The organism is Salipiger sp. IMCC34102, assembly GCF_004145405.1.
GTDB lineage: Bacteria > Pseudomonadota > Alphaproteobacteria > Rhodobacterales > Rhodobacteraceae > Loktanella.
This window is the reverse complement of sequence record NZ_SELQ01000002.1, coordinates 448,173-559,478: the sequence shown is the minus strand read 5'-3', so window position 1 is coordinate 559,478 and position 111,306 is coordinate 448,173. Positions and strand designations below refer to the sequence as shown.

General features: G+C 67.7%; 116 protein-coding genes and 2 tRNA genes (2 of these 118 running past the window's edge). 79 read left to right on the top strand and 39 right to left on the bottom strand.

Annotated elements, in window-relative coordinates; all coding sequences use genetic code 11:
* The 3 genes in view from EU805_RS07045 to EU805_RS07035 are tightly spaced (at most 51 nt apart) and all read right to left on the bottom strand, a layout consistent with a single transcriptional unit that may run on beyond the window.
* On the bottom strand, nt 1–228 hold the 5' portion of the coding sequence (locus EU805_RS07045; RefSeq protein ID WP_129763239.1) for a PhzF family phenazine biosynthesis protein. The gene continues 615 nt to the left of window position 1, outside the view; 228 of the gene's 843 nt are visible here — the first part of the coding sequence; it begins with the start codon at nt 226–228; its stop codon lies beyond the left edge, outside the window.
* On the bottom strand, nt 225–1,472 hold the full coding sequence (locus EU805_RS07040; protein WP_129763238.1) for a sodium:proton antiporter: 1,248 nt from the start codon (nt 1,470–1,472) through the stop codon (nt 225–227). Before EU805_RS07040 ends, EU805_RS07045 begins: the two co-directional genes overlap by 4 nt.
* Before the next feature lie 51 nt (nt 1,473–1,523).
* A complete protein-coding gene (locus EU805_RS07035) occupies nt 1,524–2,387 on the bottom strand; it encodes a GNAT family N-acetyltransferase (protein ID WP_129763237.1) in 864 nt (287 codons plus the stop codon).
* Nucleotides 2,388–2,432: 45 nt separating this feature from the next.
* Between EU805_RS07035 and EU805_RS17400 the strand changes: the two genes are divergently transcribed.
* Nucleotides 2,433–2,585: a hypothetical protein gene (locus EU805_RS17400; protein WP_165351901.1), complete on the top strand. Its 153-nt coding sequence runs from the start codon at nt 2,433–2,435 to the stop codon at nt 2,583–2,585.
* Here EU805_RS17400 and tyrS read toward each other — a convergent pair.
* Nucleotides 2,582–3,832, bottom strand: a complete 1,251-nt coding sequence (tyrS, locus tag EU805_RS07030; protein WP_129763236.1) for a tyrosine--tRNA ligase — start codon at nt 3,830–3,832, stop codon at nt 2,582–2,584. The two genes, EU805_RS17400 and tyrS, sit on opposite strands and share 4 nt — an antisense overlap.
* A gap of 61 nt (nt 3,833–3,893) precedes the next feature.
* Between tyrS and EU805_RS07025 the strand changes: the two genes are divergently transcribed.
* Entirely contained in the window at nt 3,894–5,021 is a 1,128-nt protein-coding gene (locus EU805_RS07025; protein ID WP_129763235.1) for an anhydro-N-acetylmuramic acid kinase, read from the top strand.
* Between the two features lie 122 nt (nt 5,022–5,143).
* Complete coding sequence (locus tag EU805_RS07020) at nt 5,144–5,725, top strand: outer membrane protein (protein WP_129763234.1); 582 nt, start codon at nt 5,144–5,146, stop codon at nt 5,723–5,725.
* A gap of 66 nt (nt 5,726–5,791) precedes the next feature.
* On the opposite strand, the gene EU805_RS07015 is transcribed toward EU805_RS07020, so the two are convergent.
* On the bottom strand, nt 5,792–6,979 hold the full coding sequence (locus tag EU805_RS07015) for a pyridoxal phosphate-dependent aminotransferase (protein WP_129763233.1): 1,188 nt from the start codon (nt 6,977–6,979) through the stop codon (nt 5,792–5,794).
* A 31-nt stretch (nt 6,980–7,010) separates the two neighbouring features.
* The gene (locus EU805_RS07010) at nt 7,011–7,361 is read right to left on the bottom strand and encodes an MmcQ/YjbR family DNA-binding protein (RefSeq protein WP_129763232.1); all 351 of its coding nucleotides are present in this window, start codon (nt 7,359–7,361) and stop codon (nt 7,011–7,013) included.
* Between the two features lie 197 nt (nt 7,362–7,558).
* Here EU805_RS07010 and cysS point away from each other — a divergent pair, with 197 nt between their 5' ends.
* The 3 genes from cysS to EU805_RS06995 all read left to right on the top strand — a co-directional run bounded on the left by cysS (nt 7,559) and on the right by EU805_RS06995 (nt 11,477).
* Nucleotides 7,559–8,995 carry a cysteine--tRNA ligase gene (gene cysS, locus EU805_RS07005; protein ID WP_129763231.1) on the top strand — a complete coding sequence of 479 codons (1,437 nt, stop codon included), beginning with the start codon at nt 7,559–7,561 and terminating at the stop codon, nt 8,993–8,995.
* Nucleotides 8,996–9,062: 67 nt separating this feature from the next.
* Entirely contained in the window at nt 9,063–10,688 is a 1,626-nt protein-coding gene (gene cimA / locus EU805_RS07000; protein ID WP_129763230.1) for a citramalate synthase, read from the top strand.
* Between the two features lie 24 nt (nt 10,689–10,712).
* The gene (locus EU805_RS06995; RefSeq protein WP_129763229.1) at nt 10,713–11,477 is read left to right on the top strand and encodes a squalene/phytoene synthase family protein; all 765 of its coding nucleotides are present in this window, start codon (nt 10,713–10,715) and stop codon (nt 11,475–11,477) included.
* A gap of 8 nt (nt 11,478–11,485) precedes the next feature.
* Here EU805_RS06995 and EU805_RS06990 read toward each other — a convergent pair whose 3' ends face one another.
* From EU805_RS06990 to cobA, 3 genes are all read right to left on the bottom strand, one after another.
* On the bottom strand, nt 11,486–12,709 hold the full coding sequence (locus EU805_RS06990) for an MFS transporter (RefSeq protein WP_129763228.1): 1,224 nt from the start codon (nt 12,707–12,709) through the stop codon (nt 11,486–11,488).
* Nucleotides 12,710–12,716: 7 nt separating this feature from the next.
* Nucleotides 12,717–13,988 (bottom strand): cobyrinate a,c-diamide synthase, encoded by a 1,272-nt coding sequence (locus EU805_RS06985; protein WP_129763227.1) that lies wholly within the window; start codon nt 13,986–13,988, stop codon nt 12,717–12,719.
* A 145-nt stretch (nt 13,989–14,133) separates the two neighbouring features.
* Nucleotides 14,134–14,985 carry a uroporphyrinogen-III C-methyltransferase gene (gene cobA, locus EU805_RS06980; RefSeq protein ID WP_129763226.1) on the bottom strand — a complete coding sequence of 284 codons (852 nt, stop codon included), beginning with the start codon at nt 14,983–14,985 and terminating at the stop codon, nt 14,134–14,136.
* A 97-nt stretch (nt 14,986–15,082) separates the two neighbouring features.
* On the opposite strand from cobA, the gene EU805_RS06975 reads away from it, so the two are divergent.
* The 8 genes from EU805_RS06975 to pgi all read left to right on the top strand — a co-directional run bounded on the left by EU805_RS06975 (nt 15,083) and on the right by pgi (nt 22,664).
* A complete protein-coding gene (locus EU805_RS06975) occupies nt 15,083–16,129 on the top strand; it encodes a cobalt-precorrin-5B (C(1))-methyltransferase (RefSeq protein ID WP_129763225.1) in 1,047 nt (348 codons plus the stop codon).
* Nucleotides 16,126–16,854, top strand: coding sequence for a cobalt-precorrin-6A reductase (locus EU805_RS06970; RefSeq protein ID WP_129763224.1), 729 nt, complete (start codon nt 16,126–16,128; stop codon nt 16,852–16,854). The genes EU805_RS06975 and EU805_RS06970 overlap by 4 nt, the downstream gene beginning before the upstream one ends.
* Nucleotides 16,851–17,483: a DNA-3-methyladenine glycosylase gene (locus tag EU805_RS06965; protein WP_129763223.1), complete on the top strand. Its 633-nt coding sequence runs from the start codon at nt 16,851–16,853 to the stop codon at nt 17,481–17,483. Before EU805_RS06970 ends, EU805_RS06965 begins: the two co-directional genes overlap by 4 nt.
* Nucleotides 17,480–18,148 (top strand): alpha/beta hydrolase, encoded by a 669-nt coding sequence (locus EU805_RS06960; RefSeq protein WP_129763222.1) that lies wholly within the window; start codon nt 17,480–17,482, stop codon nt 18,146–18,148. The genes EU805_RS06965 and EU805_RS06960 overlap by 4 nt, the downstream gene beginning before the upstream one ends.
* A 109-nt stretch (nt 18,149–18,257) precedes the next feature.
* A complete protein-coding gene (locus EU805_RS06955; RefSeq protein ID WP_129763221.1) occupies nt 18,258–18,842 on the top strand; it encodes an HNH endonuclease in 585 nt (194 codons plus the stop codon).
* Nucleotides 18,843–18,930: 88 nt separating this feature from the next.
* Nucleotides 18,931–20,385, top strand: coding sequence for a glucose-6-phosphate dehydrogenase (gene zwf, locus EU805_RS06950; RefSeq protein ID WP_129763220.1), 1,455 nt, complete (start codon nt 18,931–18,933; stop codon nt 20,383–20,385).
* Nucleotides 20,386–20,389: 4 nt separating this feature from the next.
* Nucleotides 20,390–21,061, top strand: a complete 672-nt coding sequence (gene pgl, locus EU805_RS06945) for a 6-phosphogluconolactonase (RefSeq protein ID WP_129763219.1) — start codon at nt 20,390–20,392, stop codon at nt 21,059–21,061.
* A gap of 4 nt (nt 21,062–21,065) precedes the next feature.
* Nucleotides 21,066–22,664, top strand: a complete 1,599-nt coding sequence (gene pgi / locus EU805_RS06940) for a glucose-6-phosphate isomerase (RefSeq protein WP_129763218.1) — start codon at nt 21,066–21,068, stop codon at nt 22,662–22,664.
* A gap of 7 nt (nt 22,665–22,671) precedes the next feature.
* Here pgi and EU805_RS06935 read toward each other — a convergent pair whose 3' ends face one another.
* The 4 genes from EU805_RS06935 to EU805_RS06920 all read right to left on the bottom strand — a co-directional run bounded on the left by EU805_RS06935 (nt 22,672) and on the right by EU805_RS06920 (nt 24,251).
* Nucleotides 22,672–23,136 (bottom strand): thioesterase family protein, encoded by a 465-nt coding sequence (locus EU805_RS06935; protein WP_129763217.1) that lies wholly within the window; start codon nt 23,134–23,136, stop codon nt 22,672–22,674.
* A complete protein-coding gene (locus EU805_RS06930; RefSeq protein WP_129763216.1) occupies nt 23,136–23,483 on the bottom strand; it encodes a RidA family protein in 348 nt (115 codons plus the stop codon). Before EU805_RS06930 ends, EU805_RS06935 begins: the two co-directional genes overlap by 1 nt.
* Nucleotides 23,484–23,507: 24 nt before the next feature.
* Nucleotides 23,508–23,581 (bottom strand) — tRNA-Gly (locus EU805_RS06925).
* A gap of 100 nt (nt 23,582–23,681) precedes the next feature.
* Entirely contained in the window at nt 23,682–24,251 is a 570-nt protein-coding gene (locus EU805_RS06920) for a DUF882 domain-containing protein (protein WP_242494079.1), read from the bottom strand.
* A gap of 328 nt (nt 24,252–24,579) precedes the next feature.
* On the opposite strand from EU805_RS06920, the gene EU805_RS06915 reads away from it, so the two are divergent.
* From EU805_RS06915 to EU805_RS06900, 4 genes are read left to right on the top strand one after another with little or no spacing between them, the layout of a single operon-like run.
* Nucleotides 24,580–26,202 carry a murein L,D-transpeptidase gene (locus EU805_RS06915; RefSeq protein ID WP_129763214.1) on the top strand — a complete coding sequence of 541 codons (1,623 nt, stop codon included), beginning with the start codon at nt 24,580–24,582 and terminating at the stop codon, nt 26,200–26,202.
* Nucleotides 26,203–26,237: 35 nt separating this feature from the next.
* The gene (locus EU805_RS06910) at nt 26,238–27,332 is read left to right on the top strand and encodes a UDP-3-O-(3-hydroxymyristoyl)glucosamine N-acyltransferase (protein WP_129763213.1); all 1,095 of its coding nucleotides are present in this window, start codon (nt 26,238–26,240) and stop codon (nt 27,330–27,332) included.
* A 28-nt stretch (nt 27,333–27,360) separates the two neighbouring features.
* Nucleotides 27,361–27,618, top strand: a complete 258-nt coding sequence (locus EU805_RS06905; protein ID WP_129763212.1) for an acyl carrier protein — start codon at nt 27,361–27,363, stop codon at nt 27,616–27,618.
* A gap of 6 nt (nt 27,619–27,624) precedes the next feature.
* On the top strand, nt 27,625–28,827 hold the full coding sequence (locus EU805_RS06900) for a beta-ketoacyl synthase (protein ID WP_129763211.1): 1,203 nt from the start codon (nt 27,625–27,627) through the stop codon (nt 28,825–28,827).
* Nucleotides 28,828–28,971: 144 nt separating this feature from the next.
* On the opposite strand, the gene EU805_RS06895 is transcribed toward EU805_RS06900, so the two are convergent.
* The gene (locus EU805_RS06895; protein ID WP_129763210.1) at nt 28,972–29,700 is read right to left on the bottom strand and encodes an invasion associated locus B family protein; all 729 of its coding nucleotides are present in this window, start codon (nt 29,698–29,700) and stop codon (nt 28,972–28,974) included.
* 307 nt (nt 29,701–30,007) lie between these two features.
* Between EU805_RS06895 and EU805_RS06890 the strand changes: the two genes are divergently transcribed.
* A complete protein-coding gene (locus tag EU805_RS06890; protein ID WP_129763209.1) occupies nt 30,008–31,543 on the top strand; it encodes a helicase HerA-like domain-containing protein in 1,536 nt (511 codons plus the stop codon).
* Nucleotides 31,544–31,629: 86 nt separating this feature from the next.
* Here the strand turns inward: EU805_RS06890 and EU805_RS06885 are convergent, their stop codons facing one another.
* From EU805_RS06885 to EU805_RS06870, 4 genes are read right to left on the bottom strand one after another with little or no spacing between them, the layout of a single operon-like run.
* Nucleotides 31,630–32,946: an HlyC/CorC family transporter gene (locus EU805_RS06885; RefSeq protein ID WP_129763208.1), complete on the bottom strand. Its 1,317-nt coding sequence runs from the start codon at nt 32,944–32,946 to the stop codon at nt 31,630–31,632.
* 54 nt (nt 32,947–33,000) lie between these two features.
* Entirely contained in the window at nt 33,001–33,942 is a 942-nt protein-coding gene (locus EU805_RS06880; protein ID WP_370318177.1) for a site-specific tyrosine recombinase XerD, read from the bottom strand.
* The gene (locus EU805_RS06875) at nt 33,939–35,450 is read right to left on the bottom strand and encodes a hypothetical protein (protein ID WP_129763207.1); all 1,512 of its coding nucleotides are present in this window, start codon (nt 35,448–35,450) and stop codon (nt 33,939–33,941) included. The genes EU805_RS06880 and EU805_RS06875 overlap by 4 nt, the downstream gene beginning before the upstream one ends.
* Nucleotides 35,447–35,749, bottom strand: a complete 303-nt coding sequence (locus EU805_RS06870) for a hypothetical protein (RefSeq protein ID WP_129763206.1) — start codon at nt 35,747–35,749, stop codon at nt 35,447–35,449. Before EU805_RS06870 ends, EU805_RS06875 begins: the two co-directional genes overlap by 4 nt.
* On the opposite strand from EU805_RS06870, the gene EU805_RS06865 reads away from it, so the two are divergent.
* Nucleotides 35,748–36,326, top strand: a complete 579-nt coding sequence (locus tag EU805_RS06865) for a shikimate kinase (RefSeq protein WP_129763205.1) — start codon at nt 35,748–35,750, stop codon at nt 36,324–36,326. The genes EU805_RS06870 and EU805_RS06865 overlap by 2 nt on opposite strands.
* Nucleotides 36,323–37,426, top strand: a complete 1,104-nt coding sequence (aroB, locus tag EU805_RS06860; protein ID WP_129763204.1) for a 3-dehydroquinate synthase — start codon at nt 36,323–36,325, stop codon at nt 37,424–37,426. The genes EU805_RS06865 and aroB overlap by 4 nt, the downstream gene beginning before the upstream one ends.
* Nucleotides 37,427–37,582: 156 nt before the next feature.
* On the opposite strand, the gene ssb is transcribed toward aroB, so the two are convergent.
* On the bottom strand, nt 37,583–38,092 hold the full coding sequence (gene ssb / locus EU805_RS06855; RefSeq protein ID WP_129763203.1) for a single-stranded DNA-binding protein: 510 nt from the start codon (nt 38,090–38,092) through the stop codon (nt 37,583–37,585).
* Between the two features lie 138 nt (nt 38,093–38,230).
* On the opposite strand from ssb, the gene EU805_RS06850 reads away from it, so the two are divergent.
* Entirely contained in the window at nt 38,231–38,815 is a 585-nt protein-coding gene (locus tag EU805_RS06850; RefSeq protein ID WP_129763202.1) for a lytic transglycosylase domain-containing protein, read from the top strand.
* 7 nt (nt 38,816–38,822) lie between these two features.
* Here the strand turns inward: EU805_RS06850 and EU805_RS06845 are convergent, their stop codons facing one another.
* Nucleotides 38,823–39,662 carry a DUF1206 domain-containing protein gene (locus EU805_RS06845; RefSeq protein ID WP_129763201.1) on the bottom strand — a complete coding sequence of 280 codons (840 nt, stop codon included), beginning with the start codon at nt 39,660–39,662 and terminating at the stop codon, nt 38,823–38,825.
* A gap of 113 nt (nt 39,663–39,775) precedes the next feature.
* Between EU805_RS06845 and EU805_RS06840 the strand changes: the two genes are divergently transcribed.
* Nucleotides 39,776–41,071, top strand: a complete 1,296-nt coding sequence (locus EU805_RS06840) for a DUF2254 domain-containing protein (protein ID WP_129763200.1) — start codon at nt 39,776–39,778, stop codon at nt 41,069–41,071.
* A 342-nt stretch (nt 41,072–41,413) separates the two neighbouring features.
* Here EU805_RS06840 and EU805_RS06835 read toward each other — a convergent pair whose 3' ends face one another.
* Together EU805_RS06835 and miaA are read right to left on the bottom strand one after the other, a co-directional pair.
* Nucleotides 41,414–43,075: an ABC transporter substrate-binding protein gene (locus EU805_RS06835; protein ID WP_129763199.1), complete on the bottom strand. Its 1,662-nt coding sequence runs from the start codon at nt 43,073–43,075 to the stop codon at nt 41,414–41,416.
* 390 nt (nt 43,076–43,465) lie between these two features.
* Nucleotides 43,466–44,377, bottom strand: a complete 912-nt coding sequence (gene miaA, locus EU805_RS06830; protein ID WP_207208082.1) for a tRNA (adenosine(37)-N6)-dimethylallyltransferase MiaA — start codon at nt 44,375–44,377, stop codon at nt 43,466–43,468.
* Nucleotides 44,378–44,458: 81 nt separating this feature from the next.
* Here miaA and pyrH point away from each other — a divergent pair, with 81 nt between their 5' ends.
* Nucleotides 44,459–45,181, top strand: a complete 723-nt coding sequence (gene pyrH, locus EU805_RS06825) for a UMP kinase (RefSeq protein WP_129763197.1) — start codon at nt 44,459–44,461, stop codon at nt 45,179–45,181.
* A 127-nt stretch (nt 45,182–45,308) separates the two neighbouring features.
* Here the strand turns inward: pyrH and EU805_RS06820 are convergent, their stop codons facing one another.
* Nucleotides 45,309–46,967, bottom strand: coding sequence for a CAP domain-containing protein (locus EU805_RS06820; RefSeq protein ID WP_129763196.1), 1,659 nt, complete (start codon nt 46,965–46,967; stop codon nt 45,309–45,311).
* A gap of 256 nt (nt 46,968–47,223) precedes the next feature.
* On the opposite strand from EU805_RS06820, the gene frr reads away from it, so the two are divergent.
* The 12 genes from frr to lpxB all read left to right on the top strand — a co-directional run bounded on the left by frr (nt 47,224) and on the right by lpxB (nt 58,614).
* Nucleotides 47,224–47,784, top strand: coding sequence for a ribosome recycling factor (frr, locus tag EU805_RS06815; RefSeq protein ID WP_129763195.1), 561 nt, complete (start codon nt 47,224–47,226; stop codon nt 47,782–47,784).
* Nucleotides 47,785–48,050: 266 nt separating this feature from the next.
* On the top strand, nt 48,051–48,779 hold the full coding sequence (uppS, locus tag EU805_RS06810) for a polyprenyl diphosphate synthase (RefSeq protein ID WP_129763194.1): 729 nt from the start codon (nt 48,051–48,053) through the stop codon (nt 48,777–48,779).
* Nucleotides 48,779–49,579: a phosphatidate cytidylyltransferase gene (locus EU805_RS06805; protein ID WP_129763193.1), complete on the top strand. Its 801-nt coding sequence runs from the start codon at nt 48,779–48,781 to the stop codon at nt 49,577–49,579. The genes uppS and EU805_RS06805 overlap by 1 nt, the downstream gene beginning before the upstream one ends.
* The gene (gene dxr / locus EU805_RS06800; RefSeq protein WP_129763192.1) at nt 49,576–50,748 is read left to right on the top strand and encodes a 1-deoxy-D-xylulose-5-phosphate reductoisomerase; all 1,173 of its coding nucleotides are present in this window, start codon (nt 49,576–49,578) and stop codon (nt 50,746–50,748) included. The genes EU805_RS06805 and dxr overlap by 4 nt, the downstream gene beginning before the upstream one ends.
* A gap of 4 nt (nt 50,749–50,752) precedes the next feature.
* Nucleotides 50,753–52,081: an RIP metalloprotease RseP gene (gene rseP / locus EU805_RS06795; protein ID WP_129763191.1), complete on the top strand. Its 1,329-nt coding sequence runs from the start codon at nt 50,753–50,755 to the stop codon at nt 52,079–52,081.
* Nucleotides 52,082–52,164: 83 nt separating this feature from the next.
* Nucleotides 52,165–52,290 (top strand): hypothetical protein, encoded by a 126-nt coding sequence (locus EU805_RS17830; protein ID WP_255465868.1) that lies wholly within the window; start codon nt 52,165–52,167, stop codon nt 52,288–52,290.
* Nucleotides 52,291–52,413: 123 nt separating this feature from the next.
* Entirely contained in the window at nt 52,414–54,729 is a 2,316-nt protein-coding gene (bamA, locus tag EU805_RS06790; protein ID WP_129763190.1) for an outer membrane protein assembly factor BamA, read from the top strand.
* On the top strand, nt 54,729–55,370 hold the full coding sequence (locus tag EU805_RS06785) for an OmpH family outer membrane protein (RefSeq protein ID WP_129763189.1): 642 nt from the start codon (nt 54,729–54,731) through the stop codon (nt 55,368–55,370). The genes bamA and EU805_RS06785 overlap by 1 nt, the downstream gene beginning before the upstream one ends.
* Before the next feature lie 61 nt (nt 55,371–55,431).
* Nucleotides 55,432–55,905 (top strand): 3-hydroxyacyl-ACP dehydratase FabZ, encoded by a 474-nt coding sequence (gene fabZ, locus EU805_RS06780; RefSeq protein ID WP_129763188.1) that lies wholly within the window; start codon nt 55,432–55,434, stop codon nt 55,903–55,905.
* The gene (lpxA, locus tag EU805_RS06775) at nt 55,902–56,684 is read left to right on the top strand and encodes an acyl-ACP--UDP-N-acetylglucosamine O-acyltransferase (RefSeq protein ID WP_242494078.1); all 783 of its coding nucleotides are present in this window, start codon (nt 55,902–55,904) and stop codon (nt 56,682–56,684) included. The genes fabZ and lpxA overlap by 4 nt, the downstream gene beginning before the upstream one ends.
* Nucleotides 56,681–57,463 carry an LpxI family protein gene (locus EU805_RS06770; RefSeq protein ID WP_129763186.1) on the top strand — a complete coding sequence of 261 codons (783 nt, stop codon included), beginning with the start codon at nt 56,681–56,683 and terminating at the stop codon, nt 57,461–57,463. Before lpxA ends, EU805_RS06770 begins: the two co-directional genes overlap by 4 nt.
* The gene (gene lpxB / locus EU805_RS06765) at nt 57,460–58,614 is read left to right on the top strand and encodes a lipid-A-disaccharide synthase (protein WP_129763185.1); all 1,155 of its coding nucleotides are present in this window, start codon (nt 57,460–57,462) and stop codon (nt 58,612–58,614) included. Before EU805_RS06770 ends, lpxB begins: the two co-directional genes overlap by 4 nt.
* 78 nt (nt 58,615–58,692) lie before the next feature.
* Here lpxB and EU805_RS06760 read toward each other — a convergent pair whose 3' ends face one another.
* The 4 genes from EU805_RS06760 to guaA form a co-directional block, all read right to left on the bottom strand.
* On the bottom strand, nt 58,693–60,126 hold the full coding sequence (locus tag EU805_RS06760) for a hypothetical protein (protein ID WP_129763184.1): 1,434 nt from the start codon (nt 60,124–60,126) through the stop codon (nt 58,693–58,695).
* 153 nt (nt 60,127–60,279) lie between these two features.
* Nucleotides 60,280–61,143, bottom strand: a complete 864-nt coding sequence (locus EU805_RS06755) for a DMT family transporter (RefSeq protein WP_129763183.1) — start codon at nt 61,141–61,143, stop codon at nt 60,280–60,282.
* Entirely contained in the window at nt 61,140–61,412 is a 273-nt protein-coding gene (locus EU805_RS06750) for a putative quinol monooxygenase (protein ID WP_129763182.1), read from the bottom strand. Before EU805_RS06750 ends, EU805_RS06755 begins: the two co-directional genes overlap by 4 nt.
* The gene (guaA, locus tag EU805_RS06745; protein WP_129763181.1) at nt 61,403–62,962 is read right to left on the bottom strand and encodes a glutamine-hydrolyzing GMP synthase; all 1,560 of its coding nucleotides are present in this window, start codon (nt 62,960–62,962) and stop codon (nt 61,403–61,405) included. Before guaA ends, EU805_RS06750 begins: the two co-directional genes overlap by 10 nt.
* Before the next feature lie 129 nt (nt 62,963–63,091).
* On the opposite strand from guaA, the gene EU805_RS06740 reads away from it, so the two are divergent.
* Nucleotides 63,092–64,639, top strand: coding sequence for a trimethylamine methyltransferase family protein (locus tag EU805_RS06740; RefSeq protein ID WP_129763180.1), 1,548 nt, complete (start codon nt 63,092–63,094; stop codon nt 64,637–64,639).
* 15 nt (nt 64,640–64,654) lie between these two features.
* Here EU805_RS06740 and EU805_RS06735 read toward each other — a convergent pair whose 3' ends face one another.
* Nucleotides 64,655–64,951 carry a DUF6477 family protein gene (locus EU805_RS06735; RefSeq protein ID WP_129763179.1) on the bottom strand — a complete coding sequence of 99 codons (297 nt, stop codon included), beginning with the start codon at nt 64,949–64,951 and terminating at the stop codon, nt 64,655–64,657.
* A 227-nt stretch (nt 64,952–65,178) separates the two neighbouring features.
* On the opposite strand from EU805_RS06735, the gene EU805_RS06730 reads away from it, so the two are divergent.
* Nucleotides 65,179–66,213: a DUF6456 domain-containing protein gene (locus tag EU805_RS06730; protein ID WP_129763178.1), complete on the top strand. Its 1,035-nt coding sequence runs from the start codon at nt 65,179–65,181 to the stop codon at nt 66,211–66,213.
* Between the two features lie 66 nt (nt 66,214–66,279).
* Nucleotides 66,280–67,227 (top strand): lipoyl synthase, encoded by a 948-nt coding sequence (gene lipA / locus EU805_RS06725; RefSeq protein WP_129763177.1) that lies wholly within the window; start codon nt 66,280–66,282, stop codon nt 67,225–67,227.
* Nucleotides 67,228–67,361: 134 nt separating this feature from the next.
* Here the strand turns inward: lipA and EU805_RS06720 are convergent, their stop codons facing one another.
* Complete coding sequence (locus EU805_RS06720; RefSeq protein WP_129763176.1) at nt 67,362–67,541, bottom strand: hypothetical protein; 180 nt, start codon at nt 67,539–67,541, stop codon at nt 67,362–67,364.
* Nucleotides 67,538–68,071, bottom strand: coding sequence for a hypoxanthine phosphoribosyltransferase (gene hpt, locus EU805_RS06715; RefSeq protein WP_129763175.1), 534 nt, complete (start codon nt 68,069–68,071; stop codon nt 67,538–67,540). The genes EU805_RS06720 and hpt overlap by 4 nt, the downstream gene beginning before the upstream one ends.
* A gap of 80 nt (nt 68,072–68,151) precedes the next feature.
* Here hpt and EU805_RS06710 point away from each other — a divergent pair, with 80 nt between their 5' ends.
* Nucleotides 68,152–68,601: a type II toxin-antitoxin system RatA family toxin gene (locus EU805_RS06710; RefSeq protein WP_129763174.1), complete on the top strand. Its 450-nt coding sequence runs from the start codon at nt 68,152–68,154 to the stop codon at nt 68,599–68,601.
* Between the two features lie 129 nt (nt 68,602–68,730).
* On the opposite strand, the gene EU805_RS06705 is transcribed toward EU805_RS06710, so the two are convergent.
* Genes EU805_RS06705 through EU805_RS06695 form a run of 3 tightly spaced genes read right to left on the bottom strand, consistent with a single transcriptional unit; the run spans nt 68,731 to nt 70,795 of the window.
* Complete coding sequence (locus EU805_RS06705) at nt 68,731–69,192, bottom strand: CinA family protein (RefSeq protein WP_255465867.1); 462 nt, start codon at nt 69,190–69,192, stop codon at nt 68,731–68,733.
* Nucleotides 69,189–69,677: a phosphatidylglycerophosphatase A gene (locus tag EU805_RS06700; protein WP_129763173.1), complete on the bottom strand. Its 489-nt coding sequence runs from the start codon at nt 69,675–69,677 to the stop codon at nt 69,189–69,191. The genes EU805_RS06705 and EU805_RS06700 overlap by 4 nt, the downstream gene beginning before the upstream one ends.
* Nucleotides 69,674–70,795 (bottom strand): bifunctional 2-C-methyl-D-erythritol 4-phosphate cytidylyltransferase/2-C-methyl-D-erythritol 2,4-cyclodiphosphate synthase, encoded by a 1,122-nt coding sequence (locus EU805_RS06695; RefSeq protein ID WP_129763172.1) that lies wholly within the window; start codon nt 70,793–70,795, stop codon nt 69,674–69,676. The genes EU805_RS06700 and EU805_RS06695 overlap by 4 nt, the downstream gene beginning before the upstream one ends.
* A 193-nt stretch (nt 70,796–70,988) precedes the next feature.
* Here EU805_RS06695 and dusB point away from each other — a divergent pair, with 193 nt between their 5' ends.
* The 9 genes from dusB to hflX all read left to right on the top strand — a co-directional run bounded on the left by dusB (nt 70,989) and on the right by hflX (nt 82,699).
* A complete protein-coding gene (gene dusB, locus EU805_RS06690) occupies nt 70,989–71,960 on the top strand; it encodes a tRNA dihydrouridine synthase DusB (RefSeq protein ID WP_370318176.1) in 972 nt (323 codons plus the stop codon).
* Entirely contained in the window at nt 71,957–73,027 is a 1,071-nt protein-coding gene (locus tag EU805_RS06685) for a nitrogen regulation protein NR(II) (RefSeq protein WP_129763170.1), read from the top strand. Before dusB ends, EU805_RS06685 begins: the two co-directional genes overlap by 4 nt.
* On the top strand, nt 73,027–74,394 hold the full coding sequence (locus EU805_RS06680) for a response regulator (protein WP_129763169.1): 1,368 nt from the start codon (nt 73,027–73,029) through the stop codon (nt 74,392–74,394). Before EU805_RS06685 ends, EU805_RS06680 begins: the two co-directional genes overlap by 1 nt.
* Before the next feature lie 104 nt (nt 74,395–74,498).
* A complete protein-coding gene (locus tag EU805_RS06675) occupies nt 74,499–76,721 on the top strand; it encodes a PAS domain-containing sensor histidine kinase (RefSeq protein WP_242494077.1) in 2,223 nt (740 codons plus the stop codon).
* A gap of 10 nt (nt 76,722–76,731) precedes the next feature.
* On the top strand, nt 76,732–78,132 hold the full coding sequence (locus EU805_RS06670; protein ID WP_129763168.1) for a sigma-54 dependent transcriptional regulator: 1,401 nt from the start codon (nt 76,732–76,734) through the stop codon (nt 78,130–78,132).
* 55 nt (nt 78,133–78,187) lie between these two features.
* Nucleotides 78,188–79,564 (top strand): Trk system potassium transporter TrkA, encoded by a 1,377-nt coding sequence (gene trkA / locus EU805_RS06665; RefSeq protein ID WP_129763167.1) that lies wholly within the window; start codon nt 78,188–78,190, stop codon nt 79,562–79,564.
* A gap of 2 nt (nt 79,565–79,566) precedes the next feature.
* A complete protein-coding gene (locus tag EU805_RS06660; RefSeq protein ID WP_129763386.1) occupies nt 79,567–81,087 on the top strand; it encodes a TrkH family potassium uptake protein in 1,521 nt (506 codons plus the stop codon).
* 103 nt (nt 81,088–81,190) lie between these two features.
* The gene (gene hfq, locus EU805_RS06655) at nt 81,191–81,424 is read left to right on the top strand and encodes an RNA chaperone Hfq (protein WP_129763166.1); all 234 of its coding nucleotides are present in this window, start codon (nt 81,191–81,193) and stop codon (nt 81,422–81,424) included.
* 3 nt (nt 81,425–81,427) lie between these two features.
* Complete coding sequence (gene hflX, locus EU805_RS06650) at nt 81,428–82,699, top strand: GTPase HflX (RefSeq protein WP_129763385.1); 1,272 nt, start codon at nt 81,428–81,430, stop codon at nt 82,697–82,699.
* Between the two features lie 193 nt (nt 82,700–82,892).
* Here the strand turns inward: hflX and glnA are convergent, their stop codons facing one another.
* Entirely contained in the window at nt 82,893–84,299 is a 1,407-nt protein-coding gene (gene glnA, locus EU805_RS06645) for a type I glutamate--ammonia ligase (protein ID WP_129763165.1), read from the bottom strand.
* A gap of 32 nt (nt 84,300–84,331) precedes the next feature.
* Nucleotides 84,332–84,670: a P-II family nitrogen regulator gene (locus EU805_RS06640; RefSeq protein ID WP_129763164.1), complete on the bottom strand. Its 339-nt coding sequence runs from the start codon at nt 84,668–84,670 to the stop codon at nt 84,332–84,334.
* A 178-nt stretch (nt 84,671–84,848) separates the two neighbouring features.
* Between EU805_RS06640 and EU805_RS06635 the strand changes: the two genes are divergently transcribed.
* The 5 genes from EU805_RS06635 to EU805_RS06615 all read left to right on the top strand — a co-directional run bounded on the left by EU805_RS06635 (nt 84,849) and on the right by EU805_RS06615 (nt 88,408).
* Nucleotides 84,849–85,670, top strand: coding sequence for an NAD(P)H-hydrate dehydratase (locus EU805_RS06635; protein WP_129763163.1), 822 nt, complete (start codon nt 84,849–84,851; stop codon nt 85,668–85,670).
* Between the two features lie 109 nt (nt 85,671–85,779).
* A tRNA-Leu gene (locus tag EU805_RS06630) sits at nt 85,780–85,864 on the top strand.
* Nucleotides 85,865–85,888: 24 nt separating this feature from the next.
* Complete coding sequence (gene tig / locus EU805_RS06625) at nt 85,889–87,232, top strand: trigger factor (protein ID WP_129763162.1); 1,344 nt, start codon at nt 85,889–85,891, stop codon at nt 87,230–87,232.
* Between the two features lie 127 nt (nt 87,233–87,359).
* Nucleotides 87,360–87,854 (top strand): hypothetical protein, encoded by a 495-nt coding sequence (locus EU805_RS06620; protein WP_129763161.1) that lies wholly within the window; start codon nt 87,360–87,362, stop codon nt 87,852–87,854.
* Nucleotides 87,812–88,408 carry a hypothetical protein gene (locus EU805_RS06615; RefSeq protein WP_242494076.1) on the top strand — a complete coding sequence of 199 codons (597 nt, stop codon included), beginning with the start codon at nt 87,812–87,814 and terminating at the stop codon, nt 88,406–88,408. Before EU805_RS06620 ends, EU805_RS06615 begins: the two co-directional genes overlap by 43 nt.
* A gap of 96 nt (nt 88,409–88,504) precedes the next feature.
* Here EU805_RS06615 and rplI read toward each other — a convergent pair whose 3' ends face one another.
* The 3 genes from rplI to rpsF are packed head-to-tail and all read right to left on the bottom strand — an operon-like array spanning nt 88,505 to nt 89,768.
* A complete protein-coding gene (gene rplI / locus EU805_RS06610; protein WP_129763160.1) occupies nt 88,505–89,152 on the bottom strand; it encodes a 50S ribosomal protein L9 in 648 nt (215 codons plus the stop codon).
* Between the two features lie 11 nt (nt 89,153–89,163).
* Complete coding sequence (rpsR, locus tag EU805_RS06605; protein ID WP_056031599.1) at nt 89,164–89,391, bottom strand: 30S ribosomal protein S18; 228 nt, start codon at nt 89,389–89,391, stop codon at nt 89,164–89,166.
* 23 nt (nt 89,392–89,414) lie between these two features.
* Nucleotides 89,415–89,768: a 30S ribosomal protein S6 gene (gene rpsF / locus EU805_RS06600; RefSeq protein WP_129763159.1), complete on the bottom strand. Its 354-nt coding sequence runs from the start codon at nt 89,766–89,768 to the stop codon at nt 89,415–89,417.
* A gap of 255 nt (nt 89,769–90,023) precedes the next feature.
* Between rpsF and EU805_RS06595 the strand changes: the two genes are divergently transcribed.
* Nucleotides 90,024–90,599, top strand: coding sequence for a YceI family protein (locus EU805_RS06595; protein WP_129763158.1), 576 nt, complete (start codon nt 90,024–90,026; stop codon nt 90,597–90,599).
* 179 nt (nt 90,600–90,778) lie between these two features.
* On the opposite strand, the gene EU805_RS06590 is transcribed toward EU805_RS06595, so the two are convergent.
* On the bottom strand, nt 90,779–91,966 hold the full coding sequence (locus EU805_RS06590) for a cytochrome b/b6 domain-containing protein (RefSeq protein WP_129763157.1): 1,188 nt from the start codon (nt 91,964–91,966) through the stop codon (nt 90,779–90,781).
* 133 nt (nt 91,967–92,099) lie between these two features.
* On the opposite strand from EU805_RS06590, the gene fabD reads away from it, so the two are divergent.
* The 24 genes from fabD to cysE all read left to right on the top strand — a co-directional run.
* On the top strand, nt 92,100–93,050 hold the full coding sequence (gene fabD / locus EU805_RS06585; protein ID WP_129763156.1) for an ACP S-malonyltransferase: 951 nt from the start codon (nt 92,100–92,102) through the stop codon (nt 93,048–93,050).
* Complete coding sequence (fabG, locus tag EU805_RS06580; RefSeq protein ID WP_129763155.1) at nt 93,043–93,780, top strand: 3-oxoacyl-[acyl-carrier-protein] reductase; 738 nt, start codon at nt 93,043–93,045, stop codon at nt 93,778–93,780. Before fabD ends, fabG begins: the two co-directional genes overlap by 8 nt.
* Before the next feature lie 138 nt (nt 93,781–93,918).
* Entirely contained in the window at nt 93,919–94,152 is a 234-nt protein-coding gene (locus EU805_RS06575) for an acyl carrier protein (protein WP_129763154.1), read from the top strand.
* Between the two features lie 185 nt (nt 94,153–94,337).
* The gene (gene fabF / locus EU805_RS06570) at nt 94,338–95,597 is read left to right on the top strand and encodes a beta-ketoacyl-ACP synthase II (protein WP_129763153.1); all 1,260 of its coding nucleotides are present in this window, start codon (nt 94,338–94,340) and stop codon (nt 95,595–95,597) included.
* The gene (gene mltG / locus EU805_RS06565) at nt 95,598–96,758 is read left to right on the top strand and encodes an endolytic transglycosylase MltG (RefSeq protein WP_129763152.1); all 1,161 of its coding nucleotides are present in this window, start codon (nt 95,598–95,600) and stop codon (nt 96,756–96,758) included. It begins immediately after the preceding gene.
* A 158-nt stretch (nt 96,759–96,916) separates the two neighbouring features.
* Complete coding sequence (locus tag EU805_RS17640; protein WP_242494075.1) at nt 96,917–97,261, top strand: hypothetical protein; 345 nt, start codon at nt 96,917–96,919, stop codon at nt 97,259–97,261.
* Nucleotides 97,206–98,531 carry a DNA-packaging protein gene (locus EU805_RS06560; RefSeq protein ID WP_242494074.1) on the top strand — a complete coding sequence of 442 codons (1,326 nt, stop codon included), beginning with the start codon at nt 97,206–97,208 and terminating at the stop codon, nt 98,529–98,531. Before EU805_RS17640 ends, EU805_RS06560 begins: the two co-directional genes overlap by 56 nt.
* Before the next feature lie 124 nt (nt 98,532–98,655).
* A complete protein-coding gene (locus EU805_RS06555; protein WP_129763150.1) occupies nt 98,656–99,825 on the top strand; it encodes a phage portal protein in 1,170 nt (389 codons plus the stop codon).
* On the top strand, nt 99,825–100,031 hold the full coding sequence (locus EU805_RS06550) for a hypothetical protein (protein WP_129763149.1): 207 nt from the start codon (nt 99,825–99,827) through the stop codon (nt 100,029–100,031). The genes EU805_RS06555 and EU805_RS06550 overlap by 1 nt, the downstream gene beginning before the upstream one ends.
* 29 nt (nt 100,032–100,060) lie before the next feature.
* Complete coding sequence (locus EU805_RS06545; RefSeq protein ID WP_129763148.1) at nt 100,061–100,603, top strand: HK97 family phage prohead protease; 543 nt, start codon at nt 100,061–100,063, stop codon at nt 100,601–100,603.
* A 42-nt stretch (nt 100,604–100,645) separates the two neighbouring features.
* Complete coding sequence (locus EU805_RS06540) at nt 100,646–101,827, top strand: phage major capsid protein (protein WP_129763147.1); 1,182 nt, start codon at nt 100,646–100,648, stop codon at nt 101,825–101,827.
* 160 nt (nt 101,828–101,987) lie between these two features.
* The gene (locus EU805_RS06535; protein ID WP_129763146.1) at nt 101,988–102,587 is read left to right on the top strand and encodes a head-tail connector protein; all 600 of its coding nucleotides are present in this window, start codon (nt 101,988–101,990) and stop codon (nt 102,585–102,587) included.
* Nucleotides 102,584–102,922 carry a head-tail adaptor protein gene (locus EU805_RS06530; RefSeq protein ID WP_129763145.1) on the top strand — a complete coding sequence of 113 codons (339 nt, stop codon included), beginning with the start codon at nt 102,584–102,586 and terminating at the stop codon, nt 102,920–102,922. The genes EU805_RS06535 and EU805_RS06530 overlap by 4 nt, the downstream gene beginning before the upstream one ends.
* The gene (locus EU805_RS06525) at nt 102,919–103,326 is read left to right on the top strand and encodes a DUF3168 domain-containing protein (protein ID WP_129763144.1); all 408 of its coding nucleotides are present in this window, start codon (nt 102,919–102,921) and stop codon (nt 103,324–103,326) included. Before EU805_RS06530 ends, EU805_RS06525 begins: the two co-directional genes overlap by 4 nt.
* A gap of 36 nt (nt 103,327–103,362) precedes the next feature.
* Nucleotides 103,363–103,776, top strand: a complete 414-nt coding sequence (locus EU805_RS06520; protein ID WP_129763143.1) for a phage major tail protein, TP901-1 family — start codon at nt 103,363–103,365, stop codon at nt 103,774–103,776.
* Entirely contained in the window at nt 103,776–104,090 is a 315-nt protein-coding gene (locus EU805_RS06515; RefSeq protein ID WP_129763142.1) for a GTA-gp10 family protein, read from the top strand. Before EU805_RS06520 ends, EU805_RS06515 begins: the two co-directional genes overlap by 1 nt.
* Nucleotides 104,087–104,293, top strand: coding sequence for a rcc01693 family protein (locus EU805_RS06510; protein ID WP_129763141.1), 207 nt, complete (start codon nt 104,087–104,089; stop codon nt 104,291–104,293). The genes EU805_RS06515 and EU805_RS06510 overlap by 4 nt, the downstream gene beginning before the upstream one ends.
* Entirely contained in the window at nt 104,286–104,945 is a 660-nt protein-coding gene (locus EU805_RS06505; protein ID WP_129763140.1) for a phage tail tape measure protein, read from the top strand. The genes EU805_RS06510 and EU805_RS06505 overlap by 8 nt, the downstream gene beginning before the upstream one ends.
* A gap of 9 nt (nt 104,946–104,954) precedes the next feature.
* A complete protein-coding gene (locus tag EU805_RS06500) occupies nt 104,955–105,587 on the top strand; it encodes a DUF2460 domain-containing protein (RefSeq protein WP_129763139.1) in 633 nt (210 codons plus the stop codon).
* Entirely contained in the window at nt 105,584–106,465 is an 882-nt protein-coding gene (locus EU805_RS06495; RefSeq protein ID WP_242494073.1) for a DUF2163 domain-containing protein, read from the top strand. The genes EU805_RS06500 and EU805_RS06495 overlap by 4 nt, the downstream gene beginning before the upstream one ends.
* Entirely contained in the window at nt 106,462–106,890 is a 429-nt protein-coding gene (locus EU805_RS06490; protein WP_129763138.1) for an NlpC/P60 family protein, read from the top strand. The genes EU805_RS06495 and EU805_RS06490 overlap by 4 nt, the downstream gene beginning before the upstream one ends.
* 4 nt (nt 106,891–106,894) lie before the next feature.
* Complete coding sequence (locus tag EU805_RS06485; RefSeq protein ID WP_129763137.1) at nt 106,895–110,821, top strand: glycoside hydrolase TIM-barrel-like domain-containing protein; 3,927 nt, start codon at nt 106,895–106,897, stop codon at nt 110,819–110,821.
* Complete coding sequence (locus tag EU805_RS06480) at nt 110,821–111,105, top strand: hypothetical protein (RefSeq protein ID WP_129763136.1); 285 nt, start codon at nt 110,821–110,823, stop codon at nt 111,103–111,105. The genes EU805_RS06485 and EU805_RS06480 overlap by 1 nt, the downstream gene beginning before the upstream one ends.
* A gap of 58 nt (nt 111,106–111,163) precedes the next feature.
* Nucleotides 111,164–111,306: the 5' end (the start) of a serine O-acetyltransferase gene (cysE, locus tag EU805_RS06475; RefSeq protein ID WP_129763135.1), read on the top strand. Its footprint extends 670 nt past the window's final position; the window shows 143 of its 813 coding nt (coding positions 1–143); the start codon lies at nt 111,164–111,166; its stop codon lies off the right edge, out of view.

Genomic DNA, 111,306 nt, shown 5'->3' with positions numbered 1-111,306 from the left:
CGGATGCCCGGCGAAGGGCACCTCGGCCAATGGCGTGAAGATCCGCAGCTTCGCCGTATGGCGCAGATCGTCGGGTGGATAGACGAAGACCGCCTCGGAGAAATTGAACTCGGCGGTGATCTTCTGCAAAAGCTCCGGCTTCACGCCTTCGCCGTCGGGGATCACCGCAAGCTGGTTGCCCCCGAAGGGCGTGTCTGTGAAGACGTCGTAGACGACATAGACGGTCATTCCGGCAACTCCGGTTGGGGCGAGACGGCTTCGGCCAGGCGTCCCACGGTCAGGCCCTGCACGACGATCGAGAAGATCACCACCATGTAGGTGGCCGTCAGGATGAGCGGTTTCCATTCGCTGTCCGGCAGCGAAAGCGCAAGGGCCACCGAGATTCCGCCCTTCAGACCGCCCCAGGTCATGATCCGCACCACGCCGCCCGAATAGTTTCGGAAAGGCCGCAGAAGCGTGACCGGCACCGACACGGCGGCGAACCGTGCTGCAAGCGCCAGCAGGATGGCGGCGGCCCCGTAGGCCACGAAAGGCGCCTCGAAGGCGATCGCGAAGACCTCGACCCCGATCATCAGGAAGAGCACCGCGTTCAGGATCTCGTCCACCAGCTTCCAGAAGGCCTCGACGTAGCGGCGCGTCTGCTCCGACATGCCGTGGCGGGTGCCGATATCGCCGATCAGGAGCCCGGCGCAGACCGCCATGATCGGCGCGGAGAAATGCAGGGCGACCGCCAGTTCGTAGCCGCCGAAGGCCAGGCCCAGCGTCAGCAGAACCTCCAGGCTGTAGTCGTCGATCCGGCGCATCAGCCGGAACGTCAGATACCCCAGAACGAGGCCCAGCACCGCCCCGCCCAGCGCTTCCTGCACGAAAAGCGTGACCGCCCCGCCCAGGCCGTCGCCGTGACCCTCCGCCCCGAAGGCCAGGTCCACGAGGACGAGGAAGACCACGTAGCCCACCCCGTCGTTGAACAGGCTTTCGCCCGCGATCTTCGTCTCCAGCGCCTTGGCGAGGTTGGTCTGACGCAGCACGCCCATGACGGCCACCGGATCGGTGGGCGAGATCAACGCCCCGAAGACCAGCGCCACCAGAAGCGGCATGCCCGTGAGCCAGCTGAACCCGTAGCCCACGATCAGCGTCGACAGGGCGATCCCCATGGTCGCCATCAGCGCGACCGTGGGCCAGACCCGCGCCAGGTCCGAGGTCTTCACGTGCAGCGCCCCGGCAAAGAGCAACAGGCCCAGCATTCCCTCCAGCAGCGCATCGGAGAATTCCAGCTGCGTGACCTGCGAGCGCACCACGTCCGCAATGCCAAGGCCCGGCACCACCGCGTCCAGTCCCATCAGCAATAGCGAGGCGATCAGCGAGACGACGAGGATCCCGATGGCCGAGGGCAGTCGCAGGAAAAGGTAGTTCACGGCACCGAAGAGCCCCGCGAGGACGATCAGAAGCGAGGTGATCTGCAACAGGGTCATCGGCAAGGGTCCGGCGCGGGGGGCGTGTCCGCCGGGGGTATCACGCCGATCTTACCCGCGCCAACCCGGCATTCGTATCCATGTCCCGCCCAGGGTTTGCGGCCGTGCTCCCGACCCCAGCTTGAACCGGGCAAGGCCGGGGGTGGCCGCGGTGTCGAGCATGCCAAGCTCTATCTGCGTCACGCCCGAGGCGTGGAAGCGCGGGGCCACATGTGCGAGCATCGCGTGGTGCGCGCGGTCCCGACGGCCGAGCGCGCCCGACCAGCCGATCTGGTAGGTCGCGCATGTTCCATGCCGGATGAACAGCATCGCCGCCACCGTCCGTCCGTCGAGATCGGCCCCCGCCATGGTCAGATCCCCCGGGGCCACGTGGTGCAACGCTCGCAACAGGGCGGGCGGCAGCGCGCGGTAGCCCTTGCGGCGCTGGGCGGCCAGATCACGGGTCAGAAGCCAGCCGTCCCGACCGGTCTCGAACGGTCGGCACCACAGGTCGAGCCCCGCGCGGAGCCCCTGGCGCGCATCGCTCCGCCATTTCGGCCGGGCGTTGGCCAGTTGCCGGTCGAGATCGGGTTGCGTCGTCAGTTGCGCGACCGTCGCCGCGGTCATCACCTGTCCGAAACCGGCCGCGCGCAACATCGGCCCCGCATCCGGATCGGGGGCATTGACCACGTGAAGCCTCAGCCCGCGCAGACAAGCCAGACGGTCCTCCGGCGCGGTATGCGCCCCGAAGACAGGCCCGCGCGAGACCATACGCAAGGCCCTGCGCAGGGGCAGGCGACGCGAGACCGTGACGACCGACCCGCCATCCGGCAAGGCCCGCAGCTCTGCCTGGCCCCCGAGGTGGCGCACCGCCGTGGCGAAGGCGGGCGATTGCACCAGCGGAACCGGAGGGCGGGACAGGAGGAAATCCTTCATGCCCCGATTAACGCGCCGGAAACCTAAAGCTGCGTTAAGAGGGCCATGAAATCCAGGAGCGTCCCCAAGGTCACCTCACACCCCGTGCTGGGTGTTCAGGCCAGCGCGCCGCACCCGACGGTGTTGGGTGCGGCGCTGTTGGCCGCGGCGGTCTGCCTGCCGCTCTTGTTGCTCTGGGTCGTGCTGGCGCTGGTCTAGGCGCGCTTGACCAGCGCGTGACGCTTCTTGCCGGCGCTCAGCTTGAGCGGGCTGTCCAGCATATCCGGCGTGACCATCAGGCCCGCGTCCTCCAGCGGGGCATCGTTCAGACGTGCGCCGTTCTCCGCGATCAGGCGCTTGGCTTCCTTGCCCGAACCGGCGAGGCCTGCCCGGACGATCAGCTGCACGATGGAAATCCCCGCGCCGATGTCCGCGGGCGACAGCTCCAGCGTGGGCAGATCCGCGCCCACGCCGCCTTGCTCGAAGACCTCGCGTGCGGTGGCCTCCGCCGCGCGGGCGGCGTCCTCGCCGTGCAGAAGCGCCGTGACCTCGTTGGCGAGCCGGATCTTGGCCTCGTTGATCTCCGACCCTTGCAGCGCGCCCAGACGATCGCATTCCGCGACCGGCAGCTCGGTGAAGAGCTTGAGGAACTTGCCCGTGTCCGCGTCCGTGGTGTTGCGCCAGAACTGCCAGAACTCGTAGGGGCTCAGCATGTCGCCGTTCAGCCATACGGCACCCCCCGCACTCTTGCCCATCTTGCGCCCGTCGGAGGTCGTCAGAAGCGGCGTCGTCAGACCGAAGATCTCGGTGTCGGCGACGCGGCGGGTCAGGTCGATCCCGTTGACGATGTTGCCCCACTGGTCGGATCCGCCCATCTGCAGAAGGCAGCCGTGCCGGCGGTTGAGCTCCAGGAAGTCGTAGGCCTGCAGGATCATGTAGTTGAACTCGAGGAACGACAGCGATTGCTCGCGGTCGAGCCGCGACTTGACGCTCTCGAAGGACAGCATGCGGTTCACGCTGAAATGCCGCCCGATGTCGCGCAGGAAATCGAGGTAGTTCAGCTGGTCCAGCCATTCAGCGTTGTTGAGCATGACTGCATCCGTCGGCCCGTCGCCGTAGGACAGGTACTGTGCGAAGACCCGCTGCATCCGGTCGATGTTGTCCTGGATCTGGTCGGGCCCCAGCAGCGGGCGCTCGTCCGAGCGGAAGCTTGGATCGCCCACCTTCGTGGTCCCGCCACCCATCAGGGTGATCGGCTTGTGACCGGTCTTCTGCAGCCAGCGCAGGACCATGATGTTCATCAGGTGGCCCACGTGAAGCGACGCGGCGGTGGCATCGTAGCCGATATAGGCGGGCACGACCCCCGCGCTCAACGCCTCGTCCATGCCCTGGTAATCGGTGCAATCCGCCAGGAAGCCGCGTTCCTTCATCACCGCGATGAAGTCCGACTTGGGATGGTAGGTCATGGCTTGTTCCTCGGGTCGTGAGGGGGCATCAATAGCGGCGGTCGGCACGAAGGGAAAGAGCATGAAGATCACCGGACCGATCCGTGCGCTGGGCGCGATGTCCGGCACCTCTCTCGACGGGATCGACGCCGCCGTGCTGGTCACCGACGGCGAGCGTATCGTGGACTTCGGTCCCAGCGACTACCGCGAGTATTCCACCCCCGAACGTGCCGCATTGCGACGCGCCCTGGGCCGCTGGCCGGAGGATGACGTGGCCGAGGCGGCGGCGATCATCCTCAAGGGCCACGACGTGCTGCTCTCGGGGTTCGAGAGCGTCGATCTGATCGGCTTCCACGGCCAGACCCTGGCCCACGATCCGCAAGGCCGCGGCACCCACCAGGTGGGGGACGGCGCGGACCTGGCAGAGCGTCTTGGCGTGCCGGTCGTCTGGGACTTCCGCAGTGCCGACGTGCGGCTGGGCGGGCAGGGGGCGCCGCTGGCCCCGTTCTATCACTTCGCGCTGGCCAAGTGGATGAAGGCCACCGCGCCGCTTGCGTTCCTGAACCTCGGCGGGGTCGGAAACCTGACCTGGATCGACCCCGCCTGCGACCGCCCCGAGGCGCCGGGCGCGCTTCTGGCCTTCGACACCGGCCCTGCGAACGCGCTACTGGACGACGCGCTGATGGCACGCACCGGGCAGGCCCGCGACGAGGACGGCGCATGGGCCGCGCGTGGCACGATCGACGACGACATCGTGGCGGCCTTCCTGGAGCACGGCTACTTCTACAAGATCCCGCCGAAGTCGCTCGACCGCGACACCTTCCGCACGCTGGCCGAGGCCGTCACCTCCCTGGGCGACGCCGATGCCGCGGCGACCCTCACCGCGGCCACGGCGCTTAGCGTGGCGGCGGCGCTCGAATTCTGTCCCGCCCCGCCCGAGACGGTCTGGGTCTGCGGCGGCGGGCGGCACAACCCAACGATGATGCGGATGATCGAGGCCTCGATTCCCGTCCGGCTGCGTCCGGTGGAAGAGGCGGGCCTCGACGGTGACATGCTGGAGGCGCAGGCCTTCGCCCACCTCGCCGTGCGCGTGGCGCGAGGCTTGCCCACCTCCTGCGAAGGTACGACCGGCGTGCGGGCCGCGGTCAGCGGCGGTACGCTGTCGCGCCCGTCGGGACAGGCGGCGCGCCCTCGGGCTGCCGTTCGGTAAGGGGTTGGAACGCGACGAAATTCGGCAAGGTTCGGCCGAAAAGTGGCCGGTCCCATTGCGCCGGGAGGAACACGGGCATAGCTGGCGGGTTGAGAGACAGCAGTCAAGAAAGAGGCACTGACATGAGAACGCTCGCAATCACCACCGCAGCACTGATCGGCACCGCCGGTATCGCCCATGCGGGCAGCCTGGCCGACGCCGTCGCGACCCCCGCACCGCAGCCCGTCGCCCCGGCGCCCGTGGTGCTGGACCCCAGCTGGACGGGCTTCTACGCCGGTGGCCAGATCGTCACGGGCGACGTCGAAGTCGGCGATGCCGACGCGGATGCGGATGGCTTCGGCGTTCACGCCGGTTACCTCTATGACCTCGGGACCGTGGTCGTCGGTGGTGAAATCGATTACGACGATCTGGACGTCGACGGCTTCGACGACGCAAGCGTCGCACGGCTGAAGGGGATCGCGGGCTACAACGCGGGCAGCTTCCTGCCCTACGTGACCGCCGGTGTCGCCCAGCTGGACGTGGACAACGGTGTCGACAGTGTCGATGACACCGGTGCGTTCTACGGTCTGGGCCTGGCGTACGCCGCCAACGAAAACATCCGCGTCTCGGGCGAATACCTCGAGCACCAGTTCGACGACTTCAACGACGGCGGCGCGGACGTCGACGCCTCCACGGTGTCGCTGCGCGTGTCCTTCGCATTCTGATCGCGCCTGCGACTGGGACGTGAAACGGGCCTCTTCGGAGGCCCGTTCTTCTTTGCGGGATCGCCGTCAGGCGGTACGCGCGGCCATCAGACCCTCGGCGTAGGCGACGATGCGTCCCAGCGCCTCTTCCAGCCGCGAATCCTCGACCGTCATCGCGACGCGGATGTGACCCGCGCCGCCTTGGCCGAAGCTTTCGCCCGGCATGACGCCGATCTGTTCGGCATCAAGAAGCCCGTTGGCGAAGTCGAGCCCCGTCATGCCCGTCGCGCGCACGTCCAGCATGGCATACATCGCCCCGTCGATGGGCGAGGCGGTGATCGCCCGCTGTCCGTCCAGGGCCCGCAGCACGATGCTGCGGCGACGGCGGAAGGGCTCGGCCACCTGCTGTTCCGGCTCCGTACCGCGGCCCAGCGCAAAAAGCGCCGCCCGCTGGATGAAGGGCGGGATGCCGTAGGTGTTGTGCGTGGCAAGATCGCCGATGGCGTGGATCGCCTCCGCCGGGCCCGCGACCCAGCCCACGCGGCTGCCGGTCATCGCGTGGCTCTTGGACATGGAGCCCACGACCAGCGTCCGTCCGGCCATGCCGTCCAGGCTGCGCGGAGAGATATGGTCCCCCTCCCAGACCTGCGTGTCGTAGACCTCGTCCGAGATCAGCCACAAATCGCGGTCCTGGCAGACGCCCGCGATCTCCTCCAGCGTGGCACGGTCGTAGACGGCACCGGTGGGGTTGTTGGGCGAATTGATCAGCAAGGACCGTGCGTCGGGACCCGCCGTGGCTTCGAGATCGGCACGTTGGGGACGAAAGCCGTCCTCCGCGCGGACCCGGACCGGGCGCGGCGTGGCGCCCACCGCGCGGATCGTGCCGGGATAGGTCGCGTAATAGGGATCGATGAAGAGCGCCGCGTCGCCCGGATCGCAGGCTGCGGCATGGGCGGCGAAGAGCGCGGCCTGGCCGCCGGGGGTGATGACGACGTTCTCGGACCCCGTGGGCACGCCGGTGCGTTCCTGCAGGCGGGCGGCCACGGCGGCACGCAACTCCGGCATGCCGGGCACCAGGCTGTAGCCGGTATGGCCCGCCAGCCCGCTTTCGTGCATCGCGTCGAGGATCGCGCGATCGGTGCCGATGTCGTGCTCGCCCATGGTGAGCTCGATGATGGGATGACCGGCGTCGCGCAACGCGCGGGCGCGGTAGAAGACGGACCAGCCGTCGTCGCCGCCGGTGACGATATTCTGTATGCGATCTGAGAGTTTCATGCCCGCACCCGACAGTTCCGGCAGCGGCGTGTCAACCCTCTGGATAGGGGGGCAATTCATCGCGAACCGACTTCGGCAGCTTTGCCCGGATCAGCGTGTAGGAGGTGACGAGCCTGTGGCGCAGGTCCTCCGGTGCTGCGTCCAGCGGGACGGCGACCCAGGAGCGGTGGAAATAGGCCGCCCGCCGTGCCGCCCCGGCGTCGATCAACATGGTTGCGGTCTCGACGCTGTCGGTCTTGACCGACACGGTGGAAGAGGCCGCCCCGATCGAGGCGAATATCTTGCCGCCGACTTTCCAGCTGTCGTGGCCCGGACCCAGCAGGTCGTCGCAGGTCGAACCGGGCAGGGCGGTGCAGATGTTTGTCGCAATCTGTCGGCTCATGCCCCGAGCCTGCCCGGATACCTTGACGCTTGGCAAGCGGGGTGACGGCTGCTAGTCAGTTGCCATGAACAAGCGCTGCATCCTCATTTGCTGCATTATTCCCTGCTGATCCGTTCGGCAGGCCGCTTTTTCACGTTCCTCTCCTGAACCGAAACCGCTAGGTCTGCCGCCGCGCCGCAATCCGTCCGCGAGGCCCCATGACCACGATCCGACTGCACAACACCAAGACCCGCCGGAAGGAGGACTTCGTCCCCCTCGATCCCGGGAATGTCCGCATCTACCTTTGCGGGCCCACCGTCTATGCCCGCGCGCATCTGGGGAACGCCCGGCCCGTTCTGGTCTTCGACGTGCTCTACCGCCTGTTGCGCGAGGTCTTTGGTGAAGCCGCCGTCACTTACGCGCGCAACTTCACGGACGTGGACGACAAGATCAACGCCGCCGCGGCCGAAAGCGGGCGCGAGATCGGCGACATCACCGCCCAGACGATCCGCTGGTATCACGAGGACATGGACGCGCTCGGCGCGCGCAGGCCCGACCACGAGCCGCGCGCGACCGGCCATATCCCCCAGATGATCGCGATGATCGAGGATCTGATCGCGCGCGGCCATGCCTACGAGGCGGAAGGCCACGTGCTCTTCGCCGTCGACAGCTACGAGGCCTACGGGGCGCTCTCGGGCCGGTCGCTCGACGACATGATCGCGGGCGCGCGGGTCGAGGTCGCGCCCTACAAGCGCAACGCGATGGATTTCGTGCTGTGGAAGCCCTCGGGCGACGGGCAACCGGGCTGGGACAGCCCCTGGGGAATGGGGCGTCCGGGCTGGCATATCGAATGCTCCGCCATGACGCGGGCGCTGTTCGGTGACAGCTTCGACATCCACGGCGGCGGCACCGACCTGATGTTCCCCCACCATGAGAACGAGGTCGCGCAAAGCTGCTGCGCCGCGCCGGACGGCGAGTTCGCGCAGGTCTGGCTGCACAACGAGATGCTGCAGGTCGAAGGGCGCAAGATGTCCAAAAGCCTGGGCAACTTCTTCACCGTGCGCGACCTGCTGGACAAGGGCATCGCCGGAGAGGTCATCCGGCTGGTCTTTCTGGGCACCCACTACGGCAAGCCGATGGACTGGACCGAGACGCGCCGCGCCGAGGCCGAGACGACGCTGCGCCGCTGGATGGGCATCCTCGCCGGGCACGGCTTCGGGCCGAACCTGATCGAGGCGCTGCGCCGCGACGGCAAGTGGCAGGCGGACCCGGAGTTCCTGGGCGTCCTGGCCAACGATCTGAACACCCCCGGCGCCCTGGCCCGGCTGCACGTCCTGTCCAAGGGCAAGACGGCGGCGCAATTGGCGGGCTTCGCCTACGGGCTGGACCTGCTGGGCCTCGTCCCGGACTGGTCGGCGCTGCCGCGGCTCGATGGGGGTGAAGGCGGTGACGGGGTCTCGGAGAAGGTGGCCGCGCGGATCGACGCGCTGCTGACGGAGCGGGCGCAGGCGCGCGCCGACCGTGACTGGGACCGGGCGGACCGCGTGCGCGACATCCTGACCGACGCCGGCGTCCAGGTCACGGACGTGGGCGGACAGGCGACCTGGACGGCAGGCCCCGGTTTCGACGCCAGCCGGCTGGAGGACATGGAATGACGCAACGGGCGACGATGCGGCCAAAGGTTGTCTTGGCTCATGCAGGGATCACGCCGGGGGGGCGGCCATGAGCAGGGAACGCCTTTACCTTTACGACACGACGCTGCGTGACGGGCAGCAGACGCAGGGCGTGCAGTTCTCCACCGACGAGAAGCTGCGGATCACGCAGGTCCTCAGCGACCTTGGGGTCGACTACATCGAGGGCGGCTGGCCCGGGGCGAACCCCACCGATTCGGACTATTTCGACGCGGTGGGCCAGACCACGCCCACGCTCGCGGCCTTCGGGATGACCAAGCGGGCGGGCCGCTCGGCCGAGAACGACGATGTGCTGGCGGCGGTGCTGAATGCCGGCACGCCCGCGGTCTGCATCGTGGGCAAGAGCCATTCGTTCCACGTCTCGACAGCACTTGGCATCACCAACGAAGAGAACACCGACAACATCCGTGCCTCGATCGCGCATATCGTGGCGCAGGGGCGCGAGGCGCTCTTCGACGCGGAACACTTCTTCGACGGCTACAAGGCCGATCCCGACTACGCGCTGGAGGCGGTCCACGCCGCCTACGACGCCGGCGCGCGCTGGATCGTCCTGTGCGACACCAACGGCGGCACGCTGCCCGAGCAGGTCTCGCAAATCACCGCCGCCGTGATCGACAGCGGCATTCCCGGCGACCGGCTGGGTATCCATACCCATGACGACACCGAACACGCCGCTGCCAATTCGCTTGCCGCCGTGCAGGCCGGGGCGCGCCAGATCCAGGGGACGCTCAACGGGCTGGGCGAGCGTTGCGGGAACGCCAACCTGACGACGCTCATTCCGACCCTGCTGCTCAAGGAACCCTTCGCCAGCCGGTTCGAGACCGGCGTCACGCCGAAGGCCCTGCGCGGTCTGAAGGCCGCCAGCCGCACGCTGGACGATATCCTGAACCGCGTCCCTGACAAGCAGGCGGCCTTCATCGGCAGTGCCGCCTTCGCCCACAAGGCGGGCCTGCACGCCAGCGCCATCGCCAAGGATCCGACCACCTACGAACACATCGACCCCGCGCTGGTCGGCAACAGCCGCATCGTGCCGATGTCGAACCAGGCGGGCCAGTCGAACCTGCGCGAACGCCTGATGCAGGCGGGCATCGAAGTGGAGAAGGGCGATCCGCGCCTCGCGCGCATCCTCGACCGGATCAAGGAGAAGGAGGCCAATGGCTATTCCTACGACACGGCACAGGCCAGCTTCGAACTGCTGGCCCGGCGGGAGCTGGGCCTGATGCCGGAATTCTTCGAGGTCAAGCGCTACCGCGTCACCGTCGAACGCCGCCGCAACAAGCGCGGCAAGATGGTGTCCCTGTCCGAGGCCGTGGTGGTGGTCAAGATCGCGGGCGAGCGCAAGCTCAACGTCTCGGAAAGCCAGGGGCCCGACGGCCGCGACCAGGGCCCGGTGAACGCCCTCAGCCGCGCGCTGATCAAGGACCTTGGCCCGTTCCAGGAGCTGATAGAGGACGTCGACCTCGTGGACTTCAAGGTGCGCATCACCAACGGCGGGACCGAGGCCGTGACGCGGGTCATCATCGACAGCGCCGACAGCGAAGGGCGGACCTGGTCCACGGTGGGCGTCTCGGCCAACATAGTCGACGCGTCCTTCGATGCGCTGGTGGATGCGATCAACTGGAAGCTGGTCCGCGACGGAGCCGAGGTCGCGACGTGAGTATATTGAAAAAAGCGAGGAAGCATGGCCTTTGAGGATTGCGCCCGGCTGGTCGAACGCGCCGATCCCATGCGGTTCCGCGCGGCGATGGCGGCCCCGCTGTCCGCGCGGCGGATCCTGTTCGCGCTCTATGCCTTCAATATCGAGGTCAGCCGCGCGCCCTGGGTCACCAAGGAGCCGATGATCGCGGAGATGCGGCTGCAGTGGTGGCGCGACGTGCTGGAGGAGGTCCGCTCCGGCGGCCCGGTGCGGCGTCACGAGGTGACGGACGAACTGGCCGCGGTACTGGACCCCGAAGGGGCGGAGACCCTGGACGCGCTGATCGCCGCGCGACGCTGGGACGTCTATTCCGACACCTTCGAGGACCAGGCGCATTTCGAGGCCTACATCGACGCGACCTCCGGTGGGCTGATGTGGACCGCCGCCCGGCTCCTGGGCGCCGAGGCGGAGGCGCCCGTGCGCGACATCGCCTACGGCTCCGGCGTCGCGGGATTCCTGCAGGCGATTCCTGCGCTGGAGGAGGCGGGGCGAAAACCCCTGATCGACGGCACGCCCGAAGGGGTCAGGTCCCTGGCCCGGTCGGCCCTCGCGCGGTTGAAGCAGGGCCGCGCGGCGCAGAAAGCGGTGGCGGCCCCGGCACGACCGGCGCTCTTGCCGGCCCATGCGTCAGTCGCAGTCCTGCGCCGGGCTGCGAAAATGCCGGAGCTGGTGGTGAAGGGCGCGCTCGCACCCTCTGCGCTGCGCGATAGGATGGCGCTGGCCCGGGCGGCGCTGACGGGACGGGTCTAGGGGAGACTCTAGGCCCGGCGCGCGCGGCCCTGTGCCAGCCAGATCAGGGCAGAGCCCGCCAGGACCAGGAACGGCACCATGGCAAGGTTCACGTAGGACCAGCCTTGAACGGCGGACCCGCCAGCGCAGTTCATCAACCCGCCCGAGGCGAGGGATGCCAGCGTGACCATGCCGAAGACGATCATGTCGTTCAGCCCCTGCACCCGCCCACGCTCTGCCGGGGTATGCGCGCCCGCCAGCATCGTGGTCGCGCCGATGAAGCCGAAGTTCCAGCCAAGCCCCAGCAGGACGAGCGCCAGGTAGAAATTGCCCAGCTCGACCCCCGACAGCGCCACGACACCCGCGCCCGCCAGCAGCGCGAGGCCCGTGCCGATGATCCGCTCCGCGCCGAACCGCGCGATCAGGTGACCGGTGAAGAAACTGGGCGCGAACATCGCAAGCACGTGGCCCGTCACCACGTTGGACGCATCCGAGACCGCGTAGCCGCAGCCCACCACAGCCAGCGGGGTCGAGGTCATCACCAGGTTCATCAGCGCGTAGGCCACCATCGCGCAGATGATCGCCACCGCGATGCGCGGAGTGGTCAGCAACTCTGCCACGCTGCGTCCGCGATCGTCGCCTTCCGCCGGGGCGGGGGGCCTGGGAATGCGTAGCAGCGGGAACAGCACGAGGCCCACCACGTTCAGCGCCATCGCGCCGTAGTAGACCGGCAAAAACCGCGCGACAGTGGCGTCGGGGTTGCCGATGGTCAGATAGCTGACAAGCTGCGGTCCGATCACGGCGGAGACCAGACCGCCCGCCAGCACGTAGGAGATCGCCTTCGGCCGGAACGCCTCGGAGGCGGTATCGGCGGCGGCAAAGCGGAAGAAGCCTTGCGCGCTCATGTAGATGCCGGTGAGGTAGCTGCCGAGCAAAAAGAGCGTGAAGCTCTCGATCACGATGGCGTAGGCCGACAGCCCCGCGCCGACCAGGCCGCCGGCGGCCCCGGTCAGAAAGCCCGCGCGGCGTCCGCGGGTCTGCATCAGGCTCGACAGCCAGGGGGCCGTCGTCATCGATCCGAAGACGATGACCGAAATGGGCAGCGTGGCAAGGCAGGCAATGGGAGACAACTGCTGACCGGCCAGGCCACCCACGACGAAGATCATCGTGATCTGGCTGCCGAGGATCGCCTGGGCTGCAACGAGAAGGCCGACGTTGCGGCGGGCGATGCGGTCATCGGTAGTCTGTGTCATGACCGCCTTATGTCCTGTCGATGAGATGAGCGAAAGATCCCGCGACCCGACCCGCGCGCAAGCCCATCGGCGGCAGCGGCGTGCCCTCCGCATCGCAGGCGTCGAACAATGGATCGCCCCGGGCATGGAGCGTGGTCGCGTAGTGGAACTCGTGCCCTGCCCAAGGTCCGGCGAGAGGGGCGTGATCGGTTCGCAGGCTGCGATATCCCAGGTGCAGCTTGCGGGCCTCGAACGAGGTCTGCAGATCGAGCAGGCCCGCCATCCGGTGGTCCGTTCCACGGGCATCGGTCAGGCACTGACCCAGCACCATGTATCCGCCGCATTCTCCATACACGTCAGTGGTTTGGGCAGCATACCTCAGGCTTTGCATGAAGCGCGTCGCCGCCGCGAGCGGGCCTGCATGCAACTCGGGATAACCGCCGGGCAGGAATACCAGGTCGGCCTTCGGCACCGGGTCGTCCGCGAGGGGCGAGAAGGGCGTGACCTCGGCCCCGGCGGCGCGCCATTCGGCAAGTTGGTGGGGGTAGGAAAAGCCGAAGGCCGCGTCCCGAGCGACGGCGATCCGCTGCGCCAATGGCTTTGCGAATGGCGCATGTGCAGGGGCCAGGGGGGCTGCGAGATCCATGAGCGCGTCCAGGTCGACATGGCTTGCCACCTGCGTGGCGGCGGCGTCGAGGAAGGCGCCGAGGCTCGGGTCCTCCTCGGCCTGGACGAGACCGAGATGGCGGGAGGGGCGTGCGAGCCTTGTCGATCGCGGGAGTGCGCCCAAGACCGGCAGTCCGAGGGGGGCGAGCGCGCGGCGCAGCATCGCGACGTGCCGGTCGGACCCCACCCGATTGAGGATCACGCCCGCGATGCGCACCTTTGCATCATGATGCGCGAACCCCGCGACGAGCGGGGCGATGGACTGGGCCATCCGGCCCGCGTCGACGATCAGTACCACGGGCAGATCCAGAAGCCGGGCGAGGTCGGCGGTGGCGCCGCGCCCCTCGGGCGGTGCGCCGTCGAAGAGGCCCATCGCGCCTTCGACCAGCAAGAGCCCCGGACCGGAGGCGCGTGCCCGCAGCCGGTCCGGCGGCATCGCCCAGGCATCGAGGTTCAGGCAAGGCTGACCGCAGGCCGCGGCGTGAAAGCCGGGGTCGATGTAGTCGGGGCCGGATTTCGCGCCGCGCACGGGAACGCCGCGCTGCGCCAGCGCGCGCAGAAGGCCCAGCGTCACGGTCGTCTTGCCGCTGGCGGACGACGGCGCCGAGAGGATCAGGCCGCGCGGCGGTTGCATCGGACGGACGCCTCCGGCGGGAGTATTTGGGAAAAAGCGAGGAAATTGAATGCCCTGGTTCGATCGGATGCGCTTGCTGAGACATGCGCCTCCGGCGGGAGTTTAACTGGCCAGATGAACGAGGGCCGCGCCTTGGGTGGCACGGTCAGGCGATCTCGGCCGGCAGACCGCGGCCCAGAGGGTCGAGGTCGCGCGGGGGCTGGCCCGCGACCAGCCCCTGCCAATCGAGCACCTGCCGCATCAGGACCGAGCGGCCTACGCAGATGATGGCGGGCGGTTCGAGCGTGGAGGCGGCGAGGTCGTCCACCAGGGCGGCGAGCGTCGTCTCCAGAACCTGCTGGCGATCGGTGGTCGCATCGGTCACGACGGCCACCGGCTCGGACGGGGCGCGGCCGGCCTCCAGCAGGTGCCCAGCGATGCGGGCGATGTGCTTCATGCCCATGTAGATCACCAGCACCTGACTGCCGCGCGAGATCGCGGCCCAGTCGAGGGAGGACGGTGTCTCTCCGCTTTGGTCGTGTCCGGTGACGAAGGTGACCGACTGATTCACGTCGCGGTGGGTGACCGGGATGCCGGCGTAGGCGAGGCCTCCGATCCCGGCGGAGATGCCGGGGATGATCCGTACCGGCACGTCGTGCTGGATAAGGGTCTGCGCCTCTTCCCCGCCGCGACCGAAGACGAAGGGATCGCCCCCCTTCAGCCGCAGCACACGCTTGCCCGCCCGCGCGAGGTCCACCAGCCGCAGGGAGATGTCGCGCTGCCTGGACGAAGGCTTGCCGCCGCGCTTGCCGGCGTAGATGTGTTCGGCCTGCGGGGCCCAGTCGAGGATCGTCTCCTGCACCAGCGCATCGTAGATCACGACCTCTGCCTGGCGCAGGGCATTGAGCGCGTGCAGGGTCAGCAATCCCGGATCACCGGGACCCGCGCCGCAGAGCCAGACCCAGCCGGGGTCCAGCGAAGGCCAGTCGTGCGCGGGGAGGGCGGGCGTGTGGGTCATGCGCCGGTTATGACGCAGGGGGCGCGTATTGAAAAGTCCTCGCCGCGGCGCATCGCGGTCCCTTGGCGACGGCCCGGGCGCTGCCTATAGTCCGGTCATGACACGCAAGCCCGACGGTCCCCTGCGCCGTGGCTGGACCACGGGCGCCTGTGCAACGGCCGCGACGAAGGCCGCGCTGCAGCGGCTGTGGGGCGGAACCTTTCCCCAGGACGTCACGATCACCCTGCCGCGGGGCGAGACCCCGGTTTTCGCGCTGGCCCATACGGACGAAGGCCCGGGCTGGGCCGAAGTCGGGATAACCAAGGACGCGGGCGACGACCCGGACGTGACCCACGGGGCGCTGATCAAGGTGCGGGTGTCCGCCAGTTCCGGGGGCGTGATCTTCCGTGCGGGCGAGGGCGTTGGCCGGGTGACCAGGCCCGGCCTGCCGATCCCCGTGGGCGATCCCGCGATCAACCCGGTCCCGCGGGACATGATGACCGCCGTCGTCGCGGCGCAAGCGCTGGCGCATGGCCAGCCGCCCGATGTCACGATCACCGTGGGCATACCGGGCGGGGCGGAGATCGCCAGACGCACCTGGAACCCGCGGCTCGGGATCGAGGGGGGGCTGTCCATCCTGGGCACCACCGGTGTCGTGCGGCCGTTCTCCTGCGCGGCGTGGATCGCCTCCATCCACCGCGGCGTGGATGTGGCGCGGGCGGCGGGGCTGCCCCATGTCGCGGGCTGCACCGGGGCGACCAGCGAACGGGTCGTGCAAGGGCTCTACGATCTGCCGGATCACGCGATGCTGGACATGGGCGATTTCGCGGGGGGCATGCTGAAGTACCTGTCGCGTCACCCCGTGGCCCATGTGACGATCGGGGGCGGCATCGGCAAGTTGGCGAAACTCGCACAGGGGGAACTGGATCTGCACTCTTCCCGCTCGCAGGTCGATCTCGGCGCGCTCGCCCGGCTGGTGGACCAACCGCAACTGGCCGAGGCCGCGACCGCCTTGCAGGCCTACCAGATCGCGGGCAAACCGTTGGGGGAGGCCGTGGCGCGCAAGGCCCTGGCGCAGGTAACGGACAGGTTCGGAGCGCACATGACATTCGACATCGTCGTCATCGACCGCGCCGGAGAGATCATCGGGCGGGCCGCGTCATGACGCTTCTGCTGCTGGCCGGAACCGGCGAGGCGCGCCGGATCGCCCAGGCCCTGGCGGAGCGCGGCACGGACGCTGTCGCCTCTCTGGCGGGGGCCACGCGACAGGCCGAGACGCTGGCCCTGCCGACGCGCAGCGGCGGTTTCGGCGGGGAAGCGGGGTTCAGGGCCTACCTTGCGGCCAATGGCATCACCGCCGTTCTCGACACCACGCACCCATTCGCCGCCCGGATCACCGCGCGTACGGCGCGGGTCTGCGCGGAGCTAGGGTTGCCCTACCTTTACCACTTGCGCGCGCCCTGGGTCGCGGGTCCCGGGGATCGCTGGACCCATATCGATCGGGAGGAGGACGCCGCGGCGCTGATCCCGCCCGGGCGGACGGTGTTCCTGGGGACGGGGCGCCAGACGCTGGCGCGCTTTTCGGGGCTGGAGGGCCGCCGGGTGATCTGCCGCCAGATCGACCCGCCGACAGCGCCGTTTCCCTTCGAAGGCGGCGAGTTCCTGATCGGGCGACCACCGTTTTCGGTCGCACAGGAACGCGACGTGTTTTCGCAACTGGGGATCGACGTGCTGGTGGTGAAGAACGCGGGCGGGGCTGCATCGCGCACGAAACTGACGGCGGCGGCGGACCTGGACCTGCCGGTCCTGATGATCCGCCGCCCGCCGCCGCCCGATGCGCCGATCGCCGAGACGGTGCAGGCCTGTCTCGACTGGGTGGACAGGCTATGAGTGTCGGGCGGATCATCGAGGTCGACGCCTGCGTGGCGGAAGGGGCGGCATTCCTGGCGGAGGCCGATCCGCGGATGGCCCATGCGTTGAAGACCGTGGGCGTGCTGCCGCTGCGCCGGCAGGGGGACGGCTTCGATGCGCTCTTGTCGGCGATCTGCGGCCAGCAGGTCAGCGTGGCCTCGGCCAGTGCGATCTGGGGCCGGTTGGAGGCCGCCGGCATGACCGCGCCGGAGGCCGTCGCCGCCTCGGACGTGGAGGCGCTGCGGGCCCTGGGCCTGTCGCGACCCAAGGCACGCTATGCCATCGCCCTGTCGCAGGCGGGGATCGACTTCGCCGCCTTGCGCGATCTGCCGACGGAGGAGGTGGTGGCGCGGCTCACGCAGGTGCCGGGCATCGGCGTCTGGACGGCGGAGATCTACGCGATGTTCAGCCTCGGCCGGGCCGATGTGCTTGCCGCGGGTGACCTTGCCCTGCAGGAGGGTGCGCGGATGCTCTATGAACTGCCTAAGCGGCCCCGTGACCGCGACCTGCGCGCCATGGCGGAAGCCTGGGCACCGTGGCGGTCGGTTGCGGCGCGCGTGCTCTGGGCCTACTACGCTCATGTCAAGTCACGGGAAGGGATCAGATGACACGTGCACTTACCGCAGGCCGCCGCGACCCCGCATCGGGAGAGGTGCGCGCCGCCGTCGTCTTCCTGCACGGCTACGGCGCCAACGGGGCCGACCTGCTGGGCCTGGCCGATCCGCTGGCCGAACACATGCCCGACACGCTCTTCCTGTCGCCCGACGCGCCGGAGGCCTGCGCGGGCGCGCCGATGGGTTACCAGTGGTTCCCGATCCCCTGGATCGACGGGTCTTCGGAAGAGGAATCCGAGGCCGGGATGCTGCGCGCCGCCGAGGATCTGAACGCCTTCCTGGACGGGGTGATGGTCGAAGAGGACCTGCTGCCCGAACAGGTCATCGTGCTGGGCTTCAGCCAGGGCACCATGATGGCCCTGCACGTGCTGCCCCGGCGGGAGGATCCGGTGGCGGGCCTCGTCGCCTTCTCGGGGCGTCTGCTGCAGCCCGAACTGCTGGCCGACCAGGCCGTCAGCCGTCCGCCCGTGCTGCTCATCCACGGCGATCAGGACGACGTGGTGCCGCCGCAATCGCTGCCCGCCGCCGCCGAGGCCCTGCAGGAGGCCGGCTGGAGCGAAGTCTACGCCCACGTCATGAAAGGCACGGCCCACGGGATCGCCCCCGACGGGTTGCAGGTCGCCCTGGCCTTCATGCTCGACCGGCTGGGCATGGACTGAAAAACTGTCACCCAGATTTCATTTGGAATCTGACGGACCCCAGATATAGTCGCCCTTGACAGGTGGCGCGCCATATGGGCCGCGCCTCGGCATACGGGACGGCGCAGACATGGACGGCGACTTTCGATCTGAATTCGTGCACTCCCCCGCGGGGCTGAAGCACTTTCCAGCCTTGGTGCTGAACGCGGATTATCGCCCGCTCAGCTACTACCCGCTCAGTCTCTGGCCCTGGCAGGACGCGGTGAAGGCGGCGTTTCTGGACCGGGTGCAGATCGTCAGCGAATACGACGAGGTCGTGCACTCCCCCTCGACGATCATACGGATCCCCTCGGTCGTGGTGCTAAAGGATTACGTCAAACCCCAGAAGCGCGTGGCCTTCACGCGCTTCAATCTTTTTCTGAGGGACGAATTCTGCTGCCAGTATTGCGGTGCGCGGGGCGATCTGACCTTCGATCACGTGGTGCCGCGCGCGCGGGGCGGGATCACCAGCTGGACCAACGTGGTCGCGGCCTGCAGCCCCTGCAACCTGCGCAAGGGGTCGCAATCGCTCAAGCAGTCGGGGATGACCCTGCGCACCCCGCCCCGCCAGCCCGACCCGATGCAGCTTCAGAACGTCGGTCGCAAGTTCCCGCCGGGACACTTGCACGACAGCTGGATGGACTACCTCTACTGGGACGCCGAACTGGACGCGTGACGCAGCCCGCTTTCGGACGCTAGACTTTGGCCGCGCGCGTGGGTAACACGCAGGCGTTACCGCTAACGCATCCAATGGTGAGGCCCACATGGTATCCCGCGTCATTCCCGTCGACGATTTCGACCTGGTCATCTTCGGGGGCACCGGCGATCTTGCCCGGCGAAAGATCCTGCCGGGCCTGTTCCGCCGGTTCCGCACCGGTCAGATGCCCGCCGACAGCCGCATCATCGGCGCGGCCCGGTCCGAGCTGGACGATGCGGGCTTTCGCGATCTGGTGCGCGAGGCGGTCGAGGAATTCGGCGGCGAGGAGAAATCCGACACGCAGATGCTCGACCAGTTCCTCGAGAGGCTGCATTACATCGCGATCGACGCCACGGGAGAGGATGGCTGGGCGGCCCTGCGCGACCTGATGCGCGACGGCGTCGTGCAGGCCTTCTACTTCTCGGTGGCCCCGTCGCTCTTCGGGGACCTGGCGGAGCGGTTGCACGATCACGGCATCGCGACCCCCGACAGCCGCATCGTCGTGGAAAAGCCCTTCGGGCGGGACCTGGCGAGCGCACAGGCCCTCAACGCGACGCTGGCCGAGCATTTCGACGAGCGGCAGATCTACCGGATCGACCACTACCTGGGCAAGGAGACGGTCCAGAACCTCATGGCCGTCCGGTTCGGCAACGTGCTTTTCGAGCCGCTGTGGAACAGCCACTACGTCGATCACGTGCAGATCACCGTGGCCGAGACGGTGGGCGTCGGCGGGCGCGGCAGCTACTATGACAAGTCCGGCGCCATGCGGGACATGGTGCAGAACCACCTGATGCAGCTTTTGTGCCTGATCGCGATGGAGCCGCCCTCAGTCTTCGGCGCCAACGAGGTGCGTGACGAGAAGCTCAAGGTGATCCGCGCGCTGCAACCGGTCGAAAGCCACCACATCGTGCGCGGCCAGTACGAAGCGGACGGCGAGTCGCCGAGCTACCGCGCGGACGTGGAGAACCAGCGCAGCTTCACCGAAAGCTTCGTCGCGATGAAATGCCACGTCTCGAACTGGCGCTGGGCCGACACGCCCTTCTACCTGCGCACCGGCAAGAAGCTGAAAGGCCGCGCCTCGGAGATCGCGGTGGTCTTCAAGGATCTCGGCCACAAGATGTTCGAAGGCGACACGGCGCGCCACCGCAACATCCTGGCGATCCGCCTGCAGCCCAACGAGGGGATCGACCTGCAGGTCACCATCAAGGAACCCGGTCCGGGGGGCATGCGGCTGATCGACGTGCCGCTCGACATGACCTTCGCCGATGCGCTGGGGGAGGACGCGGAAAGCGCCACCGACGCCTACGAGCGGCTTATCATGGACGTGATCCGCGGCAACCAGACCCTGTTCATGCGCGGCGACGAGGTCGAGGCCGCCTGGGCCTGGACCGATCCGATCATCGAAGGCTGGGAGGCTCGAAACGACGTGCCCAAGCTCTACGATCAGGGGTCTGCGGGGCCGGAGGATTCGATGATGCTGATGCATCGCGACGGTCGCCGCTGGCGCGAGATCAAGGGATAGGACCATGGACTTCATCGAATACCCCGACGTCGAGGCGATGATGATCGACCTTGCCGGCAAGATCGCCGGAGAGTTGCGGCAGGACCTGCAAAGCCACGATACCGTATCGCTCGCGGTGCCGGGCGGCACGACGCCCGGACCGGTCTTCGACAACCTCAGTTCCGCGAACCTCGACTGGTCGCGCGTGCGGGTGATGCTGACGGACGAACGCTGGGTGCCCGAAACCTCGGACCGTTCCAATACCGCCCTGCTGCGGCGGCGCTTGCTCACGGACCGCGCGGCAGAGGCGCAGCTGGTGCCGCTCTACGCGGACGCCGACCGGCCGGAGGACCGGCTGGAGGAGCTGCAGGCGGGGTTGGAGGCGCATCTGCCGCTGACGGTCTGCCTGCTGGGGATGGGCGCGGATATGCACACCGCCTCGATCTTTCCCGAGGCCGACCAGCTCGATCTCGCGCTCACCGGCGAGGAGACGCTGGTGGCCATGCGCGCGCCGGGCGCACCGGAGCCGCGGATCACGCTGTCGGCCAAGGTGCTCAACGGGGCGATGAACCGCCATATCCTGATCACCGGGACCGAGAAGCGCGAGGCGCTGGAGCGTGCCGCGCAGATGACGCCGGACAAGGCCCCCGTGTCCGCGATCCTGCATGGCGCCACCGTCCACTGGGCAGAAAGCTGAGCCGATGTTCGAAAACCTCAAGCAACACCACGCCAACACCCGCGATCGCCGGTTCGAGACGATCCTGGACGCCGACCGGGCCGCGGATTTCAGCGCGACCCTGGGCGAGATGCGGTTCGACTACGCGAAGACCAATATCGACACCCGCGCCCGTGAGTTGCTGATCGAGCTTCTGCACAAGCGCGGCGTGGCCGAGCGGCGCGCCGCGATGTTCGGGGGCCAGCCGATCAACGAAACCGAAGGCCGGGCCGTGCTGCACACGGCGCTGCGCAACCTCGACGGGGACGCCGTGACGGTGGACGGCGCGGATGTGATGCAACAGGTGCGCGAGACGCTGGACCGGATGGAAGCTTTCGCCACTTCCGTGCGCGACGGCAGCTTCGAAGGGCAGGGGGGGCGGATCACCGATGTCGTCAACATCGGTATCGGCGGGTCGGACCTTGGCCCCGCGATGGCCGTGAAAGCACTGGCACCTTACCACGACGGGCCGCGCTGTCATTTCGTCTCGAACGTGGATCCCGCCGACATCGGCCAGACGCTGGCCGCCTGCGACCCTGCGACGACGCTGGTCATCGTCGCCTCCAAGACCTTCACCACGATCGAGACGATGACCAACGCGCAGACGGCGAAGGACTGGATGTCGGCGTCGGTCAAGGACACCGGCGCGCAGTTCGCGGCCCTCTCCACCGCTGCCGAAAAGACGGCTGAGTTTGGCATCGCGGAGGACCGGGTCTTCGGCTTCGCGGATTGGGTCGGTGGGCGCTATTCGATGTGGGGGCCGATCGGCCTGTCGCTGATGATCGCCATCGGCCCGGACAACTTCCGCAGCTTCCTGCGTGGCGGCCAGGCGATGGACACCCACTTCCGCGACGCGCCCTGGGCGCAGAACCTGCCCGCGCTGCTGGCGCTCGTGGGCCTGTGGCACAACCAGGTTTGCGGCTACGCCACCCGGGCGGTCCTTCCGTACGACAACAACCTCGCCCGGTTGCCGGCCTATCTTCAGCAGTTGGAGATGGAGAGCAACGGCAAGGGCGTCAGCATGGACGGCAAGGACCTGCCCACGAATTCCGGTCCCGTCGTCTGGGGCGAGCCGGGGACGAACGGCCAGCACGCCTTCTACCAGTTGATCCACCAGGGCACGCGCGTGATCCCCTGCGAGTTCATGGTCGCGGCCCGCGGCCATGACGACGCGCTCCATCACCAGCACCAGCTTCTGGTCGCCAATTGTCTCGCCCAGTCGGAGGCGTTGATGAAAGGCCGCGACCTCGACGAAGCGCGCGGCAAGCTCGCGGGCAAGTTCGAAGGTGACGAGTTGGAACGACAGGCCCGCCACCGGGTTTTTCCCGGCAACCGGCCCTCGACGACGCTGACATACCCCAAGCTCACGCCGGAGGTTCTGGGGATGATCGTGGCGCTCTACGAGCACCGCGTCTTCGTCGAAGGGGTGGTGCTGGGCATCAACTCCTACGACCAGTGGGGCGTGGAACTGGGCAAGGAACTTGCGACCTCGTTGCAACCGGTTGTCGAAGGCAAGGCCGAGGCCGCGGGCAAGGACGGGTCGACCGCGGCGCTGGTCGAGGCGTTGCAGGCGCAGGGGCTCTAGCCCCCGTTCAGCCCTCGGCGCCGTCGATGCGGCGCATCTCCTCGCGCAGGCTGTCGGGGATGGTGCGCTTGGTGTTGTCTGCGTTCAGCATCACGATGGTGGCATGGCTCACCGTGGTCAGCCGGTCACCGACCCAGACGCCGTATTGCATCGTGAAGCTGCTGTTCCCCATCTTCATGGTCCGACCGGTGAGGATGTAGCGCTCGGTCAGCTTCACCTCGCCCCGGTAGTCCAGATCGACGGCGCGAAGCACGATCCGGGGCCGTTCCCCTTCGTTCCAGAGGGTGAACTGCTGGAAATAGAGGATCCGCAGATTCTCGAACCACTTGAGGTAGACGGCGTTGTTCACGTGCTGCAGCGCGTCGATCTCTCCGAACCGGACCTGGTCGGCCATGCCGAAGCGCCAGGGGTCGGGGATGCCGACACCGCGCAGTTGATCGGCGTCGAGCGGCGTCAGGAAGGGAATATCCATCAGACGGCGGCGGTGACGATGATCTCGACCCGGTGATCGGGCGTGGCCAGAAGCGCTTCGCCGGTCCAGCGCGCGGGGGCGTGACCTTCGGCGACCCAGGCATCCCAGACCTCGTTCATCGGGGCGAAGTCGCGCGCGATGTCCGCGACCCAGACCTGGGCCGTCAGCAGGTTCGTCTTGTCGGTGCCCGCACGCAACAGCAGATCGTCGATCTTCGCCAGGATGGCTTTCGTCTGGGCGGTCGCGTCTTCGCCCGGTGCGCCGACCTGGCCTGCGAGATAGGCGATGCCGTTGTGGACGACGGCTTGGGACATGCGAGGACCGCAGTCGATCCGCGTGATGGTCATGGGGGAAGCTCCTGCGGTGAATTCTGGAGCGGGTAACGGGAATCGAACCCGTAACTGAAGCTTGGGAAGCTTTCGTGATACCTTTTCACCATACCCGCGCCCGTCTCTGCTACACCGGGGCGCGGGGCTGGGCAAGAGACGAAAAAAGCGCCCGAAGGCGCTTTTCATCCAGGACCGATCGGAACCGCCGCGGCGGGATCAGCTACCCCAGGACCGGACGTTGCCGCAATCCATGTGCACGAAGTTCGAGCCGGTGTAACGACCGACGCCACCAGCCGCACAGGACGAGGCGGCCTGTGCCATCTGGTTGACCGAACGGCTGTCGAGGCGAAGGTCGGCGGCCTGACCCTTGAGGTGCAGGGAGCTCTTGGCGACCCCGGAGGAGCGCGCGCGCAGCATGTTGTTCGTCTCGGGCGAACGGTAGCCGGAGATCAGCATGTAGGGTTCGCTCACGTCCAGAAGACGGTGGGCGGCGGCCATGATGTCGACGGTGCGGTTGTCGATGTTGGCGACCTTGTTGTTGCGCCAGTCGCGCATGAAGATGTTGATTTCTGCCAGTGCCTCTCCGACGTATTCGCCGTCGATCCAGTAGATGGTGTCCAGCCGTTCGCCGGTGCGACCCGAATACATGCGGATGCGACGCACGTCGCCACTTCCACGAAGGAACCCGGCCGCATTCGAATACGTTGGTGCCGCAGTCAGCGCCGTTGCCGCGAATGCGCCCAAGAGTCCGCGCCGGGTCATGCCCGTAGAGCCTATCAGTGCCATACCTGTCCCATTTCCTGTGCCTGTCGCGATGCCTGGTTGATCCGGGCTACCGCGCTCTGTTCCGTTACTTCTTTTGACACATCGAAGGGCCCCGACCAACCCGGTTGCGATTTTGTTCCCTGAAAAGTTCGAAAATCGGCAGGTTTTTGCGCACGGTTTCGTGTGATCCCGTCAGGGCGGAACCGGGCAGGGATGTCACAGGCCGGGCGTAAAGTCGCCCATGGCGCCACGCGAGCGATGGACACCCTGGCGAGCTCGGCCTCAAATGAAGGGGCGTAATGTCCCTTGCCGACAAGGGTGTTCTTCAACCAGGCGAGGTTCGTTTCCGATGTCCACCATCCTCATCCGCCAGTTCGCGCCCTTCGGGGGGCGGTTCCTCGTTCTGCTGGCCTTCGTGCTTGCACCGCTTTTCTGGGCCACGCCGGGATCGGCCCAGGTGACCGCGTTCCGCCAGGCCGTGGCCGAATCGGCCGCGCGTGACGACGTGTTGGCGGCGTTCTATCGCGGCCGCGAGTTCGAGGGAATCTGGACCGGATCCGATTCCACTGCGCGCAACCGGCGCAACGCCCTCCTGTCGGCCCTGGCCGAGGCTCCGGCCCACGGGCTTCCCGCGGGCCGCTACGATCCCGACACGTTGATGGCCGAACTGCGCGCCGCCGCCACGCCTGCCCAGCAGGGCGCGATGGAGGTGAAGCTGAGCCGGACGTTCCTTCAGTATGCCCGCGACATCCAGACCGGCGTGCTGACGCCGTCGAATGTCGTGCCGCTCATCAAGCGCGAGGTGCCGCTGCGCGCACCGCAGTCGACGCTGGCGGCCTTCCTCAAGTCGAATCCCGCGGGGTTCCTGCGGTCCCTGCCGCCCAGCAGCCCGGAATACGGTCGCCTGATGGCCGAGAAGCTGCGGATGGAGCGGTTGCTCGCCCAGGGCGGCTACGGGCCGACCGTGCCCGTCAGCAGCATGGCGCCCGGTTCGACCGGCGCGGCGGTCGTGGCCCTGCGCGACAGGCTCATCGCGATGGGTCACATGGGCCGCACGGCCACCCAGACCTATGACGCCGCGGTCCAGGCCGGGGTGCAGAAGTTCCAGCAGGCCCACGGCCTGCAGGTCGACGGTGTCGCCGGCGAAAGCACGATGGCCGCGATCAATGAACCGCTCGAGCGCCGGATGCAGGCCGTCGTCGTCGCGATGGAACGCGAGCGCTGGATCAACCGTCCCCGTGGGGCGCGCCACATCTGGGTGAACCTCACTGATTTCACCGCGGCCATCGTCGACAACGACCGCACGACCTTCTCGACCCGTTCGGTCATCGGGGCCCGGGACATGGACCGGCGCACGCCCGAGTTCTCGGACGTGATGGAGTACATGGTCATCAATCCCAGCTGGTACGTCCCGCGTTCCATCGTGGTGAACGAGTACCTGCCACAGCTGCAGCGCAACGCGGGTGCCGTCAGCCACCTCGACGTGACCGACCGGTCGGGACGCGTCGTTTCGCGCGGGTCCGTGAACGCGAATGCCTACAATGCCCGCACCTTCCCCTACTCGATGCGGCAGGGACCGGGTCCGCGCAACGCGCTTGGACTGGTGAAGTTCATGTTCCCCAACCAGTACAACATCTACCTGCACGACACCCCGTCCAAGAGCCTCTTCGACCGCTCGGTCCGGGCGTTCAGCCACGGCTGCATCCGGTTGAACGATCCTTTCGACTTCGCCTACGCACTGCTGGCCCGTCAGGAAAGCGATCCCGAGGCCTTCTTCCAGTCGCGCCTGCGCACCGGATCCGAGGCCCGCGTGTCGCTCGACGAACCGGTGCCGGTCCATATCGTCTACCGCACGGCCTTCACCCACGTGACGGGCAGCCTCCAGTTCCGCGAGGATATCTATGGCCGTGACGCCGAGATCTGGAAGGCGCTGTCGCAGGCAGGGGTGGCCGTCCGGGCCGTGCAGGGGTAGAAATGTCCGGACCTGAACGTCCGGAGCCAGATCCCATGTCCTTTACCATCGCGGAAATCGCCGAGGCCCTCGGCACGCAAGCCTTCGGTGACCAGAGTTTGCGCGTGACGCGCCCCGCGGCCCCGGCGGCGGCCGGCGTGGACGACCTCGCCCTTGCCATGAGCAAGGACTACGCCGATGCGCTGCGCGCAAGCACCGCCCGCGCCGCCATCGTCTGGGACGGGGCCGACTGGGAAGACATGGGGCTCGAGGCCGCGATACGTGTCCCGCGGGCGCGGCTTGCGATGGCCCACCTGACGCAGGCCTTCGACCCGCGGCCGGCGCCGACCGGCGTGCATCCGACCGCCGTGATCGACCCGTCCGCGCACATCGGCGCGGATGTCTCGATCGGGCCCTTCGTGGTGCTGGGGGCGCAGGTGACGATCGGCGACGGTTCCATCGTGGAGGCACATGTCTCGGTCGGGCATGGCAGCACGCTGGGCCGGAACTGCTGGCTTCACGCGGGATCGCGCGTGGGTCGCAACTGCTGGTTCGGCAACGGCGTGATCCTGCAACCCAATGCCTCGGTGGGCGCGGACGGATTCTCCTACACAACCGCGGGCCTGTCGAACGAGGAACGCGCCTACCAGTCCATGGGCCGCACCCGGATGGAGCCGCCCGAGGACGGGTACCGCCACCGGATCCACAGCTTGGGCGGCGTGATCTTCGGCGACGACGTCGAGGTCGGCGCGAACTCTTGCGTCGATGCGGGCACGATCCAGCCGACCCGGGTCGGACGCGGCACCAAGATCGACAGTATCGTCATGGTCGGGCACAACTGCCAGATCGGCGAGGACACCTTGCTGTGCGGCCAGGTCGGCGTCGCGGGCTCCACCACCATCGGGGACCGCTGCGTGCTGGGGGGCAAGGTCGGCACCCGCGATCACGTCACCATCGGCAACGACGTGGTGCTGGGCGGCGGGACGAACCTGTTCGTCGACGCCCCCGACGGGTCCTTCATGATGGGCTCTCCCGCGCTCGAGATGCCCGCCCACCGCGTCCGCGAGAAGGCGATCCGCCGCTTGCCCGCTGCGCTCGACGACGTCGCGGCACTCAAGAAACAGGTTCCGTCGGAGCGCGCGGGTGACTAGACCTGACGCGCAACTCAAGGAGGCGCCCATGACCGTTCAGGATCGGGTCATCGCCATTCTCGCCGATCAGGCCCTGCTGGATCCCTCGGACGTGACGCTGGACGACACGCTCGAAAGCCTTGGGCTGGACAGCATGGGCCTGGTCGAGACCATCTTCGCGATCGAGGAGGCGTTCGACATCACCGTGCCCTTCAACGCCAATGCACCGCAGGAAAGCGGCTTCGATGTCTCCTCGGTCCGGTCCATCGTGGCAGCGGTGCAGGACCTTGCGACCCAACGGGCCTGAACGACCATGCGCCGGGTCGTCATCACCGGGGCGGGCACGATCAATCCGCTCGGGCGTTCGGTGCCGGAGACCTTCGACGCGATGCGCGCGGGCCGCTGCGCCATCGGACCGCTCGAACTCGAAGGGATCGAGCGGCTTTCCGTCAGGATTGGCGCGCAAATTGCAGGCTACGATCCGGCCGCCCGGTTCAGCCGGTCGCAACTGACGCTCTACGATCCCTTCACGCAATTCGCCCTGATCGCCGCCGCCGAGGCCGTGGCGCAGGCGGGGGATGCAGCGCTCGCCTCCGACCGGGCGGGCGTGGTGCTGGGCACCTCCGGCGGGGGATTGCAGACGCAGGACGGCAATTACCGCGCGGTTTACGAGGCGGGCAAGGACCGGGTGCCGCCGCTGGTCGTGCCGCGCCTGATGGCCAATGCCGCGGCCAGCCACCTGTCCATGACCTACGGGATCCGGGGCCCGGTCTCGACCGTGTCGACGGCCTGCGCCTCGTCCAACCACGCGATGGGACAGGCATTGGCCCTGATCCGCGCGGGCCAGGCAGACGTGATGCTGACCGGCGGGTCCGAGGCGATGCTGTGCTTCGGCGGGATCAAGGCCTGGGAGGGGCTTCGGGTCATGGCGCGCGACACCTGCCGCCCGTTCTCGGCGGATCGCACCGGGCTGGTGCAGGGCGAGGGGGCTGCGGTCTTCGTCTTCGAGGAGCGCGAGCGCGCCCTCGCGCGCGGGGCGAAGGTGCTGGCCGAAGTGGCGGGTTTTGCCGCGACCTCCGACGCGGGCGACATCCTGGCGCCGGACCCGGACGGGGCCGCGCGCGCCATGCGCGGCGCGCTGGCGGACGCAGGGCTGGCGCCGGAAGAGGTCGGTTACGTCAACGCGCACGGCACGGGCACGGCGGCCAACGACCGCTCCGAGACCGCCGCGATCCGCGCGGTCTTCGGCGCGCATGCCGACAGGTTGCGCGTCAGCGCGACGAAATCGATGCACGGCCATTTGATCGGTGCCGCGGGGGCGGTGGAGCTGCTGGCGTGCCTCATGGCCCTGAACGCGGGGGTGATCGCACCCACCGTGAACTACCGCGTGCCCGATCCGGACTGCGATCTGGACGTGGTGCCGAACGCGGCCGTGGAGGCGTCCGTCGAGGCGGTGCTGTCGAATGCCTTCGCCTTCGGCGGGCTGAATGCGGTTCTGGCTTTAAGGCAGGGGTAGGGGCAGAGCCGTGGTATTGACGCCGAGCCGGGCGTAGGGGCCGGACCCGCGGCGGGGCGCTGCCCCCGGGCCCTGCGGGCCTCCCCCGAGGTATTTTCGGCTGGAAGAAGCGGGGGACCCGCGCGAGGCCCCCCGACCCTGGTCTTACTGTTCGTTGACGCTCTCGAAGCCGGCGGTGAAGCCGGAAAGCGAGACGGTCAGCAGCACTTCCTGGTCAGGCGCGGCTGCGGGGACCATGCGCAGGGTGCCGGAGGCGCCGCGCTTCATCTGGTTCACTTCCGCCGCGGTGAAGCCCACGCGGGCCACGCAGCCGGCAGGGTTGCAGAAGGTGAAGGGGTAGGTTTTCGGTTCACCGTTGTCGATCGACAGGCGCAGGTTCGCGGTCAGCAGCGTTTCGAGCGGGACGACGATGGTCGCACCGGCCGCGGCTTCGCCACCGGGGGGCAGGGGGAAGGTGCTGAACTCCGCGACCGCGTTGCCCTCTTCATCCATCAGCAACTGGTAGAGCTGGCAGGGATCGTCCTCGCCCGGTTCGGCGCGCAGGCAGCGCAGGGCCCAATCGCCGAACTCATCGCGTATGTAGGGCTGGCCCGGGCGCGGAGCGGCAGGCTCGGCGGTCGCGGCCTGATCGGTGCCCGTGGCGGCGTCGGGCGCGTCGGCCGTCTCGGGCGTCGGGGCAGGGGTTTCGTCGGTCGGCGCGGTCTCGGTCCCGGTGGCCGGCGCGGTCTCGGCCTGAGGTGCGGGATCTGCGGCGGGCGCTTCGGTGGTCGGGACGGTCGTCTCGGTCTCGGCCTCGGTGCCTTCGGTCTGCGCGAGCAGCGGTTGGGCGGTCAGCAGTACAGAGAGAAGGGCGGTGGGAATGGTCTTGAGCATCTCGAACCTCTTGGCGATGTATTGAACCGGGACGTAGCATGACGCGACCGGGATTCCAGCGTCGACGCGCGCTTCGGCCAAGAAGAAAGGGACCCCAAAAGGTCCCTTTCCCAAACTCCCTGCCGGACGTTGCCGACGAATTGGGGTGACGCTAGGCCAAGGATTTTGTCACGTCAACGCGAAATAATCGGGGCCCTCGAAGATTGCACTTGCGCCCGCCCGAGCGCGGGGCGGAGGAAATTCGAGGCTTCCACCGATTTCGGCCGCCCCTTAAGTTGAAACGGCCAGCAAACGCGAAGGACAGCCAGTGACGGATCGAATTTTCATCGGGGGCGGCGGTCCGGAGTACGGCACGCCGCAATACCTGCTTTTGGACAAGGCGAACCGCCACGGGCTGATCGCGGGGGCCACCGGGACCGGCAAGACCGTGACGCTGCAGATCCTGGCGGAAGGGTTCTCTGCCCAGGGCGTGCCGGTGTTCCTGTCGGATGTGAAGGGCGATCTGTCCGGACTGGCCGCCGCCGGGCGCGCCGATTTCAAGCTGCACGAGGCCTTCCTCAACCGGGCTGAGACCATTGGGCTGGACTTGGCCTACGCGGCCTTTCCGGTGACCTTCTGGGACCTGCTGGGGGAACAGGGGCACCCGGTGCGGGCCACCGTGGCCGAGATGGGGCCGCTCCTGCTCAGTCGTCTGCTGAACCTCACGGACGCACAGGAAGGGGTGATGAACGTGGCCTTCCGCGTGGCCGACGAGGAAGGCCTTGCCTTGCTCGACCTCAAGGATCTGAGGGCGCTGCTGGTCTGGGTCGGCCAGACCGCGAAGGACCTGTCGCTGGCTTACGGCAACGTGGCGACCGCCTCGGTGGGGGCGATCCAGCGGCAGCTTCTGGTGCTGGAGAACCAGGGCGGTGGCAGCCTGTTCGGCGAACCGGCATTGCAGCTTTCGGACATGATCCGCCGTGATGACGACGGGCGGGGCATGATCAACATCCTGGCGGCGGACCGCCTGATGGCGTCGCCCGCGCTTTACGCGACCTTCCTGCTGTGGCTGTTGTCGGAACTGTTCGAGACACTGCCGGAAGTCGGCAATCCCGAAAAGCCCACGCTCGTCTTCTTCTTCGACGAGGCACACCTGCTGTTCGATGATGCCCCCAAGGCGCTGGTCGACAAGGTCGAGCAGGTGGCGCGGCTGATCCGGTCGAAGGGGGTGGGTGTCTTCTTCGTCACGCAGAATCCCGATGACGTGCCCGACGACGTGCTGGGACAGATCGGCAACCGGGTGCAGCACGCGCTGCGCAGTTTCACCGACCGCGACCGCCGCGCGCTGGAGAAGGCGGCGGAAACCTATCGCGCGAACCCGGTCTTCGATACCGCCGAGGCGATCCAGCAGGTGGGAACCGGAGAGGCGGTCACCTCGATGCTGGATGCGGAGGGCGCGCCGGGAGTGGTGGAGCGGACGCTGATCCGACCGCCCGCATCGCAACTGGGACCGATAGACGCCGAAACCCGAAGCAAGCTTATGGCAACCAACCCGATGCAGGCGAAATACAAGAACGCCATCGACCGGGAGAGCGCTTTCGAGATGCTGCGCGCGCGGGCGGACACGGCCGCGCGGGAGGCGCGACAGGCTGAGGCTAGGGAAGAAAACGCCGAGGCCGAGGAACGCGCCTACCGCAAGGCCCGACGCTACGAGGGACCTCGATCGGGGCGGTCCGCGTCGCGGACGACGAAAGAGCACGGCATCGGCGAGGCCATCACGTCCGTCGTGATCAAGGAGCTGAAGGGCACGACCGGGCGACGCATCGTGCGTGGCATCCTGGGCGGTCTCTTCAAGGGGCGATAGGTTCGGGAGGGGGCGCTGCCCCCGCCGCCCCCTGGGCGGCCCCCCCGGAGTTTACCTGGCCAGATGAATGGGCTGGTGCGCCGCGTTTACAGCGGCCGGATGTTAAGGAGCGAGACCCGGTTGTCGTCCTTCTCGATCACCTCGAAGCGGAAGCCGTGGAAGCTAAAGACCTGGCCTTCGAGCGGGATGATCTGCGCTTCGTGGATGACGAGGCCCGCGACGGTGTTCGCCTCGTCGTCGGGCAGGTTCCAGTCGTGGGCGCGGTTGAGGTCGCGGATCGTCATCGACCCGTCCACGAGGTAGCCGCCGTCGGCCGTCGTCTCGAAGGTGTAGTCGTCTTCGGTGTCGTGTTCGTCGGAGATTTCACCGACGATCTCTTCGAGGATGTCTTCCAGCGTCAGCAGGCCCTGCAGCGCGCCGTATTCGTCCACCACGAGCGCGAAGTGGGTCTTGCGCTTGAGGAACTGGCGCATCTGATCGTCGAGCGTCGTGGTTTCCGGCACGAAGTAGGGCGGCATCGCCACGTCCATGATGTCGACCCGGGTCACGCCGTCGGACAGCTTCGCGCCATCGGCCTGAACATCGTGCATGGCGCGCAGCAGGTCCTTGGCGTGGATCACGCCGACGATGTTTTCCGGGTCGTCGCGGTAGAGCGGCAGCCGCGTATGGGCGGAACTCAGGCACTGGCGCAGGATGTCGGCGGCGGGCTGGTCGGCGTCGATCATCTCAATCCCCGAGCGGTGCAGCATGACCTCTTCCACCGTCCGTTCGATCAGGTCGAGCGCGCCCAGGATACGGTCGCGATCCTCCTTCTCGACGACGCCTTCGGAGTGGCCCAGGTGCAGCGCGCCCGCGATCTCTTCCCGGACGGCGAGGATCTGGCTGTCGGGATCGGTCTGCACGCCGAAGATCCGCAGCACGCCGCGCACCAGATAGCGCACCGCCGTCACGATGGGCGAGAAGGCGATGACCACCAGCCGGATCGGCCGCGCGACGAGGCTGGCCGTCGTCTCGGGGTTGGTGATGGCGTAGGTCTTCGGCAGCACCTCGGCGAAGATCAGCACGAGAAGGGTCATCACGAGCGTCGCGACCGCCACGCCGTTCGCCCCGAAGACGGACGTCAGCAGCGCGGTCGCCAGCGAGGTGGCGAGGATGTTGACCACGTTGTTGCCGAGCAGGACCGAGCCGATCAGCCGCTCGTTGTCCTCCGTCACGGCGAGCGCGTTGGCCGCGCCCTTGTTGCCGCGGTCCGCGGCGGCGCGCAGCTTGCCGCGAGAGGCCGCCGTCAGCGCGGTTTCTGAACCGGAGAAGAAGCCCGAAAGGACCAGCAGGATGAGGATTGCCGCGGCGGTCAGCCAGAAGGCAGGGTCAAAGAGCGTCTGATCGCTCGGCAGGGGGTCCATCGGGGGCCTTTTTGTCGTTGTCGACCGCAAGATATGGCCTTGTGGGCCGGGGGTTCAAGCCTTGGCGGCGGTTTGCGCCAGAGGATGATGCGTCAGCACCAGTTCGGAGAGGGTCTCGTCCAGGACGTGGGTGTAGATCTCGGTCGTGGCGACGTCGGCGTGGCCCAGCATGATCTGGATCGCGCGCAGGTCCGCGCCGCCCGCCAGCAGATGCGTCGCGAAGGCGTGACGCATGGTGTGCGGCGTCACGTCGGCGGGATCGATCCCGGCGACCGCGGCCAGTTCCTTGATCAGGGTGAAGAACCGCTGCCGCGTCATGTGCCCCGCCTTGCCGCGTGCGGGAAAGAGCGCCTTCGATTCCGGGTGTCCGTCCTTCACGCGGGCCGCCTCGATCGCGTCGCGGGCGGCAAGCCAGTTGCGCACCGCCATGCGCGCGGGCGGGGAGAGGGGCACCAGCCGCTCCTTGCCGCCCTTGCCGCGCACCAGCAGCATGCGCGGGTCGCCGCGGGCCGCGCTGACGGGCAGGCTGACCAGTTCGGTCACGCGCATTCCGGTGGCGTAGAGCAGCTCCATCAGACAGGTGTTGCGCACCGCGTCGGCCCCACTGTCGCGGGCGGCCTGCAACAGGCGCGCCACCTGCGCGACGCTCAGGGTCTTGGGCAGGGTCTTTGCCTTGCCGGGGCCGCGAATGCGGATCGCGGGATTGTCCGCCCGCCAGCCTTCCTCGAAGGCGAACCGGTAGAGCTGCCGGATCGCCGACAGCCGGCGCGCGCGGGTGGCCCGTGCCAGGCCCTGCGCGTCGCAGTCGATCAGGTAGCCTTCCACGTCGTCCTGCGTGGCTTTGGCGAAGTCGAGGTCCTTGTCCGACAGCCAATCCGCGAAGTCGTTGAGGTCACGGGCGTAGGCCAGCTGGGTGTTGCGCGCCGCATCCAGTTCCGCGGCCTGCGCCGCGACGAAGGTCTGGATCCACCGCCCCATGCCGGCCGGTGCGGTCACGTCGGTCGATCCAGCAGCAAAAGCTCGACCGCCGCTTGTCGCGCCAATTCGTCGAGGCCCACGGCCCGCAAGGTCAGAAGTCCTTCGGTGATCGCCGTCACATCGCCCGCGGCACCGGCGTTGAGCTGGTCGATCGTCTCGATCAAGGTTTCGCCCGCCAGGTCCGAGGACACCTCCGGCGGGGCGGTGGTGAAGGCCGCGACGATGGCCTCCTCGGTGCTGGTTTCCGGCGCGACCGCGGCGGGATCGCCGGTCAGCAGGGCCGCGATCAGGGGCGGCGTGCCTTCGGTCGCGCGGCCCGCGAGGTTGTGCATCCGCCGCGCGATATCCTGCGCGGGGCCCGAAAGGTCCGGCAGGTCCTCGGCGAACAACTCGGCCAGAAGTGGCTCCGACCGGGTCGCGCGGGCGGCGTCCCAGGCGGCGGGCAGGGTGGCCGAGATGGCGTCCGCATCCGTGATGCGCACCGCGGCGTTCAGGTCCTGCAGGGCCGACATCCGGTCCCATACACCGCCCGACGCCGATGGCCTGCGCGTGAGGAAGATCTCCGCCAGTTGCGGCGCGGCCAATGCGCCACGGGCGGCCAGGCGCTCGGCGGCTTCGGCGCGGGTCTTCAGGCCGACGGTGTCCGCGAGGTCGGCATGGGCGAATGCAAGCGGCAGCCGGAACGTCGGGATGCCTTCGCCGATCGCCTGCATCATGCGGAAGGTCAGCGGGGTCACCCGTTCGGGCGGGCGCGGTGGGCCTTCGCCTTCGAAAAGCTCGGGGTCGAGGAACCGCAGTAGAAGTTCCTCGTCGGCCTGCGACAGATCCCCCAGCGCGCGGTGTGTGTTGAGCGTCAGCGCGGCCCCGGGCCAGTCGCCGGCGCGGGCCTGGCAGAAGATGCGCGCGGGCACCGCGGGGGCCAGGGTCGGGGTTGCCTGCATCGCGGAGCAGGCGCGGTCCTCCGCCCCGGTCAGCAGGGCCACGTCGAACCAGCGGCGGAAGATCTCGGGCGTGTGGGTGCCGTCGACCGCGTCGAGAAGCGCCTGCGCGGGATCCAGTCGGCCCTGGTTCAGCAGCGTGTCGATCCGCGCGACCAGCAGGTCGGAGGCCGCCCCGGCGGAGGGTTCGGCCTGGGTGAGCAGAAGGCGCACCAGCAGATCCTGGGTCGCGGGCAGGGTGGGATCCTCGATCCGGGCCAGCAGGTCGAGCAGTCGATCGGGGTCGCTGCCGCGCCACATCTCCGCCGGCAGGCCCGAAACCTCTGGCGTCATCGCCCCCGCGGCGCCCAGACCCGACGCGCCCAGCACCGTGGTGGTGACTTGCGGTGTCCTGACGCCGGAACTGGTTCCGGGTTCGGCAAGATCGGGCGCGATGCGCGTGGAGGACGAAGGCGCGGGCCCGGGGGCCGACGTCTCCACCGAGCGGGACAGCCAGTCGATGGCCGACAGCGGTGCGCCCTCCTGCGCCACTGCCTGCAAGGGCAACGCAAGGGTCAAGGTGGCAAGAATGCGGACCGTGCGGGTCAATCTTCGCCCAACGTGACCGGAAGATTCCGTTCGGTTCCGGGGGCCGCGAAGTCGTCGGGGAAGAAGATCGGCCCGACATAGGCATAGGCCACCAGCGCCACCCCGGCGAGGATCGCAAGGAGGATCAGAAACTTGATCAGTCGCCACATCAATTCAGGTCCGTCATAAATTTGCCCCGCACGCGTGGCGGGTTCGCTTCGCTTATAACTGGCCTTTCCGGCAAGATCACGCCATTCAGGAGCACAAATGAAAATCGGGCGGCAGTCGGCCTGCCGCGCCAGACCACCGGACTTCCTCATGACGCTGGCCCACGACCAATCCCATCCCATGCGCGCGGTTCTGCACCGCCCGGTGGTGATGGTCGGCATGATGGGATCGGGCAAGACCGCCATCGGGCGGGCGCTCTCGGCGCGACTGGGGGTGGAATTCGCCGACAGCGACGCCGAGATCGAGATGGCGGCCAACGCCTCGATCGCCGAAATCTTCGAACGCGACGGAGAGACCTTCTTCCGCCGGCGCGAGGAGGAGGTCATCGCCCGCCTGATGCGGGCCCGCCCGATGATCCTGTCGACGGGCGGCGGCGCCTTTCTGGCCTCGGGGACGCAGGGGACCATCGCGCGTCTGGGGGTGGCGCTGTGGCTGGACGCACCGCTCGATCTGTTGTGGGAGCGGGTCCGCCACAAGGATACCCGTCCGCTCTTGCGCACGTCGGACCCGCTGGCCACGCTGACCCGGATCCACCGGGCGCGCACGCCCGTCTATGCCAAGGCGGCGCTGCGCTTGTCGGTCCAGCCCCATGCCAGCATCGAGACCACGACCCAGCAGGCCGTGGACCTGCTGACGACCCGACCCGACATCCTGGAGATTCAACCGTGATCAACACCGTCCCCGTCGCCTTGCCCGGTCGCGCCTACGACGTGCTGATCGGGCCGGGGCTGCTGGCCGAGGCCGGCCCGCGCATCGCGGCCCTAGGCGGGCGGCGGCACGTGGCGATCCTGACGGACGAGACGGTGGGACAGTTGCACCTGGCCCCGTTGCAGGCCGCCTTGCGTGCGGCGGGTCTGACCAGTGCGGCCCTGGCGCTGCCCGCGGGCGAGGCCACGAAAGGCTGGCCGCAGTTGCAGCGCAGCGTGGATTGGTTGCTGGACCAGAAGGTCGAGCGTGGCGACGTGATCGTGGCGCTTGGCGGCGGCGTCATCGGGGATCTGGCCGGGTTCGCCGCGGCGATCCTGCGGCGGGGGGTGCGCTTCGTGCAGGTGCCCACGACGCTTCTGGCCCAGGTCGACAGTTCCGTCGGCGGCAAGACCGGGATCAACGCGGCCCAGGGCAAGAACCTGATCGGTGCGTTCCACCAGCCCAGCCTCGTGCTGGCGGACACGGACCTTCTGGACACCTTGCCGCGACGCGATTTCCTCGCAGGCTACGGCGAGGTGGTGAAATACGGGCTGCTGGGGGATGCGGACTTCTTCGGCTGGCTCGAGGCGAACGCAGCCGCGATGGCCGAAGGCGATGCGGCGGCGCGGGTGCGCGCGGTCACCCGTTCGGTCGAGATGAAGGCCGAGATCGTCCTGCGCGACGAACGCGAGGCCGGGGACCGGGCGCTCTTGAACCTGGGCCATACCTTCTGCCACGCGCTGGAGAAGGCGACCGGCTATTCCGACCGTCTGCTGCACGGCGAAGGCGTGGCGATCGGCTGTGCGCTCGCCTTCGCGCTGTCGGCCCGGCTGGGGCTTTGCGCGCAGGAAGAGCCCAGCCGGGTGCGGGCCCACCTGCAGGCGCTTGGGATGAAACGCGACATCCGCGACATCCCCGACGATCTGCCGGAGGCCGAGGTCCTTCTCGATCTGATGGGGCAGGACAAGAAGGTGCAGGACGGCGTGCTGCGCTTCATCCTCGCCCGCGGGATCGGGGCGGCCTTCGTGACGTCGGAGGTGCCGCGCGATGCCGTGCTGGAGGTGCTGCGCGAAAGCGCCTGACCGGGGGGCCCGGGGGCGGGGCAAATGGCCCTCCTTCGGCCGAGGAACTTGGCCTTCGGGACGGCGGACTGGCCTGCCTTCTCCCAAATCTGGGGCCTGAAACAAAGGACGCCGCGCCCGAGGGCGCGGCGACGTGAGGCTTCGTCTGGTACAAGCTTAGAACGGGATTTCGTCGTCCATGTCGCGGGACCCGCCGCCACCGGAAGAGCTGCCGCCGTATCCGCCGCCGCTGTCGCCGTACCCGCCACCGGAGGAGCCGCCGCCGTGTCCGCCGCTGTCCCCACCGTAGCCGCCACCGCCACCGCCGCCGCCGTCACGACCGTCGAGCATCGTGAGCTCCGAGCGGTAGGGCCGCAGCACGACTTCGGTGCTGTAGCGGTCCTGACCGTTCTGGTCCTGCCATTTGCGGGTTTCGAGCTGGCCTTCGATATAGACCTTGGAGCCCTTGCGAAGGTACTGCTCTGCCACCCGGGCGAGGGGTTCCGAGAAGATCGCGACGGAGTGCCACTCGGTCTTCTCGCGGCGTTCGCCGGATTGCTTGTCCTTCCAGGTCTCCGACGTGGCGATCCGCAGGTTGCAGACCTTGCCGCCGTTCTGGAACGACCGAACCTCCGGGTCGCGGCCCAGATTTCCGATCAGGATGACCTTGTTCACCGATCCCGCCATGATGTCCCCTTGCGATTCGCGTTTTCCGTCTTGTGACAGATTTGGTGAGCAAGGTTAACAGGGCCTGAACCGCAACGGGTGCCACGAAAGGCGAATCGGGGTAGGGTGCCCGCGACCTTGTTCCGGAGCCGTTTGCCCATGCGCCTGTTGTCCGTCACGATCGCCTTCGGCCTCGCCGTATCCGCCGCGCAGGCACAAAGCGTATCGACCTCCGGTCGCACCCAGCTTTTCCAAAGCCAGCTCAACGTGCTCGATCGGCGGGCGGCGACGCAGTATTCGAATTCGGTAGGCCTGCAACCGCCCAAGGCGATCGTGCCGCAGCTTGCACCGACCGTGCCGGCCTATACCGGGCGCCACGGTGGCGTCTGGCTGGAGCCCGCGCGCGCCGCGGCGCGCCGGCACGGGATCCCCGAGGATCTCTTCGCGCGCCTCGTACAGCAGGAATCGGGGTGGAACGTCGCGGCGATCTCCTCGAAGGGGGCGATCGGGCTGGCGCAATTGATGCCGGGAACGGCGCAACTGATGGGCGTCGATCCCTACGACCCGGCACAGAACCTGGACGGCGGGGCGCGCTACCTCGCGATCCAGTACCGGACCTTCGGCAATTGGCCCCATGCGCTGGCGGCCTACAATGCCGGGCCCGGCGCGGTGCAGCGCCACGGCGGCATCCCACCCTATGCCGAGACGCGCAACTACGTCGCGCGGATCTGGGGCAGCAGCTGAGTTGCGCTCAGCTTGCCTTCGCCTTGATCTCCCGCGCGACGGAGGAGACGTCGGGATCCTTGAGGCGCGGCACGATGCGATACATCGCGTTGACGAACATGAAGAGCGCGAAGCCCAGCAGGCCGAGGCACATCGCCGTCACCAGAAGCTGGCCATAGGTCTGCTGCGACAGCCAGCCGAAGGCCTTGTCCAGACCGCCCGCGTCGGAGCCGTCGCTGGTGCGGGCCGCGCGCAGGATCAGGTAGCCGATGATCAGCACCGTCGCCCCCTGGGCCGCGACACCGGCACGTAGAACCTGGTTCCAGTTCATGGTGAAATGGTTCGCGCGCAGGACCTGCAGGTATTTCTGCGACCATGCCTTGTGCAGGTAATAGACCCCGGCACCCATGGTCACGACGCCCGCGATGCCGACCACCCAGTTGCCGCCGGGCATGGCCATGAGCTGGTTGAGGTAATAGGCCGTCTTGGACCCGCCGCTACCGCCGCCACTGCTGAGCATCAGCGACACCGTCAGTACGCCCAGCGCGCCGTGGATGAGGCCCGTGACCGCCTGCCCGATCCGCGCGGCGATGCCCTTGGCGTCGGTGCCCTTGTCCTCGAGATCGAAGTACGCATCGATCAGCCGCCAGATCATGTAGGCGAAAAGCCCGAGCGCTACGAGCGTCAACAGGATCTTGCCGAAGGGGGAGCTTTCGACCGCGGCAAGCGCGTCCGACGTGCCCTGGGCCTGCCCCCCGCGCCAGATCGCGAAGAGGGAGATCCCCGCCACGATGACGTAGACCAGGCCCCGGCCGGCATAACCTGTGCGCATGACGGGCATGGCCCAGTCCAAGGAACGCTCTGACATGTTCATCCTTTCACAATATTCGACGGCCCAATTCACCAACCCGTGATTTCGTTCCATCGGCCGCGTTTGCTTCCCTTCGCGCGCGTGACATATGGCAGTCCACGGGAGATTTTATGCTGTCATCACTGCGTTACCGATTGAACCGCCTGTTTCGGGAAATCTGGGTGCCGATCGGCGCCTATGCCGCCTCGGGCGTGCTGGCGGCGGGCGTGGCTTGGGTGCTGCGCGGTACGATCCCCGACACCTGGGTGTTCAAGATCGGGGCCGACGCGATCGACAGCATCCTCAACATCCTTGCATCCTCGATGCTGGCGGTGACGACATTCTCGCTGTCGATCATGCTGTCGGCATTCTCCTCCGCCTCCAGCACGGCCACCCCGCGCGCCTTCACGCTCCTCAAGGAGGACCACACCGCCCAGCAGGTGCTGGCGAGCTTCATCGGGGCCTTCATCTTCAGCCTGGTGGGGATCATCAGCCTGCAGGTCGGGATCTACGGCGACGGCGGGCGCGTGATCCTGTTCGTGGCGACCCTGCTGGTGCTGACGCTGATCATCGTGAACCTCGTGCGCTGGATCGGGCACCTGACGGATTTCGGTCGCCTGGGCGATACCGTCAGCCGGGTGGAGGAGGCGACGCTTGCCGCCATCGCGCGGCGGCTGGAGGAACCCTGGCTTGGCGCCCGGCCGATGCGCGGCCGCCTGCCCGAGGGTGTCGTGCCGGTGCAGGGGGGCGAGGCGGGTCACATCAACTTCATCAACATCGGTTATCTGGACAGCTGCGCTGAAGCGGCGGGCGCCACGATCTACCTCGATATGCTGCCCGGCGAGTTCCGGTCCGTCGGAACGCCCATCGCCTATGTCGCCGGCGGGCCGGTGGGGCCGGAGTTCGACGATCTGCTCGACGATATACGCTCGAGCGTCGAGATCTCGATGGTGCGCAGCTTCGACCAGGATCCCCGGTTCGGCATCATCGCCCTGTCCGAGATCGCCAGCCGCGCGCTGTCGCCGGCGGTCAACGATCCCGGCACCGCCATCGACGTGATCCGGCGGCTGACACGGGTTCTGGGCCAGTGGGACCAGCCCGCCGAGCCCGACATCACCTACCCCCATGTGTTCATCCGCAGCCTCGAGGTGCGGGATCTGATGCGCGATGCCTTCATGGCCATCGCGCGCGACGGGGCCGGGATCTACGAGGTCCAGATCACGCTGCAACGCAGCCTTCTGGCCCTGACCGCCTTGCAGCCCGGCATCTTCGGAGGACCCGCCGCCAACCAGTCGGACCGGGCGATGCAGCACGCGAAGGATGCCTTGCGGATCGAGGCCGACGTGACACACCTGCAAGAGATCGCCGACGAGATCGCGGCGACCGCGCGGGCCTGGCAGGAGCGGGGTCTGCTGGGGCGGATCTGAGCCGCTTCGGCCATCATCTGAAGACCTGCGGCTATCTGGCGGTCGGGTTCGGTCAAGGGCTTGCAAGGGTCGCCTGAAACGCCGCCGGTGCCGGAGCGATGGATCCGGGCGGCGTGTTTCGGGGGTGAATGATCGACCCGCGCGCGTGCGGGGCGGGCAGGACCGGGGGCGCTGCCGCCAAACCCCCGAGGTATTTCTGGCAAGAATAAGCTGGGTTGCCTGCAAGGAATGGCGGTCGGCGTGCGCCGGATAAGCAGCGATGGGAGGGCCGCTTTATCCGTGGCAGCGCGTCTCGGCGGCGTGGTCGGTGGGAGCGAAAAGAGCTGATCGACTGAAGGATCGTCAGGCCGCGAAGCCCAGCTTGTAGAGTTGCGGCAGGTAGGAGATGTGCATGTCGCCGCCCACCACGCCGGGCCTCGCGTGCCGGAAGAGCGATCGCCAGTAGGGCTGCAGCGTCACGGCATCGTCCCGCATCATCATCTGCAACCGGGCCATGACGTCCCGGCGGGCGTCGGCATCGGCGATCGCGTTCGCCTCTGCCAGGGCCGCGTCGAAAGCGGGGTTGGCGTAGCCGGATTCGTTCCAGGCCTCGCCCGAGCGGTAGGCGAGCGCCAGGATCTGGGTGCCGAACGGGCGGTGGTTCCAGTTTGTCGAGCTGAACGGATAGGTGGTCCAGCCGTTCCAGAACGTGCTGCCGGGCAGGATCCTGCGCGTGACCTTGAACCCCGCATCGCGCAACTGGGCGGCCACGGCGTCCGTGGTGTTCTTGCGCCAGTCGTCGTCGATCGAGACGATCTCCATCTCGAAGTCGGCCATGCCGGCCTCCTGCATCAGGACCAGCGCCGCCTCCGGGTCGACCCGGATCGCGGGAACGTCCGCCCATTCGGGGTGCATCGGGCCCACGTGCTGATTGCGCGCGGGCAAGCCGCGATCGGAGTAGCCAAGTTCAAGGCAGACGGCCGGGTCGACCGCCATGGCGATCGCCCGGCGGACACGGACATCGGCGTAGGGTCGCATTCCGTCGACCTCCGCCTGCTGGTTGGGGCGGATGCAGATCGTGGCGCCGGAGGCGATCTCGGACTTCTGCCAGCCGAGTTCGTCCATGATCTCGACGAAGTCGCCGACGGTTTCGTAGAAGATGTCGACCTCGTCCGCCGCAGCCGCCGCGACCCAGGCGGAGGGATCGGTGCCGTAGTCGATGAACTCGATCCGGTCGAGGACGGGGCCCAGGCCCGCCGCCTCTCCCCACCAGGTGTGATCGGGATTGCGCACCAGCACGGCCCGCGTGCCGACCTCGTGCACCTCCGGCAAGAAGGGGCCGGTGCCCTTGGGGCTCTCGAGCATCGTGGCCGCGTCGAAGCCCTCGGGCACGATGGCCGCCGGGTAGTCGGACATGCTGGCGATCAGCGTGATGTCGGAGGCGGGCAGGGTCAGGCGAAGGGTGGTCTCGTCGATCACCACGATCGCACCCTCGATCGCACGGCCGGTTTCATCGTCGATCAGCGCCGCGAACCGCCCCGCCATGGAGTTGCCGGGGACCGAGCGGTCGCACCAGCCTTCGATGTTGCGCGCGACATCGGCGGCGGTGAAGGGGGTGCCGTCGTTCCAGGTCACGCGGGGGCGGACGTTCAGCCTGTATTCGGTGGCGTCGTCGTTGAGCGTCCAGCTTTCCAGCAGCATCGGCGTGAAGGTGCCGTCGTTGTTGTATTCGACCAGGTATTCCAGCCAACCGGAGGTGACATAGGCAAGCTGCGTCCAGTCGAAGGTGCGCGGATCCTTGAGCGTGCGGACCTCCATCTGCATCCGCATCGTGCCCCCCGGGCGGCGAGCGGTGTCGGCCCGGGCGGGGGCGCAAAGGCCGAGCAGACCGTAGGCGGCCGTGGCGCTCAGGCCGAGCGCCGTGGTCCGGGCGAGGAACTCTCGCCGGTCCAGTTTGCCGGTTTTCGCGTCGCGCAAATAGATACCGGCGGCGGGGTGCATCCCATCTGTCGGATCTTTCGTCATCGGGGACACTTCCTTTTCGCACGGGGCGGACCGCCAGGCCGCCGCCCGTCGGCGCAACCGGCCCTCTTTTGTGCCATGAAGGCACGGGGCTCGTCGGAGGGTCAATGCGCAAGGCCGTCAGCGGCGATCACGTTCGTCACAGAGAGGATCGTCGCAGGTCTTTTTGATAAGCGCCGCGGTCTTGCCGAATGCGTCCGTCACGCAGGCGAAGGGGCGTGTCTGGGTCAGGCCATTCCGAGACCACGGCCCGGGGCAAGGTAGAAGTGGAACGAAACCGCCCGGCCCACCTTCGGACCTGCCGACTCGGCCGGCAGGCGGGAAATTCAGGTCATGGACGGTCCGAACCTGCGACGGTCCGCGGACCTTGGTCATCGTGACTGCGGGAGGGACTCAATCCCGCCGGGTGGACACGAACCGCAATGCTGCGGACGGATCGGACGATGACGCGTCCACCGCATGCCAATCGGCCATGCGCTTGCGAAACCAGGTGCGCTGACGCTTGGCGTATTGCCGTGTCGCGACGATGGCCGCGTCACGCGCCGCATGGAGCGGCATGCGACCGTCGAGATGGGCGATCAACTCGGCAGCGCCGATGGCCTTGGACGACGGATGATCGGGCGACCAGTGCGGATGCATCGCGCGCGCCTCCTCCAATGCGCCATTGTCCAGCATCGCGTCGAAACGCGCGGCGATGCGCGGTGTCAGCCAGTCCTTCGGGGCGTCCACCCGCAGCGCGGTGACTTCGGGCAAAGGCAGCAGGGGCGGTGGTGTTTCGTCCTGCCATTGGGCGAGACCTTTGCCGGTGGCGGCCTGCACCTCCCAGGCGCGCTGAACGCGGGCGCGGTTCGCAAGGTCGATGCGCCCTGCGGTCGCGGGGTCGAGGCCCGCTCGCAGATCCGCGATCGACAGCGCGTCGCCGCCCGCCCGGATCGCGGCGGGGGTGGGCGGGATCTCGGCCAGGCCTTCGGTCAGGGCGGAGAGGTAGAGCCCGGTGCCGCCGACGATGATCGGCCGTGCGCCCGCGAGCACCGGGCGGAGGTCGCGCAGCCAGTGCCCGACGGAGTAGGGGGCGTCGAAGGGGACGTGGCCGTATAGGACATGCGGGGCACGGGCCTCGTCCGCGGGGGTCGGGCGTGCGGTCAGGATGCGCCAGCCGTCGAAGACCTGCAGCGCATCGGCATTCACGATCACGCCGCCCTGCGCCTCGGCGATCGCCAGGGCCAGCGCCGACTTCCCCGAGGCGGTCGGTCCCGCGATCAGCACCGGACGATCGGCGGGAATCGGAATGGGTTCGGAGGACACGCCCGGCCTTTCAGCGATTGTAACTCGGCCTCTTTTGGATCACTTTGCCCCCCGTTAGAACCCCCCGCCCAGGAGACCGCCATGACGGAGCCCCGAACGACCTACGACCGCGTCATGCTGAAGATCTCGGGGGAGGCGCTGATGGGGGACACGGCCTTCGGGCTGAACCCTCCGACGGTCCAGCGCATCGCGCGCGAGGTGAAGTCGGTCCACGATCTGGGCGTCGAGATCTGCATGGTGATCGGCGGCGGCAACATCTTCCGCGGATTGCAGGGCAGCGCGCAGGGGATGGAGCGGACGACCGCGGATTACATGGGGATGCTGGCTACGGTGATGAACGCGCTGGCGATGCAATCCGCGCTTGAGGAACTCGGCATCCACACCCGCGTGATCTCCGCCATCACCATGAACGAGGTGGCGGAGCCCTACATCCGACGCCGCGCGGTCCGGCACCTCGAGAAGAAGCGGGTGTGCATCTTCGCCGCCGGGACCGGCAACCCCTATTTCACCACCGATACCGCCGCGACCCTGCGTGCCAACGAAATGGCCTGCCAGGCGATCTTCAAGGGGACGAAGGTGGATGGCGTCTACGACAAGGATCCCGCCAAGCACGCCGATGCCAAGCGGTTCGACCGGGTGACCTACGACGAGGTCCTGGCCCAGCACCTGGGGGTGATGGACGCCAGCGCAATCGCGCTCGCGCGCGACAACCAACTGCCGATCGTGGTGTTCTCGCTGGACGAGCCGGGCGGGTTCAAGGGGATCCTCGCGGGCGAGGGGACCTATACGATCGTCAAGGACTGACCGCCGAGGTGGACGAAGGTTGGTCATGGACCGGTCGGGGATGTGGCCTGAACCGCAGTAGGACGAGAAAACGGCGCGGATCGTTCCGCGCCGTTTCCGTTGAAGGGTCCGACTGATTCTCGCTTGTTTAGACCAGTATATCGTCGGTCAAGTCGGCGAGCGCGGTGTTCGAGACGATGATGGTCTCTCCACGAAGGGTGAATACGGTGTCGTCGCCCTGTTCGCGCGCCCTGTCGAGCGCGTCCCCGACGGATGAGAAGCCGAAATCGCTCAGATCGATGGTGTCGCGGTCGTCGGTGAAATCCGTGATCCGGTCCGATCCGTTGCTCGGATTGAAGACGAAGGTATCCGCGCCGCTGCCACCGTGCAGGATATCGTCGCCCGCACCGCCGTTCAAAACATCGCCGCCGCTTCCGCCATCGAGCTTGTCGTCGCCGCTGCCGCCGAACAGCCCGTCGTTGCCGTTGCCGCCGTCAAGGGTATCGCCGCCGCCATCGCCGAAAAGGCTATCGTTGCCGCCGCTTCCGCCGACGAGGATGTCCTCGCCGCCGCCGCCGATCAGCTTGTCATCGCCGCCGCCGCTCCTGAGCACGTCGTTGCCACGACCGCCATTCAGGATGTCCTTGCCGCCGCCGCCAATCATCTCGTCGTTACCGCCGTTGCCGAAAAGCTTGTTTGCACCGCTGCCGCCGTTCAACGCGTCATTGCCGCCGCCACCCTTGAGCAGGTCGTTGCCGCTTCCGCCGCTCAGGGTGTCGTCGCTTGCGCCCCCGAAGATCCTGTCGCGACCGTCGCCGCCGAAAAGGTCATCCCGCCCGTTTCCGCCGTGCAACCGGTCATCGTTGTTGCCGCCGGACAGGATGTCGTTGTCGGTTCCACCGAACAGCCGATCGTTGCCGGTCCCACCGTAAAGCTTGTCCGCGCCAAGGTCGCCGAACAGTCTGTCGGCGCCCGACCCGCCGTACAACTTGTCGTCTCCGCGGCTGGCGAAGAGCCGATCCGTGCCGTCGCCACCGTATATCAGGTCCGAATTGTCGCCGCCGAAAAGCTTGTCCTTGTCATTGCCACCGAAGAGCTTGTCGTTCCCGTCGCTTCCATACATCAGGTCCGACTGGTTGCCGCCGCCGAGATTGTCGTTGCCGTCACCGCCGTACAGCTTGTCGTTCCCGTTACCGCCCTTCAGGGTATCCTTGCCGTCGAAGCCGGACAGCCTGTCGCTGCCGTTGCGCCCGACAAGCAGGTCGTCGCCGCTGCCGCCGGCCAGCGTATCGTTTCGACCATTGCCCTTGAGGACCTTGTCCGAGGAGTTGCCCTTGTCGAGGTCGACCTTGCCGGACGTATAGGCGAAATTCTGCGTGACGATCGCCGATTGCCCGACCGTTCCGCTGCTGTATTCGAATTCTCCCACCTCGACGCTGATACCGACATACTCGTACTTGGGATTAAGGATATTGGCCCGGTGGCCTGGGCTGTTCATCAAGGAGACGTGCAGATCACGGACGTCGTCCTTGATCCCGGGTTCGCCGCGCAGGGTCTGGACGGCCAGGTTCTCGGCCGAGCCTGCGGCGCCGGAGAAATCGAAATCCGCCTTTTCCATGCGTTCATGCGCCGAAGAGCCGTTCACGCCGGTATGGGAAAAGATGTCCTCGCGCAGCATCCATTTCGAGTGGTTCTGCGCGGACTGGTTGAGATTCAATTCCAGCCTGACCGGATCCAGCCCCTCCTTCGCGCGTTCCTGGTTGACCAGTTTCAGCATGTAACGTTCAAACGAGTTGGCTTTGATCATCGTACCCTCTGCTTACATCGGCTTTCGCCTCAATCGACGGATGAGGTGGTGAAGTCGCGCCGCAATTGCGGTCTTTCCGTGGCACCCCACGAGCGCCTTCTCGCGGCCCTCGCCGTCGACATAGGGTCGATGCGTTAACTAAGCGTTCGCGAAAAACCCAAGGACCCAAGGCGCAAGCGGCCCGGCTATACAATCGCCTGCGGGTACCTTAAGCCCTTGTCGCGGAACCTGACCGCAACCGAACCAGAGCCGATAGATGTCACAAGAATTTGAACTCGATACCGACGACCTGGCCCGCCGCATGGATGGGGCCATTTCGAACCTGCGCACGGAACTCGCGTCGCTGCGGACCGGGCGTGCTTCCGGCTCCATGCTGGAACCGGTAATGGTCGATGCCTATGGCGCGATGACCCCGATCAACCAGGTCGGCACCGTGAACGTGCCAGAGCCGCGGATGGTGACGATCAACGTCTGGGACAAGGGCCTGGTCGGCAAGGTCGAGAAGGCGATTCGTGAAAGCGGTCTCGGGATCAACCCGCAGACCAACGGCACGATCATCATGCTTCCCATCCCCGAGCTTAACGAGGAGCGCCGCCGCGAGCTGTCCAAGGTCGCGGGTCAATACGCCGAAAGTGCGCGGGTCAGCATCCGCAACCTGCGCCGCGACGGCATGGACCAGATCAAGAAGGCCAAGGACGGCATGGCCGACGACGATCAGAAGTTCTGGGAATCCGCGGTGCAGGAATTGACCGACGATCACATCAAGAAGGTCGACGAGACGCTGGACGCCAAGCAGACCGAAATCATGCAGGTGTGACGCCGATCACGGGCAAGGGTTTGTTTACCTTTATGCCCGATGACCGACCTGCGTCACGCGCCGCCCGCGATCGTCGGCTTGTGGTTCGTTCGGGTCACATGATGACCGTGCCGGGCGCCAAGTGACGTCGCGGAAGGGCCGGGGGCTACCACGCTCGGGGTTTTTCGCCTAACGTGAGATAAGGTCTGCGACATTCGCGCGTAAGTGATATGTCACGGGCGACCTGAATTGCGACCGAAGCGTCGCCTGACCGCAAGGGAGAGTCCATGGCCGACCTGACAAAGCACCGCTCCGAGGGGCCGCGGCACGTCGCGGTCATCATGGATGGCAACGGGCGCTGGGCCCAGATGCGCGGCCGACCCCGGCTGTTCGGTCACCACGCCGGTGCGCGCCGCGTGCGCGAGATCGTCCGCGCCTGCCCCGACGAGGGGGTCAAGTACCTGACGATCTTCGCCTTCTCGACCGAGAACTGGAAGCGCACCCAGACCGAGGTCACAGGTCTCATGGCGCTTTTCCGGCGCTATATCCAACGCGAGGCGGAGGCGCTCTTGTCCGAAGGCGTGCGCGTGCGGTTCATAGGCGACCGGATGAAACTGGACGACAAGCTGGTCAGCCTGATGGACAACCTCGAGCTGCTGACCTCGCGCAACGACAAGGTGCACCTGACCATCGCGCTGAACTACGGCGGCCGGGACGAGGTGACACGCGCGGCCCAGCGCATGGCGGTCGAGATTGAACAGGGCCGCCTGCAGCACAAGGACGTCGACGCCGAAACCCTGTCGCGGTTCCTCGACACCCGCTTTCTGCCCGACCCCGACCTGGTGATCCGCACGAGTGGAGAGGCGCGGATCTCGAATTTCCTGCTGTGGCAGTCGGCCTACGCGGAATACGAATTCATCGACACGCTCTGGCCCGACTTCACGGCAGAGGTTTTCTCTCGGGTGATGGCAGGTTACGGTCACCGCGAACGCCGCTTCGGAGCCGTCCCCGCCTGATGACCTCTACCACCGACCCCGGTAAATGGGATGACCTGACCGTCCGGTTGGCGTCGAGCGCCGCCATGCTGGTGTTCGGCACCGCCGCCGTCGTGCTGGGCGGCGTGTGGTTCCAGATGCTCGCCATCTTCGCCGTGGCGGTCATGATCTGGGAGATCTGGATGATGATCGCCCACGACATGCCGACCACCGGCATGATCCTCGCGGCGCTGACCGCCTCGCTGCTGTCCGGCATGGCGACGCAGGAGAGCGCGCTGATCTTCCTGCTCTTCCTCGTCGTGCCAGCGGTAGGGGCCTGGATGGTCAAGCACGAAAGGCTCTACTTCTTCTTCTTCGCGCTGGCGGTCCAGGTGGCGGGCTGGGGCCTGATCACTTTCCGCCACGAATACGGCTTCACCTGGATCCTCTGGCTGCTCTGCGTGGTCGTGGCGACGGATGTCTTCGGCTACCTCGTCGGGCGCACCCTGGGCGGGCCGAAGTTCTGGCCCAGGGTCAGCCCCAAGAAGACCTGGTCCGGCACCGTCGGCGGTTGGATCGCGGCGGCGGCGTTCGGCGTGCTCTTCATGGTCGTGACCGATGCGGGCCCGCTGATCGTGCTGCTGAGTGTCCTGCTCAGCTTCGCGGGCCAGATGGGAGATATCCTCGAAAGCGCGTTCAAGCGGCGGATGAAGGTCAAGGACAGTTCGACCCTGATCCCCGGGCACGGCGGCCTGTTCGACCGGTTCGATGCCTTGCTGGGGGCGTCGATGTTCATGCTTCTGGCGGCCTCTCTCTTCGATCTGCCGGGTGTTACTTCTTGAAAAGGCGTGTCTCGATCCTGGGGGCCACCGGGTCGATCGGACAAAGCACCATCGACCTGATCCGCAGCAGGCCCGGTGATTTCGACGTCGTGGCCCTGACCGCCGGACGCAACGCCGCGCAATTGGCGCATGATGCCAAGAGCTTGTCCGCCGAACTTGCCGTGATCTCTGAACCCGATGCCTACGGCGAGCTGGTCGACCGGCTCGCCGGGACGGGGATCGAGACCGCATGCGGACCCGAGGCCGTGACAGAGGCCGCGCGACGGCCGGCCGACTGGATCATGTCGGCCATCGTCGGCGCAGCGGGGCTGCCGCCGGGGCTGGCGGCGCTTGAGCAGGGTACGACGCTGGCGCTGGCGAACAAGGAATCGCTCGTCACGGCCGGTCCGCTTCTGATGGGCACCGCAAGGCGCTTCGGCGCCCGCATCCTGCCCGTCGATTCAGAGCATTCCGCCGTCTTCCAGGCCCTGGTGGGCGAGCCGGTGGATGCCGTCGAACGGGTCATCATCACGGCCTCCGGCGGGGCGCTGCGCGACTGGCCGGTGGAGGACCTTGCGCGCGCCACCGTGGCGGAGGCGTCTGCCCACCCCAACTGGGATATGGGCCAGCGGATCACGATCGACAGCGCCTCCATGTTCAACAAGGCGCTGGAACTGATAGAGACGAAAGAGTTTTTCGGCTTTGCACCCGATCGGATCGAGACGCTGGTCCACCCCGAATCCATGATCCATGCCATGGTCGGCTTCACCGATGGCGCGCTCATGGCGCATGTCGGCCCGCCCGACATGCGCCACGCCATCGGCTACGCGCTGAACTGGCCGGACCGCGTGTCCCTGCCGGTCGAACGGCTCGACTTCGCCAAGCTGGGCCAGTTCACCTTCCGGGCCCCCGACGAGACCCGCTGGCCCGCCCTGCGGCTGGCGCGGGAGGTCATGCAGGCCGGGGGAAAAAGCGGCGCGGTGTTCAATGCCGCGAAGGAGGCCGCGCTCGACGCCTTCATCGCGACCCGCATCGGTTTCATGGACATGAACGCGGTGGTCGAGACGACGCTCGCCAAGATGTCAGCGCTCCGGGGGCTGGAAATCTCTCCGGTTTCCCTTGATGAGGTACTGGAAACCGACCGTCTTGCCCGCATTCGCGCGCAGGAGGCAATCGCAGCGCTGGGGTGACCGCATGGACCTGACGACACTTCTGCCTTCGCTGGGCGGCGGCCTGTTCACCTTGGTGGCCTTCGTCGTGGCGCTGTCGATCATCGTGACGATCCACGAATACGGCCATTACATCGTCGGGCGCTGGTCGGGGATCAATGCGGAGGTCTTCTCCATCGGGTTCGGGCCCGTCCTTTTGTCCCGGACGGACAAGCACGGCACGATCTGGCAGGTCGCGGCCTTGCCCCTGGGCGGTTACGTCAAGTTCCAGGGCGATGGCAACGCGGCCTCCATGGGCGGAGAGGACGATCCGGCGGACGGGCGCGACGCGCGCCATACCATGCTGGGGGCACCGCTTTGGGCGCGGGCGGCCACGGTCGCCGCGGGGCCGGTGTTCAATTTCATCCTGACGATCCTGATCTTCGCGGGCTACCTGATGTGGGTCGGCGTGCCCACGGACCCGGTCACCTTCCGAAGCGCCGTGCCGCTGCCGCAAGGCTTCGAGAGCGAACTGGAACCCGGCGACCAGATCCTGGCGGCAGGCAACGTCCGGCTCGACGAGGAGGAGGGCGCCTTCGACGACCTGCCCATCAGCGAACGGGTCGACTACACCGTGCTGCGTGACGGGGCGGAGGTGGTGGTCTCCGGTCCCTATCCCGTACCGCCGCGGGCCTCGGGCATTTCGCCGCGCTCGGCGGCGGACGACGCGGGCCTGCGGATCGGCGATGTCATCACGGCCGTGGACGGGACGCCGACCTACGCCTTCGCGCAACTCGTCGATCTGGTGAAGGACGGCGACGGCGCATCGCTTGACCTGACCATCTGGCGCCACGGCGAGACCTTCACCGAAGTGCTCACGCCGCGCCGGGTCGATCTGCCCTTGCCGGAAGGCGGGTTCGAGACGCGCTGGCTCATCGGTCTGCAGGGCGACCTGTTCTTCCGGACCGCCAACGAGTCCGTCGGCCCGATCGAGGCGCTCCGGCGCGGGGTGCTCAGCCTGTGGCGCACGATCACCGTGTCGCTCTCGGGGCTGTGGCACGTCATCACCGGCGCGATCTCGACCTGCAACATCTCTGGCCCCGTCGGCATCGCCGAGACCAGCGGGTCGATGGCAAGCCAAGGCACGGGCAACTTCATCCTGTTCATCGCCTCGCTGTCGGCGGCGGTGGGGATGCTGAACCTGTTCCCGATCCCGGTGCTCGACGGGGGGCACCTGGTCTTTCACGCCTACGAGGCGGTTTTCCGCCGGCCCCCGACCGACCGCGCCATCCAGGTGCTGATGGTGGCGGGCCTGTCGCTGATCCTGTCCTTCATGGCCTTCGCGATCCTCAACGATATCTGGCTCTGCCCCTGAAACATCCCGGGTCCGGCACAATCGGGCCACAATCGCGCGCGACCGTCGGCTCATCTAGTCACCCCGCGCCGAAAGGATGAGCCATGCAGACCCTCCTTCAAGGAACCAAGGGCGTGCAGACGCTGATGACCCTGAATTGGGACCGGATGCTGATGCTGGGCGCGCTTGGTGGAGCGCTTTATCTGGGCGCCCACATCGCCTTGATCTGATCCACCCCCCGACCGCCAGATCTTGTCCGCGCGCGCCCCGCCAGGCGCGCGCGTTGCTTTTGACAACCTCCCGCGAAATGGGTAAGCGAATGGCAACTGGGGATGACTTGAGCGGACGCTGACATGACAACGCGAATTTGGGGCGTTTCCGCGTCCGGGGCGACGAAAACGGTGCGCGTGGCGGGGGTGTTCATCCTGGCCGCCGGCGTGGCTGCGGCGCAGTCCTTTACCTTCACCGGGGCGGAGATCAGCGGCAACCAGCGCGTCGCCGACAGCACGATCCTGTCCTTCACCGGACTTACCCGCGGAGAGACCGTGGATGCGGGCGCCGTGAACGCGGCCGCCCAGGGCGTGCGCGACTCCGGCCTGTTCGAGACGGTCAACGTCAGCGCGCGCGGCAACACGCTGGTCATCGACGTGGCCGAGTATCCCACCATCAGCCAGATCGCCATCGACGGAAACCGGCGCCTGCGCGACGCGGAATTCCTGCCGCTTCTGGAAAGCCAGCCGCGCCGGATCTATTCGCCCGCCATCGTCGACCGCGACGTGGCCGCCATCACCGAAGTTTACGCCCGCAACGGCCGCATCAACGCCAGCGTGACACCGCGCGTGATCCGCCTGTCGGAAAACCGCGTGAACCTGGTGTTCGAAGTGCAGGAATCCGGCGTGACGGAGGTGCAGCGCATCTCGTTCGTGGGCAACCGCAGCTTCTCGGACCGTCGCCTGCGCGGCGTGCTCGAGACGAAGGAGGCGGGGCTCTTGCGCGCGATCATCAGCCGCGACACCTTTTCGGAGGAACGCATCGCCTTCGACCGGCAGGTGCTGACCGACTTCTACCAGTCGCGCGGCTATGCCGATTTCACCGTGCAGAACATCGACGTCGGCCTGACGCGCGAGCGGGACGCCTACCTGATCACCTACAACGTGCAGGAAGGCCAGCAGTTCACCTTTGGCAACGTCTCTGCCAGCTCGACCCTGCCGGAGATCGATACTGCCCTGTTCCAGGCCGCGTTGACCACGCGGCCCGGCAGCACCTACAACCCCGCGCAGGTCGACCGCGACATCGCCCGGCTGGAGCGTCTGGCGATCCAGCAGGGTCTGACCTTCGTCGCCGTGGAGCCGCGGATCACCCGCAACGACCGCGACCTTTCGCTGAACGTCGAATACGCATTGGTGCGCGGGCCCCGCATCTTCGTCGAGCGGATCGACATCGAGGGCAACACCACGACCCTCGACCGCGTCGTGCGCAACCAGTTCCGCACCGCCGAGGGCGACCCCTTCAACCCGCGCGAGATCCGGCAGGCCGCCGACCGTATCCGCGCGCTCGGCTTCTTCGCCAATGCCGAAGTGGATGCCCGTGAAGGCAGCCGCCCCGACCAGGTCATCATCGACGTCAACGTCGAGGAGGCGCCCACCGGCTCCCTGTCGTTCGGCGCCAACTACAACACCGACAACGGGATCGGTTTCCTGGCCAGCTTCCGCGAGCAGAATTTCCTCGGTCGCGGGCAGGCGCTGAGCTTCCAGTTCTCGACCGCCTCGACCAACAAGGTCTTCGACTTCACCTTCCAGGAGCCGAACTTCCTGGGCCGCGACCTGGGCGCGGGACTCGCGCTCAGCTACCGGACGACGGACAACCAGAACGCCGATTACGATACCGAGAACTTCCGCTTCAGCCCCAGCCTGTCCTTCCCGGTCAGCGAGAACGGGCGTCTTCGCACCTTCGCCGCGGTCAGCTACGACGACCTGACCGGGCTCGAGGATGCGACCACGATCAGCCCGATCATCCGCGAGGAAGCGGCGCTCGACGGCGTGCAGACCTACTCGCTGGGCTATGCCTACAGCTTCGACAACCGCCGGACCGGGCTTGATCCGACGACCGGCTACGTGATCCGCTTCGGCCAGGAATTCGGCTTCGGCGACACCCAGTTCATCAAGACCAGCGCCCTGGCGGCGGCCGAAACCCGGATCCTGAACGATGACGTGACACTGCGCGCCACCATCGAAGGCGGCCACCTGTCCTACCAGGACGGCTTCAGCCGGGTGACGGACCGTTACTTCCTCAACGGCAACACGCTGCGCGGCTTCGATGCCAACGGGGTCGGCCCGCGCGACGTGGACCCGGCCAACGGGATCAACGATGCGCTGGGGGGCAATTCCTTCGCCGTCGTGCGGCTGGAGACCGAGTTCCCGCTGCCCGTGCCCGAGGAATACGGCCTCTCGGGCGGTGCCTTCATCGACTACGGGTCGGTCTGGGACATCGGTCGCAGCGGGCGTGACACGGTGCTCTACGACGAGTTCACGCCGCGCGCGACCGCCGGTCTGGCCTTGTTCTGGACGACGCCTCTTGGCCCGCTGCGGTTCAACTTCACTGACGCGCTCAAGGCCGAAGAGTTCGACGAGGTGCGTAACTTCGACCTGACGATCTCGACCGAATTCTGATGCGGCGGGTCCGCGCGGCCCTGGCACTGGTCCTGGCCCTGGCGGGACCGGTGGCGGCGCAGACGCAGGCGCCGCCTCAGCAATTGCCGATCCTGATCGTCGATTATGACAGGCTCTACCAGGACAGTGCTTTCGCCGACACGATCCGGGACCAGCTCGACCGCGACGCCGAGGCGCTGAAGGCCGAAAACGACCGCATCGTCGCGGCCTTGACGGAGGAGGAACGCAGCCTGACCCTGCGCCGTCCGTCCATGACCGCCGAGGCGTTCCGCGAGGAAGCCACGGCCTTCGACACGAAGGTCCAGGCGATCCGCCGCGCCCGCGACGCCAAGGAGGTCGAGTTGCAACAGGCCCGGGTCGCGGCGCGGGAAGGCTTCTACACCTCCGTGCGCGACGTGATCGGCCAGCTCATGCTGGAACGCGGCGCCTCGGTCATCCTGGACCGGCGGTCCGTGTTCCTGGCGCTCGCGGCCTCGGACATCACCGACGAGGCCATCGCGCGGATCGACGAGACGATGCTGGACCCCGACGATCCCGCACCGGATGCGGCGACACCCCTCATCAGTGGCAGCCCCGAAGGCGAGGACGAGGCCGGACCGGTTCAGCCCGAACCCGCCGAGGCGCCGCAACTCGATCCTTGAGCCGCCTTGCCGGTTCGACGGGCGCTTGCTAGTCAAGGCCCACCGCACAACAGGAGCCTTCATGTCCCAGACCGATGACCGCGCCGTGACAGAGGCCGATATCGGCCTGATCCAGGCGATCCTGCCGCATCGCTACCCTTTCCTGCTGGTCGACCGGGTGGTGGACATCGAGGGGACGAATTCCGCGACGGGCATCAAGAACGTCACAATGAACGAGCCGCATTTCCAGGGCCATTTCCCCGGAGCGCCGATCATGCCCGGCGTCACCATCATTGAGGCGATGGCCCAGACCGCTGGCGTCATGGTGGGGGCCGCGATGGGCCTGGTGAACGGCGATCTGCTGATCTACTTCATGTCGATCGACAAGGCCAAGTTTCGCCGCAAGGTGATCCCCGGCGACCGGATGCTGATGCATGTGACCACCACCCGCGGCAAGCCCGGCGGCAAGGTGTGGAAGTTCCACGGCCGCGCCGAGGTCGAGGGCGAGCTGGCGGCGGAATGCGAATTCTCGGCAATGCTGGACCTGCGGGCGTGAGCCCCGACATCCACCCCAGCGCCGTGGTCTCGGACCACGCGACCTTGGCCGACGACGTGACCATCGGGCCGTTCTGCATCGTCGGCCCCCAGGTCAAGCTCGACAAGGGCGTCTGGCTGAAAAGCCACGTCGTGGTGGATGGCGACACGCAAATTGGCGAGGATTCGACCGTCTTTTCCTTCGCGGTGATCGGCGAAATCCCGCAGGATCTGAAGTTCGACGGTGAACAGACCCAGTTGCGCATCGGTGCCCGGACCCGCATCCGCGAGCACGTGACGGTGAACACCGGAACGAAGGGCGGCGGGGGGCTGACGAAGATCGGCGAAGATTGCCTGCTGATGGCGGGCTGTCACGTGGCGCATGACGTGCAGTTGGGCGACCGGGTGATCGTCGTGAACTCCAGTGCGGTGGCGGGCCATTGCGTGATCGAGGACGACGTGATCGTCGGCGGCCTGTCCGGCATCCACCAGTTCGTCCGCGTCGGGCAGGGGGCGATCATCGGCGCGCTTTCGATGGTGACGCACGACGTGATCCCGCACGGTCTGGTCATGGGCGACCGGGCGCGGCTGGAGGGATTGAACCTCGTGGGTCTCAAGCGCCGCGGTGTCGACAAGGCCGAGATCCAGGCCCTGCGCCGGGCCTACGACGCGCTCAAGACCGGTGAGGGCACGTTCCACGACCGGGTGGAGGCGCTGTCGGGCAACACATCGCCCCACGTGCGGCAACTGGCGGATTTCGTGCTGGGCCACTCCGATCGCAGTTTCCTGACACCGAAATGACCTTGGCGCTGATCGCGGGAGAGGGCGATCTGCCGCCCGCCCTGGTCGGTGAATTGGCCGCGCCACCGCTCGTCTGTGCCCTCGAAGGCGTCTCTCCACGGCTGCCCGTCGACCTGTGGTTCCGGCTGGAGCGGTTGGCGGAGTTCATGGCCGCGCTGAAGGCGCGCGGCATCACGCAGGTCTGCATGGCCGGCGGATTGGCGCGGCCGAACATTTCGTGGCGTGCCTTCGGGCTGTCCACGCTGCCCTTGGTGCCCGTCATGCTGCGCGCCTTGCGTCGCGGCGACGACGGGGCCCTTCGCGCCTTCATCGGCGTGATGGAGGCACGGGGGCTGCAAATCGTCGCGGCCCAGGACATCGCACCCGACCTGCTTCCGCCACACGATGTTCTGACGAAAGCCGCCCCCACGCCCGAGGAGGTGGACCTGGCGCGGCTGGGGGATGCCTGCCTGGCCGACATGGGCCGCCGCGACACCGGGCAGGCCTGCGTGCTGCGCGATGGCCAGGTCGCTGCGGAAGAGGATCGCGCGGGCACGGACGCGCTGATCCGGCGGGCGGCGGGTGCGGGCGGGCTTCTTTTCAAGGGGCCGAAACCGGGACAGGACCGGCGGGCGGATCTGCCGGTGATCGGGCCGGGCACGGCGGAGGGAATCATCGCCGCGGGCCTGGACGGTATCGTGATCGCCGCAGGCGGCGTCATGGTGCTGGATCGTGCTGCGACGCTCGCCACGCTCGATGCGGCGGGCAAGTTTCTCTGGGTCAGGACGGCGGGCACATGAGGGTCTTTGTGATCGCGGGCGAAGCCTCCGGCGATGCGCTGGGGGCGGCCGTCATGGACGGGCTGCGCAGTCTGGTGCCCGGGGTGCGCTTCGACGGCGTCGGCGGGCCGCGGATGCAGGCGATGGGGCTCGACAGCCGGTTCCCGATGGACGAATTGAGCGTCATGGGGCTGGCCGAGGTGCTGCCGCGCTACCGCGCCCTGAAACGGCGGATCGCGGAATGCGCCGCGGCGGTCATCGAAACGCGCCCCGACGTGCTGCTGACGATCGACAGCCCCGATTTCTGCCTGCGCGTCGCGAAATCGGTGAAGGCGAAGGCGGATGTGCCGGTGGTGCACTACGTGGCCCCCTCGGTCTGGGCCTGGCGCGCGGGGCGGGCGAAGAAGATGGCGCGGCACGTCGATCACGTGCTTGCGCTGCTGCCGTTCGAGCCGCCCTACATGCACGCCGCCGGGATGACCTGTGACTTCGTCGGGCATCCGATCGCGACGCAGGATATCGCGGGCCCCACCGCGGCGCAGGCTTTCCGCGACCGCCATCGCACGGGGGAGGGGCCCTTGCTGTTGTGCCTGCCGGGGTCCCGGCGGGGAGAGGTCACGCGGCTCGCGCCGCGTTTCGGTGCCGCCCTCGGACACGTGCGGGACGCGCACCCGGACCTGCAAGTCGTCATCCCCTGTGCGCCGGGGGTCGTGGACCTCGTGAAAGCGCAGGTGGCGGATTGGCCCATCCCGCCCGTCCTGATCGACCCGGCCGAGGATGCGGATGGCGCGCTCAAACGGGCGGCTTTTCGGGCGGCGGACATCGCATTGGCCGCCTCCGGCACCGTCTCGCTGGAGCTTGCGGCCAATGGCACGCCGATGGTGATCGCCTACGACATGGCCTGGCTCAGTCGGGTGATCATCCAGCGGCTGGTCAAGGTGGACACCGTGACGCTGGTCAACCTCGTCTCCGACAGGCGCACGGTGCCCGAGTTCGTCGGCGCCGACTGCACGCCCGCGCGGATTGCCGAGGGGCTGCGCCGGACGCTGGCCGCACCGCGCGCGCAGGAAGAGGCGATGCGTCTGACGATGGAGCGTCTGGGCCGCGGTCAGGAAGCACCCGGCCTCAGGGCGGCGCGGTCCATCCTGAAAGCCGTCGGACACCGCATCTGATTCACCCGGCAGGTGGCGCGACACGAAAAAGCCCCGCCGGTCTGGCGGGGCTTCGAAGGCTTAAGCGCGGCGACAGGCTTAGAAGCTGTAGCCCACGGACAGGCCGAGGCCGACCGCATCGTTGTCCGCGAAGACCGTCCCGGAGGCATCGTTCCCGTCGCCGAAGTCGATGTACTCGAGCCCGCCGGTGAACTTGACCGCGCCACGGGTGTAGCTGCCGCCGATGCCGAAGGCGCGGCTGCCGTCGGTGGGGGCGAGACGCGACAGCTCGGTGCCGTTGCCGTCCTCGTAAGTGAAGCGGGCGAAGCCCGACAGCTGGTCGGTGAAGGCGCGGCCGACGCCGATGCGGTAGGTGGTCACGTCATCGTCGATGCCGGTCACCGGGCCGCCCGTCAGCGCGAGGTAGCCCGCGGGGGCAACCTGCCAGTCGCTCCAGGTGGCGTGGCGGATCGAGCCGAAGACCAGGGTGCCCGGCGCGACGCCGGTCTGGAAGTCCAGGGTCAGCACGTCGGGCATCTCGATCTCGGTCACGCTGGTGACCGGGAAGGCCGCCAGGGCGGGGATGGTCTCGAACGATTCGAACTCGTGCGTGTAGCCCGATTCGTAGGTCAGCGCGACGCGCAGCGCGATCTCGGGGCGCTCGTAGGCGGCACCGATGATGTAGCTGGTCCGACGGTCGCTTTCGGTGTTGGCCCGGTAGGTGTAGGGGCCATCGGTCGGGCTGGCGGTCTGGGCGATGTCGCCGATCGCCTGGGCCTGCGCGCCGAGCGCCTGAGCCGCCGCACCCTGCGCTTCGGCCTGGGCCCCGAGGGCCACGGCATTGTCTCGCAACTCGCCGGCCTGCGCCCCAAGCGCCGCTGCGCGCGCGCCCAGCGTCTGGGCCTGCGCGAGGTCACCGGCAGCCGCGGCCGCCGCCGCTTGCTGCGCCGCGGCCTGGGCGCGGTCGGCGGTGTCCTGCGCACGGCCACCGATGGCCAGCGCACGTGCACCGATCTCTTGCGCCACGGCGCCGTCGGCCTGCGCTTGCGCGCCCAGCGACTGGGCGATCGGTCCGGCGACCAGCGCGTTGGGGATCAGGATGTCGGCCTGGCTTTCGATGCTGCGCACACCGCCGTAGACGCTGATGTTCGGCGTTGCCTGGTACTTCAGGACGAGCGCCACCTGGTTGCTGTCCCACTCGGCGGCCAGCCCGGTGTAGAGCCCTTCCGGGTAGGAGGCGTCGGCGCCGAAGGGCTGGTTCACGAACAGGCCGAGGTCCACGGTGGGGTTCAGCTCGTATTTCATCGAGAAGGCCGCGGTCTCGTAATCCTCGGACATGACGCCGGTCGAACCGCCGCCCAGTGCCGTGGGATATTCACCCGTCACGTCCGGACGCACGAAGCTGAACGCGAGTTCGGCGTAGTTCCCGTCCTCGAACAGGACGCTGTAGTTGTTGAGCGTGCGGTCGATGCCGCCCGCGGTCGCCGCGGTGGTCAGCAACAGGGCTGCCCCGGTGGTAAGCGTGAGTTTCATGTCTCCATCCCATCCATGAACGTGATAATTGTGACACCGAGGATGCGGGCTGGCGCGGAACCGGGCAATTGTTGACGCAGCGTTAGGTTGAGGAAAGCTCACGTCGGAGGCTTGAATGACACATATTTCCAACCGTTCGCGCGAAACGCGGCCTCAGGAGGTGGCGGCGCGCGGCTTTCGCAGGTTCAGCCAGTTGCCCGCGACGATCAGCAGGGCACCCGCGACCAGGGCGAGTTCGACCGATTCGCCGTAGAACAGCGCGCCCACGAGGGCGATGACCGGCAGGCGGGCGAAGTCGATGGGCATCACCGTGCTGGCGGGCGCGAGCGACAGGGCCGTCGTCAGGCAAAAATGCGCGAGCAATCCCGCGCAGCCGATGAGCACGAGCCAGGGGGCGGTGACCGGATCGGGCAGGGCGATCTGCAGGTCCCAGCCCGCGCAAGCCAGCCCGAAGACCGCCTGCATGACCGTCAGCCAGAACAGGATGCAGGTAATCGAATGGTCCCGCGTCAGCTTGCGGGTGAAGATCGCACTGAGCGCGAAGAAGATCGCGCAGGTGGCCGCCGCCAGCAGACCCGGCGTCGGCGGTGCCGACCCCGGTCGCGTGATCAGCAGGATTCCCACGAAGCCCACCGTCGCGGCGATGGCCCCCTGCCGGGTCATCCGCTCGCCCAGCAGGAGCGGTGACAGCAGCAACACCCAGATCGGGGCCGTGAATTCGAGCGAGAAGACCTGCGCCAGCGGGATCGTCGCCACGGCGAAGAACCACAGGTTCTGACCGGTGAAATGCGCAAGGTTCCGGATCCCGTGCAGGCGCAGGTTGCGGGTGTCGATCTGGCCCCAGGTGCCGGACTTGGTCGCCGCCGCACAGACGATCCCGATCCCAATCAGGCTGCGGTAGAGCATGATCTCGAAGGTATCGAGGCTGAGGCTGACCTGCCGCCCCGCGATCGCCATGGCGGTGAAGGACGCGATGGCACCGATCATCCACAGACAGGCGCGCAGGGTCGGGTTCATTCTTCGGTGACGCTGTAGTCGCGCGGCAGGCCTTCTGTGATCCGGCCCCAGTCGCTTGCCGTCGTGCGGGCCTGGTGGGTGTCGAAGGCGGCGCGGTCCGCGAAACGCTCGTGCACGGTGAATATGCCAGGCGTCGTTTCGGTCACCTCGAAGGACAGACATCCCGGTTCGGCGCGGGTCAGGGCGATATGCCCGGGCAGGGCGGCGCGAACCGCCTCCAGCCGCTCGGGCGGGCAGGTCAGAGCGCCGGTCAGGTGGATCACTCCCATTCGATGGTGCCCGGCGGCTTCGAGGTGATGTCGTAGGTCACGCGGTTGATGCCCGGCACCTCGTTGATGATGCGCGTCGCCGTCTCGCCCAGGAAATCGTGGCTGAACGGGTAGTAATCCGCCGTCATCCCGTCGACAGAGGTGACCGCCCGCAGCGCGCAGGCGAAGTCGTAGGTCCGCCCGTCGCCCATGACGCCCACGGTCCGCACCGGCAGGATCGCGACGAAGGCCTGCCAGATCTCGTCGTAGAGGCCGTGGCGGCGGATCTGGTCGATGTAGACGGCATCCGCCTTCCGCAGGATCTCGAGCTTTTCGCGCGTGATCTCTCCGGGGCAGCGGATCGCGAGGCCCGGGCCGGGGAAGGGGTGGCGGCCGATGAAGGACGGCGGCAGGCCCAGTTCGGTGCCCAGGGCTCGCACCTCGTCCTTGAAGAGCTCGCGCAGGGGTTCGACCAGTTTCAGGCCCATTTTCTCGGGCAGGCCGCCGACGTTGTGGTGGCTCTTGATCGTGACCGAAGGCCCGCCGGAGAAGCTGACCGATTCGATCACGTCGGGGTAGAGGGTGCCCTGCGCGAGATACGCGGCCCCCTCGATCTCGTCCGCGTAATGCTGGAACACGTCGATGAAGAGCCGCCCGATGATCTTGCGCTTGGTTTCGGGGTCGGAGACGCCGTCGAGCTCGTTCAGGAACCGATCCTGTTCCTGCGCATGGATGACCTGCAGGTTCATGTGATCGCGGAACATGGTCACGACCTCTTCCGCCTCGTTCTGGCGCAGAAGACCGTGATCGACGAAGACGCAGGTCAGCTGGTCGCCGATCGCCTCGTGGATCAAGGCCGCCGCGACGGAAGAATCGACCCCGCCCGAAAGTGCGCAGATCACCTTGGCTTCGCCCACCTGCGCGCGGATCGCCTCGACCGCCTGTTCGCGATAGGCGTCCATCGTCCAGTCGCCGGTAAAGCCCGCCAGGCGCACGAAATTCTCGTAAAGCTTGGACCCCATCGGCGTGTGGTGCACCTCCGGGTGGAACTGCACGGCGTAGAAATGGCGGTCGGTGTCGGCCGTTACCGCGAAGGGCGCACCGGGGGAGGTCGCGTAGACCTCGAACCCGGGGGCCAGCTTGGCCACGTGGTCGCCGTGGGACATCCAGACCTGCTCGCGCTCGGTCAGGAACCAACCTTCCAGCAAGGACAGATCGGCCTGGGAGGCAATATAGGCGCGGCCGAATTCGGCGGTGCCGTCGCCGCGCAGGACCTGGCCGCCCAGCATGTGCATCATCACCTGCTGGCCGTAGCAGATCCCCAGCACCGGCACACCGAGGGAAAAGACCTTCTCCGGCGGGCGGGGAGATTCGGCGTCGATCACGCTGGCGGGCCCGCCCGACAGGATCACCGCTTGCGGGGCGAAGTCGTCGAGGAAGGCGTCGGTCACCTTCTGGAAGGGGTGGATTTCGCAAAAGACGTTCAGCTCCCGCAGGCGGCGCGCGATCAGCTGCGTGACCTGGGATCCGAAGTCGATGATGAGCAGGCGTTGGTGGTCGGTGATATCCATGTCCGCCTGACTATGCCCAACGCGCGCGCCCCGCAATGTCGCTTTCGTGGCATGGACGGCGTTTGTCGGCCTTCGCAGACGGGGGAGTGCGCGTATCAGACCATAAAGCAGAGCGAAAAGAGGCCCGCCATGACCGATGCCGCAACCCCGACCCGCAGATCCCGTGGTGGTGGCGGGGCCGCCCGCCGTGCCGAACGCACCGCCGTCAGCGTGGAGACCGCCCGTTTCATCGAGCGCAACATCCCCAACTACGAAGTCCTGACCGACGAGGCGCTGGAGCGGATCGAGTACAACGCCGAAACGGTGCTGGAGGAGATCGGCGTCAATTTCGTCGACAACCCGCAGGCGCTGGAACGCTGGCGGGCCGCCGGGGCTTCGATCGACGGCGAGCGGGTACGCATTCCCCGCGGCCTGGCCCGCGAATTGTGCAAGACCGCGCCGGCGCAATACACCCAGCATGCGCGCAACCCCGAACGCTCGGTCGTGGTGGGCGGCAAGAACCTCGTCCTCGCGCCCGTCTACGGCCCGCCCTTCGTGCGCGACGTCGAAGGCGGGCGGCGCTACGCGACGATGGCCGATTTCGAGAAGTTCGTGAAACTGGGCTACATGTCGAAGTGGCTGCACCACTCCGGCGGGACGGTCTGCGAACCCACCGACATCCCGGTGAACAAGCGCCACCTCGACATGCTGCTGGCCCACATGACGCTGTCGGACAAGCCCTTCATGGGATCCGTGACCGAACCCAGCCGGGCGCAGGATTCGGTCGACATGTGCAAGATCCTCTTCGGAGAGGAGTTCGTGCGCGACAACACGGTGATGACCTCGCTCATCAACATCAACTCACCGCTCACCTTCGATTCGATCATGATGGGCGCGCTGGAAGTCTTCGCCGAAAACAACCAGGCCAGTATCATCAGCCCCTTCATCGTAGGCGGCGCCATGGCGCCCGTCACGGTCGCGGGCACGCTGGTGCAGGTCGCGGCCGAGACGCTGGCGGGCGTGGCCTATTCCCAGATCGTGCGCCCGGGCGCGCCGGTGGTGATGGGGGCCATGGTAACGTCCATCGACATGAACTCCGGCGCGCCGACCTTCGGCACGCCCGAGGCGAGCCAGATCACCTACGGTATGGGCCAGCTCGCCCGACGTCTGAACCTGCCCTACCGCTCGGCCGGCGGGTTCTGCGGGTCGAAGCTGCCGGACACGCAGGCGGGCTACGAATCGGCCAACAGCCTGCAGATGGGTCTGCTGTCGGGCGTGAACTTCATGTTGCACTCCTGCGGATGGCTCGAAGGCGGTCTGGTCGCCAGTTTCGAGAAATTCGTCATGGATGCCGACCAGCTGGGCGCGCTGCACCAGTTCGCCAAGGGCGTGGATCTGGGCGACAACGGCATGGCGATGGACGCCATCGAGGAGGTCGGCCCGGGCGGACACTACCTGGGTTGCGCGCATACGCAGGCCAACTTCAAGACGGCCTTCTGGCGCTCCGATCTTTTCGACTACAAACCGTTCGAGACCTGGGACGAGGAAGGCGCGCGCGACACGACCGAACTGGCCCGGTTGCGCGTGCAGAAGCTGCTGGAGACCTACCGGCAGCCGACGCTCGACGCGGAGATCGAATCGCGGCTGCGGGCCTTCGTCGCGGAGAAGAAGGAATCGATGCAGGACAGCTTCCTGTAAGGATCGAACCAAGCTTCACGTCGACGGGGGGCGCGTGGCTGCAAGGTCACGCGCCTCTGCCATGATGGCGGCCAGCGCCAGGACGTGGCGCGACAGGGAGTAACCGACCGCGCCGGCCTTGCGATCCTCGTTCAGCCCGCGTTCGACTTCGAGCAGTTCCACCAGCGCGGGCGCGGGGCGCAAGGGGGGCGTGCCGGGCAGCAGCCGCGGCAGATCCCGGGTCCGCCGGTAGTCGTCCACGGCGAAGCGCGCGGCCCGGGTGAGCAGGTCGGGGCGGTGCAGGTCACGCAGCCGGGTCTGGATATCGATCATGGCAAAGTCCCTTCGTTTTCGACGACGGATGCCAGCTAAGCACAGCCTGAACGGGCGTTGCGGAAGATCGTCGGTCTGCGCGCGGAGGGGGTAGGAACCCTTAAAGGGTGCGCGTCAAACCTGCGTGAAATCGTTAATTCCTATGCGGCTCGGACATATGCACTTATAAGTTGCGTCTGCGACACGTCATGTTCGAGACCTGCAAGGCTGTGCGAGGGGGCAATTCGATGGACTTGAAAACAAATGAGACGATCCCGGCCTGGCTGCCGGAGCCGATGCAGGATTATCTTGCGCATACGGTCGACGGGCGCTCGATCCGCGCGCTGGCCCGTGAACGGCGGGTGCATCCGTCGACGATCCTGCGGCAGGTCCGCTCCTGCGAGGCCCGGCGCGAGGATCCCCTGATTGACGCCGCGCTGAAATCCCTGTCGGAAGCCGAAGCGGGCGGGGACTGCGCCGAAAGCCGGCCCGCCCGCCCGTCCGTCGCGGATGCCACGGATCTGGACACCCAGACGGAGAACGTCCTGCGCCGCCTGTGCGAGCCGGGCGCCGTGATGGCGGTGGCGCGGGCCATGGACAGCGCGGTCGTCGTCCGCGAGGACGCCAGCGGCGAGACGGTGCGGACGGCCGTGGTGGACGGCAAGGTGGCGCAGGTCCTGGCGCTTCGGAACTGGATCCACTGCCCGGAACCCGCGACGCGGATCGCGCGCTATTTTATCACGCCCGGCGGGCGGACCGAGATGCGCCGGCTGATGGCGCGCAGCGAGAACCGCGCGCAGGGATTCTCCGACCGGCAAGGCGGCTGGACCACGCGCGACGAGGCCGATGCGCTGCGCGCCGCCTCCCGGGTGATCGCGGTGGAGACCCCGCTTATGAGCCTGGCGCGCCGGCGCGACAAGACCGGCAAGCCGTTTCTGGGGCGCGAACACGTCCGTGCGGGCGAACGGCTGCGCGAGGACTTCGTGCTGGCCGACCCGGGCCCGCAGGTGGCCGAGGATTGGCGCGCTGCCCTTGCCGTGGACGAAGGCACGCAGCCGCCCGCCGTTCTCGCCGCACGCGCCCGCGTGATCGCGGCGATGAAAGATTTGGGTCCCGGGCTGGAGGATGCGGTCCTGCGCTGCTGCTGCCTGCTCGAAGGGCTGGAGGTGACGGAAGCGGCGATGGGCTGGTCGGCCCGCTCGGGCAAGGTGGTGCTGGGCATCGCACTCGAACGGTTGCGGCGCCATTATGCGGGGCAGGCGCAACCGGCCATGATCGGCTAGCACCGTTGGACTTTCGGTCCGCGCGTGCTTAGGTGAGTGGCAACGCCCGCAACCGAAGGCCGTCCGATGCGCGATCTCAAGATCCCCGCCCAGCGTCACCCCGAGAAGCAGCGCCGCCCCGACAGCGCGCAGCCCAAGAAACCCGACTGGATCCGCGTCAAGGCGCCGACCTCGGAAGGCTACAAGCAGACGCGCGAAATCATGCGCGAGCACAAGCTGACGACCGTCTGCGAAGAGGCGGGCTGTCCAAACGTCGGCGAATGCTGGGGGCAGGGGCACGCCACGATGATGATCATGGGCGAGGTCTGCACGCGCGCCTGCACCTTCTGCAACATCGCGACCGGCAAGCCGCCCGAGGCGCTCGACGTCTTCGAACCGGGGCGCGTGGCGGACGCGGTCAAGAAGCTGGGCCTCAACCACGTGGTCATCACCTCCGTCGATCGCGACGATGTCGCGGACGGCGGGGCTGAACACTTCGCCCAGACGATCCGGGCGATCCGCAGGCAGGCCCCCGGCACCGCGATCGAGATCCTGACGCCGGATTTCATCCGCTGCGGCCCGGAGGCGCTGGAGACGGTCGTCGCGGCCCGGCCGGATGTCTTCAACCACAACCTCGAGACCGTGCCCGGCCTCTACCCGCAGGTGCGCCCCGGCGCGCGCTACTTCCATTCGCTGCGCCTTCTGCAGCGGGTGAAGGAACTCGACCCGACGATGTTCACGAAGTCTGGCATCATGGTGGGCCTCGGCGAAGATCGCCAGGCGGTCATCCAGGTGATGGAGGACATGCGCGCCGCCGATATCGATTTCCTGACCATCGGCCAATACCTGCAGCCGACACCCAAGCACCATGCCGTCGACCGCTTCGTCACGCCGGAGGAATTCGCCTCCTACGAGAAGGCGGCCTTCGGCAAGGGCTTCCTGATGGTCTCGGCCTCGCCCCTGACCCGGTCGAGCTATCACGCCGGGGACGACTTCGCCCGTCTGCGGGCGGCCCGGCTGGCAAGCGTCGGCTGATCCCGAAACCAGTGCGAGGCGTCAGGCCTTCATCAAATCGGGGGCCATCGGGCGTGGGGCCGGGACGGAAGCAGCACGGGATGCCATTTCGATCGCCGGAAGCCGTACCTGGCACACGGGCCGGGTCTGGCGTTTCAGGGCGTGGTGACGATCCGGTTCCGCTGGGGCTGCGATCCGATGTCCCAGTCGAAGACCCACTCCGCCCCCGCCAGCAGAAGGCACCCGGCCACGATCGCCAGAACCACCAGAACGCGCTTCAGGGGCGGCGGATTTCGCGCCCAGCGGCTGGCCCGCAAGAGCCAATGCGGGTTCACGTGAACCGCACCTTGCCGATGAACGGCAGGTTGCGGTCGCGTTGCGCGTAGTCGATCCCGTAGCCCACGACGAATTCGTCGGGGATCTCGAACCCGATCAGGTCGGCGCGAAAATCGACCTCGCGCCGGGCGGGCTTGTCGAGAAGGGCGATGGTCTTCAGCCGCCCCGGGTTACGTGCCGCGACGAAGTCGTGGACGCGCGCCAGCGTGTGGCCGGTGTCGACGATATCCTCGACGATGAGCACGTCGCGACCTTCGATCGCCCCCCGCATGTCCTTGAGGATTCGCACCTCGCGGCTGCTTTCCATGCCGTCGCCGTAGGAGGAGGCCTCGATGAAGTCGACCTCCACCGGCAGGTCCAGTTCGCGCACCAGATCGGCGATGAAGATGAAGGACCCGCGCAAAAGGCCCACGACGACCAATTGGTCCGTGCCCTCGAAGGCTTCGCGAATCTCGTGGGCGAGCGCCTCGATCCGGGCGGCGATCGACTTGGCGCTGATCATCTGGTCGATCACGTAGGGTTGGCTCATGGGGGACCTGTCGCGGTGGGGTTGATTTCGGGTCGCTACATACGACATTTCAGGGACGAGTAACCAGATGAAAGCTGCCGATGCCAGTTCACGACGAGACACGGGTTCTGCCCTACACCCCGGACCAGATGTACGACCTCGTCGCCGACGTCGAAAGCTATCCGAAATTCCTGCCCTGGACCGCCGCCGCGCGGATCAGGAGCCGTGAGGACTTTGCCGACCACACCACGCTGCTGGCCGACCTCGTCATCAGCTTCAAGGTCTTCCGCGAAACCTTCGGCAGCCGGGTCACGCTCTGGCCCCGTCAGAAGGCGATCGACACCGAATACATCGACGGGCCTTTCAAGCACCTCAACTCGCGGTGGGAGTTTTCCGAGGCGGAGGGGGGCTGCCGAGTCCATTTCCACGTCGATTTCGAGTTCAAGAACCGGATGCTGCAGGGGGCTGCGGGCATGTTCTTCAACCAGGCGATGCAGACCATCGTGAAGGCCTTCGAACGGCGTGCCAAGGAGCTTTACGGGCCTGCCTGAGGCATAGCGGACGGGACGGGGCCTAGTGCAGCTCTTGTTCGTGAGGGCTCTGCCCCCGCGGCTGCGTCGCTCCCCCGGAGTATTTCGAAAAAAGCGAGGATTGCCGCCTTGTCCGGATCGGGCGCGCGGTCAGGTCATCGCGGACAAAAGAAGGGCCAGGGCGTGATCGACGCTGGCCTGTCGCACGGCGGCGCGGCCAAGCGGGCCGAACTCGCGGGCTTCGGTGGTGACACCTTGCGGGGTGGCGAGGCCGAAACAGACCCGGCCTTCGGGCTTGTGCTCTGATCCGCCGGGGCCCGCGACGCCGGTGATCGAGACGGCGATGTCGGCCCGCGACCCGGCAAGCGCGCCCCGGGCCATCTCGGCCGCGACCGGCTCCGAGACGGCGCCGTGCGCCTCCAGCGTGCCGGGGGCGACGCCCAGCATCTCGGTCTTTGCGGCGTTCGTGTAGGTGACGAACCCGCGGTCGAAGATGGCCGAGGAGCCGGGCGTTTCGGTGATGGCACCCGCGACCAGCCCCCCGGTGCAGCTTTCGGCGGTCGCGATCATCCAGCCGCGCGCTTGTGCCGCCGCGAGGAGCTGCGCGCTCACATCAGCACCGCGTGGAAGAGACCTGCGAGGATCACCACGCCCACGGCGGCGAAGACACCGGCGATGACGTCGTCGAGCATCACGCCCAGCGGGTCGCCGCGCCTGTCGGCCCAGCCGACGGGCCCCCACTTGGTGATGTCGAAGAGGCGGAACAGCATGAAGGCCGCGACCCAGCCGGGCCAGAGCGCGGTATAGGCGGCGCCTGCGTTGGCCGCGCCGAAGGCCAGCGGCCAGAGGGCGATCCACTGGCCCGCGACCTCGTCCACGACGATCTCCGACGGGTCGTGGTTGGCGCTGCCCGCGATCATGCGCGTGGTGGCCCAGAGGCCCAGCGCGAAGATCGTCAGCGTGCCGAGGACGAGGCCCCAGGGCCCCGCGAGCAGCATCAGTCCCAAGCCGGTAGGCAGGGCGGCCAGTGAGCCCCAGGTTCCCGGTGCGGGCTTGAGGTAGCCCACGAAGGCGAAGGTGGCGATGAAGCGGATCATGCCGACACCAGCGTCGCGGTGGCCAGCGCCGCGATCCCTTCGCCCCGGCCCGTGAACCCGAGCCGCTCGGACGTGGTTGCCTTCACGCTGATCCGCCCGGGGTCGAGGTCGAGGATCTGCGCCAGTGCCGCACGCATCGCTTCCTGGTGCGGTCCGATCTTGGGCCGCTCGCAGATCAGGGTGCAATCGACGTTTCCGATCCGCAGACCTGCCTTTCGCGCAAGGTCTGCGGCGTGCGCTAGGAAGATATGGCTCTCGGCCCCTTTCCACTTCGGATCGCTGGGTGGAAAGTGCACGCCGATGTCGCCCTGGCCCAGGGCGCCGTAGATCGCGTCGGTGATCGCATGCATGCCGACGTCCGCGTCCGAGTGCCCCAGAAGGCCGCGATCGTGCGGCACCCTTACGCCGCAGAGGGTGACGTGATCGCCTTCGCAGAAGGCGTGCACGTCGAAACCGTTGCCCAGTCGCACGTCCATGCGCTGCTCCATCATCTGTTGGGCCCGCGCGAAGTCGGCGGGGTGCGTGATCTTGAAGTTGACCGGATCTCCCGGAACGATCGCGACCTCCATCCCGGCGGCGCGGGCCACGGCCACGTCGTCGGCGGACCCTTCCGGCGCCACCGCGTGGGCGGCGAGGATGGCGTCGCGGTGAAAGCCCTGCGGGGTCTGCGCGCGGAACAGCCCCGTGCGGTCTGCAAGCCCGGTGACACGCCCCTCCGCCCCGTGCCAGAGCGCGTCGGTGACGGGCAGGCCGGGGGCTGCGCCGGGATGGCCGTCCAGTGCATCGCAGACGGCGGAGATCACCTGCGCCGGGACCAGCGGGCGGGCGGCGTCGTGGATCAGCACGCGCGCGGCGGTGGCGGCCTTGAGGCCCGCGCGAACCGAGGCCTGGCGGCTGTCCCCGCCGGGGACACGTATCACGCCCTCGGGGGTCCAATGGTCGATCTCGTCGGGGTGCAGCACCAGCACGATCTCGTCGATCGCGGGGTGGGCGCGGAAGGCGGCCAGCGTATGGTGCAGGACCGGACGGTCGTCCAGCATACGCCACTGCTTGGGCTGGCCCGCGCCCGCGCGCAGACCGCGTCCGGCGGCGACGATGATGGCGGCGGTGCGAGGCATGCGGGTTCCCGGGGCGTCTGTTCCCTCGTGGTTATTCATCCGCCCCTCACTAGGCAAGGGGGCGGGATGCCGCCTAAAAATGTGGCACTTGCCGTCCCGCGGCCAAAGCTGCCCTTGGCGCACCCTTGCGGGCGGGGTAGGACCAGCGCCAGGTGCTGATGCGTGCACAAGCCTTGGGCGAACGATGAAAAGAATGGCAGATCCGGATCCGATTGCGCGGCCGTCCGTGGCCCTGGCGCCGCTCGCGGGGATCACCGATCTGCCGTTCCGCCAGTTGGTGGCCCGCTTCGGCGCGTCCTGGGTCGTCTCGGAGATGGTGGCGAGCCAGGAGATGGTCGAGGCCAAGCCCAGCGTCCGGGACCGGGCGGAACTGGGCACGGACCAGCGCGCGACGGCCGTGCAACTCGCCGGGCGCGATCCGCATTGGATGGCCGAGGCCGCGCGGATGGTGGAGGCGAACGGCGCCGCCCTCATCGACATCAACATGGGCTGCCCGGCCAAGAAGGTCGTGGGCGGGCTGTCTGGCTCGGCCCTGCTGCGCGATCCCGACCACGCGCTGCGCCTGATCGAGGCGGTCGTGGGCGCGGTCAGCGTTCCGGTCACGCTGAAGACCCGGCTGGGCTGGGATGCGCAGCTGATGAACGCGCCGGAAGTGGCGCGCCGGGCCGAAGAGGCGGGCATCCGCCTCGTGACGATCCACGGGCGCACGCGCTGCCAGTTCTACAAGGGCTCCGCCGATTGGGCCGCGATCCGGGCGGTGCGGGACGCGGTCTCGATCCCCGTGATCGCCAACGGGGATATCGTCGATGCCGCCGGTGCCCGCCGGGCGCTGTCGCAATCGGGGGCGGCGGGCGTGATGATCGGGCGCGGGGCGCAGGGCGCCCCCTGGCGGCTGGCGCAGGTGCAGGCCGCGCTGGATGGGAAACCGGGACCGGTCGCGCCAAGGGGGGCGGCGCTCGCGGCACTCGTCGGCGCGCATTACGAGGCGATGCTGTCCTTCTATGGATCCAAGCTGGGGCTGCGCGTCGCGCGCAAGCATCTGGGTTGGTACATGGACACGGCGCGGACGCCTTCGGCGCTGCGGCGCGAGGTGCTGACCGCCGCGGCCCCCGGCGCCGTCCTGGCCCGGCTCGACGCGGCCTTTGGCGAGGTTGTCGCAGCGTGACGCCCGGCGATACCCTCTGGGCCTCCCTGCCGACCCCGGCGCTTCTGATCGATCAGGACGATACGATCCTGTCGTCCAATGGTGCCGCGGAAAGCTTCCTCAATCTCTCCGCCCGCGCGATCGAGGGCAGCGTTCTTTGGGACCGGGTGACGATCGACCTCGACCTGCGCGACGCCTTCGAGCGGTCGCGGACGCAACGGGCCTCCTTGTTCATCAACGACGTGAACGTGGGTTCCGGCAACGCCGCACCGCAGCCCTGCACCGTGCAGTTCGCGCCGCTCGCGGGGCGCGAGGGGGTCACGGTGATGATGGTCACCCCCCAGCAGATCGCCGTACGCCTGACCCGCAACGCGATCACCGGCAAGGCCGCGCGCTCCGCCATCGGCATGGCCGAGATGCTGGCCCACGAGATCAAGAACCCGCTGGCGGGCATCACCGGGGCGGCCCAGCTTCTGTCCATGGGGCTGAGCCGCGAGGACCAGGAGCTGACCGATCTGATCGTCGCCGAATCGCGGCGCATCGTGAAACTGCTGGAGCAGGTCGAACAGTTCGGAAACCTGAGACCGCCCGCCCGCCGGTCGGTGAACATCCACGACACGCTCGACCGCGCGCGACAGTCGGCTTCCGTAGGCTTCGCCGCGCATATGACGCTGGAGACGGATTACGACCCCTCTCTGCCGCGCGCCTTTGCGGATGCGGACCAGCTGCAGCAGATCTTCCTGAACCTTCTCAAGAACGCGGCTGAGGCGGGCCAGCCCGGCGGCACGATCCGGCTGCGCAGCTTCTACGACGCCAGCCTGCGCGTGCGCCAGGCCGACGGCACCCAGGCGCGGCTGCCCCTGCAGGTCGAGGTGATCGACGACGGGCCGGGCCTGCCGCCCGAGCTTGCCGCCGACATCTTCGAGCCTTTCGTCTCGGGCCGAGAGAACGGGACGGGGCTGGGGCTCGCGCTGGTGAGCAAGCTGGTACAGGACGGCGGCGGATGGATCTCGGTGGACAGCGTGCCGGGCCGCACCGTGTTCCGCCTGTCCCTGCCGCGCGCGGAAATCCAAGACGGAGACGATTGATGGATGGCACGATACTGGTGGCCGACGACGACCGCACGATCCGGACGGTCCTCACGCAGGCGCTGACGCGCGCGGGATGCAAGGTCCACGCGACCTCCAGCCTGGTGACGCTGATGCGCTGGGTGAAGGAAGGGAAGGGGGATCTGGTGATCTCGGACGTGGTCATGCCGGACGGCAACGGGCTGGAACAACTGCCCAAGATCGCCGAAGCACGGCCAGGCCTGCCCGTGATCGTGATCTCTGCTCAGAACACGATCATGACGGCGATCCAGGCGGCCGAGGCGGAAGCCTACGACTACCTGCCCAAGCCGTTCGACCTGCCGGACCTGATGAAGCGCGCGGCCCGCGCGTTGGAGGTCAAGCGCACCGCAGCCCCCGCGCGGGGGGCGCAGGCGACGGCGCAGGAAAGCTCCGATCTGCCGCTGGTGGGGCGCACGCCCGCGATGCAGTCGCTCTACAAGCTGGTGGCGCGGGTGATGAACACAGCACTGCCGGTGCTGATCACCGGCGAAAGCGGGACCGGCAAATCGCTGATCGCGCGGGCGATCCACGACTTCTCGGACCGTCGGTCCCTGCCGTTCGTGACCGCGAGTGCCGCCGATCTCGAAGGGGCCGACGGGCCGTCGGGGCTTCTGTCGCGGGCCCGGGGCGGGTCGATCCTTTTCGACGAGATCGGCGACATGGGGCTGGAGGCGCAGGCCCGCATCGTGCGGATGCTCGACCAGTTCGGGGATACCGCGCCACGGGTCATGGCCACGAGCCAGGGGGATCTCGGCGCGAAACTGGATGACGACAGCTTCCGAGAGGACCTCTACTACCGGCTGACGGGGGTCACCATCGCGGTGCCGTCGTTGCGCGAGCGCGTCGACGACATCCCGCTGCTGGCGGAGCATTTCCTGCACAAGACCGAACGCGAAGGCGGCCCCAGCCGGCGCCTGTCGTCGCAGGCGGTCGAGACGATCCGCAGCTACAGTTGGCCCGGCAACGTCCGGCAGCTCGAGAATACCGTGCGGCGGCTGGTCTATACCTCGGCGGGCGAGGAGATATCGCTGGCGGAGGTCGATGCCGTGCTGGGCAACCAGCCCGCGCTGGAGCCCGTGCAGGGGCGTGACGGCGACAAGCTTTCGGCTTCCGTCACGCGGCACCTGCGCCGCTACTTCGACTTGCACGGCGGAATGCTGCCCGCGCCCGGGCTCTACAACCGGATCCTGCGCGAGGTGGAGGCCCCGCTGATCGAGATCGCGCTCGATGCGACGGGGGGAAACCAGGCGAAATGCGCCGATCTGCTGGGGATCAACCGCAATACGCTGAGAAAGAAGATCACCGACCTCGATATACAGGTGACACGCCGCCGCAAGTTGATGTAAAAGGGCAACATAAACGTGGCCCCGGTGGAACATGATCCCCGGAAAGGACCACAAAAACGGCGGTATAGGCGGGGTCACACCCGTCGCAAGACAGGGCAATTCGCGTGCAGCGGTCCCGGCTGAGGTTCAATTACCAGCGCATCCAGCGCTGGCGGCGGCAGCGTGCCGTCCAGAATGTCGCGACCCTCGGGCTCGTGGTTCTGGGCCCCGTGCTGGCGGCGGTGACGTTCCTGATCCTGCGCAGCCCGCTGGAGGCGGGAACCTCCTCGCCCGTCCTGCGCCTCGTGCTGCTGGCCGACTTCGTCTACGTCGTGATCGTGGCGGGGCTGGTGCTCAGCCGCGTGTTCTACCTGATCGTCGCGCGCCGCAACCAGTCCGCGGGCTCGCGGTTGCACCTGCGCCTGACCGGCGTCTTCGTGGCGCTGGCGCTCATCCCGACGGTCCTGGTCGCGATCTTCGCGGTGCTGTCGATCAACCTCGGCTTCGAGGGATGGTTCTCCGAACGGGTGCAGCGGGTGCTCGGCACGTCGCTGACCACCGCGCAGGCCTACGAGGAAGAAGAGCGCACAGAGCTTTTGCGCGACGGGAACGCGCTGGCGGCCTACCTCAATACCGAGCGGCAGACGAATTTCTTCATGAACGACGGCGATGTGCGCCAGGCGATCGCCGCGGTGCAGCCGCAGATCGACCGCGGCCTGACGGAGGTCTTCTTCCTCGACGGTGCGGGAGAGATCCGCACCCGTGGCGGCAACAGCTACGATTTCAACTACGAACGCCCCGCGCCCGACGACTTCGCGCGCGCGCTCGATCAGGGCTACACGGTCATCGAGGACGGCGACAACAACGAATTCCGCATGCTGATGCCGCTGGAGACCTTTCCCGATCGCTACCTGCTGGTCACCCGCCCGGTGGACGGCGAGATCCTGTCGCTGCTGGACGAGACCGAGGCGACGGTGGCGCTTTACGAGCAACTCGAACGCGACCGCGGGGCGCTTTTGTTCCAGTTCGGCGGTCTCTACCTGGGGTTTGCGGTGATCCTGATCCTGGCCGCAAGCTGGCTGGGCCTGTGGTTCGCGGAGCGTCTGTCGCGCCCCGTGGGGCGGCTGGTCACGGCGTCCCAGCGGGTGGGCGCGGGCGATCTGGACGTGCGCGTGGTCGAGGACGACGCCGACGACGAGATCAGCCAGCTGGGGCATTACTTCAACCAGATGACCGGACAGCTCAAGACCCAGCGTGAAGAGCTGGTGGGCTCCAACCGGCTGTTCGACAGCGTGCTGTCGTCGGTGACCTCGGGCGTGGTGGGGCTGGACCCGGACGGGCGGATCAGCTTCGTGAACCCTTCCGCGATGCGGCTCTTGAAGGTCGATCACCAGCAGACCACCACCGCGCTCGCGGTTGCCGTGCCGGAGTTCGCGCCGCTCTTCGACAAGCTGCGCACGGAAGGGCGTCCCTTCGTGCAGCAGCAGGTGAACCTCGTGCGCGGTGGCAGCCAGGAGACCTTGCTGGTGCGCATGGCCCCGCGCAGCGGCGGGGAAGGGACGCTCGACGGCTACGTGGTGGCCTTCGACGACGTGACGGACCTGGTCAGCGCGCAACGGATGGCGGCCTGGGGCGACGTCGCGCGCCGGATCGCGCACGAGATCAAGAACCCGCTAACCCCGATCCAGCTGTCGGCCGAGCGGATCAAGCGCAAGTTCCGCGCCGAGGTCGCCGATGGCGAGAAGCTCGACCAGATGACCGATGTCATCGTGCGCCAGACCAACGATCTGCGCCGGATCGTGGACGAATTCTCTAAGTTCGCCCGGATGCCGGAGCCCGAGCTGCGGCAGGCGGACCTGGCGGAACTGGTGCGCGGCGTGGTGACGTTGCAGGAATCGGGCCAGCCCGGCGTGGCCCTGACGGCCGATCTGCCGGATGCGCCGGTCTGGACCGAACTCGACGAGACCATGATCGGGCAAGCCTTGACGAACCTGGTCAAGAACGCCGGCGAAGCCATTGAAACTCGGGCGGAAACGGGCGATGCGGTCGATCCGCAGATCCGCGTCACGATGCGCGTGGACCAAGGGGCGGCCCGGATCGAGATCTCTGACAACGGGATCGGGTTGCCGCAGGATCGCGCGCGCCTGTTCGAGCCTTACGTGACGACCCGCGACAAGGGCACGGGCCTGGGCCTGCCCATCGTGCGAAAGATCATCGAGGAACACGGCGGCAGCCTGCACCTGGTGGACGCCGACGCTTTCGACGGCACCGGGCACCGCGGGGCCTGCGCCGTCATCGACCTGCCGCTGGCGCAAGACGCGCATGCGGCCAACAAGATACCAGCATGAGGATTGAGACATGAGCGATATTCTGATCACCGACGACGAACGCGATATCCGCGAGCTGATCGGCGACATCCTGGAGGACGAGGGGTTCAGCACGCGGCTGGCCGCGAACTCTGACCAGTGCATGGCCGAGATCGCCCGCGAGAAGCCCGCGCTGATGATCCTCGATATCTGGCTCAAGGACAGCAACATGGACGGGATCGACATCCTCAAGTCCGTGAAGCGCGATCATCCCGAAATTCCGATCGTCATCATCTCCGGCCACGGCAACATCGAGATCGCGGTCGCGGCGATCAAGCAGGGCGCCTACGACTTCATCGAAAAGCCCTTCAACATCGACCAGCTGATGGTCGTGATCCGCCGCGCGATGGAAACCAGCCGCCTGCGCCGCGAGAACGTGGAACTCAAGCGCGGCGAGACTTCGCCAGCGGAGATGCTGGGCGAAAGTGCTGCCTTCCGCGCGATGAAGAGCCAGCTCGACAAGGTGACGAAGTCCAACGGCCGGGTCATGCTGACCGGTCCCGCGGGCAGCGGAAAGGAGATCGCCGCGCGCTATATCCACGCCAATTCCGCCCGCGCCCAGGCGCCCTTCATCACCGTAAACTCGGCCAGCGTGGAGCCAGAGCACATGGAAGAGGCGCTCTTCGGGCGCGAGAGCGGCGGCAAGGGCGTCGAGAAGGGCCTGCTGGAGCAGGCCAACGGCGGCGTTGTCTACCTCGACGAAGTGGCGGAGATGCCGATGGGCACGCAGGCCAAGATGCTGCGCGTGCTTACGGATCAGTCCTTCCAGCGTGTTGGCGGGACCGAGAAGGTGCAGGTCGATCTGCGCGTGATCTCCTCGACCAACCAGGATCTGGGCGCGCTGATCGAGCAGGGCGCGTTCCGTCAGGAACTCTACCACCGGCTCAACGTGGTGCCGATCTCGGTGCCGAGCCTGGAGGAGCGGCGCGAGGACATCCCGGCGCTGGTCGAGCATTTCATCGAGGTGCTGAATCGCACGCAGGGCCTCGCGCTGCGCGAACTGGCCGAGGACGCGCGCGCGCTTTTGCAGACGATGCAATGGCCGGGCAACGTGCGCCAGCTCAAGAACGTGGTCGAGCGCGTGCTGATCCTCGGCGATTCCACCGCGCCGATCAGTGCCAAGGAACTGCCTGCCGTCGAGGAGGCGCCGACGGGCGACGGGCGCATCGTGCTTTCGGGCGGGTTGGCCACGCTGCCCCTGCGCGAGGCGCGCGAGTTGTTCGAGCGGGAATACCTGCTTACGCAGATCAACCGGTTCGGCGGCAATATCAGCCGCACCGCAAGCTTCGTCGGCATGGAGCGCAGCGCGCTGCACCGCAAGCTGAAGTCCCTTGGCGTCACCACCGCCAACAAGGCGGGCGCGCGGGTTGCCTTCGTCGAGGAAGGGGCGTGAATTGACGAGGGCGGGGGGGCGTGTCAGACGGCTCTGATCGGTCAGGAGAACGTCCATGAAGGTCATCATCTGCGGTGCGGGACAGGTCGGCTGGCAGATCGCCCGCCACCTGGCAGGGGAGCGCAACGACGTCACCGTCGTCGACAGCAACCCCGACCTGGTGCGCCGTGCCACGGATACGCTGGACGTGCAGGGCATCGCCGGTTTCGCAAGCTACCCCGACATCCTGGACCGGGCAGGCGCGCGCGACGCGGACATGATCATCGCCGCGACCCATTCCGACGAGGTCAACATGGTCACCTGCCAGGTGGCCCATTCGGTCTTCGCGATCCGGCGCAAGATCGCGCGGCTGCGCGCGCAAAGCTACCTCGACGCGATCTATTCCGACCTCTACCGCCGCGATCACCTGCCCATCGACGTGGTCATCAGCCCCGAGCGCGAGGTGGCGGAGGCGGCGTTGAAACGTCTCGCCTCGCCGTCGAGCTTCGACATCCACAATTTCCTCGACAACAAGGCGGTGCTGCTGGGCATCTCGATCGACCCCGATTGCCCGGTGGTCAACACGCCGCTGCGCCAGTTGACGGATCTCTTCTCGACCCTGCGCGCGATCGTGGTGGGGATCCGGCGGGACGGTGCGCTTTTCGTGCCTTCCGCGAAGGACCAGCTTTTCACCGGCGACGACGCCTATATCTTCACCCATTCCGATGACGTGCGGCGCACGCTGGAGATCTTCGGCAAGCACGAGACCCAGCAGCACCGGATCGTGGTGATCGGCGGCGGCAACGTGGGCCTGGCCGTCGCGCGCACGCTTGAGCAGCGCACCGAACGTCTGCGGGTGCGGATGATCGAGCGGGACCGCAAGATGGCCGAACGGGCCGCCGACGCGCTTGACCGGACCATCGTGCTGAATGGCGACGGCCTGGATTCCGCACTTCTGGACGAGGCGGGGATCGCCACCGCCGACGCGGTGCTGACCGTGACCGACGACGACAAGGTCAACCTGCTGGCCGCCGTCCGCTCGAAGGAGATGGGCTGCAAGATGTCGATCTGCCTGGTCAACGATCCCACGTTGGTGCCTCTGATGGGACCCCTCGACGTGGATGCCTGGATCAACCCGCGGTCGACCACGGTTTCCTCGATCCTGCGGCACGTGCGGCACGGGCGGGTGCGCGGGGTCTATTCCGTGGGCGACGCCGAGGCCGAGGTGATCGAGGCGCAGGTCCTGTCCACCTCGCCCATGGCGGGACGCAAGATCCGCGACATCGCCTTTCCGGAGGGCACCATGGTGTGCGGGCTTCTGAAAGGCGACCGGATGGTCAAGCCGGTGGCCGACACGCGGATCGACGACGGGGACCTGATCGCGATCTTCGCGATGGCCGACGACGTGCCCGAGGTCGAGCGGCTGCTGCAGGTCTCGATCGACTTCTTCTGATGATGACCTGGCTGCGCTCCCTGCCGTTCTTCGTCCTGCTGATGGGGATCGGGTCGCTGGCCATGCTGATCCCGGCGTTCCATGCCGCGGCGGTGGGGGCCACGCCGCAGATGCAGACGTTCTTCTACGCAAGCCTTCTGTCGACGACACTGACCCTGCTCGCGGCTCTCGCCACGGCCGGCACGCATCCGCGCAACGCGACGCTGAGCCAGCTTGGCACGCTCGTGCTGGCCTTCGGCGCCTTGCCGGTGCTCTTTGCCGTGCCGTTCCAGGAGGCGGCCTCCAACATCCGCTTCGTCGATGCCTGGTTCGAGATGGTGTCTTCCTTCACCACGACGGGCGCCACGCTCTACGACAGGGCGGGTCGCCTGCCGCCGTCGGTCCACCTGTGGCGTGCCACGGTGGGATGGTTGGGCGGCCTGCTGACCTGGGTCGTGGCGGTGGCGATCTTCGCGCCGATGAACCTGGGCGGATTCGAGGTCCGCGCGGCGGGCGGATCGACGCGATCGACCATCGCCGGGTTCAGCCAGAAGGGCCTCGTGGCCCGCATGCAGGACCGCCTGGCGCGCCACACGCTGACGCTGACGCCGATCTACGTGGGGCTCACCTTCATCCTGTGGCTGGGACTCGTGGTGCTGGGCGAAGTGCCGACCATCGCGCTGTGCCACGCGATGTCGACGCTCTCGACCTCCGGCATCTCGCCGATCAACGGGGTCTACTACGCCGTTTCGGGATTCTGGGGGGAGGTGCTGATCTTCCTATTCTTCGCCTTCGCGATCAGCCGGCTGACCTTCTCGCGCGGGATGTTCGGGGACAGCGATGCCCGGCTGGTGCGCGACCCGGAGGTGCACATGGCGCTTTTGCTGATCTCGGGCACGACCATGATGCTCTTCGCGCGGCATTGGCTGGGCAGCATCGAGGAGGGGACCGCCTCGGGCCTGCCCGATCTCTTTGCGTCGCTCTGGGGCAGCATCTTCACGGTGACGTCCTTCCTGACGACCACGGGGTTCGAGTCGCGCTACTGGGACGGGGCCGCCGAATGGTCGGGGCTGGAGACGCCGGGCCTGTTCCTGGTGGGCCTGGCGCTGATCGGCGGGGGGGCTGCCACCACCGCGGGGGGCGTGAAACTGCTGCGGGTCTATGCGCTCTTCCGCCATTCCGAGCGCGAGGTGCAGCGCCTGCTGCATCCCTCCTCGGTGGGGGGCGGCGGACGCGAGGCGCGGATGATCCGCAAGCAGGGGGCCTACGTGTCCTGGGTGTTCTTCATGCTTTTCGCGCTGTCGATCGCGGCGACGATGATCCTCGTGTCCATGACCGGCGTGCAGTTCGAGGTGTCCATGGTGCTGACGGTCGCGTCCTTGTCGACGACGGGACCGCTTGCGGTCGTCGCCGCGGAATCGCCGATCAGCTACGCGGGCATCCCGGACGCGGCCAAGGCGATCCTGGCCGGCGCCATGGTCCTGGGCCGGTTGGAGACGCTGGCCCTGATCGCGCTGTTCAATCCGGAAATCTGGCGGCGCTGACGATTTGTTCTTTTGGGTGGAAAACCGCTCATTTCGCCTACATAGTGCTGGACGACCGATTCCGGCCGATCCGCGGCCCGCAAGAACAAGATGGAGAATTGGCATGGCGTCCGACAAGGCCAACCTGCAGGATGCGTTCCTGAACCACGTCCGCAAGACCAAGGTGCCCGTGACCATCTTCCTGGTGAACGGGGTCAAGCTGCAGGGCGTCATCACCTGGTTCGACAGCTTCTGCGTCCTGCTGCGTCGCGACGGCCAAAGCCAGCTTGTCTACAAGTCCGCGATCTCGACGATCATGCCCGCCCAGCCGATCAGCCTCTACGAAGGTGAAGGGTAATTGCTGGAACATGACCGGCCCGTCACGCGGGCCTTCGTTCTGCACCCGGACCTGAAGTCCGACCGCGACCGGCGCGAGGCCGAGCCCGCGCTGGAAGAAGCCGTCTCGCTTGCGGCCGCCTTGCCCGACCTCGATGTCGTGGGCGCCGAGATCGTGCGCCTGCCCAAGCTTCTGCCCGGCACGCTTTTCGGCAAGGGCAAGATCGAGGAACTCGCCGCGCGGATGAAGGAGGCCGAGGTCGAGCTCGTGCTGATCGACGGTCACGTGAGCCCCGTGCAGCAGCGCAACCTCGAAAAGGCCTGGGACGTGAAGCTCCTGGACCGGACCGGGCTCATCCTCGAGATATTCTCGGACCGCGCCCGTACCGCCGAAGGTGTCCTGCAGGTGGAGATGGCGGCGCTGTCCTACCAGCGCACGCGGCTCGTGCGGGCCTGGACGCACCTCGAACGCCAGCGCGGCGGTCTGGGCTTTGTCGGCGGCCCGGGCGAGACGCAGATCGAGGCGGACAGGCGCGCCATCGACATGCAGCTCAAGGCGCTAAAAGGCCAGCTCGACAAGGTGGTGAAGACACGCACCCTGCACCGGGCGGCGCGCGCCAAGGTGCCCTATCCGATCGTGGCGCTGGTAGGCTACACCAACGCCGGCAAGTCGACGCTCTTCAACCGGATGACCGGGGCAGAGGTCTTCGCCAAGGACATGCTCTTCGCGACGCTCGATCCCACCATGCGGCAGGTGGAACTGCCGTCGGGCGACAAGGTCATCCTGTCGGACACGGTGGGCTTCATCTCGGATCTGCCTACCGAACTGGTGGCGGCGTTCCGGGCGACGCTCGAAGAAGTGCTGGATGCCGATTTGATCGTCCACGTCCGCGACATCAGCCATGCCCAGACCGAGGAGCAGTCCGAGGATGTCATGGCGATCCTCACCTCGCTCGGCGTGGCCGACGATGCGCCGCTTCTGGAGGTGTGGAACAAGATCGACCGGTTGTCACCGGACACCCACGATGCCGTGGTGACGCAGGCCGAGCGGACCGAAGGGATCTTCGCCACCTCCGCCATCAGCGGCGAGGGGCTGGACAGCCTACTGGACGCGATCAGCGAGGTGCTGAAGGCGCCGCGCGCGAAGGAGCGGCTGACCCTGGGGTTTGCCGAAGGCAAGCAGCGCGCCTGGCTCTTCGACGCGGGCGTCGTGACCCACGAGGAGCAGACCGACGACGGCTACGTCCTCGACGTGTTCTGGACCGAGACGCAGGCGGCGCGTTACCCCAAGCTCTGACGCCGCGCCTCCGCACGTCGCGCCCCGCGGCCGCGCGCGGTGATCCCCTTCTTATGGCCCTAAATATCCCGGAGGCGTGGAGGCAGAGCCTCCACCCGCCGCGCAGCGGCGGTCCCTCCACCTCAACGAAAACGCGCCTGACGGAACGAAAAAGGGCGCCCCGCGGGGCGCCCTTGTCGTGATCCGAAGCGGATCAGCAGCTGTAGTAGAGCTTGTATTCGACCGGGTGCGGGGTGTGCTCGACGGCGTGCACCTCGTCCCACTTGAGGGCCATGTAGCCTTCGAGCTGGCTCTTGGTGAAGACGTCGCCCTGCAGCAGGAAGTCGTGATCGGCTTCCAGCGACTCCAGCGCTTCGCGCAGGCTTCCGCAGACCGTCGGGATCGCGGCCAGTTCCTCGGGCGGCAGGTCGTAAAGGTCCTTGTCCGAGGAGGGGCCGGGGTCGATCTTGTTCTTGATGCCGTCAAGGCCGGCCATCAGCAGGGCCGCGAAGCACAGGTAGGGGTTCGCCGCCGGGTCGGGGAAGCGGGCCTCGACGCGCTTGGCCTTGGGGCTTTCGGCCCAGGGGATCCGCACGCAGCCCGAGCGGTTGCGGGCCGAGTAGGCGCGCAGGACGGGGGCCTCGAAGCCCGGGATCAGGCGCTTGTAGCTGTTGGTCGAGGGGTTGGTGATCGCGTTCAGCGCCTTGGCGTGCTTCAGCAGGCCGCCGATGAACCACAGCGCTTCCTGGCTGAGGTCGGCATACTTGTCGCCCGCGAAGAGCGGCTTGCCGTCCTTCCAGATCGACATGTTGACGTGCATGCCGGTGCCGTTGTCGCCCGAGATGGGCTTGGGCATGAAGGTGGCCGACTTGCCGTAGGCCTGTGCCACGTTGTGGATCACGTACTTGTACTTCTGGATCTCGTCCGCCTGCTTGGTCAGCGTGCCGAAGATCAGGCCAAGCTCGTGCTGGCAGGAGGCGACCTCGTGGTGGTGCTTGTCGACCTTCATGCCCATGCGCTTCATGGTGGACAGCATCTCGCCGCGCATGTCCTGGGCGTCGTCGACGGGGTTGACGGGGAAGTAGCCGCCCTTGACGCCCGGACGGTGGCCAGTGTTGCCCATCTCATACTCGGTGTCGGTGTTCCAGGCGCCGTCGATGGCATCGACCTGGAAGCTGACCTTGTTCATCGCGACCGAGTAGCGCACGTCGTCGAAGATGAAGAACTCGGCCTCGGGCCCGCAGAAGAAGTCGTCGCCGATGCCGGAGGACTTGAGGTAGGCCTCGGCCTTCTCGGCGGTGCCGCGGGGGTCGCGGTCGTAGGGCTCCATCGTGTCGGGTTCGACGACCGTGCAGTGCAGGCAGAGCGTCTTCTCGGCGTAGAACGGGTCGATGTAGGCGGAGGAGGCGTCGGGCAGCAGCTTCATGTCGGACTGGTCGATCGACTTCCACCCGGCGATCGAGGAGCCGTCGAACATGAAGCCTTCTTCCATGAAGTCCTCGTCGACGAGATCGGCCACGATGGTGACGTGCTGCAGCTTGCCGCGCGGGTCGGTGAAGCGGATGTCGACGTAGTCGACCTCCTCGTCCTTCATCAGCTTGATGACGTCCTTGTTGGTCATGTCGTTTCCTTTTCTTGGGTGTTCGGAATGAGTTACAGCGCGTCGTCGCCGGTTTCGCCGGTCCGGATGCGGATCGCCTGCTCGACGGGGCTGACGAAGATCTTGCCGTCGCCGATCTTGTCGGTCTTGGCAGCGGCCACGATGGCCTCGATGGCGGTCTCGACCAGATCGTCGGTCAGGACGACCTCGAGCTTCACCTTGGGCAGGAAGTCCACGACGTATTCCGCGCCGCGGTAGAGTTCGGTGTGGCCCTTCTGCCGGCCGAAGCCCTTGACCTCGACCACCGAAAGACCCTGGATGCCTACGTCCTGCAGGGCTTCCTTCACTTCATCGAGCTTGAACGGCTTGATGATCGCCTCGATCTTTTTCACGTAAGGATCCCCCGAGTTGCATTCCCGGGCGGTGAGACCATCATCTGCGAAGCGGGGCCAGAGCGGCTGCAAGTGGGCCGGATCGCCGCCGCTCGATTCAGGGCGTGATGCCGCGATTTTGGGCCGAAAGATCAAAAAGCGGGCAGAGTGAGAATATGCTGTCGATGGAAGGGCGGACATGAAGGAAATCACGCGGGACGCTCTGCCGGACTTCGACAAGCCGCAGGGGCACAAGTACGACCACGGTCATGCGCTGGTCCTGTCCGGCGGTGTGGGCAAAGGCGGTGCGGCCCGGTTGGCGGCGCGGGCCGCGCTGCGCATGGGCGCGGGGGCGGTGACGCTCGGCTGTCCGCCCGCGGCACTGATCGAGAATGCGGCGCAGTTGAATGCCGTCATGCTGACCCGCGTGGCGGATGCGGAGGCGTTGGAAAAGGTGCTGGAGGCGGGACGCTTCGATGCCCTGTGCCTCGGCCCCGGGCTGGGCACCGGCGACCGCGAGGCCGCTCTCGTGCGCGCGGCGTTGCGGGCAGACGGGCTTGCGATTTGCCTCGATGCGGATGCGCTGACGCTGCTGGGGCGCGACGCGGACGTGATGGCGCTGTTGCACGACCGGTGCATCCTGACGCCCCACGCGGGGGAGTTCGCGCGGATGTTCCCGGATCTCGATGCGGCGGGGGAGGGTGCGGTGGCGGCGGCGCGGCGCTGCGGGGCGACCGTGCTGCTCAAGGGACAGGAGACCGTCATCGCGGATCCCGCGCGTGCGCCGGTGGTCCATCGTGCCACGGGCGCGCGGGCCGCCCCTTGGCTTGCGACGGCCGGCGCGGGGGATGTCCTGGCGGGCCTCATCACGGGACTGCTGGCGCGGGGCTTTGACCCCACCGACGCAGGTGCCGGCGCCGCCTGGCTGCACTGCGACGCCGCGCTACGGTTCGGGCCGGGCCTGATCGCGGAAGACCTGCCGGAGGCCTTGCCCGCGGTCCTGCGCGCGCTTCGGTCATGACGTGGGACCGCCCCGGAAAGGGGGGTGCGATTCCCTCTCGCATCCGGATGTGTCCTTTGCTAGACAGCCGCCAACCATGGGGGCCGGGACGTCGGCCCCTGTTTCACATGCGGGTGTGGCGGAATTGGTAGACGCACCAGATTTAGGTTCTGGCGCCGCAAGGCGTGGGGGTTCAAGTCCCTTCACCCGCACCATGACAGTCGAAAGAAGGACAACCCATGCAGGTCAACGAGACCCTCAACGACGGACTGAAGCGCGGCTACACGATCACCGTGACGGCGGACGAGCTGGACGCGAAAGTGACCGAGAAGCTGGAACAGGCGCGGCCCGGCGTCGAGATGAAGGGGTTTCGCAAGGGCAAGGTTCCGATGGCGCTTCTGCGCAAGCAGCACGGCCCGCGCCTGATGGGCGAAGCGATGCAGGACAGCATCGACGGCGCGCTGCGTGACCACCTGGAGCAGACCGGCGACCGCCCGGCGGCCCAGCCTTCGATGAAGATGACCAACGAGGACTGGAAAGAGGGCGAGGACGTCGTCGTCGACGTCGAGTACGAAAAGCTGCCCGACGTGCCCGAAACCGATTTCTCCAAGATCAGCCTGGAGCGGCTGGTCGTGAAGGCCGACGACGCCGCCGTGGACGAGGCGCTGCAAAGCCTTTCCGAAAGCCCGCAGGCGCGCAGCTTCGAGAAGAAGGACGGTGCGGCCGAAGACGGCGACGAGGTTGTCATCGACTTCCTGGGCAAGGTCGACGGTGAAGCCTTCGACGGCGGTGCTGCGGAGGACTACCCGCTGGTCCTGGGTTCGAACTCCTTCATCCCGGGGTTCGAGGATCAGCTCGTCGGCGTCTCCGAAGGGGATGAGAAGGCGGTCGAGGTCAGCTTCCCCGAGCAGTACCAGGCCGAGCATCTGGCCGGCAAGGACGCGGTCTTCGACGTGACCGTCAAGGAAGTGCGCAAGCCCACGACACCCGAGATGAACGATGAGCTTGCTCAGAAGTTCGGGGCCGAGGATCTGGAGGCCCTGAAGGGTCAGATCCGCGAGCGGCTGGAATCCGAATACGCCGGTGCCTCTCGCGCGGTGGCCAAGCGCAAGCTTCTGGACGAGCTGGACACGGCGGTCGACTTCGACCTGCCGCCGAGCCTCGTCGAGGCGGAGGCCAACCAGATCGCTCACCAGCTGTGGCACGAGGACAACCCGGACGTGCAGGGCCACGATCACCCCGAGATCGAGACGACCGAGGAGCACGTGGCCCTAGCCAAGCGTCGCGTGAAGCTGGGCCTGCTGCTGGCCGAGATCGGCCAGAAGAACCAGATCCAGGTGACCGACCAGGAAATGACGCAGGCGGTCATGAACCAGGCACGCCAGTATCCCGGTCAGGAACAGCAGTTCTTCGAGTTCGTCCAGCAGAACGCCCAGTTCCGCCAGCAGCTTCAGGCGCCGCTGTTCGAGGACAAGGTCATCGACCACGTGCTCGAACAGGCCGATGTGACCGAGAAAGAGGTCTCGAAAGAAGAGCTGCAGTCCGCCGTCGAGGCGCTGGACGCGGAAGAGCAGGCGGCCTGATCCTGCCTCAAGACGATTTGAAAGGCGCCTCCGGTCGACCGGGGGCGCCTTTTTCGTGGGGGCCTTGTTTCCGGCCCCCGGAGGGGCGATTATTCGGAATGCCGTTTCGGTCCGATCGGAGTGCGCGTTGAGCCTTTTTCGCAAATATTTGAAAGCGGTCTGCGTCCTGGTCGTACTGGGGGCGGTGCCGACGCTCGCCGGGGCGTGTCCGAACCCCGATGCAGCAGCCAATTCGATGCTGAGCGAAACCGGCGTCGGCTTGCGCTGGGGCAGCTCGGTCCGGGTTCTGGCGGGGGGCGAGGCAACGCTGGAAAGCTGCCCTCAGGTCGAGATTGCCCACGAGACCAGTGCCCATTTCTCGACCCAGCCGGCCCTGGAGCTGAGCCTTGCGGGGATGATCGGTCTGGGGATCGAGTTGAAGCCCGTTCGCGGCTGCGCGCGCGAGTTCCTGATCCTCAGCTCGGACGGCAACTGGTATCACCGGGGCCCGGGCCTGAACGGCATGGTGCCGCCGGTGGTGCTGAGCGCGGTGCGTGACGGGCCGGTACGGCTCTGGATCGGCACGGCGCCGGGGGACCAGTGCCGGATGCGGATCCAGGTCTCGACCGTGGCGGCACGGTAGAAACCGCAACTTCCAGGAAAAAGCTGGACAAATCCGACCCGAATTTGAGATCACGAGAGCGTGATATTCATTCGGGAGTTTTTCATATGCGAAGTGTTGTGGCGGCGGGACTGGCGCTTGGCTTTTGTGGAGGGGCGGCGTCGGCCTGCCCGGACTACATGCAAAGCGGGCCGGGGGGGAAGATTTCCGGCATGCAGATTGCCGGCGGATTGGCCTACGACGTGCAGGCGGGCGGCGGCAACGATATCCGCAAATGCCCGAACGTCGTGCCGGCGACCGATGTGGGCGCGGGCTATTTCACCAGTCGTCCCGACTTCACGTTCGACATGTCCGGGATGGCCGGGCGCCGGCTGGCGGTCAGCGTGGTCAGCGCCTGCGATGCGGCGCTGCTGATCAACACCGCCTCGGCGACCTGGTATTACGACGACGACGACAACGGAAACCTCGATCCGCGCATCACGCTGTCGCGGCCGGCGGATGGCTATATCGACATCTGGATCGGGACCTACGACGGCGATGTCTGCGACGCGCAGCTGCAACTTCGGACGTATTGACCACGGACCGGCGCGGCCTGGCCCCGGATCGGGGAGGGTTCATGAAAAAGGCCGCCCCGGGGGGCGGCCTTCCTGCATTGGTTCGGCGCTGCGATTTCAGCGGTCCAGCTTTTCGTCCAGCGTGGACTTTTCCTGGGTCGCGGGCTGGTCGTTGCGCTGCTCGGCTTCCGATTCGTCGTCGTCGAGAAGGGCAGAGCCGATGTCGTCGAAGAGCTCCTGGATTTCGAACTCGGCGGCGGCTTCCTCTTCGGCGGCCAGCTCCTGGATCGACTTGCCGGAGGCCTGAAGTTCCGCTTCCTCGGTGCTGCGCGCGACGTTGAGGGTGATCGTGGCCTCGACCTCGGGGTGCAGGTTCAGGGTGACGTCGTGCAGGCCCAGCTCCTTGATCGGGCCTTGCAGCACGACCTGGTTGCGATCGACGGTGTAGCCGTCCTTGGCGGCGGCATCCGCCACGTCGCGCGGCGTGACCGACCCGTAGAGCGAGCCCGCGTCGGACGCCGAGCGGATGATGACGAACTGCTGTCCGTCGATCTTGTCGGCCTCGGTCTGGGCGGTAGCGCGGGTTTCGGCGTTGCGGGCTTCGAGGGCAGCCTTTTCCGCCTCGAAACGGGCCATGTTCGCGGCGTTCACGCGCAGAGCCTTTTTCTGCGGCAGCAGGTAGTTGCGCGCATAGCCTTCCTTGACCGAGACGACTTCGCCCATCTGGCCAAGCTTGGCGACGCGTTCGAGAAGAATGATGTCCATGGGGTGGCTCCTTACTTCACGGCGTAGGGCAGAAGGGCGAGAAACCGGGCACGCTTGATCGCCTGGGCGAGCTTGCGCTGGTTCTTGGCGCCGACGGCGGTGATGCGGGCGGGCACGATCTTGCCGCGCTCGGAGATGTAGCGCTGCAGGGTGCGGGTGTCCTTGTAGTCGATCGCGGGGGCGTTCTCGCCCTCGAACGGATCGGACTTGCGGCGACGGAAAAACGGTTTGGTGGCCATGATTGCGGTCCTTTCTTCGGGGCTTAGCGGCGCTCGCGACGGCTGTCGCGCTCGTCGCGTTTCTGCATCTGGATGGAAGGTCCGTCCTCGTGGGCGTCGACCTTGATCGTCAGAACGCGCATCACGTCGTCGTGCAGGCGCATCAGGCGCTCCATCTCCTGGACGGCGGCCGCGGGAGCGTCGCTGCGCAGGAAGGCGTAGTGGCCCTTGCGGTTCTTGTTGATCTTGTAGGCCATCGTCTTGACGCCCCAGTACTCGGAATCGACCAGCTTGCCGTCGTTGTCCGACAGCACCGTTCCGAAGTGTTCGATCAGGGATTCGGCTTGCGTGTTGGACAGGTCCTGACGCGCAATCATCACATGCTCATAAAGCGGCATGGCATTCCTTACATGTTCGGCGCACTTCAAAGACCGGGCGATGAGGCTTCCGCGTCCCGGTCACGAGAGGCTGCGCAGGTCAAAAGTCGCGCGGAAGTCGGGCGCTTATACACGCGCGCGGCCCGGGATCAAGGGCGCTTCGCCGCCGTGGGACGGTGCTGCGTCGGCGGCGAACAGAGACTGTTCATAATCGCGAGTTGCCGAAGCCTGCCCCGTGCCACAGTTTGCCGGCCAGGAAAGCATAGGAGAGATGCAATGAAGACCCTTTACACCACCGCCGCGGCCGCGGCCCTGCTGGCCGCCCCGGCCTTCGCCGAGCCGGTCACCTACGAACTCGACCCCGGTCACAGCCAGGTCGTGTTCAACTACGAGCACCTCGGCTTCTCGACCACCTACGGGATGTTCTCGGGCTTCGAAGGCACGATCGACTTCGACGAAGAGGACCCCGCGAACTCGTCCGTCGAGGTCTCTTTCCCCGTGCGGTCGATGATGACCGGCTGGGAAGGCCGCTTCGAGCACTTCATGTCTGAAGATTTCTTCGGCGCGGGTGAGGAAGACATGGTTACCTTCACCTCGACCTCGATCGAGGTGACCGGCGACGACACCGCGTTGATCACCGGCGATCTGAGCATGAACGACGTGACCAAGGAAGTCGTGCTCGACACGACGCTGAACCAGGCGGGCACGCAGCCGATGGAAGGTCGCGAGTGGCTGGGCTTCGACGCCACCACGACGCTGCTGCGTTCGGACTTCAACGTGGGCGCCTTCGCGCCGAACATCAGCGACGAAGTCGAAGTGATGATCTCGCTGGAAGCCGGCCTGCCCGAGTAAACCCGAGCGAGACCTGATAGGCCAAGGGCCGCACCCCGAGGGGTGCGGCCCTTTTTCGTTGTGAAGGTCGTCTCGTTCGACGGTCATCGCGGTCCAGCGTCCCGCGATCCGGCACATGCGCGATGCCGGATCGCTGACGAAGGCCTTCGCCCGTGGGGACAAAGGCCTAGCCGGTTTGCCTACTCGGCGCGGGTGGCCGTGAGGTCGACCGAGACTTGCACGTCGAAGCCGAGGTTGCTTTCGTCCGCCATGCTCTCTCCCACGGCGTAGGTCATCCGGTCGAGGGTCGCCTTTCCGCTGGCGGTCGCCGTGTCGCCGTCCACGCTCAGCGTGAAGGGCAGGGTGACGGGGGCGGTGGTGCCCTTCAGCGTCAAGGTGCCGTCGGCCAAGTAGCTGCCGTCGTCCTGGGCCACCAGCGGGGCGGCGAAGGTGGCCGTGGGGTGGGTCTCGGCGTCGAAGTAGTCCGGGCCCATCGCCTGGTCGGTCACCGAGCCCAGGGTGAGGGAGGCGATGTTCACCGTGACCTCGACCGACCCCGCGTCGCCGGTGGCCTCCGGGTCGAAGGCGATGGCGGCGGTCCAGTCGGCGAACTGGCCCGAGACCTCCGACCCCATCTGGATCACGGTGATCCCCAGGGTGCCGTCCTGAACGGTCCAGTCGGAGGCGACCTCGTCGAGGGCAGCGGCTTGCGGGGCGGGTTCTCCCTGGCCCAGGGCGAGACCGGCAAGGGCACCGCTGCCGAGAAGCGCGAAGGCCAAGACGGGGGCGATGATCGGGGTGCGGTGCCAGACGGTGCGCGGCACGTCGCTCTGGCCGAACCACATGCGGCGCAGCGTGGCGTCGCGGTCGATGACATGGTGCTTGAGCGCGCCCGCGACGTGCAGCAGCACCGACGCGGCGAGGATCCGGGTCAGCACCCAGTGCATGCTGCCGAACAGATGTGCTATCTCCGGGTCCTTGGGCACGAAGGGCAGGGACTGGCCGAAGGGCCACCAGATCGGCGCGAAACCGGTCGTGGCCGCGTGGTCGATCCAGCCGGTCAGCGGGGCTGCCACGAGGCTGCCGTAAAGCGTCCAGTGGATGATCTCTGCCAGCAGCGTCTCGCCCTTGCGCTCGGGGTGCAGGGGCCCGGGCTTGCGGTGACCCAGCGCCCAGAGGATGCGCGCCAGGGCCACGAAGAAGACGGTGACGCCCAGCGTCTTGTGGATGGAAAACAGGGTGGCCTTGGTGGCGAGGGCGGCATCGCTATCGGAGGCCCAGTCGCTGGCGATCAGCCCCAGCGGGATGAGCGTGAGGATCAGGGCGGCGGTGGTCCAGTGGAACAGCTTGGTCACGGTGCCGTAGTGGGCGGGGGGCGCGTCTGGCATGGGTTTCGTCCTTCGATGGCTTCGGGCTAGGCTATGCGCATGGACCCCCGCCGCCAATCGGCAAAGGCGCAGGGCCATTGTGCGCGAAGGGGGCTTTGGCTATCCCGCGCCCGAACACGCGGAAGGAGATCACATGCGCGCATTCGTATTCCCCGGTCAGGGGGCCCAGGCCATCGGCATGGGGCGGGACCTTGCCGAGCATTACCCGGCGGCCCGCGCCGTCTTCGACATGGTCGACGAGGCCCTGGGCGAGAAGCTCTCCACCCTGATCTGGGAGGGGGAGGCCGACGCGCTGACGCTGACCCGCAATGCCCAGCCCGCGCTGATGGCGACCTCGCTGGCGGCGATGGCGGCGCTGGAGGCCGAAGGCGTGAGCATGCAGGACGTGGATTTCGTGGCCGGACATTCGCTGGGTGAATACTCCGCGCTGGCCGCGGCAGATGCCCTGTCGATCGCCGATTGCGCCCGCCTGCTGCGCACCCGAGGAGAGGCGATGCAGAACGCCGTGCCGGTGGGCGAAGGCGCGATGGCCGCCGTTCTGGGCCTGCCCATCGAGGAGGTCGAGCGGATCGCGGCGGAGGCTGCATCGGAAGGGGTCTGCGAGGTCGCCAACGAGAACGATCCGGCGCAGACGGTGATCTCGGGCGCGAAGCCGGCGGTGGAGCGCGCGACGGTGCTCGCCAAGGAAGCCGGGGCGAAGCGCGCCTTGCTGCTGCCGGTGTCCGCCCCGTTCCATTGTGTTCTCATGGAGCCCGCCGCGCGGGTGATGGAAGAGGCGCTGGCGGCGGTGACGATCGCGACGCCCTCCGTGCCGGTCGTGGCCAACGTGAAGGCCGGGCCGGTGACCGATCCCGACGAGATCCGCGCGCTGCTGGTCGCCCAGGTCGCGGGCCGGGTGCGCTGGTCGGCTTCGGTCGACTGGATGGCGCGCCAGGGCGTCACGGAAGCCTACGAGGTCGGCGCGGGCAAGGCCCTGTCCGGCATGATCAAGAGAATCGCAAGGGACGTGACCTGCCACGCGGTCGGCACGCCGGAGGCGGTGCAGTCCGCCGCCATCGTAATCAAGGGAGAGCATGATGTTTGATCTGAGCGGGAAGAACGCGCTGGTGACCGGGGCCTCCGGCGGGATCGGCGGGGCGATCGCCGGCGCGCTGCACGCGGCGGGCGCCACGGTGGCCCTGTCCGGCACGCGGGTGGAGCCGCTGGAGGCCCTGGCTGCGGAACTGGGCGAGCGGACCCATGTGCTGCCCTGCAACCTGTCCGATGCCGAGGCCGTCACGGCGCTGCCCAAGCAGGCGGTGGAGGCGATGGGATCGCTGGACATCTTGGTGAACAACGCTGGCATCACGCGCGACAACGTCTTCATGCGGATGTCGGACGAGGACTGGCTGAGCGTGATGGAGGTGAACCTGACCTCGACCATGCGGCTGTGCAAGGCCTCCGTCAGGGGCATGATGAAGTCGCGCTGGGGACGGATCATCAACATCTCGTCCATCGTGGGCGCCACGGGCAACCCGGGCCAAGCGAATTATGCGGCCTCGAAGGCCGGCATGGTGGGGATGAGCAAGTCCATCGCCTACGAGGTCGCCAGCCGCGGGATCACGGTCAACTGCGTCGCACCGGGCTTCATCGCCACGGCCATGACGGAGGCGCTCAACGATGATCAGCGCAGCGGCATACTGGACCAGATTCCCGCCGGTCGCATGGGCGAGGCCGACGAGATCGCGGCGGCGGTTCTCTACCTCGCCAGCCCCGAGGCGGCCTATGTCACGGGCACGACGCTGCACGTGAACGGCGGCATGGCGATGCTTTGACGCCCGCGCCCACGGGCTTGTGAAAGCGTTTGCGTGGTCTATGTTCTCTGCTATAGGCCAGTCGGAACCAAACGGACGGTACCGGAAGGGCTGTCCAACTCAACGGGGTCACTCCCCAACAGAACGTGAGGATATTTCATGAGCGACGTCGAAGATCGCGTACGCAAGATCGTAGTCGAGCACCTGGGTGTCGAAGAGAGCAAGGTCGTGGAAAGCGCCTCGTTCATCGACGATCTGGGCGCGGACAGCCTGGACACCGTCGAGCTGGTCATGGCTTTCGAGGAAGAGTTCGGGATCGAGATCCCCGACGACGCCGCCGAGACGATCCAGACCTTCGGCGATGCCGTGAAGTTCATCAAGGGCGCCATCTAAGCGTCTGTCGGTTCCTAGTCGGACCGGTCGGGGCCTCCGCTTTCGCGGGGGCCTTTTTCGTGGGCGGACAGGCCCCTCCAAGCGGCGGACGGCGCGGGACGGGCGATCGGCGGCGCCGCTCTTGCCTGTATCGCGCGGGTTGCGCTATGGGGGCTGGACTTCAACAGTGTCGAGCGGGAGCGAGCATGCGTCGAGTGGTGATAACGGGGCTGGGTCTGGTGACGCCGCTGGCCGACGGTGTGGACGCGAGCTGGAGCCGGATCCTGGCGGGAAAATCCGGTGCGGGCCCGATCACCCAGTTCGATCCCGAAGGGCTGACGACCACCTACGCCTGCGAGGTGCCGCGCGGCAGCGGCGAGGGGGATTTCGACCCCGATCGCTACATGGAGCCCAAGGAGCAGCGCAAGGTCGATACCTTCATCCTGTTCGGCATGGCCGCGGCACAGCAGGCCATCGAGGATGCCGGCTGGACCCCGACCGAGACCGAGGACCTTGAACGCACCGGCGTTCTGATCGGGTCGGGGATCGGCGGGCTGAACTCGATCGCGAACACCGCCGTGATGATGGAAGAGAAGGGACCGCGCCGGGTCTCTCCGTTCTTCGTGCCGGGGGCGTTGATCAACCTGATTTCGGGCCAGGTGAGCATCCGTTACGGCTTCAAGGGGCCGAACCATTCGGTGGTGACCGCCTGTTCGACCGGTGCGCATGCCATCGGCGACGCAAGCCGTCTGATCCAGCACGGCGATGCGGACGTGATGATCGCGGGCGGGGCCGAGGCCGCGATCTGCAAGATCGGCATCGCGGGGTTCAACGCCTGCAAGGCGCTGTCGACCGACCGGGCCGACGATCCGACCAAGGCCAGCCGTCCATGGGACCGCGACCGCGACGGTTTCGTCATGGGCGAGGGGGCCGGCATCGTGGTGCTGGAGGAATACGAGCACGCCAAGGCGCGGGGCGCAAAGATCTACGCCGAGGTGAAGGGCTACGGCCTGTCGGGCGACGCGCACCACATCACCGCACCGCCCCCCGATCACGAAGGGGCCGAGCGTGCGATGCGCGCGGCCTGCCGCAACGCGGGCATTACGCCGCAGGACATTGATTACGTGAACGCGCATGGCACCTCGACCATGGCCGACACGATCGAGCTGGGCGCCGTCGAGCGGATGGTGGGGCCGGAGGCGGCCGCGAAGCTGTCCATGTCCTCGACCAAGTCCGCCACCGGGCACCTGCTGGGGGCTGCCGGCGCGATCGAGGCGATCTTCTCGGTGCTGGCGATCCGTGACCAGGTGGCGCCGCCGACGATCAACCTCGACAACATCGACGCCGAAACGAAAGTCGATCTGTGCGCGAACGAAAAGCGCGAACGGCGGATCGATATCGCCCTGTCGAACTCCTTCGGGTTCGGTGGCACCAACGCGAGCCTCGTGCTGGGGCGGGTGGACTAGATGTGGCGACACCTGGCCTCCAACGCGATGACCTTTCTGATCGTGGCGCTGTTCCTGTGTGCCGGGGTCGTGGCCTGGGGGTCGCAGGAATACCGCGCCGAAGGACCGCTTGAGCAGGGGATCTGTTTGCAGGTCACGCCCGGTTCGAACATGCGCCGGGTCAGCGAAAACCTCGTCGAGCAGGGGGCCGTGAGCTCCGGCGCGCTGTTTCGCATCGGGGCGGATTACTCCGAGAAGGCGCCGCTTTTGAAGGCGGGAAGTTTCCTGATCGAGGATGGCGCCTCGATGGAGGAGATCGTCGATACGGTGACGCGCGGCGGGGCCAGCACCTGCGGGACGGAGATCGTCTATCGCGTGGGCGTGCGCCAGAACGAGGTGGAGGTGCGCGAGCTCGACCCCGCCGACGGGCGCTACGAGGAGGTGGCCGAGTTCACCCCCGGCGAAGGGGACGTGCCCGAGGAATACACCCGCGTGCTGGCCGAGCCCGACGTGCGGCTGCGCCTTGCGGTCGCGGAAGGCGTGACGAGCTGGCAGGTGGCGCAGGCGCTGGCCGCCATCGACGTGCTCGACGGCGAGGTGGGCGAGACACCGGCGGAGGGCACGCTTGCCCCCGACAGCTACGAGTTCGCGCAAGGCGAAAGTCGGACGCGGATCATCGAGCGGATGGCCGCGGCGCAAGAGCGGATCCTGGCGGAGGCCTGGGAGACGCGCGCACCCGATACCCCGGTCGCGACACCGGAAGAGGCGTTGATCCTGGCGTCCATCGTGGAGAAGGAAACCGGGCTTGCCGAGGAGCGGCGGCAGGTGGCGAGCGTCTTCGCCAACCGGCTGGAGCGCGGAATGCGGCTGCAGACCGACCCGGCGGTGATCTACGGTGTGACACGTGGCGAAGGCATCCTGGGGCGCGGATTGCGGCGCAGCGAACTGGACACGCCGACGCCCTGGAACACCTACCTGATCGACGGGCTGCCGCCCACGCCCATCGCAAACCCCGGCCGCGCGGCGATCGAGGCGGCGCTGAACCCCGATACCACCGACTACGTCTACTTCGTGGCGGATGGCACCGGCGGGCATGCCTTCGCGACCAACCTCGACGATCACAATCGCAACGTGGCCGCCTGGCGCGCGATCGAGGCCCAGCAGGCCAGCGAGGACGGCTGAACCGCCTCCGCGCTGAGCGCTGTGCCCTAACCGCGGCTTAAGAGCGACATCGCAGGATAGACCCCGAGCTGGACCGCGTGCCGGGAGGCTGCGGGGTCTTGCCCCGTGGTGGCGCGCGGCTCGACCCTTCACGGGAGCATGCGAAGGGATTCCGTCACATGCACAACAGAACCGCGACCGGGCAGGCCGGTCGAGAGACCGCGCTTGCGCGCCAGAGAGAGATCCTGGCCCTTTTCCAGACGATCAAACGGACCTTGGCGAAGCAGATCCTCGCGTTCGAGGCAGGAGACGGCGGGACGCCCAAGGCGCTTGTCGCGAAACTGGGCGAGCTTTCGGCCGCCCATCTTGCATTGCTCAAAGCCGAGGACGCGTTCTGTGAAAAATTCTGCGAAGACGACACCCGCGTTCCCGATTACGAGGCGCTGCGCGCTCAGATCGGGCGCAAGCTTGATCGCATCCGGGACACGCGACCGGCAGAAGGCGTTCCTCGCACGGCTGAGTGACCGCGAGCTGGCGGCGCTGCCGCACCTGTTCGACTTCTGGGCCCTGCCGCACCAGGTGCCGCCCGATGGTGCCTGGCGGACCTGGGTCATCCTGGGCGGACGGGGGGCGGGCAAGACCCGGGCGGGGGCCGAATGGGTACGAAACAGCGCCGAAGGCGCGACGCCGCGCCGTCCGGGCCGATCCCGCCGGATCGCCATCATCGGCGAGACCTACGACCAGGCCCGCGAGGTGATGGTTTTCGGAGAGAGCGGGATCCTCGCGATCTCGCCCGAGGACCGCAGGCCCGCCTGGATCGCGGGGCGCAAGCTGCTGGTCTGGCCGAACGGGGCGGAGGCGCAGGTGTTCTCGGCCTTCGATCCAGAGGCGTTGCGGGGGCCGCAGTTCGATGCGGTCTGGGCGGACGAGCTGGCGAAGTGGAAGTCGGGCGGGACGACCTGGGACATGGTGGAATTCGGGTTGCGGCTGGGGGACGATCCCCGGGCCGTGGTCACGACGACACCGCGCAACGTGGCCGTCCTGCGCGATCTGCTGGCGCGGCCCGGCACGGTGCGGACCCATGCACCAACGCGTGCCAACGCGGCGAACCTGGCGGACAGCTTCATCGAGGAAATCCACCGGCGGTTCGACGGCACGCGGATGGGCCGGCAGGAACTGGAGGGGATGCTGCTGGAGGATGCGGAAGGCGCGCTCTGGACGGCGGCGCAACTGGAGGGCGCGAGTGTCCGGCAGGTGGAGGCACCGGACCGGATCGTGGTGGCGGTCGATCCTCCGGTCACCGGGCACAGGGGGTCTGATGCCTGCGGCATCGTCGTCGCGGGCGTCTTCATGCGCGGGCCGCCGCAGGGGTGGCGCGGGATCGTGCTGGAGGATGCGACGGTCGAGGCGGCCACTCCGCTGGACTGGGCGCGGGCGGCGGCGGAGGCCTATCACAGGCATGGCGCGGACCGGCTGGTGGCGGAGGTCAACCAGGGCGGCGACATGGTGGAGGCGATCCTGCGGCAGGTCGATCCGCTGATTTCCTACCGGGCGGTCAATGCGCGCAAGGGCAAGGTGGCGCGGGCGGAACCGGTGGCCGCGCTCTACGAGCAGGGGCGGATCCGGCACCTGCGGGGCCTGGGCGCGCTGGAGGACCAGATGTGCCTGATGACGGCGCGGGGGTTCACCGGGGCGGGCTCCCCTGACCGGGTGGACGCGCTGGTCTGGGCCTTGCACGACCTGATGATCGCGCCTGCCAAAAGCCACCTTTCGCCCCGGATGCGGCGCTTGTGAGGGGGGTTGCGGGACCGCCGGACGGTGGTCTCGCAGTTCATCAAGACCTGTCTGGCAAAACCTGTCCAACGACGCAGAGACCGGCCCTTCGCCACCGGCGAGGCGCGCAGACCGAGGAGCTTACATGTTCGACTTCCTGTCCAAGACCGCGCCCAAATCCGCGCCGGAGATGAAGGCCTCGGCCACGCAGAAGGCGGTGACCTGGGCCGGGTCCGGCCGGGTGGCCTGGAGTGCGCGGGACACGGCGACGCTGACGCGCAACGGCTTTGCGGCCAATCCGATCGGGTTTCGCGCGGTCAAGCTGATCTCGGAGGCGGCGGGCGCCCTGCCGTTGGTGGTGCAGGATCGAGAAACGCGGTTCGACCGCCACCCGGTGCAGTATCTGATCGCGCGGCCCAACGCGGCGCAGGGCCGCGCGGAACTGCTGGAGGCGCTCTACGGTCAGCTTCTGCTGTCGGGCGATGCCTACCTGGAGGCCGTGGGCGAGGCGGGACTGCCGGTCGAGATGCACGTGTTGCGGTCCGACCGAATGCGGCTGGTGCCGGGGCGGGACGGATGGGCGGAGGCCTATGAATACAGTGTCGGCGGCCAGAAGCACCGCTTCGAGGTCGCACCGGACGTCAGCCCGATCTGCCACATCCGAAGCTTTCATCCGCAGGACGATCACTACGGCTTCAGCCCGCTGCAGGCGGCGGCGAACGCGATCGACGTGCACAACGCGGCCTCGGCCTGGTCGAAGGCGCTGCTCGACAATGCCGCAAGGCCTTCGGGGGCGATCATCTACAAGGGCGGCGACGGGCAATCGCAGTTGAGTGCCGATCAATACGACCGGCTGGTCGACGAGATGGAAAGCCAGCACCAGGGCGCGCGCAACGCGGGCCGGCCGATGTTGCTGGAAGGCGGGCTCGACTGGAAGCCGATGGGGTTCTCGCCCTCCGACATGGAGTTCCAGAAGACCAAGGAAGCCGCGGCGCGGGAGATTTCGGTGGCCTTCGGAGTGCCGCCGATGCTGCTGGGGATCCCGGGGGATGCGACCTACGCCAACTACCAGGAGGCCAATCGCGCCTTCTACCGGCTGACGGTATTGCCACTGGCGAGCCGTGTCATGAGCGCAATCGCGGATTGGCTGTCGGATTTCACCGGGGACCGGCTGGAGATCCGGCCCGACCTCGACCAGGTGGCGGCGCTGTCGGGCGAGCGCGATGCGCAATGGCGCCGCGTGTCGGAGGCCACGTTCCTGACACAAGCCGAGAAGCGCGCCTTGCTGGGGCTGCCCCAGGTGGAGGTCGAGTGATGTCCGACAAGATCGTCGACCTCAAGCCGCGCGGGGCGGAACGGCCAGCGGTGCGCCCCGCGGAGGTCTGGCACTGCCAGGTGAACCTGCGCCTTACCCGGATCGAGCGGATGCTGCGGCGGCTGGAATGGCAGATCTGGGTGATGCTTTGCGGCGGCTGCGTCCTGATCGGATCGGGCCTGGTCGACTGGCTGGCGGGGCACTGAGCCCGATTGGTTTTGCGAAAGGATTGAACATGACGCTTGAACACAAGTTCTGCGACCCCGAGGCCAGGCTGGTCGTGTCCGACGGGCTCGAGATCTCGGGCTATGCCTCGGTCTTCGGGCGGGTCGATCAGGGGGGCGACAGCGTGGTGGCGGGGGCCTATGCCGGGTCGTTGGCGAAGCTCGGCACGGCGGGCCGCACGATCAAGATGCTCTGGCAGCACGACCCCGCGAAGCCCATCGGCATCTGGGACGAGGTGCGCGAGGACGCCCACGGGCTTTACGTCAAGGGTCGGCTGTTGCCGCAGATCGCGCAGGCCAAGGAGGCCGCGGCCCTGGTCGAGGCCGGCGCCATCGACGGGTTGTCCATCGGCTACCGGACGCTGCGTGCCGAAAAGACGGCCGCCCCGGGACGCAAGCTGATCGAGCTCGACCTGTGGGAGGTGTCGCTGGTGACCTTCCCGATGCTGGCGGACGCGCGGGTCGCGGGCAAGTCCGAGGACCCCGAGGCGGCCGTGCTGCGCGACCTTGCGACCTTGTTCACCGGAGCGCGCGCGGCGTTCCGGACGGGCTGACCGGGCCCGGCGAACACCTCTTCACCTTCGAAAGGACCTGACATGGGAAAGACCGAGGCTGCGCCTTGGACCGGGGAAGATCCGTCCCCGACCGAGGATCTGCGAAGCGCGATCGGCGCCTTCGTGGAGGATTTTAAGACCTTCTCCAACGGCATCAACGCCAAGCTGCAAAGACAGGATGAACGCATGAACAAGCTCGACCGCAAATCGCTGATGGGTCAGCGGCCCGCCCTGGCCTCGGCGGCCGCCGAGGAGGCGCCGCACCAGAAGGCCTTTGCCGCCTACCTGCGCTCGGGCGACGACGACGGGCTGCGGGGCCTTTCGCTGGACGGCAAGGGGATGAGCACGGCGGTGGCCGCCGACGGGGGCTACCTCGTCGATCCCAAGACCTCGGAGACGGTGCGCGGGACGCTGTCGTCGACCGCCTCGATCCGGGCCGTGGCGAATGTCGTGAGCGTCGATGCCACGAGTTACGACGTGCTGATCGACCATACCGAGATGGGGGCCGGCTGGGCGAACGAGACCGACGCCACGCCCGAGACCGACAGCCCGCAGATCGACCGGATCACCATCCCGCTGCACGAGCTTTCGGCGCTGCCCAAGGCCTCGCAGCGGTTGCTGGACGACAGCGCCTTCGACATCGAGGGCTGGCTGGCGCAGCGCATCGCGGACAAGTTCGCGCGCTCGGAAGCGGCGGCTTTCGTCGGCGGGGACGGTGTCGACAAGCCCAAGGGTATCCTGGCCTATCCCGTGGTCGAGAACGAGCTGTGGGACTGGGGCTACCTGGGCACCGTCGCGACCGGCACCGATGCGGGGCTGGGCGATGGCGATGCGATCGTGGACCTCGTCTATGCGCTGGGGGCCGAGTACCGCGCCAATGCGACCTTCGTGATGAACTCGCGCACGGCGGGCCTGGTGCGCAAGCTCAAGGATGCCGACGGACGCTTCCTGTGGTCCGACGGCCTGGCCAGCGGAGAGCCCGCGCGGCTGATGGGCTATCCGGTGCTGATCGCCGAGGACATGCCCGATCCCGGTCAGGATGCCCTGCCCATCGCCTTCGGCGACTTCGGTGCGGGCTATACCGTGGCGGAGCGGCCCGATCTGCGCGTGCTGCGCGATCCCTTCTCGGCCAAGCCGCACGTGCTGTTCTACGCCACCAAGCGCGTCGGCGGTGGTGTCAGCGATTTCGCCGCGATCAAGCTGCTGAAGTTCGCGGCCAGCTGAGCCCGGAATCGCGGCGGGATCCGTTCCGCCGCGTGACAGTCGGGCGCGCCTTGCGCCGTGCGTGCCGTCCAGCTGCTCACTCCCGTCCGAGCGGTACGAACGGTGGCGCGCCCGACCCAGTGCACGAGGACGCGGGCGAGAGGATCGAAGGATTAGTCCCATGAACTTAAACGACCTGACCCGCGTGCCGACCGCCGCCCTGCCGCTCGCGGTGTTCAAGGAACACCTGCGGCTGGGGGCCGGGTTCGACGACGACGGCGGACAGGACCGGATCCTGGAAACCTACCTGCGCGCGGCGCAATCGGCGATCGAGGCGCGCACCGGCAAGGTGCTGCTGGACCGCGAGATGCGCTGGGACGTGACCGCATGGCGCGCACGGATGCGCCAGCCTCTGCCGGTCGCCCCGGTGAGCGCCATCGTGCGGATGACGCGGGTTTCGGGTGACGGCCAACGGCAGGAGGTGGCGCCCACGCGCTACCGGCTGGAACCCGACAGCCAGCGCCCGGCGGTGGTGCCCGTCGGGGCCGCACTTCCCGATGTGCCGCGCGACGGGCGGATCGAGGTCGTCATGCTGGCGGGATACGGGCCCGACTGGTCGGACCTGCCGGACGACCTGGCGCAGGCGGTCCTGCTGCTGGCGGCGCATTTCTACGAGTTCCGCACGATGAGCGGCGACACGGGCCATGGCCTGCCGCAGGGCGTCGCGGCGCTGATCGAACGCTACCGCACGGTGCGGCTGTTCATGGGAGGCCGGTCATGAGCCCGCCCCGCCTGACCCGCCGCCTGAGGCTGGAGACCCCGGTCGAGGTCGCCGATGGCGCCGGAGGCTACCTGACCGATTGGCGGCCATTGGGACACCTCTGGGCGGAGGTGGCGCCGGGAACCGGGCGGGCGCGGGGCGCGGGCGAGACCGTGCTGAGCCGCGTGTCGCTGAAGATTACCCTGCGTTTCGCCGCCCCGTCCTCGGACGCGCGGCCCCGCCCGGGACAACGTTTCGTCGAGGGAACGCGCCGCTACGCCATCGAGGCCGTGACCGAACGCGATGCGTCGCGGGCCTACCTGATCTGCACCGCTCAAGAGGAGAACGTCACATGAGCTACGCGATGACGCTGGCCTTGCAGGAAGCGCTCTACCAGCGCCTCTCGACCGATGCGGACCTGGGCGCGCTGGTGGGCGGTCACGTCTACGACGCGCTGCCCGGGGGGGCCTTGCCGGATCTTTACGTCGTGCTGGGGGCCGAGAAGGCGCGCGATGCCTCCGACGCGGGCGGGGCGGGAGCGGTGCACGAGTTCACCGTTTCGGTCCTGACGGAACGCGACGGGTTCGCTGCGGCGAAAGCGGCAGCGGCGGCGATCTCGGACGCGCTGGACGCGCCGCTTGCGCTGTCGCGGGGGCGGGTCCTTGGCCTGCGGTTTCACAAGGCGGCAGCGGCCCGGGTGGGCAGCAACGAACGCCGCCGGATCGACCTTACTTTCCACGCGCGTCTGTCAGACGACTGACGCCTTTACACTGACGCCTTCACAAGGAGCATCACAATGGCAGCACAAAGCGGCAAGGACCTTCTGGTCAAGGTCGACATGAGCAACGACGGCACCTTCGAGAGTGCCGCGGGACTGCGCGCGACGCGGATCAGCTTCAACGCGGAATCGGTCGACGTGACCTCGCTGGAAAGCCAGGGCGGCTGGCGCGAGATCCTGGGCGGGGCGGGGGTGAAGACCGCCTCGATCAGCGGGTCGGGGGTGTTTCGCGACGCGGCCACCGACGCCCGGATGCGGCAGATCTTCTTCGACGGAGAGACACCGGACTTCCAGGTGGTGATCCCCGATTTCGGCGTGGTGGAGGGGGCGTTCCATATCTCCTCGATCGAATACGCGGGCACCTTCGACGGCGAGGCGACCTACGAGATGGCGCTGTCGAGCGCGGGGCCGCTGAGCTTCGTGGCGGCGTGATGCTGAACCCGCATGCAGGCGAGGTCGCGGTGCCCATCGACGGCGAGGTCCACGTGGCCAAGCTGACGCTGGGCGCACTGGCGGCGCTGGAGGCCGAGCTGGAGGAAGGCGCTCTGGTCGATCTGGTCGAGCGGTTCGAGAGCGGGCGCTACCGCGGGCGCGACGTGCTGGCGCTGATCGTGGCGGGCCTGCGGGGCGGCGGGTGGCGTGGAGGGGCGGAGGATCTGCTGAGCGCCGACATCGGCGGCAGCCCCGTCGAGGCGGCGCGGCTGGCGGCGGAGCTTCTGGCGCGCGCCTTCGCGCCGCCGACATGAGCGGCCTGGACTGGGCCGGGCTGATGCGCGCGGGACTGTTCGGGCTGCGGCTGACGCCCGACCAGTTCTGGCGTCTGACACCGGCGGAACTGTCGGTGATGCTGGGGGCTGCGGGCGCGCAGGGGCCGATGCGGCGCAGCGGGCTGGACGGCCTGATGGCCGCCTATCCCGACGGGACAAAAGGAGAGACATGCGATGAATGACACGGACCGGATCGAGGACCTCGACGCCGACGTGACGACGCTGGAGCGCACGCTGGGGGACGCCAGTGCCATGGCCCGCAGCTTCGACCGGACGTTGCGCGGCATGCAGACCACGCTGGGGGAGACGACGCGCGACCTGGGCAACCTCACGACGGGGTTTTCCTCGGGCTTGCGGCGGGCCTTCGACGGGGTCGTGTTCGACGGGATGAAGATGTCTGACGCGCTGCGCGGCGTGGCGCAGTCGATGGCCGATACCGCCTATGCCGCCGCGATCAACCCGGTGATGAAACACGCGGGCGGTCTCTTGTCGGAGGGGGTGAACGCCGCCGTCTCGGCGGTGATGCCCTATGCGCAGGGCGCGCCCTTCAGCCAGGGGCGGGTGATGCCCTTCGCCAAGGGCGGGGTCGTCGGTGGCGCCACGTACTTCGGGATGCGCGGAGGCACGGGGCTGATGGGCGAGGCGGGTCCGGAGGCGATCATGCCGCTTGCGCGCGGGTCCGACGGCAGCCTCGGCGTGCGTGCGCAAGGCGGTGGGGCGGTGCAGGTCACGATGAACATCCATACGCCCGACGTGGCCGGGTTCCAGCGGTCGCAAGCACAGATCGCGGCCCAGATGGGCCGGGTCCTGAACCGCGGTCAGCGCAACAGGTAGGAGGCCGAGATGGCATTTCACGACATTCGATTTCCCGCGAATCTCAGCTTCGGGGCGATGGGCGGGCCGGAGCGGCGCACCGAGATCGTCACGCTGGCCAACGGCTTCGAGGAACGCTCGACCCCGTGGAGCCAGTCCCGCCGGCGGTACGACGCGGGTCTTGGCCTGCGGTCCCTGGACGACGTGGAACGGGTGACGGGGTTCTTCGAGGCGCGCGAAGGGCAGCTGCACGCCTTTCGCTGGAAGGATTGGGCCGACTACAAGTCCTGCCTGCCCTCGAAGACCGTCACCGCCTTCGACCAGGTGATCGGCACGGGCGATGGGACCACGGCGGATTGGCAGCTGGTGAAGGTCTACCGCTCTGGCGCGCAGACTTACGCGCGTGCGATCGCAAAGCCGGTCGAAGGCACGGTGCAGATCGCGGTGGGCGGCGATCCATTGCAGGAGAGCATCGACTTCGACGTCGATTTCACGACCGGGATCGTGACCTTCAGCGACACGCCCGACGAGGGTGCCTCGATCGAGGCGGGCTTCGAGTTCGACGTGCCGGTCCGCTTCGACACCGACCGGATCGAGACGGCGGTCACCTCGTTCCAGGCCGGTCAAGCCCCGAGCGTGCCGGTGGTGGAGGTGCGGCTGTGAGCGGGCGCGCGCTTTTCGATCATATGGCGGAGGGGGCCGCCCATGTCTGCCGGGCCTGGTTGGTCGTGCGACGGGACGGCATGGCTTTCGGGTTCACCGATCACGACCGGACCTTGCGTTTCGGCGGCTGGACGTTCCGTCCGGACAGCGGTCTGACCGCTCGCGCCTTGAGCACCGGCACGGGGCTCGACGTCGACAACAGCGAGGCCCTGGGCCTGCTGCAGTCGGATGTCATCGCCGAGCAGGATATCGTCGCCGGCCGCTTCGACGCGGCGGAGGTCACGCAGTGGCTGGTGCGGTGGGACGACGTGTCCGCCCGGCAGATCCGCTTTCGCGGCACCATCGGAGAAATCACCCGCGAGGCGGGGCAGTTCCGGGCGGAGCTGCGCGGTCTGGCGGAAGGGCTCAACCGGCCGACGGGGCGGTCCTATTTGCGCCAGTGCTCGGCAGTGCTGGGGGACGCGGCCTGCAAGGTGAACCTCGACGCGGCAGGGCTGCGGCGCACGGCGGAGGTGGTGTCTCAATCCGAACGCAGGGTCATCGAGCTCGATGTTGGGGATGTGGCGGAGGGTTTCTTCGCGCAAGGCGTGCTGGAGGTTCTCGACGGTCCTGCCGCGGGACTGTCCGGCGCGGTCAAGGCTCACACCCGCGCGGGCGGGCGACATCGCTTCGTCCTGTGGGAGAGCTTGCGGGCGAAGCTTCGGGCGGGGGACCGCGTGCGGGTGACGGCGGGCTGCGACAAGCGGGCGGAGACCTGCCGGCTGAAGTTCTCGAACATGATAAATTTCCAGGGGTTCCCGTTCATCCCGGGCGACGACTGGCTGGTGTCGGTGCCGCGAACGGAGGCGAACATGGACGGCGGGAGCCTGTTTCGATGAACGCGGTCGTGGCCGAGGCACGGCGCTGGATCGGCACGCCTTACGTGCACCAGGCCTCTTGCCGGGGAGCCGGTTGCGATTGCCTCGGCCTGATCCGGGGGGTGTGGCGTGCGCGATATGGCGCGGAGCCCGAAGCGCTGCCGGCTTACGCGCCGGATTGGTCGGAGCCGCAGGGGGACGAGCGATTGTGGCGGGCCGCGGCGCGTCATCTGCGCAGCTGCGACGACGCCCCGCTGCGACCAGGGCAGGTGCTGCTGTTTCGCATGCGCGCCGGCGCGGTCGCCAAGCACCTGGCGATCCTGGCCGAGGTCGGGGACGGCCCGACATTCATCCACGCCTACAGCGGTCATGGCGTGACCGAAAGCCCGCTCTCGGCGCCCTGGCGGCGGCGGATCGTGGCACGTTTCGACTTTCTGGAAGGATAAGCGCATGGCAACCTTGGTTCTCTCTGCTGCGGGCATGGCGGTCGGCGGATCCGTCGGCGGAACGGTCCTGGGCCTGTCCACCGCCGTCATCGGGCGGGCCGTCGGAGCGACGGCCGGTCGGGCGATCGACGCGCGGCTGCTGGGTCAGGGGGCGGAGCCGGTGGAGGTCGGGCAACTCGACCGCTACCGCCTGACGGCCGCCAGCGAAGGACAGGCGATCCCGCGGGTCCACGGCAGGGTGCGTGTCGGCGGACAGGTGATCTGGTCGACCGAGTACCGCGAGAGCGAGACCGTCACGGGCGGCGGTGGCGGCAAGGGCGCGCCGCGGCCCGCGGATCCGGAGGTGACGACCTACAGCTACACGGTGAGCTTGGCCGTGGCCCTGTGCGAGGGAGAGATCGCGCGCGTCGGACGCGTGTGGGCGGACGGGGTGGAGGTCTCTCCGGTCGATCTGAACATGCGGGTCTACCTCGGGACCGAGGACCAGGTGCCCGATCCGAAGATGGTGGCCGTCGAAGGGCAGGGGCGGGTGCCGGCCTATCGCGGCACCGCATACGTCGTGTTCGAGGATCTGCCGCTGGGCCAGTTCGGCAACCGGGTGCCGCAGTTCTCCTTCGAGGTGATGCGCCCCGCGGAGCCGGGCACACCCGAGCGGCTGGACGACATCGCGCGTCAGGTTCGCGGCGTCGCGCTGATCCCGGGCACGGGTGAGTATTCGCTGGCGACAGAGCAGGTGAACCTGTCCTCGGAGTTCGGGGAGAGCCTGCCCATAAACGTGAACACGCCCAGCGGCGGGACGGATTTCAGCACCTCGGCATTGGCGCTGGAGGAAGAGCTGCCACGCTGCAAATCCGTCAGCCTGGTGGTGTCCTGGTTCGGGAACGATCTGCGCTGCGCCAGCTGCGAGGTCCAGCCGATGGTCGAGCAGAAGGTCGCCGAGGGCGATGAGCAGCCGTGGCGGGTAGCCGACATCGACCGGGCCACGGCCAGGATCGTGCCGTTGAAGGACGGGCGGCCGGTCTACGGAGGCACGCCGTCGGATCTGTCGGTGATCCAGTCGATCCGCGACCTCGTGGCGCGGGGCATGAAACCGGTGTTCTATCCGTTCATCCTGATGACCCAGATGCCGGGAAACGGTCTGACCGATCCCTACACGGGAGCGGCGGATCAGAAGGTGCTGCCCTGGCGCGGGCGGATCACCACCGACGTGGCGCCGGGCCGGGCGGGCAGTCCCGATGGCTCGGCAACGGCGGAGGCGCAGGTCGCGGCCTTCATGGGAACGGCGCAGCCCGGCGATTTCCAGGTGGTCGGGGACGAGGTTTCCTACGCGGGGCCGCCGACCTGGGGCTATCGCCGCTTCATCCTGCATTACGCGCACCTGTGTGCCGCGGCGGGCGGGGTCGATGCCTTTTGCATCGGCTCCGAGATGCGGGGTCTGACGCAGATCCGCGGGCAAAACGACAGCTTTCCCGCGGTGGAGGCCCTGATGACGCTTGCGGGCGAGGTGCGCGGCATCCTGGGGCCGGACGTGAAGATCAGCTATGCCGCCGACTGGTCGGAGTACCACGGCTATCAACCGGCGGGGACGGCGGACAAGTATTTCCACCTCGACCCGCTCTGGGCGCATCCGGACATCGATTTCATCGGGATCGACAACTACATGCCGCTGTCGGACTGGCGCGATGGCGAGGATCACCTCGATGCCGGGGCGGGCTCTATCTACGATCTCGATTACCTGATGGGCAACGTCATGGGCGGGGAGGGGTACGATTGGTACTACCATTCGCCGGAGGCGCGCGCGGCGCAGATCCGGACGCCGATCACCGACGGCGCCTACGGCGAGCCGTGGATCTATCGGTACAAGGACCTGCCGAACTGGTGGGAACAGGCTCACCACGACCGGGTGAACGGCACGCGCGCGGCCCAGCCGACGCCTTGGGTGCCGCGCAGCAAGCCGATCTGGTTCACCGAGTTCGGTTGTGCGGCCATCGACCGCGGCACGAACCAGCCGAACAAGTTCCTCGATCCGAAATCCTCGGAATCGGTATTGCCCCATTTCTCGAACGGGGCGCGGGACGATTTCATGCAGATGCAGTACCTGCGGGCGATCTTCGGCTACTTCGGTCGCGCGCGTAACATGCCGGTATCCGAGGCGGGGCCTTACGTGGGACCGATGCTGGACATGAGCCGTGCGCATGTCTGGTGCTGGGATGCCCGGCCGTTTCCCTGGTTCCCGGCCAATTCGGCGCTTTGGTCGGATGGCGACAATTACGCGCGGGGGCATTGGCTGAACGGACGGGCGGTGTCGCGGACGCTGGCCAATGTCGTCACCGAGATCTGCGCCGACGCCGGGGTGACGCAAATCGACACGAGCCGTCTTCACGGGTCCGTGCTGGGCTACGTGGTGGACCGGATCTCGACCGCGCGGGCGGCGTTGCAGCCGTTGCTCTTGGCCTACGGCGTCGACGTGGCCGAGCGGGAGGGGGTGCTGGTCTTCGAGACCCGGGACGGCGCCGTCGATGCGCGGATCGCGCCGGACGATCTTCTGCTCGACGCAGAGCGGGGGTCGGACATTGCCCTGACCCGCGCGCCCGAGGCGGAGTTGACCGGCCGGGTGCAGCTGGGCTTCGTCACGGCGGAGGGGGATTACGCGGTCGCCGTATCGGAGGCCGCTGCCGGACCGCGGCCCGATCCCGGCGTCACCCGAAGCGAAGTCCCCTTGGTGCTGACGCAAGCGCGGGCCGCGGGGACCGTCGCGCGCTGGATCAACGAGGCCGGGGTGGCGCGGGATACGATCAGTTTCTCTCTGCCGTTGTCGCGGGGCGAGATCGGTGCGGGCGACGTCGTCGAACTTTTCGACGCCGACCTGTCCGGGCGCTACCGGATCGACCGGGTGGAGGATATCGGGCGGCTGCGGATCGAGGCGACCCGGATCGAGCGCGAGCTTTACCTGCCGCAGCGGCGCCAGGAAGGCGGCGGCCGCCTGCCCAGCTATCGCGCGCCGGGGCCGGTTACGGGACTTTTCCTCGACCTGCCGCTGATCCGTGGCGACGAGGTGCCGCACGAACCCTATTTCGCGCCGACCTCTCGCAACTGGGGGCCCGCGGTGGCGCTTTACAGTGCGCCGGCGGACGATGGCTACGTCCTGCAGGACGTGTTCCGGCAGCGCAGCGTGATCGGGACGCTCCGCGCGCCGTTGGAAAAGGGGCGCACGGGGCTTTGGGACCGGCAGACGCTGCGAGTCCGGCTGGTGCACGGGCTTTTGCAGGCGCGCGACGTCGAGGATGTCCTGGCCGGGCGCAACGTGCTTGCGCTGGGCGACGGCAGCCTGGACAATTGGGAGATCGTTCAGTTCGCCCAGGCCCAGATGGTGGAAGACCGCACCTTCGAGTTGACCAAGCTGTTGCGCGGGCAGGCCGGCACCTCGACCTTCATCGCCGATCCCTGGCCCGTGGGGACGAAGGTGGTGCTGCTGGACGGACGGCCGCGTCAGATCACGATCCCGACATATGCGCGGGGTCAGCGGCGGCATTTCCGGTTCGGGCCGATCAAGCGCGGCCTCGGCGATCCGAGCTATCGCCACCGAGTGCTGAGGGTCGAAGGCAATGGGTACAGGCCCTATCCCGTGGTGCATCTGAAGGCCCGGTTCGTCTCGGGCGGCCTACGGGTCGACTGGGTGCGCCAGACGCGGATCGACGGCGACAGCTGGCGGCGGGGCGACGTGCCGCTGGGGGAGGAAGAGAAGGCCTTCGTGGTGCAGGTCCTGCGGAATGGCGATGTCGTCCGGGAGGTCACGGTGAACGAGACAGAATGGCTCTATCCGGCGGCGATGGGACAGCAGGACGTGGGTGAGGCGCCTTTCGCGGTCGCGGTGGCACAGCGCTCGCCGCGCTACGGGACCGGGCCCTTCGTGCGGATCGAGGTGCGGTGATGCGGCCCCTGGGGTGGCTCGATCTGGATGCGGGGGTGCGCTGCCTGCTGGGGCGGCCCCAAGCGCGGCAGATCGGGGTGGCGGACGATCTGCTGCGTCAAGCGGATGCGGCGGATCGCTATCGCAAGCGCATGGGATACCGGCACAAGGTGTTCGGCGACGGCAGCCTTTCGGCTGCGGCACAGGGCCTTGGGATGGTCCCCGTGGCGGCCCGGCTCGATGCGGAGTATCTGCGGGCCCTTGGGGTCGTGCTGGAGCGGATCGAGCGGCGGCGCATGGATTGAAATCCCGGGCCTCGCTGCTATGTAGCCGCCAAACGTAGGCGACGCGAAAGGATGCGCCATGGCCCAATTGAAGGCGCAAGTGACGCAGGTCGATCCGGTCTGGGACCGCATTCGGGACGAGGCGGAGATCGCCGTGACCGCGACCCCCGGCATGGGGTCGATGATGCACGCGAGCATCCTGCAGCATCGCCGGTTCGAGGA

Bases quoted from the DNA above. Each gene is read 5' to 3' on its own strand.
- EU805_RS07040 (WP_129763238.1), bottom strand. From the start codon at position 1,472: ATGACCCTGTTGCAGATCACCTCGCTTCTGATCGTCCTCGCGGGGCTC.
- EU805_RS07035 (WP_129763237.1), bottom strand. From the start codon at position 2,387: ATGAAGGATTTCCTCCTGTCCCGCCCTCCGGTTCCGCTGGTGCAATCG.
- EU805_RS17400 (WP_165351901.1), top strand. From the start codon at position 2,433: ATGAAATCCAGGAGCGTCCCCAAGGTCACCTCACACCCCGTGCTGGGT.
- tyrS (WP_129763236.1), bottom strand. From the start codon at position 3,832: ATGACCTACCATCCCAAGTCGGACTTCATCGCGGTGATGAAGGAACGC.
- EU805_RS07025 (WP_129763235.1), top strand. From the start codon at position 3,894: ATGAAGATCACCGGACCGATCCGTGCGCTGGGCGCGATGTCCGGCACC.
- EU805_RS07020 (WP_129763234.1), top strand. From the start codon at position 5,144: ATGAGAACGCTCGCAATCACCACCGCAGCACTGATCGGCACCGCCGGT.
- EU805_RS07015 (WP_129763233.1), bottom strand. From the start codon at position 6,979: ATGAAACTCTCAGATCGCATACAGAATATCGTCACCGGCGGCGACGAC.
- EU805_RS07010 (WP_129763232.1), bottom strand. From the start codon at position 7,361: ATGAGCCGACAGATTGCGACAAACATCTGCACCGCCCTGCCCGGTTCG.
- cysS (WP_129763231.1), top strand. From the start codon at position 7,559: ATGACCACGATCCGACTGCACAACACCAAGACCCGCCGGAAGGAGGAC.
- cimA (WP_129763230.1), top strand. From the start codon at position 9,063: ATGAGCAGGGAACGCCTTTACCTTTACGACACGACGCTGCGTGACGGG.
- EU805_RS06995 (WP_129763229.1), top strand. From the start codon at position 10,713: ATGGCCTTTGAGGATTGCGCCCGGCTGGTCGAACGCGCCGATCCCATG.
- EU805_RS06990 (WP_129763228.1), bottom strand. From the start codon at position 12,709: ATGACACAGACTACCGATGACCGCATCGCCCGCCGCAACGTCGGCCTT.
- EU805_RS06985 (WP_129763227.1), bottom strand. From the start codon at position 13,988: ATGCAACCGCCGCGCGGCCTGATCCTCTCGGCGCCGTCGTCCGCCAGC.
- cobA (WP_129763226.1), bottom strand. From the start codon at position 14,985: ATGACCCACACGCCCGCCCTCCCCGCGCACGACTGGCCTTCGCTGGAC.
- EU805_RS06975 (WP_129763225.1), top strand. From the start codon at position 15,083: ATGACACGCAAGCCCGACGGTCCCCTGCGCCGTGGCTGGACCACGGGC.
- EU805_RS06970 (WP_129763224.1), top strand. From the start codon at position 16,126: ATGACGCTTCTGCTGCTGGCCGGAACCGGCGAGGCGCGCCGGATCGCC.
- EU805_RS06965 (WP_129763223.1), top strand. From the start codon at position 16,851: ATGAGTGTCGGGCGGATCATCGAGGTCGACGCCTGCGTGGCGGAAGGG.
- EU805_RS06960 (WP_129763222.1), top strand. From the start codon at position 17,480: ATGACACGTGCACTTACCGCAGGCCGCCGCGACCCCGCATCGGGAGAG.
- EU805_RS06955 (WP_129763221.1), top strand. From the start codon at position 18,258: ATGGACGGCGACTTTCGATCTGAATTCGTGCACTCCCCCGCGGGGCTG.
- zwf (WP_129763220.1), top strand. From the start codon at position 18,931: ATGGTATCCCGCGTCATTCCCGTCGACGATTTCGACCTGGTCATCTTC.
- pgl (WP_129763219.1), top strand. From the start codon at position 20,390: ATGGACTTCATCGAATACCCCGACGTCGAGGCGATGATGATCGACCTT.
- pgi (WP_129763218.1), top strand. From the start codon at position 21,066: ATGTTCGAAAACCTCAAGCAACACCACGCCAACACCCGCGATCGCCGG.
- EU805_RS06935 (WP_129763217.1), bottom strand. From the start codon at position 23,136: ATGGATATTCCCTTCCTGACGCCGCTCGACGCCGATCAACTGCGCGGT.
- EU805_RS06930 (WP_129763216.1), bottom strand. From the start codon at position 23,483: ATGACCATCACGCGGATCGACTGCGGTCCTCGCATGTCCCAAGCCGTC.
- EU805_RS06920 (WP_242494079.1), bottom strand. From the start codon at position 24,251: ATGGCACTGATAGGCTCTACGGGCATGACCCGGCGCGGACTCTTGGGC.
- EU805_RS06915 (WP_129763214.1), top strand. From the start codon at position 24,580: ATGTCCACCATCCTCATCCGCCAGTTCGCGCCCTTCGGGGGGCGGTTC.
- EU805_RS06910 (WP_129763213.1), top strand. From the start codon at position 26,238: ATGTCCTTTACCATCGCGGAAATCGCCGAGGCCCTCGGCACGCAAGCC.
- EU805_RS06905 (WP_129763212.1), top strand. From the start codon at position 27,361: ATGACCGTTCAGGATCGGGTCATCGCCATTCTCGCCGATCAGGCCCTG.
- EU805_RS06900 (WP_129763211.1), top strand. From the start codon at position 27,625: ATGCGCCGGGTCGTCATCACCGGGGCGGGCACGATCAATCCGCTCGGG.
- EU805_RS06895 (WP_129763210.1), bottom strand. From the start codon at position 29,700: ATGCTCAAGACCATTCCCACCGCCCTTCTCTCTGTACTGCTGACCGCC.
- EU805_RS06885 (WP_129763208.1), bottom strand. From the start codon at position 32,946: ATGGACCCCCTGCCGAGCGATCAGACGCTCTTTGACCCTGCCTTCTGG.
- EU805_RS06865 (WP_129763205.1), top strand. From the start codon at position 35,748: ATGACGCTGGCCCACGACCAATCCCATCCCATGCGCGCGGTTCTGCAC.
- EU805_RS06870 (WP_129763206.1), bottom strand. From the start codon at position 35,749: ATGAGGAAGTCCGGTGGTCTGGCGCGGCAGGCCGACTGCCGCCCGATT.
- ssb (WP_129763203.1), bottom strand. From the start codon at position 38,092: ATGGCGGGATCGGTGAACAAGGTCATCCTGATCGGAAATCTGGGCCGC.
- EU805_RS06850 (WP_129763202.1), top strand. From the start codon at position 38,231: ATGCGCCTGTTGTCCGTCACGATCGCCTTCGGCCTCGCCGTATCCGCC.
- EU805_RS06845 (WP_129763201.1), bottom strand. From the start codon at position 39,662: ATGTCAGAGCGTTCCTTGGACTGGGCCATGCCCGTCATGCGCACAGGT.
- EU805_RS06840 (WP_129763200.1), top strand. From the start codon at position 39,776: ATGCTGTCATCACTGCGTTACCGATTGAACCGCCTGTTTCGGGAAATC.
- EU805_RS06835 (WP_129763199.1), bottom strand. From the start codon at position 43,075: ATGACGAAAGATCCGACAGATGGGATGCACCCCGCCGCCGGTATCTAT.
- pyrH (WP_129763197.1), top strand. From the start codon at position 44,459: ATGACGGAGCCCCGAACGACCTACGACCGCGTCATGCTGAAGATCTCG.
- EU805_RS06820 (WP_129763196.1), bottom strand. From the start codon at position 46,967: ATGATCAAAGCCAACTCGTTTGAACGTTACATGCTGAAACTGGTCAAC.
- frr (WP_129763195.1), top strand. From the start codon at position 47,224: ATGTCACAAGAATTTGAACTCGATACCGACGACCTGGCCCGCCGCATG.
- uppS (WP_129763194.1), top strand. From the start codon at position 48,051: ATGGCCGACCTGACAAAGCACCGCTCCGAGGGGCCGCGGCACGTCGCG.
- EU805_RS06805 (WP_129763193.1), top strand. From the start codon at position 48,779: ATGACCTCTACCACCGACCCCGGTAAATGGGATGACCTGACCGTCCGG.
- rseP (WP_129763191.1), top strand. From the start codon at position 50,753: ATGGACCTGACGACACTTCTGCCTTCGCTGGGCGGCGGCCTGTTCACC.
- EU805_RS17830 (WP_255465868.1), top strand. From the start codon at position 52,165: ATGCAGACCCTCCTTCAAGGAACCAAGGGCGTGCAGACGCTGATGACC.
- bamA (WP_129763190.1), top strand. From the start codon at position 52,414: ATGACAACGCGAATTTGGGGCGTTTCCGCGTCCGGGGCGACGAAAACG.
- EU805_RS06785 (WP_129763189.1), top strand. From the start codon at position 54,729: ATGCGGCGGGTCCGCGCGGCCCTGGCACTGGTCCTGGCCCTGGCGGGA.
- fabZ (WP_129763188.1), top strand. From the start codon at position 55,432: ATGTCCCAGACCGATGACCGCGCCGTGACAGAGGCCGATATCGGCCTG.
- EU805_RS06770 (WP_129763186.1), top strand. From the start codon at position 56,681: ATGACCTTGGCGCTGATCGCGGGAGAGGGCGATCTGCCGCCCGCCCTG.
- lpxB (WP_129763185.1), top strand. From the start codon at position 57,460: ATGAGGGTCTTTGTGATCGCGGGCGAAGCCTCCGGCGATGCGCTGGGG.
- EU805_RS06760 (WP_129763184.1), bottom strand. From the start codon at position 60,126: ATGAAACTCACGCTTACCACCGGGGCAGCCCTGTTGCTGACCACCGCG.
- EU805_RS06755 (WP_129763183.1), bottom strand. From the start codon at position 61,143: ATGAACCCGACCCTGCGCGCCTGTCTGTGGATGATCGGTGCCATCGCG.
- EU805_RS06750 (WP_129763182.1), bottom strand. From the start codon at position 61,412: ATGGGAGTGATCCACCTGACCGGCGCTCTGACCTGCCCGCCCGAGCGG.
- guaA (WP_129763181.1), bottom strand. From the start codon at position 62,962: ATGGATATCACCGACCACCAACGCCTGCTCATCATCGACTTCGGATCC.
- EU805_RS06740 (WP_129763180.1), top strand. From the start codon at position 63,092: ATGACCGATGCCGCAACCCCGACCCGCAGATCCCGTGGTGGTGGCGGG.
- EU805_RS06735 (WP_129763179.1), bottom strand. From the start codon at position 64,951: ATGATCGATATCCAGACCCGGCTGCGTGACCTGCACCGCCCCGACCTG.
- EU805_RS06730 (WP_129763178.1), top strand. From the start codon at position 65,179: ATGGACTTGAAAACAAATGAGACGATCCCGGCCTGGCTGCCGGAGCCG.
- lipA (WP_129763177.1), top strand. From the start codon at position 66,280: ATGCGCGATCTCAAGATCCCCGCCCAGCGTCACCCCGAGAAGCAGCGC.
- hpt (WP_129763175.1), bottom strand. From the start codon at position 68,071: ATGAGCCAACCCTACGTGATCGACCAGATGATCAGCGCCAAGTCGATC.
- EU805_RS06710 (WP_129763174.1), top strand. From the start codon at position 68,152: ATGCCAGTTCACGACGAGACACGGGTTCTGCCCTACACCCCGGACCAG.
- EU805_RS06700 (WP_129763173.1), bottom strand. From the start codon at position 69,677: ATGATCCGCTTCATCGCCACCTTCGCCTTCGTGGGCTACCTCAAGCCC.
- EU805_RS06695 (WP_129763172.1), bottom strand. From the start codon at position 70,795: ATGCCTCGCACCGCCGCCATCATCGTCGCCGCCGGACGCGGTCTGCGC.
- dusB (WP_370318176.1), top strand. From the start codon at position 70,989: ATGGCAGATCCGGATCCGATTGCGCGGCCGTCCGTGGCCCTGGCGCCG.
- EU805_RS06680 (WP_129763169.1), top strand. From the start codon at position 73,027: ATGGATGGCACGATACTGGTGGCCGACGACGACCGCACGATCCGGACG.
- EU805_RS06670 (WP_129763168.1), top strand. From the start codon at position 76,732: ATGAGCGATATTCTGATCACCGACGACGAACGCGATATCCGCGAGCTG.
- trkA (WP_129763167.1), top strand. From the start codon at position 78,188: ATGAAGGTCATCATCTGCGGTGCGGGACAGGTCGGCTGGCAGATCGCC.
- EU805_RS06660 (WP_129763386.1), top strand. From the start codon at position 79,567: ATGACCTGGCTGCGCTCCCTGCCGTTCTTCGTCCTGCTGATGGGGATC.
- hfq (WP_129763166.1), top strand. From the start codon at position 81,191: ATGGCGTCCGACAAGGCCAACCTGCAGGATGCGTTCCTGAACCACGTC.
- glnA (WP_129763165.1), bottom strand. From the start codon at position 84,299: ATGACCAACAAGGACGTCATCAAGCTGATGAAGGACGAGGAGGTCGAC.
- EU805_RS06635 (WP_129763163.1), top strand. From the start codon at position 84,849: ATGAAGGAAATCACGCGGGACGCTCTGCCGGACTTCGACAAGCCGCAG.
- tig (WP_129763162.1), top strand. From the start codon at position 85,889: ATGCAGGTCAACGAGACCCTCAACGACGGACTGAAGCGCGGCTACACG.
- rplI (WP_129763160.1), bottom strand. From the start codon at position 89,152: ATGGACATCATTCTTCTCGAACGCGTCGCCAAGCTTGGCCAGATGGGC.
- rpsR (WP_056031599.1), bottom strand. From the start codon at position 89,391: ATGGCCACCAAACCGTTTTTCCGTCGCCGCAAGTCCGATCCGTTCGAG.
- rpsF (WP_129763159.1), bottom strand. From the start codon at position 89,768: ATGCCGCTTTATGAGCATGTGATGATTGCGCGTCAGGACCTGTCCAAC.
- EU805_RS06595 (WP_129763158.1), top strand. From the start codon at position 90,024: ATGAAGACCCTTTACACCACCGCCGCGGCCGCGGCCCTGCTGGCCGCC.
- EU805_RS06590 (WP_129763157.1), bottom strand. From the start codon at position 91,966: ATGCCAGACGCGCCCCCCGCCCACTACGGCACCGTGACCAAGCTGTTC.
- fabD (WP_129763156.1), top strand. From the start codon at position 92,100: ATGCGCGCATTCGTATTCCCCGGTCAGGGGGCCCAGGCCATCGGCATG.
- fabG (WP_129763155.1), top strand. From the start codon at position 93,043: ATGTTTGATCTGAGCGGGAAGAACGCGCTGGTGACCGGGGCCTCCGGC.
- EU805_RS06575 (WP_129763154.1), top strand. From the start codon at position 93,919: ATGAGCGACGTCGAAGATCGCGTACGCAAGATCGTAGTCGAGCACCTG.
- fabF (WP_129763153.1), top strand. From the start codon at position 94,338: ATGCGTCGAGTGGTGATAACGGGGCTGGGTCTGGTGACGCCGCTGGCC.
- mltG (WP_129763152.1), top strand. From the start codon at position 95,598: ATGTGGCGACACCTGGCCTCCAACGCGATGACCTTTCTGATCGTGGCG.
- EU805_RS17640 (WP_242494075.1), top strand. From the start codon at position 96,917: ATGCACAACAGAACCGCGACCGGGCAGGCCGGTCGAGAGACCGCGCTT.
- EU805_RS06555 (WP_129763150.1), top strand. From the start codon at position 98,656: ATGTTCGACTTCCTGTCCAAGACCGCGCCCAAATCCGCGCCGGAGATG.
- EU805_RS06550 (WP_129763149.1), top strand. From the start codon at position 99,825: ATGTCCGACAAGATCGTCGACCTCAAGCCGCGCGGGGCGGAACGGCCA.
- EU805_RS06545 (WP_129763148.1), top strand. From the start codon at position 100,061: ATGACGCTTGAACACAAGTTCTGCGACCCCGAGGCCAGGCTGGTCGTG.
- EU805_RS06540 (WP_129763147.1), top strand. From the start codon at position 100,646: ATGGGAAAGACCGAGGCTGCGCCTTGGACCGGGGAAGATCCGTCCCCG.
- EU805_RS06535 (WP_129763146.1), top strand. From the start codon at position 101,988: ATGAACTTAAACGACCTGACCCGCGTGCCGACCGCCGCCCTGCCGCTC.
- EU805_RS06530 (WP_129763145.1), top strand. From the start codon at position 102,584: ATGAGCCCGCCCCGCCTGACCCGCCGCCTGAGGCTGGAGACCCCGGTC.
- EU805_RS06525 (WP_129763144.1), top strand. From the start codon at position 102,919: ATGAGCTACGCGATGACGCTGGCCTTGCAGGAAGCGCTCTACCAGCGC.
- EU805_RS06520 (WP_129763143.1), top strand. From the start codon at position 103,363: ATGGCAGCACAAAGCGGCAAGGACCTTCTGGTCAAGGTCGACATGAGC.
- EU805_RS06515 (WP_129763142.1), top strand. From the start codon at position 103,776: ATGCTGAACCCGCATGCAGGCGAGGTCGCGGTGCCCATCGACGGCGAG.
- EU805_RS06510 (WP_129763141.1), top strand. From the start codon at position 104,087: ATGAGCGGCCTGGACTGGGCCGGGCTGATGCGCGCGGGACTGTTCGGG.
- EU805_RS06505 (WP_129763140.1), top strand. From the start codon at position 104,286: ATGAATGACACGGACCGGATCGAGGACCTCGACGCCGACGTGACGACG.
- EU805_RS06500 (WP_129763139.1), top strand. From the start codon at position 104,955: ATGGCATTTCACGACATTCGATTTCCCGCGAATCTCAGCTTCGGGGCG.
- EU805_RS06490 (WP_129763138.1), top strand. From the start codon at position 106,462: ATGAACGCGGTCGTGGCCGAGGCACGGCGCTGGATCGGCACGCCTTAC.
- EU805_RS06485 (WP_129763137.1), top strand. From the start codon at position 106,895: ATGGCAACCTTGGTTCTCTCTGCTGCGGGCATGGCGGTCGGCGGATCC.
- EU805_RS06480 (WP_129763136.1), top strand. From the start codon at position 110,821: ATGCGGCCCCTGGGGTGGCTCGATCTGGATGCGGGGGTGCGCTGCCTG.